Source organism: Priestia sp. BR_2, assembly GCF_041954005.1.
In the GTDB taxonomy this organism is placed as follows: Bacteria; Bacillota; Bacilli; order Paenibacillales; family Paenibacillaceae; genus Paenibacillus_AQ; species Paenibacillus_AQ lautus_A.
This window is the reverse complement of record NZ_JAVFHM010000139.1, coordinates 173015-288357: the sequence shown is the minus strand read 5'-3', so window position 1 is coordinate 288357 and position 115343 is coordinate 173015. Positions and strand designations below refer to the sequence as shown.

Genomic DNA, 115343 nt, shown 5'->3' with positions numbered 1-115343 from the left:
CAATTGCCTTTCGCTTCCGTCATGAACGTGCTGGCGATTATACTTATACTGACGTTCCTGGTAACGTCCGCGGATTCGGCAACGTATATATTAGCCAGCATGACCACTTATGGCAGCTTGAACCCTCCCCAAACGGCAAAAATCGTGTGGGGCACGCTGATGGCAGCCATTGCCGGCGTCCTGCTGTATGCAGGTGGCCTTGAAGCCCTACAGACCGCTTCGCTGATTGCGGCATTGCCGTTCACCGTACTGCTGCTTCTGATGATCGTTGCGGTAGTGAAACTGCTGAGCCGAGAGCCGCTTCCGATTCGCAAAGCCGATCTGAAACGGTTTCGCCGTCTCGAAGAGGCAGCAAACCGTGGGAAGAAGTGAGACAAGCGCGAGGTACAGCAAAGTTCAGAAGAATTGGATTCAAGAGGGCACTCACGCGGTGTCCTCTTAATTTTTATGAAAATGAGCCCGGATATGACAGCAGCCATAACCAAACCCATATAACACAGAATCGAAAAAGCCCCCATCACACCCGCGGGCGTGCAATGAGAGCTTTGGAAGTTCGGCATAAAGTATCCGTAAATCCATGTTGACCCGAGTGCAAGCAGATCGCCCGCGTTGGAGGATAACACAATCTCACGCGCGGCGAATTGGCGGGCACCTAAAGCGGGACCGTTCTCGGACTCATATGTAATGGTTCCGGGATTGCCGCAAGCGCTAGGAATGAACAGCAGTACGATAAACGGGATGAGCAGCTTCTTCGTAGTTGTCGTTATGCTCCGCCGTTTTGAGGATGTCCTCTTTTTCCCCTTTTAATAGATTATAAGTGATGCAGATCGGCTTCGCCGTGCGCGGATCGCGGCCGATCTCTGCGTCGATATGGAATACTTTCTTTAATACTTCGTGCGAAATGACGGCTTCCGGATCGCCGGCCTGAATGATATCTCCATCCTTCATTGCGATAATGTAATCCGCGAATCGGGCAGCCTGGTTCAAATCGTGCAGAACCATGACGATGGTCCGCTCTTGTTCGATATTGAGCCTCTCGAGCAGTTCCAGAATCTCCAGCTGATGCGCCATGTCCAGGTACGTGGTCGGCTCGTCGAGGAAGATCATTTCGGTCTCCTGCGCGAGTGCCATCGCAATCCATACCCGCTGGCGCTGTCCGCCGGACAGGGCATCCACCGAACGGTATTTATAATCCTGGGTTCCGGTAACCTCGAGTGCCCAGTCGATGACGTCCATATCCTGCTTGGTCAAGCGGCCAAAACCGCGCTGATGGGGATAGCGCCCGTAGGATACCAGTTCGCCAACCGTCAATCCGCCCGGTCCTTCCGGAGTCTGGGGCAGAATGGCCAGCTTCTTCGCCAGAAGCTTGGTGTTCATCTTTGCGATTTCTTCCCCGTCCAGAATGGCTGCACCGGATTGATAAGGAATGATGCGGGTAACAGCCTTCAAAAGAGTGGATTTGCCGCAGCCATTAGGCCCAATGATGGTCGTGATTCTTTTATCGGGAATATCTACGTTAAGACGATTCAATATCAGATTCTCGCCATAACCGACGCTTATTCGATCTGTACTTAGGCGAATCATCATTTCACCTCCAGAGTAGTTAGCTATCAAACGATAATGATTCTCAATTTCATCCATAAATATAATGTGAGGCCGCACCGTTGTCAATAAATATCTTAATGGAAATTTCAAATAATATTCATGTTTCAGCCGAAAAATACCCATATATAGTTCAGTGGAATATTACAGGCCTACATCTAGGCGAAATTGTGACAAAATGAATTTTTTCTAAATGTTTGATTGTAAAAAGGGCAAAGGCAACGTATACTAATTGATAATGATAATCATTTACGTTACAAGGTGATCACAAACAGCCTTTTAATTCATAGACCGGGAGTGAAACGCATGAGTGGGAATGAGATATTTGATGTAACGGTTATTGGCGGAGGACCAGCGGGATTGTATTCCGCTTTTTATAGTGGACTGCGTGGCATGAAAACCAAGATAATAGAATATCAGCCCATGCTTGGCGGAAAGGTTCACGTGTATCCGGAGAAAATGATATGGGACGTCGGCGGATTGACGCCGATTCCGGGCGCGAAGCTGATCGAGCAAATGGTTCAGCAAGGCCTGACGTTCAATCCCGAAGTGCTGTTAAACGAGAAGGTTGAATCGATCGCCCGCAATGAGGAAGGACTGTTCGAATTACATACCGCGAATTCCGGCGTGCATTTGTCCAAAACGGTCATCGTGGCGGTCGGCGGAGGCATCTTGAATCCGCAGAAGCTGGAGATTGAAGGAGCCGAGCGGTTCGAAGTGTCGAACCTGAACTACACCGTGAAATCCCTGCAGCATTTCAAGGGCAAAACCGTCATTGTGTCCGGCGGAGGGAATTCAGCCGTAGATTGGGCGAACGAGCTGGAGCCTGTGGCGAAGAAGGTCTACCTGGCCTATCGCAAGGACGAATTGTCAGGCCATGAAGCCCAGGTCGAGCAGCTGATGAACAGTAAGGCGACCTGCCATCTTAATACATCGATCACGAAGCTCATTGCTTCGGATAATCATGAGGTGATTGAGCGGGTAGAATTGACCAATAATGCCACAGGGGAAGTTTCCTATTTAGCGGTAGACGAGGTCATCATTAACCATGGCTATGAACGGGATATGTCGCTGCTGGAGAACAGCAACCTTGATATTCACCGGGTGGATGACTACTATATCGCGGGCAACGCAAGCTGTAATTCTTCCATACCGGGACTGTATGCTGCCGGCGACATCCTGCATTTTGACGGGAAGCTGCACCTGATTGCGGGCGCCTTCCAGGATGCCGCGAACGCGGTGAACAGCGCGAAGCAGTTCATTGAGCCGGATGCCAGGAAGTACGCGATGGTCTCTTCGCATAACGAGGTATTCAAGGAGCGCAATCGCGAATTAGTGAAGCAATTGATCAATTAGAACACGGGCATGTGTATACATGCATCTAACGATAGAAGGGAAGCGAGGGAATCCCCGCTTCTCTTTTTTGCGTGCCCTTATTGTTTTTGGGTAATCCCTGAAGTGATCAACGGGCCGTAATTGATCAGCTGCGTCATCATGATGCCCATCTCTCTTGCGGACTTGTTCATCCCGGACTCGATCCAGTGTATGACCAAGCCGATATTGGCGGAGATCATATACGCGATCAGGTAATCGCTCGGAATGATCTGATTCCCGCCTGTGGGCATTCTGAACGCATGCTTGGCAAACATATGCTCCTTCATGAACTCCCTGAATTGCCGAACGAAGGAAATGTCCCCATTCGGGCCGACAATAGCCTTGAAGAAGTCGGCATGCCGGACGAGCTCCTCGAATATTTGTTCTGACGCCGGATAAGGCTCTCCCTTTTCCGCATAGTCCCTGGAATCCCTGGGATCGATATGAACCACGATGTTCTCAATCTTTTGAAGCACCTCTTCTTTGATCTTATCCAGCATATCCGGCACATCCCGATAATGCAGGTAGAAGGTACCACGGTTGATATTGGCGCGATTGGCGATATCGGTCACGGTAATGGCATCTATCCGTTTCTCCTCCATAAGTTCAAACAGGGTTTGCCGCAACAGCTGATTGGTCCGGATTTGCCGGCGATCCGTCTTTTTTGTCAAGGAATTCCCCCCAGTACGAATGTGAAGACTTAATCAACAGAAGGCTCGTACACTGATGAGTAATGAACACTCCGCTGAAAGCTGATGATTGAACAAATCACTCCCTTCATTATAATTAACGCTGTGATCATTAATCAACAGTCTGTTCATTAACGAGGAGTGGTGGATATGGGGTTCTTAAGACAAAAAATGCTGTGGATCGGCGCATTGGCTGTCCTTCTGGTGCTGGCCATCTTCGGCGTAGCCATGATGGGGTCGATCGCGGGAGCGAAGCCGAAGTCGCTTCCCGTTGCGCTTGTCGCCTTGGATCAGCCGGTTGAGTTGCCAAGCGGCGAAACCCTCGCTGTCGGTGACATGATGAAAGGAATGCTGCAGGCAAACTCGCAGCTGCCCATTCATTGGGAGATCGTGAATTCGGAAGCGGAAGCGCGGGAAGGGCTCGACAGCCAGAAGTATTACGGCGCCCTTGTGCTGCCTGAGGACTTAAGCGCCGGCATCTTGTCGCTGCAGTCGCCTGCTCCGAAGCCCGCTGTGGTGCAGGTGCTGGCGAATGAGGGGATGAGCACGCAGGCATCCACTGCGGTGAGACAGATGCTGGGGCAAGCGATGAAAATGGCGGGAGCGGAGCTCTCCAAGCAGGCGTTGACCATGATCGGCTCGCAGACGGATATGCTGCCGGTCACAACCGCGCAGGCTCTGCTCATCCCGTTCGAGGTTCATGAGGAAGTCGTTCATCCTGTAGGTGCGAACCACGCAAGCGGCAATGCGCCGGGAATGCTGATACAGATTCTATGGATCGGCTGCCTGATCCTTAGCGTGTTCCTGTTCCAGGCGCTGCAGAAAGCAGTGAATGACGGCAGCAGCAGGGGAATCGCGATTGTGCTGCAAGGCGCTGCCGGTTTGCTGCTGGCGGGTCTGGTCTCCGGTTTTCTGGTTTGGATGGCTTCCTCCTGGTATGGCATGGAGCTTGCGAACGGAGGCAGCGTATGGCTGATGCTGTGGCTGGCCGGGTCGGCATTTTTCCTTCTTCAGTCGACCTTGCTGAACTGGATCGGGCTACCGGCCATGGGCATCTTGGTGCTCCTGATGTTCTTCTCGATGCCGCTTCTCAATATGGCGCCGGAGTTTCTGCCGCAGGCGACGCAGGATTGGCTGTACTCCTGGACGCCGCTGCGATTTGCCGCTTCCGCTCTCCGGGATGTGATGTATTTTGACGGGTACGCGCCATCTTCTTCGCATTCTGCGGTAATGTGGTTCATAGCCGGAGGTTTTCTTGTTCTGCTGCTGGCCTCGACATTCAAGAAAGGGAGTCGTTCAGACCCAAGAAAATCGATGGCCGCTTCTTAAGAGAATAGGTTGGCGCCTAAGCAGTGCGGGGTTTATCCCTGCACTGCTTTTTATAGTTTGCTCAAGCCGACCGGTTCATGTGGAAGGGATCATGGCCAAAGTCGCAGCATCAGGACGTTGCTCCCTTTATTCAAGTGAATAAAATACTATCGTTCTTCAGGATGGCAGCCTGTATAATCCTGAATAAGGGAGCGTGAGCGTAAATTGAAGATTAAAGTGATCATTGCGGACGATAACTCATTTATCAGGGAAGGCATGAAGATCATTCTGGCGACGTTTGATGAGTTCGACGTGGTGGCAACCGTTGAAGACGGACAAGAAGCGGTCGCCTATTGCGAAGCGCATGAAGTGGATGTGGCGCTGATGGATGTCCGGATGCCGAACCTGAATGGCGTTGAGGCCACGAAACAGCTCACGGAGCGTACCAAGACCAAGACGCTGATCTTAACGACGTTCGACGACGATGAATACATTACCGATGCGATCCTGAATGGCGCCAAGGGTTATCTGCTAAAGAATAACGACCCGGAACGGATTCGCGATGCGATCAAAACCGTATACCACGGCCATCATGTGCTGCAGGACGTCGTACTGGATAAAATCAAATCCGGGCTGTCTCCCGGAAATCCTGATAAGACAGACAAGGCAGACAAGTTCGACCGAAACTTATTCACCGAAAGGGAACTGGATATTATGGCCCTCATCGCCAAAGGACTCGCCAACAAGGAAATCTCGAAGAAGCTGTTTATTTCCGAAGGCACGATTGCCAATCATATTACTTCGATTCTCAGCAAGACGGGTCTTGAGCATCGGACCCAAATTGCGATTTTTTATCTGACGGGGGAAGTGAATAAGTGAGCGAACGCCGAAATTATGCCGAATCGTGGATCATCGGGTTAAAAGCCATACTGTTACTGTATGTTATCGGCCAGTCTTATGCATCTGGCCATGGGATAACCCCGTGGTATATATTAGCCGTTCTTCTCTACCTGTCCGTTAATGTATCCGTCTATATTTTCAAGAACCGGAATATACAACCGTACCTCATGCTGCTTGCTGTTCTTGTCGTCGCGGCTTCCTCACTCTACATCCATCCGCTGTTGTTCATGCTGCTTCCCGTGAATCTGTACGAGCTGTTGTCGCTTTACGTTCGCAGGAGCTGGATGATCCTGATCCCCTTGCTGGTTCCAGCGTTTATCGTGCCTCAGTGGCTCGTCATGCCCTATGTTTATACATCCGTATTATCCTATATTTATCTTACGATGCTCAGAACCTTTGTTAACCGGGCCGTATCCTACCAGGAGCAGAACGAGCAGATGCATCGCGAACTGGATCGGTTGACCCAGCGGCTGAGCGAAAATAATGAATACATCCGGCAGTTTGAATATATGTTCAAGCTGGAAGAGCGAAATCGGCTGTCCCAGGAAATTCATGACAAGATCGGGCACTCGATGACGGGAGCGTTGATTCAGATGGAAGCGGCCAAGCGCTTGATGACATCGAATCCGGACAAATCCGCCGAGCTGCTGCAGAATGCCATATCCATCTCCAAAGAAGGCATTGAGAGCATCAGGCTGGTTCTAAAGAACGTAAAGCCTCCGACGGAGCAGCTCGGCATCAACCGAATGCGTTTATTTCTGGAGGAGTTCTCCGCCCAGCACTCGATCAAGACCGTACTAACGCATGAGGGCAATATGGATGTGATTACGCCGCTTCAGTGGAAAATCATTCAGGATAACACCCAGGAAGCGTTAACCAATACGATGAAGTATGCGAATGCAACGGCAGTCTCGTTACATATCGAAGTTCTGGGCACCATGATCAAGGCCAAGGTCAGCGACAACGGCAAGGGCATGCAGAAGGTAATCAAGGGTCTTGGAATCATAGGCATGGAGGAACGCGCCGCGGTCGTGAATGGAACCGTGATCGTGGATGGCTCGGGCGGCTTTTCGGTGACCACTTTAATTCCTTATAGCTAAAACCCGGTAAGCCGAAATTGGCGGATAAGGGATATCGGGTCAAACAAGACATTCCCCACAAGGGTGAAGATTTGGATCGTCAACAACATGAATATTCTCATGGGTAAGGATGAACTTGTGCACTATCGCAAGGGCATCCTTTTTTCGTACGATAAATGCAGATCAAGTCCACCGGCTGATGCGTGGATGGAATATGGAGGCGAAAAACGTATGAACGTGCTGGAGATCAAAGGGCTCACGAAGAAGTTTGGGGATTTCATAGCGGTAGACCAGCTGTCGTTGAACATACGGGAAGGCGAGATTTTCGGCTTCCTGGGCGCGAACGGAGCAGGCAAGAGCACAACCATCAATATCATATCGTCACTCATGCCCATGACCAAGGGAGAGGTTCATGTTCTGGGCAAGAATCTGACGAAGCATCGAAAGTTCGCGAAGCAGCAGATCGGCATGGTTCCGCAGGAGGTTGCGATTTATGAGGATCTGACCGCATATGAGAATGTTCATTTTTTTGCCGGATTGTATGGACTGAGAGGATCGGAGCTTAGGAGCAGGACCGAAGAGGCGCTTACCTTCGTCGGACTTAGCGACAAACATAAGATGTACCCGAAAAGCTTCTCCGGCGGCATGAAGAGACGACTGAATATCGCTTGCGCGATTGCCCACAGACCGAAGCTGATCATCATGGATGAGCCAACCGTCGGCATCGATCCCCAATCGAGGAACTATATCCTAAACTCGGTCAGGAAGCTGAACGAGATGGGCAGCACGATCCTGTACACGAGCCATTATATGGAGGAAGTGGAGGAGCTCTGCACCCGGATTGCCATTATCGACCACGGCAAGATCATAGCAGAGGGCACGAAGGCACAGCTGAAGGCCATTATTACGGACCAGAAGGATATCGGGATCGAAGTGCAAACGGCCGCCCATCTTGAAGCGAACAAGTTGAAGGAGATCGCGGGCGTCAAATCGGTTGAAGTGAAGGAGAATATCGTGCACATCAGCTCCGACGCAGGGGTCAATAACCTTAATAAAATCATTCAGCAATTCATGGCGCAAGGCATTGAAATTCGTTCCGTTCAAGCGTCCGAGCCGAATTTGGAAACGGTGTTCCTGACGCTGACCGGCCGGAGCCTTCGGGATTAGCTGATTTAGGAAGAGGGAGGTGGAAGTACATGAACGTGCTGAGAATCGCGCTGAAGGAGATGAAGATCGTCCGGGAGCCACAGATGCTGGTATTTATGCTGGCAACCCCGGTGCTGCTCATTCTGATCCTAGGGACGGCGCTTTCGAATGCTTTTAACGGCAGTACCACGATTGGAGACATTCGGGTGCTATACCATAACAATGGAGCAGAACCCGCGCTTACGGAGCAATGGCAGGCATTCATGCAGGAGGCGGAGCGCTCATCGGGCATGGCCTTTGAGCAGATCGAGGAAGGCATGGACGGAGGGCGGGAAGTGAGAAACAACCGGTACACCGGTTACGTGGAAATAGACGGCCAAGGCATCCGATATGAGGGGAACAGCCGCAACAGTATGGAGAACGGGATTGTGCAAGGGATGCTGTCCGCCTTTGCCGACCGGTATCGGCTGTCAGCGGAAGCCGCGAAGATCGATCCGGAATATGAGAGCAAGCCGCTTGTTCATGATGGAGGGAGCTATGTGCTGGAGTCTTCCATTCAGGGAGTGAGGCAGCCGGGTTCGCTTGATTATTTTTCGATTGCGGTTACCACGATGATCATCCTGTACAGCGCCTTGACGGCAGGCGGACTCATCGATAGTGAGCGAAAGCGAAACACCGCACAGCGCCTATTGGCTTCACCGGTGACGAAAGCCGAGATTTTTGCCGGAAAAATAACGGGCACGCTCGCAATCAATGCCGTATTTGTCATCATCGTCGTGCTGATCAGCAAATATATGTTCAATGCCTACTGGGGGGAGAACCCCATCATGGTATTCCTGGTGTTGTTCACCGAGATCCTGTTTGCGCTCAGCCTCGGGCTCGGCATCAGTTACGTGCTGAAGGGAAATGCAGCCGGAGCTGTCATCATGGTCATTATTCAACTGGCTGCGTTCTTTGGCGGAGGGTATACGCCGGTTGCAAGCACAACGGGATTCATGAGGGAGGCCGCAACGTATTCTCCCTTGCATTGGTCCAATGAAGCTCTGCTGCAGCTCATTTATTCAGGCAGTGGGTCGGCAGCCATGCATGCGATGATGCTGAATATCGGTATTTCCATCCTGCTGCTGGCGGTAGCCATGATTTCGATGCGAAGAAGGGAGGGGCTGTAATGTCGAAGGATATGCTCTGGCTCATTCGAAAGACGATATTGACCTCGTTGAAGGATTATAAAAATCTGCTGCTCGTTATTGCGCTTCCTATTGTCGGCATTCTGCTATCCACCTTAATCTACAAGGGCTCCGGCGATACCTCCGTTACCCTTGGCATCGTGAATCACGATATTGAACAGAAGGTCACGCAAGATACGATCGATTTTGTTGCTCAATTGGAGCATACCGAGGCATCGGTCATTAGGGAATCGGAAGCGGATGACTTGGTTGTGTCGGGTGAGCTGGATGCGGTGCTGATCTTCCCCGAAGGGTTTGCGAAAGGCCTATTTCAGGGGACACCCGAGCCGGTCCGGATCGAGTCGATTAAGGGCGCTCAGGTTACGGGGTATGTCAAATCGTATCTGAACGCGTACGTCCAGAATATTTCATCCTTGGGGGTTATAGCGGGTGGCGACGCCGCCGCGTTTAACGAATTATACAGCGGTTACCGCAGTTCTACGTTTCAATTGTCCACGACTATGGTTGCGGATCAATCGGCCAATCATGATATGACCAACCGGACGATCGGTTACTTGGTTGTGTTCATGTTATTCTCCGCCGTGAATCTATCGGCATTGACGATCCGGGATCGCGAGAACCGTACGTACTATAGACTCTTATCGTCGCCTATTACGGCCCGCAGTTACGTCTTCTCGAATGCCATCGTGAACATCGTTCTGATGATGATCCAGATTGCGGCCACCTTGTTCGTCATGACCCGGTTCTTTCATATCGAGCCAGGCATTCCATTATGGCAGATGTTTCTGATTCTGTCGCTGTTCGCTCTGGTCGCGGTTAGTTTATCGCAGGTCATTGTCGCGTTCTCGGACAGCACCATGATGGCTAACGGAATCCAGACGATGGTGATCATGCCGACATCGCTGCTGGCGGGGTGTGTATTCCCGCTCTCCGTGATGCCCGAAGCGATTCAGCGAATCGCCGATTTCCTGCCGCAGTATTGGCTGCTCGATACGTTCGGCAAGCTTCAGCAAGGAAGCGGCCTGACCGACGTGATTCTGAACGTGGCGATTCTGCTGGCTTTTGCCTTGGCCTTATCGCTGATTGCAACCTACAAATTCGCAAGAAACAGAGATACGCAGAGCTATATTTAAATTTAATGGCAGGGTCTCCTTGTACTGCACATAGGATGGCCGGCTATAAGCGATCAGGGGCTTGCTTGAACAGCAAGGCTCCTTTTTTTTCATTAGTCTAAAACCCGTTCTTCCGGCGAAAAATCTATTGGAAAAAATGAACAAAGCTATTTCATCTGGAGTTACTCCATGGTTTACAATGAGTTCAAGATACAGGATCTGGTTGAAACGTTGAACGATCGGGGGATGGTAAATGTTAGGTAAAGCGCGAAGTGCCTTGCGGCAAGCCTTTCGCTTCACTGCTACCGGACTGACTCTAGGGGAGAAATGGCGTCTGGCTCTTCCTGGTCCGATCCTGTCAGTCGGGGGAGTGCTCATCCACAATGTGTTCTTGAAGTATTACACGGATATCATCGGTCTCAGTCCGAAGTATGTCGCTTGGGTGTACATTATCTATAACATCTGGAACGCGATTAACGACCCGGTGCTTGGCGTATGGATCGATCGAATGAGGCATCGCGCGCAGCGTGGGAAATACGTCTATATCATGAGAGTGACGGTGCCGTTCATGATCGTTTCCTCCTTCCTCATGATGCTGTCTAATCCGGCATGGGATCAGTGGTTGATCTTTCTGCTGTATACCGCGTTGTTATTTATTTACGACACGGCTGCAACCGCTTACAGTATAGCCTATCAATCGTTTATGCTGATCGCTGCTCCAACCAAGGAGGAACGCATCGATGTTGGTGTGATCCAGAACTATTTATCCCAGGCGATGTCATTTCTGATCACCTTGATTCCGACGCTGCTGCTCGTTGGGGACGGAAAGCAGGAGGTGATCATCCCGATCTTCTCTGCCGTAATCGTGGCGGAAGCGATATTCTTCACCTGGGCCCTGAGGGGACTGAGAGAAGATGCGTTAATGTACGAATCACTGGATAAGCAGCATATCGATACAAAAGAGGTTTACAAAGAAGCCTGGCAGATCATCAAATCAAGGCCTTTCCTCACCTTTATTATATTTACCATCGTCACCGGCCCCGTGTTTTTCTACTTTACGCCATTTCTCTACTACATGGACAGCGTAGTGCAATCAACGGGTATCGAAGCTACCGTCATCGATGTGAGTACGCATGTGATCGCGCTCTTGTTCTTGCCGGTCATGGGATCTATCGTCAAGAAAAATGGAACGAAGAAGAGTGTATACCTGGGGACCATCTTTGTGGTGCTCGGATACGGCGGGATTTTTCTTGCTTACGGCATATGGACCGCGGCGGCATCCTACGTTCTGATCGTTTTTGCCGTGAATTATCTCCGAACGGCAATATCTCCGGTCGGGGCGCTGCTCATCGACGAAAATGAGCGCACGACCGGCGTGCGGAAAACCGGGCTGTTCAACGGATTGTTCTCGTTATTCACGGTCGCCTTCTCCAGCCTGCAGACGGTTATCTTCATTAATGTGATCGGGGCATACGGATATGACGGTCTTGCGGCGGAACAGTCCGAGTCCGCCATGCTCGGCATTCGGGTAGCAACCGGCTTGATTCCATTAGCCGCTTTTCTCCTCGGATTAATTCCGCTGGCGATGTATCCTTTTGATAAGAAAAAAGAGGATGACATCTCCGCGTTCAGCAATAATGCCAGAAGAGGGGGGGTGAAGATGTGAAGGAACCGGCGTTAAATTTGAATTTTACGATTGGCGAAGTGTCCAAAATTCTGGATATCCCGATCGATACCTTGCGTTATTACGATAAGATCGGACTGCTTCATTCCCGCAATCGGGACGCCAACAAGTACCGCTATTATGATCTTGAGCAGTTCGATTCACTTATCACGATTCGAATGCTGCGGGCAATGGATGTGTCGATCGAGCGAATCCAAGCGCTGCTCCGGGACAACAGCCTAAAGGCTATGCGCAGGCTGCTCTCCGACAAGCGTCAAGACATCGATCGCCAGCGGACTTATTTGAAACACCTGTCTCACAAGCTGGAAGTGCTTAATGTTCAGCTGCAACGGTTCGATAACACGGAGGTCATTGAGCTTGTGCTAAGCCACCCGAGCTGGGTGCTCCTTACCGATTCAATCATGGAGAGCGGTGATCAGGGACTCGGGAGCAAAGTGCAGCAACAGATACGCAGAATCAATGCCAAGGAATGGCTTGCATTCTGCCATACCATATCGATTGTGTCCCAAGATAACCTTAACGCAGGCCGTTATCACAATTACCTGTACAATGGCATTCTGTCCACCTTCCCGATGGAGGATGACTCTTCCGTCTTTCAGAGACTGGAGCCTCGCTACTGTGCCAGAAAATGCGTGATTATCGGCAGGGACGACTATGCCAAGATGGACCATCACTATGATCAGATGAAAGCTTTCATTCGCAATCGCGGACTAACGATCGCAGGCCATTCTCTTGAAGTCAATCTTTATAACCAGTACGACAATCATTACATTGAAATTTACATTCCGGTAGAAGAACGGTAGGGGGAAGCAGACATGAAAAAAATAGTGGTCGACGGGCAACGATTCTTGAATGAAGACGGCGCTCAAGTGATCCTGAACGGCATCAATCTCGTATGCAAGGACAAGGCAAAAGGATATGTTGAGCCCTGTGATGCCTCTTTGTTCGCCTGGTTTCGCGAACAAGGCTTTAACGTTATCCGTCTAGGTTTAATATGGGATGGCGTCGAGCCGGAGCCTGGGGTCTACGACGATGCATATCTGAGCAGAATCAAGCAGCAGGTTATATGGGCTGATCAGCATGATCTCTATGTTTTTCTGGATATGCATCAGGATTTGTACAGCGTGCACTACGGCGACGGGGCTCCGGCGTGGGCGACCCTCTCCGATGATCTTCCTCATGTTACCGGACATATATGGAGTGACGCCTACCTGGAAAGTCCGGCTGTGAACCGTGCTCTGGATCACTTCTGGCGGAATACGCCCGCTTCCGACGGGATCGGCCTGCAGGATCACTATGCAGCGATGTGGAAGCATGCGGCACAGTTTATGGCTGATTGCCCGAATATTATCGGTTATGACCTGATGAACGAGCCGTACCCCGGAACAAGCGGACAGGAGGTGCTCGGCACCATCATTGCCGCATATGCGGGTCATGTGATGGGGATAGCCGACCCGAACATGGAGCAGCTTGCCGGACTCTGGTTTGACGAGGAAAAGAGGCTGGAGGTTCTTGCCGGGATGGCAGAGATGGATACGTACCGCATACTCGTCGACAGCGCCAGAGAAGTATCGCAAATCTTCGAACGGGAGGTTCTCGCGCCCTTTTTCAACAAGACAGCGGCAGCCATTCGCTCCGTTTCCCCGGACGGATTTTTGATGCTGGAAACGAGCTATTTTTCGAACATGGGGATCGAGTCCGGCTTGCAGCTTGTGCAGGATCCAGCCGGTCAAACCTTACACCATCAGGTGTTCGCACCGCACGGCTATGATCTGGTGGTCGATACGGAGCATTATGACATTTATAATCAGGATCGCGTCGAGCTGATTTTTGCTACCCATCGCAAGGTGCAGGAACGGTTGAACGTGCCGGTCCTGGTCGGGGAATGGGGAGCTTTCTCCCAGCATCCGGCAACCTTTCAGCTTTCCAGGCAGATCATTGCGATATTGGAGCGGTATCTTTGGAGCAATACATACTGGTGCTGGTGCGACGGCTTCAAGGAAGCCCCATATGCCAAGGCGTTGAATCGCGCGTATCCGCAAGCGACAGCCGGCGTGCTCTCAGCATACCGTTATGATCATGATACCGGCAGTTTAAGTATAGATTTCGTTTCATCCGTTGGAGAGACATTGATTTACCATCCCCATCTGGAGTCGATATCCACAAGCGACGTGGCGGTCGCCGGTACGAACACTTATCAAATCGAGCTGCGTCCTTTCCCGGATTCGAAGAGCGGCATCTTGGCGATCACCGTTCCTGATCAAGGGAATAAGATTACGGTTACGATAGGGAGATGATGTCAAGGGGGCGACAGCGACATGGCAGGCATCTAATAAACAAGTCGGGAATCAGAAGAACCATGGGTTATAGCGAGGCAGGACAGACTAAAGCGGTGTAGACGCTTATGTACAACATAAAAAGGCCAGCCGACAAAAATAAGCAGGGCGTCCCTTGTTCTGATTCCCGATAAGGATCAGTAATTAAGGGGACGCCCTCTCGGTTCTTTCAGAACGTGACCAATCCCATCGCTTTCTTGGCGGCAAGCAGTGTCGTGACTGCGGTTTCGGAAGCCCGCTTCGCTCCGTCCATCAAAATGCGATCAAGCTCGGAGGAATTCACGATTTGATGGAACCTCTCCTGGATCGGTTGAAGTTTCTCGATGACCACTTCGGCTAATTCCTTCTTGAACGTACCGTATCCTTGGCCTTCATACCGTTTCTCGATGACGGAGATGGCTTCCTCGGAGAATACGGAATATATTTCAATCAGATTGCTGACCGCCGGCTTCTGCTCCCAGTCATGCCGGACCTGGCCATCGGAGTCGGTAACGGCCCTGGAGAACTTCTTGCGGATATCCTCCGGCGTATCCATCATGTGGACGCAGCTGTTCTTATTCGGGTTGCTTTTGCTCATCTTCTTGGACGGATCGTCAAGCCCCATGACGCGGGAGCCAATATCCTGAATGATCGGCTCAGGCACCGCAAACGTGCGGCCATACCGGTTGTTGAAGCGCTCGGCCACATCGCGGGTCAGCTCCAGATGCTGCTTCTGGTCGTCGCCGACAGGCACGTGCGTAGCCTGGTAGAGCAGCACATCGGCAGCCATCAGGACCGGATACGTAAACAATGCGGAGCTTACGGTATCCTTTCCGTCCGATTTCTCCTTGAATTGGGTCATGCGCTTTAATTCACCAAAATGCGCCTGCGTCTCCAGCAACCACCCGAGCTCTACATGCGCAGGGACCTGCGATTGCAGAAAGATCGTCGCTTTATCGGGGTCAATGCCCGACGCAATGTACAGCGCGGCAATGTCCCGCGTGCGCTGGTGCAGCTCCATGGGATCCTGATAGACCGTGATCGCATGCAGATCCGGCACGAAGAAATAGGACTCATACTCATGCTGCAGCTTCACATATTGACGGAGGGCACCTCCATATCCGCCAATATTCAAATCTCCGCTCGGCTTGATGCCTGACAATAATCGTTGCATAAAAACCACCTCCTGATTGTTTGCGAACAACACAAAAACACCTCATCCCTCTATGGGACGAAGTGTAACTTTCGCGGTACCACCCAAATTCGACCGTACGGTCGCTCTTTAGCATGACGCGGAAATGGGGAAACGCACCATTATCCCTGCCATATCTCCCAAAGTAACGGTGGAGAGCCGTCAAGGCCTACTGCTCCGGCACAGATCGGAGGTTCGGGTTGAAGCGAGAAGATCCATTCACTTATTCCGGAGTACCGGGCCTCGCACCATTCGCCGGTTCGCTTGGACCTCAAGAGATAAGCTACTATTTCTTCTCATAGCCGTGTGGTATGTTGTTCTTAAATTCATCTGTGCAGCTCTGTTCGAATGTGAATAGAGAACAAGATGATTTGATGAGTATCATCACACAGATGTTAGGTGAATGTCAAGAGGGATCGGGGGGTCAGGATGAGCGATAAGGACAGAGCGATTCTTGGGGACGGATTATCCATACTGTCGCAGTGCAGAATGCTAACAGGGGATATTTGGCAGGCTCATTACGGAGCGGCCGCGATCGCGGGTTATTTTTTTGTAAAGGCAAACCATTTGCCCGGGAAGGTCGAGGAGGCCGTTACGGCGGAGAACCAAAGGATGATCGCCAAGTATTTGCAGTCGGGAACGGTGACAGGGGAAAGCTTGAGTGTGAAAAGTGCCGAATCAAGGATTCTTGCGGCCCTTGACGTTACGATTGATGGGCTGCACTGGGTCGGGCACAATGTGATCTATGCCGCAATAAGCCTGGCTGCACTCCACGAGCTTGGAGGCGGTCTACGGCATGAAGCAGCCGATATCGCGGAATTAATGGCCTCTTTCACGAAGACGATTCCGGGAAGGTCCTGGATCGGATATTCTGCTGCCGAGGTCAAACGGTTGACCCTGGATGAACTTGATGGGATATCGGAAATAACGGACGGCGATCAGCTGTCGGCCTTCATTTTAAACGAGCTGGCCTCTTATTCGGTGATCTACCGCGCAGAAGCCCATCATGACTTGATGGGGCATATGCTGACGTACTCGCATGCCTTAAACATTTTGTACGATCTTGGCCATCATGATTATTTCCACAGAGGCTTGCCGGGTCTGCTCAAAATCGTGAAGGTGCTCCGTGCCAGCAGCCAGCTGGATCCTGCAGAGCCGATCCGAATCGTGTCTCCGGTGGATCGGCTGCCACTCGTGGAGGCTCCAAGATCGGCTTGGCTGCCGCACCAGCCGGAGTACTGGGCGGGTATCGACGGGGCTGTCATCGATTGGGACTTCGGCCATCTGTTTAAATTCCCGTTCAGTTTCTACCATCATTGGAACCGTGTTTCGGAGACTCCGGCGAAGGCTATGGAGAATTTTCGATATATCATCCATCCGGTGCAGACGATCATTTCCTGAAGAGAGGTAACCTTTTTCATTTAGATCGGCACTTAAGGGATAGAGACACCGGGAGGGAGGTGAAGTGAGCGTGATCCAGTGGATTGAGGAAGCACGGAGGGGAAGTGCGGAGGCCCAGGAAAGCCTGGTCTGGCATTTTACCGGCATGGCGCTGGCCGTGGCCTACGATAAGCTGCAGGATTCTCATTTGGCGGAGGACGCCGTGCAGGAGGCCTTTACGGATGCCTTTGCGAATCTGCATAAGCTGCAGGATCCCCGGCGTTTCCCCGGATGGTTCAAAGTGATCGTGGAGCGGCAGTGTTACAGAGACTTGCGCCGCAAGCAATTGCAGACGTTTCCGCTGCATGAGATAGAATTGCCGATGGGAGATCAGCGAAGCTTGGAGTCGGTCGTGGAAAAGAGAGAGCTGATCGGTCAGCTGCATGCCACGATCGCGGACTTGCCACCCGGCATGAGGATTGCGGTCCAGCTCTATTATTTTCAAGGCTACAGCCTGCGTGAGATTTCGCAATATTTGGACATTTCCTTGCCGGCTTTGAAGAAACGGCTTTTTGATGCCCGGCGGAAGCTGAAGAACACGCTGCACGTAGCCGACTTTGTATCGGTGTTCACCGATCTGTATGAGGGAGGAAAGCGCATGCTGCATATCGTTAACGGGGATTCGGTAGGGGATAAGCTGAAGCAAGGGAACATTCAAGGAGATATCCTGGTGTGGAGGGAGCTATATTCGTTTGGTCCGGTCTTCACGAAGATGGACGAGCCGGATCATCGGAGAACAAGAGCTCAGTATTTGGAGCAAACGCTGGGGATTCCGCAGAAGGAATATATCGGGACCTGCCAGTCGCAGGAGAGGAAGCTCCAGGATTTTCGAAAATATGACGAAGTTGTGCTCTGGTTTGAGCATGACCTGTTTGACCAGACCATGCTGGCCTACTTGCTGCATTGGTTTAAGGAACAGTCACTGGGGAATACGAGGCTGAGTCTGCTATGCATTGGCGCATACCCGGGCATCGAGCTTTTTCGCGGGCTGGGGCAGCTTAGCGCAGAGCAGCTCGAGACTTTGTCGGGCACATGGCATGCGATTGGAGACGAAGAGCTTATGCTGGGCAGCATGTTGTGGGAAGCCTATACCTCGGATCTGCCGGAGAAACATCAGCGCATGCTGGAGGTGGATTCCTCGGCGCTGCCTTTTGCGAAGGATGCATTCGAGGCCCATCTGGCACGGCTGCCCTCTGTGAGCCATGGACTCGGGATCATCGAGCAGACGACGTTAGAGGCTGTAGCGGGCGGAATCCATACGCCGTACGAGTTATTTCGCAATGTAGGTGACCGGCTTCATACACTCGGAATGGGAGACCTGGAATTCTGGTATTACCTGGCGAAGATGACGGAGGGATCGGATTCCTTGCTGGTTATCGATGGCACAGCTTCGTTTCCTGACTTCAAACTGGCTGTACCCCATTTTCAAGAGCGGGTGCTGCAAGTGACGAGTTTGGGGCATGAGGTGCTGGCCGGTAAGACCGACTATGCCTCCGCCGCAACGATCGATAAATGGGTAGGAGGCTTGCAGGTAAGGGGGAAGGATCCGTCATGGCGCTGGAACCCGGAGCGGAAGTCGGTTGTGCGGATAGCTGAAGCCGATTAACCGAAGACATAGGAAAAGAGCGATATTGAGCAGAGTGACGAATCCGATTAACAATAGAATACAGCAAAAGAGCTATCCTTTCTGGCGTTAATGCCAAGCAAGGATAGCTCTTTTCATAGTTACAGATGAGAGCCGCCGGTTGCATCGACCATCTGTCCCGTGACCCAGCGCCCGTCACTTGATGACAGAAACGCTACGACGTCCGCAATATCCGACGGCTGACCGATTCGGCCAAGCGCTGACATCTCTGCGGCATGCTGCTGCCCTTCCGGAGTATGAAGCCATGCAGCATTCACGTCCGTATCCACGATGCCCGGAAGAACCGCATTCACCGTGATCCCGCGTGGACCCAGCAGCTTGGCGAGGTGCAAGGTGAACGTATTGATGGCTCCCTTGGTGATGTTGTAAGCCATAATATGCGGATAGGCGATACGCGTCACACCGGAGGAGATGTTGACGATGCGCCCGCCGTCACGCAGGAGCGGCAGAGCCTGTTGGACCAGGAAGAACGGTGCTTTTACATTAACGGCAAGCAGCTCGTCGAAGCTCTCCTCGGTCGTCTCTTCAAAGGTCTTTGAGGTTCCGATGCCTGCGTTATTCACCAGAATATCAAAATGCTGGTCCCCCGTTACACGCAGCAGCTCCTCCTTCAGCGAATGGATAAGCCCCTTGGCTCCATCTACCGATTCCAGCCCAGCACCTAAGGCGATAGCTCGCCCGCCTTGAACCTGTATGGTCTGCACAACCTCATCCGCAGCATCCCGGCGGTTTCCGTAATGAACAACGACCAGCGCCCCTTCTTCCGCCAACCGAAGCGCGATTCCTTTACCGATTCCTCGGCTTCCGCCTGTAACCAATGCAACTTTGTTTTCCAATCGTTTCATGAAACTCCACTCCTCTTGTTTGATTTAAAGCTACTGTACACTCTCCGGTTAGGGGGAGAGTCAAGAGGTTGATTTAGAACTTTTCGAGAGTTATTCATGAACAACAAAGACATGGCGATTACTGCTGCTGCAAGTACGGATGGAGGCTGGGCAGAGGCCCGCTCCGGCAGCCTATCACGATAAGGATGGGTTAAAACGCGTTACCTTGTAAGGGGATAAGCAATTCCGCGGGGCGCTTCTTGCCATAGATATCTTTATCCGAGGTGAGATAAATTTCGCGGATCGGCTCCCGATCCGATTGAACGAGGCCTTGGGACGAAATCCATGCTTTGAGCTCGGGTGCAACGGGACAGCTATAACCGTACGGATCACAACGATGTACAAGAGATGCGGCGGATTGAAGCATCGGCAGGTAGTCCACACGAACACGGCCATTAACAGGTATGTCCCTGGTTATGGGGATTGCGACTTCAATGTCGGCGATGTCGACATTCTCGCTGCCGTGATCATGCCAAAGGATGGTTAACTGGCTAGCTTCCTCTTCTCCATAAGAGGTCGCATATTTCGTAATCTCATCAAGCAAGAGACATAGCTGGCTGCGGGGGACTTGGTCGCGAATCGATGCGGCGAGCTGGGATGGGACTTCCCGAATACGGATGAAGCCTGCCGGATCACCGGCTTCCGATGGCTCCAAGCGCGACATTCTGCTGTTCACCTCATCCAGCTGCAGCTGGAGGGTCTGCATCGCATGTCGAAGCTCCGTCATTTTATCCGCAAGTTTGTTCTTTACGACATCGGTTCCTATATCCTCTTCAAAAAAATCCTTGAGCTGTTCCAAGGTAAACCCCTGTTCCTTGTAGGCAGCAATCCGCTTGACGGTCAGAAGCTGCTCCTCGGAATAGTAACGGTATCCGCTTTGCTCATCAACATGGGCCGGCCTTAACAGGCCCAGCTCATCATAATAACGCAATGTTTTGATGGAAATGCCGCTGACCTTGGCAAAAACGCTGATCTTCATCATACCGTTTGCTACCTCCTTTATGATTCGGTCTCTCGTGGATAACGATATCATATCCCGCTCTCCTGCCTACGTAAAGAACGCAACTCGCCGGAACTGAAGGAACCACTCGGTCCCAAGACCGAGTCTGTTTTCATCCCGGGGCGGGAATTCAGTTCGGCCGGATTATCGTACAATGTGTTCAAAGAGGATTCGTGATTCCCCCTTAATAGCAAGAAAGGAGATAAGGCTGATGAACGGAACGCACGAGGATCGTCAGGCGATCCTGAGATTATTCGATTCGCTGTCCAAGGCGTGGGGAGAAGGGAATGGCCGGGCTTATGCGGAATGCTTTACCGATGATGCGGATTACGTAACGTTTAGCGGACAGCACTTGAAGGGCCGCCAAGAGATTGATGAGGTTCATCGGAAGCTGTGGGACGGGGTGCTCCGCGACTCCAAACTGGTAGCGGGACCGACCCCGACGCAGCTGCGTTTCCTGACCCCGGAGCTTGCGATAGCCCAGGCTACGGGAGCGGTGCAGCTCAGATTCCATAAGAAGCCGCCCACCGGCCGCTTCTCCATTAATACCAACGTGCTGGTCAAAGTGAACGGAGAGTGGAAGATATCGGCGTTTCATAACTGCCGGATTCAGAAGCCAGGCTGGATTCAGCGGATGATGATGCGTTCGAATTCAAAATCCAGCTGACATAAAGATGTGGAGGATGAGCTTTTGAAGAAGGGTGCGCTGATTGGAAAAGGCAGGAGTGCAGAGGTCTATGAATGGGGAGAGTCTCAGGCACTAAAGCTGTATTATGAAGGGTATCGCCCGGAATGGGTGACGTATGAGGCGGAGATGGGCCGCATCGTTGCGGAAGCGGGGGTTCCCGCCCCTTCCGTCTTTGACATGGTGGATATTGAAGGACGTACGGGGCTGGTGTATGAACGGATTACGGGCCCTTCGATGCTGCGTCAGGTTCAATCGGCACCGTTTCAGCTAACGAAGTGCGCCCGGGATATGGCGCAGCTCCAACATGCGACGCACAGCTGCACGACCAGCCTGCTGCCGCCGCAAAAAGAAAAGCTGGAACACGCGATTCTTGATGCAAGCGGCATCCTGCAAGAAAAAGCGCAGGCCATATGCAAGGTGCTGGATTCATTTCCGGAAGGCGATTCCATCTGCCATGGCGACTTTCACCCGGACAATGTGATCGTCGCGGAGAACGGATGCCGGGCGATCGACTGGAACAATGCCCATGTGGGTAACCCGCTATGCGACGTCGCCAGGACATCGCTCATGTTCCAATCGCCGTTTAACCCGGTCGATCAGCCGGGCATCCTGGAGCTTCCGCTTCGGATGGCCCGCATGCTGTGGAATAGAGTATACCTGAACGAGTACTGCCGATTATCCCGTGCGAAGCTGGAGGATATCGACCGGTGGATGCTGCCCGTAGCGGCGGCCAGGCTGAGAGAGGATGTTCCCGGGGAAAGAGATTGGCTGCTCAGGCTGATTGATGACCGGCTCCGTGCTTATGCGTAATGAAATCGTGACTCCTGCGGGGGGGAGAGCGGCTTCCATAATATAGGGCAAGTTCCCCGGTCGCCGCATCCGGATTTACATGCCTGTCTTCGCATGATATACGGCGGATGAGGTTCCCGTCCGGTAATAGGGGTAGCTCATATCCGTCTGGACCCGTTCTGCCGTCGCTGCATCGGTTAGCCTTTCGAGCACATATAAGCCGAGATCAATGGACGATGACACTCCGCTGCCCGTAAAGAGACGGCCGTCCTGTACAATGCGTGCTTGAACAACTTCCTTGCAGTAGGGTGTCAACAGCTCGTAAGCCGAAGCGTTGGTGGTAGCCCGCTTGCCCTCCAGCAAGCCGGCCGCGCCCAGAAGCAGCGATCCGGTGCAGACGGATACGAGATGTTTGGCTTCCCGGGCGGTCTGCAGCCAAGTCAGCACATCGGGGTCGCACCTCAGCTCCCTCGTGGTAAAGCCGCCAGGCACGAAGACCAGATCGTATTCCGAAAGATCCGGTTTGACCCGGGATACGACATACGCCAATCCGCGATCATCGGTAATTTGCGTGCTCAGCGCGCAATAATCCCAGGATATATCCGCTTCGGGACGGATGCGGGCAAGCCGGGTCATGACTTCGGTGAAGCCGATCAGATCCAGAGCCGTCATGCCATGGAATAGAATGAAAGCCATTTTCATCAAAAACACCTGCCTATAGTGATTTTTTTAAGTTGGCGCCGCCCGGCTGACCTGGAACGGAACGCCTTCGATTCAGCGCACGATGAATCCGGTAATAGCCCATGGCCGACAGAGCGCTGAAAATCAGGTTGATCCCGATCAGCGCTTGGTAGCTGTTCGTAAGGTCATACAGGAATCCGCCGGAGAAGGAGCCGAGAACGGCGCCCGCCTGATGGAAAATAAGCAGCGTTCCGGCCTGCAATCCAACGGAGCGATGGCCCATGGCCTCGCCAGCTACCAGAATACCGCCCGGAATGGCTCCTAAATAGCTGGCTCCGAAGATGATCGAGAAGAGGATCGGAGAGGCGCTGAAGTGCAGATACAGCACCATAAAGGCCACGATTCGAAAAACGTACAGGAAGGACAAGGCCAAACTCCTCGACATCCGGTCCAGGAGGAAGGCAAACAGCAGTCCGCCTGTCAGCTCAAGCAAACCGAGAATACTCAGTGAGGACGTGAACATTACCGAACTGATCTGATGATGGCGATGGATGGCCATCAGGTGCATTTCAACCGTTCCCATGCTGAAGCCGCATGTGAACAAAGCGAAGACCACCAGAAGCACGGTGCGGCTGGTTACCATCTCCTTGGCGATCGGGAGGATCCGTGGCCTCCCAGCCGTTGGGGGCGATTCAGCAGCGGAGGGGTCGGCTTCGTGCTCTTCGCGCTTTCGTTCTTTCATGATAAGCAGGGTGAGCGGTATGGATACAAGCGTGATCCAGAAGGTGAACGTGAATGCCGTTGTCCAATCGAGCCAGTCCCGGTTGCTTACAAATAGAGGCGTCAGAATGGCCAGGCCGAGCGAGCTCGCGCTGGTCATGATCATGAGTGCCTTCGCTTTATGGCGGCTGAACCAGCTTGTGACCACGACATAACCTGTACTTGCAGCCATGCCGGAAAGGCCGGAGAGCAGCCCGAGCCCCAGGAAGAATCCCGCCGGATGACGAAACGTAAGCACGGTCAGCATGGACATCACGCCAAACAGGGCGTTCAGGAGCATCATTTTTTTGGGACCGTATCGATCGGTCAACCATCCGCCGAGCGGAGAACAGATGGCGGCAACGGCAATGTTAACGGACCAGGTGAAGCTGATAAAGGTGAGGTCGACGCTTAAATCCCTTGCCATTTCGTGCTGGTAATAAGACATGACAAACCGGCTGATGGCCGCCGCAAACCCTAGCATCCATAGAAATATGAGAATGACCCATGCATAACCCCGGTCTCTTTTCATCGCAACCCCGTCAGCCCCTCTCCCAAGTCTTTACTTCCGCTATGTCATGCAATAAGCTAATTTTAATCATGGAATCGGAAATGAACAGGACAATTTAGAGCAACTGTATCAATACAGGGGGATAAGCGGGATGGACACGAAGCACGAACAAATTGTTGCCCATATGATCCGTGAAGTGGAGAGGGGGCATATCCGATCAGGTCATAAGCTGCCATCGGTCAGAGCCTTGGCCAAAATGTTCTCCTGCAGTCCCAATACGGTCGTTCGTGCGTATCAGACCTTGGAGCGCGATGATGTCATCTACCCGGTCCCCAAGAGCGGTTACTATCTCGTGGAGGGGAGGGGCTCAGCCTCTGCGCGGACGGAAAGCGGGCCGATTGATTTCGCCTCAACGACGCCCCGGGGCGATTTTTTGCCGTTTCAGGAGATGGAGCACTGCCTGCGCAAGGCGATTTCCTTATACAAGGAGGAGCTGTTCGGTTACACCGATCCACAGGGGATCTTTTCGTTAAGGAATGAACTGAGCAGGTATTTTCACGCGCAGCAAATGTTCGCTAAACCTGATCAAATCGCTGTGGTGACCGGGGCTCAGCAGGCCTTCTCGATCCTGACGCGCATGCCTTTCCCGGATGAGGAGGGACGGGCGGTCCTGGTGGAGCAGCCGACGTATTTCGGTTTCTTGGCGGCGGCGCGCGTTGCAGGCTGTCCGGTGATCGGCATCCATCGGGATGAGCATGGTATCGACCTGGAGGTACTGGAGTCTTATTTTCGCAGCGGACAGATTAAGCTGTTCTACACGGTGCCGCGATTCCTCAACCCGTTAGGCACCTCGTATTCGCTGGAGCAGAAGAGGCGTATCGCGGATCTCGCCCGGCAGTATGATGTCTATATCGTGGAGGACGATTATCTGGCGGACCTGGAGGAGGATTCGAAGGCGGACCCGTTGTACGCACTGGATCAGTCGGACCATGTCATCTATGTCAAAAGCTTCTCGAAGACGATCCTGCCAGGCATTCGGATGGGCGCCGTCCTTCTTCCGGATCGGCTGTTGGATCCATTTATTAGGCATAAAAACGCCGCAGACATATCGTCGCCGATCCTCTCCCAAGGCGCGCTTGAACTTTATATCAAGAGCGGCATGTACAACCGCCATGCAGCCCGCATCCGGGAGCATTACCGGGAGAAGATGCGCTATGCCATCGAGGTATGTGCCCGTGTCTTCGGCAGCGGCATTCACTATACGTGCCCCTCCTCCGGCGTGTTCATCACCATCCGGCTGCCCCAGTATGTAAAGGCATCCGCACTTCAGGATCGCTTGCTGCTGAGAGGTATCTCGATTACGAACGTGGATCAGCATCTGCTGCCTGAGAATCAGGGCAACGACCGGATTCGGTTATGTATCATCGGGGTGGAGAAACCCCGAATCGAGGCGGGTATGATTGTGATCGAGGAGGAAATACGGCGTTTAGAGCGGCGGATGAGGTAGAAGGAATGACGGATCAAGCTGGGCAGCAACTTGGGGAGAACACTTGGAAAACCTGCAGCACGGCTGCTTCCGGAATTAAGGATTATCATCGATTCCGTCATCGGGCAAAGACAAACCAAAAAACAGGAGACCTATAGGTCTCCTGTTTGTTTGCGAATCGGCACGAGGGTCCAATAGGTACCGCATCGCCACAACCATTCCAAAGGTCCGTATTGGAACCAACGCATCCACAGTTGGCTGGCTATGATCTGGAATATCACAATACCCAGGGAAACGAGCGAGGACACGACATAAGTCGTCGGTGTGGTGTTCAGCATGAAGCGCTGAATGCCTACCAGAAAGACGGTTTGCCCAATGTAGTTGGTAAGCGCCATACGCCCGTATGCCTGTAACGGATACAGCATCTTCGCACCTACGCGGGTACGTCCAAGCATTAAGAGAGAGCTTAGATAAAATACGGATACGAGAGGGCCTGTCGCCACCCCGATATGTGCCAGAGTGAAGGCGGCTTCCATGGTTGGCGACGGCGACTCGCCTGCTACCTCGAACAGAAACGATGGCATCGGCTCGGAAGGCGCTACCCACCACATGACGCCGATGGCCACAATCGTTCCTAACAGAGACGGTATCCAAATCATGCGCAACGAGCGTAATCTTAGTCCCTTGTTGATCGCATCGAGTAATCGATATTGGCCAGCAGCTAGACCTAATACGATCAGGAAAGGGATGGTGAGGAGTTTGACGCCCATAACGGCCGCCAGAACAAACCCCGCCGATCCGATGAGAAGGTTAACCCTTCGCGGAGCCCAGTAGAGAGGAACCGCAAGCAGGCCAACAACCGCGTAATAGAATAATGCTTCCCCCGATTGATACTGCTGATGGATGAAGCCGATCAGCACCAGAATCGCTAACCGGCGAATATACAGCCGAAGTCTTGGCTTTCCGCCCGTTGTAGCGCTTCGTGATAGAAACATGTAGAATCCAAGTCCGAACAGAAACGTGAAGATGGTATAAAATCGGGCTTCCACAAAAAAGTTAAGTCCTCGCTGAAGCCAATAATCAGCTGCCGTTTCGGGTGTGGCGATGAGCCAGAGTCCCAACACGTTGACAAACGGCAGTCCAAGGAGGGCAAATCCCCTGAATTGGTCCAAAGAGTACAAGCGTGTCTTTTCAAGGGAAGGGCCATACCGAGTCGCGGCGTCGTGTTGTCCTGCATGCATGATCACACCATCATCCTGTTCACGGATTTAATATAACGGGCTCTGGCGATCAGGAAATATATCATTTGGGCGACTAAGAATGCCGATGAGGCTGCCATTACAGGTCCGTTTACATTCGGGACATCCAGGTAGCCTAGAATCGGGTCGAGCACGACCAAGGACTGCAGGGCTGCAACCAGGATGGGAATAAAGAACAGCACGGCAATCTGAATGGTTGCGGAGATGTTCATCTCTCGCGCGCTGAGTCCGATCTTGGACAGGGAACGGTACATCGCCTGATCGGCCGAAAGCTCCGTATGCAGTTTGAAATACAGGAAGCTTGCGGTTGAGATCGAGAAGATCAGGGCGACAAACACCCCGATAAAGCTGAATAACGAAAATCCCTGTTTATTGACGTAATAGCTCTCCGCCCTGGATTCTATATAGCCTTCGCTGACTGCACTTCCGTTCCACTCCGACAGCTCAAGACCGAGCTTGGTTTCGGGATCATCCTTCCCGGGGAGTCCTTGGGAATCGGGAAGAATAAACGGATACGTATGATTCACACTGATTTCATTTGCTTTGTTCCCGCCCCTCAACTCTTCAAACATGGTGTCCGTAACGACCAGCAATCTGCCGCTATATACCAAAGCCGCAATCCGGTCTGTGCGGTTCTCCAGGATGAAAGAGTAGGGTTGACCGGATAATTCGATATCTGCTTCCGTTAGCTTCCCTTTACTCTTCCTCGCTGCATTCGGGGTTTCCGTCAATAAGGCTTCATTCTCGCCGAGTGTCCCGGCCGGCTTGGTATTCATCATAGCAGCCAAACGGTCGTATTGGGATTGCGGCATGATGTGTAAGGAATCCTCCCCATTCGCTGACAAGCGATAGTAGATGGTTTCGACCTCCGCCCGTTTATACTCCAGCCCTTCTGTCTGCAGGCGATTGTCAATCAGGGCCAATTCTTCCTGCGCCTTAATCTCGTCGGTATTGTTATAGTAGGTGTAGCTGAGCGCGTACGGGTTATCCAAATATACCGATTTGATCGATTGCTGCATGGCCAGTACGAAACCGGTGCTCATGGAAGCCAGCGCTACCACAACCGTGACCAGAAACAGCATGCGGGCATTATCCTTAATCTTGTAACTCATTTCGGAAATCCACAGCAGGTTTGTTCCTTTCCAGGTGGTCCTGCGACTTCGCTGCAGCATGCGGACAATCCACACGGACAGCTGGGAGTAGAAGAAATACGTGCCCATAATTCCGGTTGCCGCAGCGATTATCAATCCCGCAGGGTCTAACGCTTTGACACGAAGGACGGAAAAGCCGATGGTAAGCAGCACCACGCCTAAGAGGGCCAGGAACAGATTGGCTTTCGGTTCGGTTTTCGGTTTGCTGGTGCCTTTGAGAAGCTCCAGAACTTGATTCTTCCGGATAAATAACAAGGTAAAGAGCGAAATGACGAGAAACAGTGCAGCGAACGCACCTGCGGTCAGCAGCATCGCTTTGACTGGCCAATAGAACGGCAGCTCGTCCATATCGATCACCTTGGTGCTGATGAGCAGGAACACCTTGGATAACAGCATTCCGCTGGCGATGCCCGTTACGATGGCAATGGCGCCAATCAGAATGTTCTCCAGGAAAATCAGCCAATTGATCTGTTTGGCTTCCGCTCCCAGAATCGTCAGAATGCCGAATTCCCGATTTCTCGACTTCAGGAATACGCTGATCGAATACAGCACGAACAAGAAGGCAAACACATAGACGATCACCGTGGCAATTGTCATTCCCGTACGCGTCATCGCGCCCATGGGCGAATTCTCGATGGCCGGATGGTAGATGAATACCGCGTACGTAAAGAAAATCATGACCATGAATGAGCTGCTCAGCAGGTAAGCGAAGTATTGGCGAGCATTCCGCCGGACGTTATTAAACGCGAATTGAGGAAAGCTCACTTGTATTCCCTCCCCAGAACGATAGCGTATCGATGATTTTTTGGAAAAAGGCCTGCCGGTTCTCTCCGCGGTGAATCTCGGCGGCAAGCTTACCGTCTTTAATAAAAACGATGCGGTTGCAATAGCTTGCGGCCAGGGGATCATGCGTAACCAGCATTAACGTGGTATGATCCCGCTCATTGATCTCGGCGAGCGACTCCATCACGATCCGAGAGGAATTGGAATCGAGCGCTCCCGTAGGCTCATCCGCAAGCAGCAACAGGGGCGAGCCGATGATCGCCCGGGCAATCGCGGTGCGCTGCCTTTGGCCCCCCGAAATTTCGTACACGCGTTTATTCAGAATTTCCCGGATACCAAGCCGCGAAGCGGTTTGCTGCAGCAGCGATTCCATGTCCTTGAGCGGACGGCGGTCCAGCGTAAGCGGGAGCACGATATTCTCGGCAACCGTTAGCGTGTCGAGCAGATTGAAATCCTGGAACACGAAGCCGAGCTGCCTCCGGCGGAAGTGGGCAAGCTCGCTTTTTTTCATTTGGTAAGGATTGCTGCCCCCGATCCTGACCTCGCCCGAGCTTGGACGGTCGATGGTGGATACCATGTTCAGCAGGGTGGTTTTGCCGCTGCCGGATGGCCCCATGATGCCGACGAATTCTCCTTCTTTGATGGTGAGATGAATATCGGTAAGAGCTTGTGTCGCCACTTTGCCCGCATATACTTTGTTTAAAGCCTTTACTTCAAGAATATCCATAAATCCATAGGCTCCTTTCTATAACCTCAGTGTAGCCTAACTCTACCGCATTCCGACATGCTCCTGCTATGGATTTAGGTGAAACGGAGCTTACATCTGCCATAAGGTTATGTTCGCATATTCTGTTCGTATCCTGAGATGCCGGCATGAAGTTTAAGCTTAACCGCCCATGAAAATAAGGCACACCTATGAAAAAGATGTGCCTTGGATTGCTGCAGTGCGCAGCGTTAAAATAACGGTGGTTCCCTCACCGAGCGTGGATTCCAGTTCGACGGAATGGTCAAGCTTATGGGCGATTTCACGGACTAGATACAGGCCCATGCCGGTGGATTCATGATATTGCCGGCCGCGCTCGCCGGTGAAGTAGGGATGGAATACCCGGTTAATGTCCTCCGGTGCAATGCCGATCCCCTCATCGCGGATACGAAGTTTGATGTGTTTCCCTGCTTCTTCTGCAGTGAATTGAATCTTCTTGCCGGGGCTGCCGGAGTAGTTCACGGCGTTCGTCAGAATTTGACCCAGCATAAATCGAAACCATTTGGCATCCGTGTAGACGGAGATCCGATCATCGATGCGAAACACCGGGGTAATCCCTTTGCGAATGAATAGCTTTCGATTCTCCACGACGGATTCGCTGACCGCGGCACGGAGTCCGACGGCTTCTACCGCGAAGTCCTGCTCGAACCGGTCCAGGCGTGCAGTATACAGCACCATTTCGAGGCCTTTGCGTATTCGTTCAAGCTCTTCCCGTATATGTTCGGCGGGTGCTTCTTCGACTTCATCGAGCGTTAATTGAATCACCGACAGCGGGGTCTTCATCTGATGAACCCAGCGGTTGACGAAGGCCAGATGCTGGTCGGTTCCGCTTTGATGCCGATGCAGCTGTTCCCGGTATAAGCGTTCATAATGGCTGATCCGCTCGTGGATCGCTTCCGGCAGCGGCGCATCGCCCAGAGGAGGATTGGAGAACTCCTCCGAAAGTTCCTGGCTGGAAAGCTCTTGATACATCGTGCGATGAGAGAGATACCGGTACACCAGATAGACCAGCAGCACGACGCTGCTCAACAGTACCCCGTATAGTACGACAGTAAAGGGTCTGCCTTCACCGGTAAGCCAGTACAGCAGGGGGACAAGCAGCATTTGAACGGCAAAAAACAGCATGAGCGGGAGGTGCTCCCTCAAAAAAAGTTTCATAGGGTCTCCTTGCCTGCCATGAACCGGTAGCCTGCTCCCCGGACGGTTTCGATGAGATCCCCGGCTCCGAGTTCACGAAGCTTGCGGCGAACCCTCGTAATATAAACATTCAACGTATTGTCGTCAATGAAGTGCTGATCTTCCCACATGAGGTCCAAGAGCCGCTCGCGGCTGACCACGCGGCCGTCTTTTTCCATGAGCATCGTCAGCAGGGCAGCTTCCTTCTGGGTCAACTCGGCCGACCGGTCTCCATAGGTCACGAGGAGTCGCTCTGGATACAGGAGGAGACCGGCGCTTTCAACGGTAGGCTCCTCCTCCTGGCCGGAGGCATAGGCGCCGACCGCGCGGCGCAGGTGGCTGCGGACTTTGGCCAGGACAAGCTCCATGTCAAACGGCTTCGTAATATAATCATCGGCCCCGTTTTCGAGCGCCATGATCTGGTCCATGCCGCTGTCGCGTGCCGAGATGAAGATGATCGGGCAGTGGGATTGGGTGCGGATTTGACGGCACCAGTAGAATCCGTCGTATTTCGGCAGATTGACGTCCAGCAGAACCAGATCCGGCTTCGTCTCCGCAAAAATGTCCATCACGCGGTTGAAATCTTCGATAATCCGTACGTTGAAATCATATTTGGAGATCGCTGACCTTAGTTTATCCGCGATTCTTTCATCGTCTTCCACAATCAGAATGGTATACATGTCATCAACTCCTTTAACGCAAAGCAGGGGCTTGCATTCACTATACCACACCCTTCCCGGAGATCCGTAAGCGTATGATAAGTACGGGGCATGAACCCTTGCCCAGGCCCATGCATAAGATGTAGTCACACAAATCCTGCTGCCTGGGAAAGGGCGTGGCTTCATATGGGAATTCATCTAACCGCGATTCACTGGGTTTACCTGGCGTTTATCGTATTGATCATGACGCTGTTGATCCGGCGGCGCGATACGACGCTGGTTTGCATTACCGGAATATTCGCGCTCGGCATTCTGGCAACGGAGACGCTGAGCGGCTCGGTCTCCGGCGTATTTAATTCATTTATCTACGCGACCAAAGAGCTGATGGGCACGATCATGATTATTTCCATTATCGTGGCGATGAGCCGGGTCTTGATCAAGACGGGGATCAACGAGACGATGGTGGCCCCGCTAACCCGTTTTCTCCGTACTCCGGCTATGGCTTACTGGGGCATCGGCATCATCATGATGGTCACCTCCTTTTTCTTCTGGCCGTCACCGGCGGTAGCGTTAATCGGGGCGGTCCTGCTTCCCGTTGCCATCCGGGTCGGCTTGCCTGCCCTGGGAGCAGCCGTGGCGATGAATCTGTTCGGGCACGGCATCGCGCTATCGGGGGATTATATCATTCAAGGCGCGCCTAAATTGACTGCCGATGCAGCCGGATTGCCTGTAGCCAGCGTCATGGCCGCGAGTGTGCCGCTCGTGATCGTGATGGGGCTGGTGACGACCGTGGCGGCATTTTGGATGATGAAGAGAGATCAGCGCAATGGCAGCTGGAGGGATGGATTGGTCTCCATCAAAAGCACGGGAGACGCGCTGACCACGCGAACCGATGAGGATGATACCGTTGCAGCCGTTTCTCCCGGCATGAAAAAATGGCTGGCCATCGCGATCCTGCTCCTGTTCGCGGCAGACGTCGCGGCCATGTTCATCTTGAAGCTGCAAGGCGGAGATGCGACGGCCCTGGTAGGCGGAACAGCCGTCCTGATCCTCGGCGTCATTGCGCTGGTCGCTCATCGCAACCGCGGTTTGGAGAAGGTCACCTCGTATTTGATCGAGGGCTTCATGTTCGGATTTAAGGTGTTCGGTCCCGTCATTCCCATTGCGGCTTTCTTCTATCTGGGGGATGCTGCGTTCAGCGATCTGTTCGGCAAAGTGCTTCCGGAAGCATCCCATGGGATCGTGAACGACCTGGGGGTTGCCCTTGCGAATGCGGTACCGCTGAACGGCGCCGTGGGTTCGGTGACGTTGACGATCACCGGTGCCATTACGGGTCTGGACGGTTCGGGCTTCTCCGGCATATCGCTCGCCGGCTCGATCGCGCAGTTGTTTGCCACGGCCATCGGCTCAGGTGCGGCTACCTTGACCGCGCTCGGCCAGGTTGCCGCCATCTGGGTAGGCGGCGGGACGCTCATTCCATGGGCGCTGATTCCGGCCGCAGCCATCTGCGGGGTCAGCCCGTTCGAGCTGGCAAGACGGAATCTGAAGCCGGTGCTGCTAGGCCTTGCCGTGACGACGGTCGTTGCGATGTTTTTGGTGTAAACCAAGGCAAAAGAGCGCTGACGGTATTGCGTCAGCGCTCTTTAATCCGTTGAGGAACCGAAGTCCGTGATCTTCATGTCGACTTCATACGTAATTGGGATATGGCTAAAGGTTTCATCCCAATCCTTCTCTACTTTTTTCCACAATTTTGGATATTTGATTCGGATCTGATCGGCAAAGCCCCCAACGTCTACATGATAGACATGCTGCATTTTATCCAGAACCTGTTCGATCTGTTTACGGGCTTCTTCTTCAAACAGTCGCTCCAACTCTCTCATATATTGCTCGGTTGTGGGAATCTCCGGAAAGCTCCAATCCTCAATTAATCTGCCTTCCGAACGGACCTTGATATGAAATGATATTTCGTCTCCCTGAACCTTAGGGATAATGGTGCTGTGGGAATTCTTGGGCTCATAAATAACAGTATGTCCGGTTTTATGCGCGTACGTTTTCAGCGCTCCTCCCTTCACGTCCTCCATGATCCAGGATAAGCCTTCCAGATCATACTGGCTCAGTTCCCCGATGAATTTTTTGGTATTGCCTTTGAATATGGCGGCACCCGAGAATTTATGCTCGCTTTGCGCGGTAACGACATTTTGCAGCAGGAAGCTTTCTCCCGATTGCATGGTGCTATCCAGCTTTATGAGTGACATTGGGGGAAGGATTTTGTTGGAACGATAGCGGTTATCCACAAGACCCATCAAGTAGAAAGCTGGGATCTCCCCGGGTTCGGTGGAGCTCAACGCTTCAAGTGCACTCCGGTGGCTCACCACTACCAGGCAACTGGGGCGGATATCATTATCCCGGAGAATAAAATCAAGGATCTGCTCCAGGCTGTACCGTTTGGCGAGTTCGCTTGAGACGACGATGACCTTGAGATGATGGCCGATCAACGGACGGTCTCTTCGCAGAGCAAACTGGCGGAAGATCTGAATAAGGGAATCTCCCGTTAATTGCTCATTCAGATAGGCTTTGCTGGGGGGTGACGAGCTGGATCCGCCTTGTTTCTCACTCTTGCTCGTAATCGGGGGCACGATCTGAACCGTCGCCGTCAGCACTTTCCTTTTGGGGTAGGTCGCCCCTTGTTGGTTGATCTCCCGTTCGAATCGGGATTCATTCGCTGCATCCAGTCCTAAGCCTACATAGACGCTGACATCTTCGATCTCGTTGCTGCTCCAGCAGCCGGTTGTCAGCAGCATCAGGACGCTGGCCGTTACTACCGACACATATCGCGAATATCTGTTCATTTCGGCTTCATCCCTTTCCTGCGGACCTTGCTGATCAATAATAGGATGAGCGGCAGTCCTCCGAATAAATAAATCGACACATAGCCTACGGTATCTCCCAGCTTGAACGTCTCCGACACATCTTTCGGGATCATGGCAAGGAGGAAGATGACGGGCAGCATGATGAAGAGAAAGGGGCGTACATTCTTCTTCAGCAGCTGGGAGAGGCCTAACGAGGCCGCGTAATGCGCTACCGTAAAGGTCGAAAATATTTGCATGATCCAGATGACAAGCAGCAGGGATTCAAAGCGCTCGAATATCAAGCCCTGCATCTCGAAACTGCGCATTAAGTCCAGGGTGGGCCAGGTTCTTTTCTGTACGCCGTGAATGGAGAGCCCGCCGATGACCATGATGACGGTGATCAAATAAATCAACATAGGAACCGTAATGCCGACGAGCATAGCTTTGGTGCCTTTCTTGGGTGACTTCATGAATGCCATGGCAATAAACATGATCTCGTAACCGGTGAACGATAACAGTGATGGTTTAATGCCTTGCAGCACGGGCATGATGCCCGATCCAAGCACCGGCCTTAAATTTTTAAAGTCGAATATGCTGCTGCTCAGCATAATTGCAATAATGAAGAACAACAGCGTAATGGGCAAAATGATCTCGTACATTCTGGCGATGCAGTTGATCCCTCCTGTGGTCAAATACAGACCGATCCACATAAACGTCATCACGATGATCCATACGGGTGTGCCCTCAAGCAGGTATAGCCCCGTAACTTCCGCCATCACCCGGATTTCAAAAGCAGAAATGGTAATGAGATAAGCAATGACCAGCAAGCTCAACAGGAAGGCCACCCATTTACCAGTGATCTCGGGCACGAATTGAAAATAGGTTTTTCCCTGAAATCTGCGGCATAGCGTCACGACGATGAATCCGGCAAGCATGATGATCATGCCGGAGATTAGAATGGATATCCATACATCCGGGGTTTTGGCAGCCTCTACCGTCGTTCTCGGGAGCGTGAGAATACCGGCTCCCAGCATGTAGTTAATGATCATGACGGCAGCCTGGGAAGTGGTAATTTGGTCTTTGGGCTGTAAACTGGAGCTGCTCATGTTCCTCACCTCATTTCGTGCTTGGAATGATTAGTTTCGACGATCGGGATCCTGCGGTTTTAACAGTTGGGGGCGTTTCTTCATCACCTTCAAGGGGAAGCGGATGAGGAAATCCTTCAAGTCGTTGATACCGTAAGGTACCATGGGGCTTGCGTAAGGCACGCCAAAACTCTTCAATCTGACCAGATGACTGCACAGCAAAAGGAAGAACATCACGACGCCGAACAAACCGAGCACTGCCGCAAAGAACATCGCGGTAAACCGGAGGACGCGCAGTGTAATGCCGGCACTATAGACCGGGATCGTGAAGGAGGAGATCGCGGTTACAGCTACGACAATAACGAGAAACGGACTGACAATTCCGGCATTTACGGCAGCATCGCCAATAATCAGACCGCCCACGATGCCCATCGCAGGTCCAATGGGTTTCGGAAGCCGGATCCCGGCCTCCCGCAAAATTTCAATGGCGATCTCCATGATGAGCGCTTCGATGATCGAGGGAAAGGGCACGCCCTGCCTCGTCTCGATAATAGTCAACGCCAGCTTGGTGGGTATCAGCCCGGGATTAAACGAAATAAACGAAATGTACAGTGCGGGTGCCAGCAGCGCCAGAAGGGCGGAGAGAAAGCGCAATAAGCGGACAAAGGAGCCCGAGATCCATCTCTCGTAATAGTCTTCAGGCGATTGGAGCAGCATGCTGAACGTGACCGGCATGATTAACGCGTAGGGCGTGCCGTCAAGAAGGATGGCTACCCGCCCCTCCAGCAAAGCGCCGATGACCCTGTCCGGTCTCTCGGTATTTTGGATTTGCTGAAAAGGACTCATGACGTTTTCTTCAATCAATTGCTCGATGTATCCCGATTCCAGCGGGTCGTCGATTTCAATTTTCCGGATGCGCGTAACGACTTCATCCACCAGATTGGGGTCGGCGATGTCCTTCATGTAAGCGACGACCAGATCTTTTTTTACCCGGTTTCCGACCTCGAATCGGGTGAGCTGAAGACTTTCATTTTTTCCATGAAGCCTAAGCAGGCCTGTATTGTCTGACAATCTTTCGGTAAATCCGATACGGGGACCTCGAAGAAGGGCTTCCGATAGAGGCTCTTCTACGTTTCGGCTTTTTCCCTTCGCCGACCCCACCAAAAAGGCTCCTTGCATTCCATCCACCAATAAACAGGGCGTGCCTGCGAGAACGGCTTGTACAAGGTCCAATAATTGACGAACATGCTTAATCTCACATACCGGCAGCATCTGGCTGCTGATGTAGGCTTTGATGGCATCGCTCGAGTCATTAAAGTTGTCGTGCTCCGTTTCCGGAACCCCCTCCAGCATCAGGGGTCTTATAAGATGGGTGTCGATGAGGTCGCTATCCAGCAATCCGTCCACATATACGACGACCGCCCGCGTTCGCGTGCCCCGTATCGTAAATTCTCTGATTTCCACGTCCGCATTGTCACCGATCGCTTGGCGAACCGACGTGATATCCGTGTCGTAAAGTCCCGTTAGGGAAGCGTCTGGCGAAACGCTATCCTCCCTCACGGGTGAAGAGGGGATGTTAGGCTTTAGGGAAAAGCTTGAGTTGATTGACTTGTGAAACCATTTGGAGAACATCAGCATCACGACGGGGACAAAAAAGAGCAGAAAGGCTTGGAAAAATATCGTCCACTTCGGAATATAAGACGCAATGACGGACCACACCGATAATCACCCCGCAGTTTCTTAGCAATTGGGTCATGCGAATCATGTGTATTGTTACCCGAGGCGATCTTGAAAATTCCTGTATTTTCAATATTAGAGAAAGGGACCCACGGGTCTGCCTTCCAATGATGACGAATGGGCGCTGGAAAACTGGATACGCAAAAAAAAGGCATCCCCCAGGCCGCTGACCTGATGGGATGTCCTTATGATGCGAGTTAAGCTGAAGCTCTTACTTCTTCGATATCGAGAACGGCAGTTCCTCCGCACTGTAATGACGGTAGCTTGGAGCCAATCCAAGACGGAAATCGAGGGATTTTCCTGCCAGAATATCCTCATGCGTAATGTACAGTTTAGTGTAATCCTGTCCCTCCAATTGCACGTTCGCCACGAAATTGGACTGCGGATTGTTGTTGTCGGTATGAATCAACATCTGTTTGCCGTTTGGCAGCTCAATGCTCACGCTGTCGAACAGCGGGATGCCGAGCACATATTCATTGCTGCCTGGACATACCGGATAGAAGCCCATGGAGCTGAACACATACCAGCCGGACATGCTGCCGTTATCCTCGTCGCCCGGGAAGCCGTCAAAGCCGCTGTTGAACAGGTTCGACATCAGCTGTTTGAGGATCACCTGGGATGATGCGGGCTGCCCTACATAGTTGAACAGATAAGGAATATGGAAGCTCGGCTGGTTGGAAATCGCCAGCTGGCCATAATCGATGGCGGCCATCTCGCTCATCTCATGAATTTCAAAGCCGTAGCCCCGGACGTCGAAGTCTGGCGCTTTGTTGCACAATTCGGTAATTTTGTCGAAAAAGCGTTCTTTCGAACCATGCGCTTCGATCAAGCCTTGGAAATCCTGGAATACGGCAAAGCTGGTTTGCCAAGCGCTTCCCTCGGCATAATCGAGTCCCCAGCTCGTGTCGTTGAAATTCGGACGGAACTGACCGTTCTGATCTTTGGCCCGCATGAAGCCGGTCTCCGCATCAAATATATTCTGATAGTTGAGCGCGCTTTGTCTGTACTGCGCGGCTATGTCCGACCGGCCCAACACATCGGCCACGCGGCTGATGCAGTAGTCGCTGTATGCGTAATCCAGGGTGTGGTTTACGCTCTCATGATAGCTGCTCGGAACGTAACCGTACTTGATGTAGTCCAGCGTTCCTTGACGTCCATAACAATTCTGTCCGCTCTGCGTGGTGGCTGCGGTCAGCATGGCCTCCAGCAGTTCCGGGAGCAGATGCTGGGCGAGTCCCTTAGCCGCCGCATCCGCGATGACCGCGTCAATAAGCGTGCCCGGCATCAGTCCGCGCTCATCCGGGGACAGCCATTTTGGCAGGAAGCCGGTCTCGCGGTAAGAATTCAGGAAACCTTCCAGCATTTCCTCATATTCCTTCGGCGCGATGATGGAATAGAGCGGATATACGGTCTTGTAAGTATCCCAGAAGCCGTTATTGGTATAGAGCACGCCCTTCTTGACGGATCGGGCCGTTGTGTCGTAATGAACCGGCTCCATATCGGCATCGAGCTCATAGAACTTCTGCGGGAACAAGAACATGCGGTAAAGGCAGGTATAGAAAGTGCGCATATATTCCTCGTTCGGGTGAGTGACCCGGATTTTGTTCAGGTAATGATTCCAGGCTTCCGCCGCCAATTCTTTCTGTTCGTCCAAGGTTGTGTCGAGCTCGCGCGTCAGATTAAGCTCCGCTTGCTCCTGGCTGATGAAAGAGGTCGCCAGCTTAACATCCAGCGTGCCCTTTTCACAGTCTTTGAAGCGAATGACGACATGCTGGTCCGCATTGACGAAAGCGACCTCCGGGAAGAACTGGCCTTCGGCGTCGTAGTAACCGGTCGCAGAGAGATCCACGTCCTTGCTGAAGCTCATGGCCACGTACATGCGGAATCCTTTATCGTGACAGTCTGCGAAGTTGCTGACATAACCGGTCATTTTGCGCTGGGCAGCATCCACCCGGAACTCGCTTTGGTTATGGACGTTCAGCACGAGGCCAGCCTGCTGCCCGGAATTGTATTTGATGCGCAGCGACGCCCCATAGCAGCTCGGTACCAGCTCCGTGGTGATGTTGTAGCGCTGCTGCTTCACTTTGAGATAATGAGGCTTGAATATCGCTTCCTCCGGCCGATAGGAGCTTTGGCAGGTGAAGACGGAGCCCCTGATTTTGTCGTCTGCGATCGGAGTCATCAGGAAGTGGGCGAAGTCGCCCATCCACGGGCTCGGCTGGTGCGTCAAGCGAATGCCTTGGAAGATGCGGTCATTGGGGTTGAAGAACCAGCTTCCTTCGTTTTTGGTCTGCACGACATAGTGGTTCATACCGAACGGCACACCCGTGTAAGGGAGTGCATTCCCGTTGGAAAAGGTATATTGGTTGTTGGTGCCCTGTCTGGTATCGACATAGTTCAGCATGTAAAAGTCTCCTTTGTTATTGAGGAATAGGCGGATTATAACTTCTTCACGGTCTGGCGTTCCATGAGCCGAACGGGAATCACCACATTCTCAAGAGGGTGTTCCAGAGGGTGCTCTATGAGGGATATGAGGTTCCGTGCAGCCTGATATCCCATCTGTCCAAAGTCCTGCGATATGGTGGTCAGCTTGGGTTCAATGAAGCTCGCGAGATGAATGTCGTCAAAACCGACCACGGAGAAATCGTCCGGAACGGACAAGCCCAACTCCTTGGCGATTTGAATGATTTCGATCGCAATGAGGTCATTCTCTGCCACAATCCCCGTAATTCCTTGGTTCACGACGGACTGAATAAACTGAATATAGTATTCTCTGCCGTTGTCGTGGTCATGGGTTAAGTAACGGTCGGTCAAGTCATTGACGCTGTAATCGATCAGGCTGTAATCATACAGAGCCTTCAAGTAACCGAAATAACGCTCCCGGATGGAAGAGGAATTCTCTACCTTCAAGGAGGAGATAAAGGCGATTTTTTTGTGATTGTTCTCGATCAGATGTTTGGAGGCTTGATATCCGCCGCCAAAGTTATCGGAGACGACCGACAGGAAGGGGATGCCTTCAATGCACTTGTCCATCGTCACAAGCGGGTACTTTGCCAGGTGATATTGATACAGAATCCCAAGGTCCGCGATGCTGCTGATCGGGTAGAGGATCAATCCGGAATAGGCGCTTTGAAGCGCAGACTCCAACAGCTTGCGCTGCCCGACAATCGTGTTGGACTGAATGTTCAAGCTATAGTCGGTCGTTGCGAGATATTCATTGATGCCTTTCTCGTAATCGCCGAGTCCCGGATTATGGGCGAACGGGAGAATCAGCAGAATCTCTCTGCCAGTCTTGCTCAATGGTCGGTGATCAGCCTTAGCGTCGCTCACGAAGCTCCCCTTGCCCTGGATCCGGTAAATCAGCTTGGCATTCTCCAGCTCGTTCAGCGCTCTCTTCGATGTAATCCGGCTGACCTTATATTCCTTGGAAATCTCGGCTTCGGTCGGAAGCTGGTCTCCAGCCTGAAGCTCCCCGGATTCAATCTTGGCTGTTAGAGCGTTGACGATATGTTGATATAGTGGAATTTGTTCCATATGAGATCACCTCGCTAAATTTGATATATCATTTTTCAGGGAGAATGTCAAAGTTTAAAGATGTATTTGAATAGGATGATACGGTTGTTATGGTTGAGCATAAGGAAAGGCTGGATTGGAAATTCCCTATATGTATCAGACGGGGTTATTAAAGAATGGTTGTTATTATAAGGATAGTATCCCTGGTTATACTTCGGAATGAAACGTCCGCCGAGCCGCTAAATAGAGAAGATGAGCACTGAAAGTTCGATTAAATGGTATGTCATTTGATCAAAAATCAGGGATATTTGATATATCAAATATAAAGCTGTATGTATTCAGCGGGTTGGACCTGCTCCGGCAGATTTATTATTCCCATAATCCTGCTGACCCTCGGCATATCGCATCTTGGTATGCCTTGATGCTGGCTGGTATCAGCTTTATGTACATGAATTGACAGCTTATCATTTGAGTGATAAATTGACTGTGATTACGATAGAGGAGGTCAATGGAATCAATGAAGCAATTGGGATTTCATCAGGAGAACCGGTTAGCCATGCTGTCATGGATTCGGATCACCCGGTTTCAGCAGATCGGCAATCACATCTCGAATGAGTTTTTGCAGCCTTTCTGCATTACCGTTGCCCAATTCGACGTGCTGATCCAGGTCATGGCCCACCAACCTCTATCTCAGCAGGAGCTGGCCGAATATCTGTCCATCAGCGGCGGCGGCGTTTCCCACATGGTGAAACGGCTGGAGAAGCTGGGCCTGATTGTCCGCAAGCAGGATTGGAAGGTGAAGTACATCTCGCTAACCGAGAAGGGACAAGCCTTGCTGGAAGAAATTATCCCGCTGCTGTCGGATTTTCAAACCTCCATGTTTGATGTTTTGGATGACCAAGAATTACAGCAGCTTTACAAGACCATGAGAAAGCTCCATCAGTATAACTTAAAGAAGAAGTCGGCAAACCCTCGGATTTGCGTCGAAGAAGAGTAGCGGAGAGGAACCATTACTGCTCTTATAGCGATACCCGGATGGGCGATCAGCCATGATAAGGAGTCCCTTTAAGAGCGGATTCCTTTTTTTGCGTGGAAGGGTACTCCCTCCTTTAAGAATGAGACACAAATTTTGATATACAAGTCGGGAACAAACGTTCTATAATGGAAAGGGATGATTATGATATGTACGGGAGGTTGTTATAGTTGAAGAAGAGCGCGCTGTTGGTCATTGATGTGCAGAATGAGATGTTTCAAGTAAATGATCCGGTGTACGAAGGAGATCGATTGCTCCACAATCTCAAGCAGCTGATCGCAAAAGCCAGAAGCGGCGGCATTCCTGTTATTTACATCCAGCATAATGACGAAGGGTTGAAGGCAGGTTCGGAGGCGTGGAAGATTAATCCTGAGATCACGCCTGCGATGTCGGATACCGTCATTCAGAAGACAAGACCGGATTCCTTCTACCATACGACGCTTGAGGAGGAATTGAAGAGGCAGGGCATCGAGCATGTAATCCTTGCGGGCATGCAAAGCGAATTATGCGTGGATACCACCTGCCGGAGAGCATCCAGTTTGGGCTATGATGTCACGCTGGTGTCCGATGCCCACAGCACCTGGAACAATTCGGCGTTAACGGCGCAGCAGATCATCGATCACGTGAATGCAACGCTAAGATGGTTTGCGGACATCAAGACAACGGAAGAAGCACTTTGTACAGAAGAAGCCGGCGCGTAAACGCCGGCTTTTTATTTGGACTTAGAGTATGCCTTGGGGCACTTTTCCCTCCCAGCAAGGCTGAGCGGGCAGTCCCAGGACTTGACCGATGACGACGGTCGTGTCCATGATGTCAATCGGTGCTTCGATAAGGCCGGGCTTTACGCCTGGGCCCATAATTCCCCAAGTAATGGTCATATCCATGGGGTGATCACTTCCGTGATCGTTAGGATGTGCGCCTCCTCCGCCGTGATCCGTGACCGTAAGGATCCAGGTGTCTTCCAGCAGCCGCTGATCATCGAGTGCTTTGACTATCATGCCTACGTACTGATCGGTTACGGCAATTTGCTCCAGCTGCTGATCCGTACCGAATCCGTGCTTGTGGCCGGCGCCGTCGGGGTGATCCAGCTGAATGAACATCAGCTTGAAATCGGGCTGTTGATGAATATAATCGACGATGGCCTCCGCCAGCTCGGGGTCCGGTTTGGATTCCATATGAACGTTAATCGTATTCTCAATGATTCCCGTGTTGATCGGTTCCCAGCAGCTGAATGCAGACAAGGGGGCATCCGGCCATTGCCGGCGAGCCAGCTTGAACAGCGAGGCATAGGGGAAGTCCTCCGGAATCCTGCCATGGATCGCCCGGTCATTATCAAGACCATGTCGATCCGGTTTTACGCCGTATAAAAGCGAGCCCCAACATTCGGCACTGATGCTCGGATATACGGTCTGAGCATCGTAAGAGTATGCTCCTGCCTTCAGCAGAGCGTGAATATGCGGAGCATCCGCGTTTTGAATGAACCCGCCTGCTCCATCAATTCCAAGAATAACGACACGGTTAGCCATCGATAGATCCTCCTCGGTATGAACATTTTGATCTTCGTGAATTCATGCAGCCGATTCCTACCCCCATAGGGCAATCGTGATGATGCCTATCGTGATAAGCGCTGACATGACGATTCGCCGCCAGCCTTGCTGTTCGCGCAGCACGATGATGCCCAGAACGGTGCCGAACACCGTGCTGATTTCACGGACCGGGGCAATGTGCGCAAGCGGGGTGAGCCGCATGGCAAACAGGAACAGCAAGTACGAACCCGGTGCCAGGATAGAGCCCAGCAGAATCGTGCGCCAGTTCACCGACCATTCCCGTTTCAGCTGCCTGGACAGCGCCACGGGAACGACCAGGGCGACGAAGTAACTGATGTTGGATAACTGGATCAGCGAGACGGGGGAGACCCCTGCATCCAGAATGGCTTTGTCGGTCAGGGTATATCCGGAAATGCAAAGCCCGACCAGACAAGCATACAGCAAAGCTTTGGGGTTTACGCTGGATTGGCCCCTGAGCCTCAAACCCGATAAAGCAAACAGCGCAAAAATGATAAGACTCAGCCCCATATAGCCTGCCGTGCTTAATTGTTCATGAAACAACACGAGGCTGCACAGCGAAGTCAACATGGCGCCAAGCCCCCGCATGAACGGATACACTTGAGACATGTCGCCATGGGTATAGGCTTTGGAGAGCAGCGTGATATAGCAGCCTTGAATGGTCATGGACAGCAGCATAAGACCGTAAACGGGCAGTTCCAGCCGCAGCCCCGACATCTCCACGATAAAATAAGGCATCAGAAAGACTAACGTGACGGAGTGGATGCACCACAAAAATACCGATTTATGAATGCTTCGCTTCGTAAACAGATTCCAAAGGGCATGGGTCAGTCCGGAAGACAACACCAGCAGCAGTGACAGCAGCTCCATCGACTATTGTCCTATGAGCACTTCGATGCCGCGGGCGGACAGATTATCCATCCATTCCCGTGAACATCCTTGATCCGTGATGACCATGGAGATATCATCCAGCTTGGCGAGCTTCGAGAACGTGGTTACCCCAAGCTTCGTATGGTCCGCGAGAACGATGCCTTCCTCCGCACGCGCAAGCATTTTTCGCGAGATATAAGCTTCGTCCAGATCATAATCGGTAATGCCATCGGTTAACGAGATCCCGCCAACCGAGATAAACGCTTTATTCACCTTGAACTGCTCCAGCAGCATTTCGGTAAGAGGTCCGGTTGACGCTTGCTTGGTCCGGTCCATATCTCCGCCGATAAAAATAATCCTCCCCTGAAACATCTCCATCGCGAGATTCAATATAGGCAGCGAATGGGTGATGACCGTGACATCAGGCCGGTCTTTAAGATAGCGCATGACCTCAATCGTGGTCGTCCCGTTATCGAGAAGAACGGTTTCGCCATCCTTGACAAGGGAAGCGGCGAGTTTGCCGATCGCGGCTTTTTCTTCCGCGCATGTCTGAGAACGGCTGGTGAAGGACGGCTCGATATGCCCGGAACGCGATTTGACGGCGCCGCCGTAAACCTTGCGCAGTTGGCCTTCTTTTTCTAACCGGTCCAAATCCCTCCGGATCGTTTCGGCGGATACCTCCAGCTGCTCTGCCAAGGCGTGGACCTTCACCTTGCCTTCAAGCTCCAATTGATTCAAAATCTTCCCTCTGCGCTCCTCATAGGTTACGGACATAAATGCATTCGCCTCCATGTGATATATGACTGATGATGACCGAAGTTGTGGATTCGATCTTATATTAGGATGGATAATTGACAATGTCAACAAAAATCATTGACTTCGGGGCGTTTTCTCCTCTAATATACACATAAAACCACAACAACCAACATGAAAACCACATGTCCAAGTAAAAGGAGGCAATGTGCGATGAAGCCGATTCTTCGATTCGGAGACGATCATACCTTCAAGATCGTGCAGTTTACAGATATTCATTGGAAGAATGGGGAGCCGGAGGATCTGATGAGCCGGCGCTGCATGGAGACGGTGCTCGACCTGGAGCAGCCCGATCTGGTGGTGTTTACGGGCGATCTTATTTATTCCGGCGAAGCCGACACCGGTTATAGAAAGTGCCAGGATCCGGCGCAGGCCTTCAAGGATGCCGTTTCTGCGGTGGAGTCCCGCGGAATCCGCTGGGCCTTCGTATTCGGGAACCACGATACGGAGGGCGAGGTCACGCGCGAAGAGCTGATGGATGTCGCCATGCAGCACGCTTATAATTGCGCAGAGCACGGCTCGCCGGATATTCATGGCGTAGGGAATTATACGCTGCCTTTATACGGCAGCAACGGGGAAGAGACGGCGGCCGTTTTGTACTTCTTCGACTCAGGGAGAGAGTCCGAACACTCTGCCGTTCCGGGGTACGATTGGATCCGGCGCGACCAGATCCGGTGGTATGAAATGGCGTCCCGGGCATACAGCGCCAAGCATCAGGGGAACCCGCTGCCGTCATTGGCTTTTTTCCATATCCCGCTGCCGGAGTATCGCGAGGTGTGGGAGCGGAAGACGTGTTATGGCAGCAAGTTTGAGAGGGTGTGTTGCCCGGAGGTGAATACCGGGCTGTTCGCGGCGATGCTCGAGCAAGGGGATGTGATGGGCACGTTCGCAGGACATGATCACATCAATGATTATTGGGGCGAACTGCACGGCATCCGCCTCTGCTACGGCAGAGCGACCGGGTATGGCACATATGGCCGCGAAGGCATGCTCCGGGGGGCAAGGGTCATTTGCCTGCATGAAGGACAGCGGCAGTTCGACACCTGGATCACGCTGAGCGACGGCTCGCAGATCCGGGAGCAGGAGAAGCATGAACCCGGGGCGTCTGACTGATACACGACACGCACGGCAGTAACAAACACACCTCTCATGAAATGGCCGGGTTCATAACCGCCATGTTCATAAGAGGTGTGTTTGTTTGCGTTATTTTCCCTGTCCGTTCGTAAGCATGCGCAGCAGCAGCTCCGCTCTAGGAGGCGCATAGCTCGGATCCTCCTGGGACTTCAGCGTCATTAATCCCGACAGCACGGATAAATAACAGGCCGCCAGTTCTCTCAGATCGCCAGCCGCGATCTCTCCTGCCTGCTGTCCGGCTTCGAACAGCGGCATGAGCTGATCCACGAAGGCATGGATGGAATAGCTCTCGATAATCCGTTTGGCCTCTTCCGGCACGCCATCCGAGGTGCGTGCTTGCTGAATCAGCATGAAGTGCGAATTATCGTCCTCTTGAAGAATGATGGAGGTCAGCAATGTAATTTTCTCAAGAGGGGTACCGGGCACGTCATAGATGTCGGAGAGCGCGTGCCGTGCCTCATCCATTGACCATTGTACGAGCGTAATGAACAACTCGTCTTTGGATTTGAAGTAATGATAAAGCAGGCCGTGACTGACCCCGGCTTCGCCGGCGATCATGCTCATTTTGGTTCCGAAAATACCTCTTTTTGAGAATACTTTGATGGCTGCTCGCATGATTTGTTCTTTTCGTTCGTCGCGTATTTGATGCAGTTGTTCTTCATTCAACGGGGCCATTTCTTGTCAATCCCTCACCATGGTATTCTCTTGCTGATATCCACAATAACGCATTTGGATTATTCGGGCAATCCCATGGTTAAGGGCAGGAATTCCGTATTGAAAGCGGGGATGATCTGTTCCAATAGCTCTTCCAGCGGCACGCCGGCCTCTTCCAGCGCTTGATGGAGCCAAGCGTTGCCCTGTCCGGAACGATCCGCATTCACGATGGCGGTGATGCTTTTAGCATTAAACAGATCATTAGGCGAAGCGAGCAGGCCGGTGACCATCATGTACTGCTCAAATACGGCCATGTCGTGATGGCTGTAAGCCAGTTCCTGGCATATGTCGAACAGCCTCTGGGCAAAAGAAAATCCTTGGGCGGACAGTCTGCCTTCGTATTTCACGCCTGCCCATCTTAAATCGGCCGCTGCACTAAGCCACCATGCAGGTTCTATGGCGGATTGAATCTCCTGAAGTGCCGAACGCTCGAATCCCTGTTCAAGCAGGACTCCTTCCTGCTTAGACTGCAAGCAGCGGTCCAGCGTGTCTGCCTGGATAGCCGCCACCGTCATGCCTTGGCCGAATATCGGATCGAAGCTGCAGAAGGCATCGCCAAGCACTAGAAGACCGGAGGGCCAGTCCTCCATCTCCTCGAAATGCTGTCTCACGCACTCTTCGATCCGGTAGCCTCGCGGACTCGAAACAGGCTCCAACTGCTCAAGCAAGTTTCCGATGGCGGGTCCGAATAGATCCTCGGCTTCCTGATTGTACAGATCGCTTTCGGTTGTCGGATAAGATGCCCCTCCCGCTCGATACAGCACGATCTCCGCAAGCTGATTCTCGATCGGATTGAAGACGGCCGTGCCGATGCCGAGGGCGGGGTCTCCTTCGTTCACGATGGTGCTCCACACCGCATGGATTTCCTCAGGCACCTTATAATGCCGCGTGCTGTAGCCGAGAGAGATGTGCAGCCGTTCAGCCTCCGGTATCGCGTAACCGAGGTCCTGCAGCCAATCAGCCAGCTTGGACCCGCGACCGCTTGCATCCACGACGATATCCGCATTCATATGAAGGAGCGCCGGCTCCTTGACGTTCCTGTCCCGGAACACAACGCCGGTAACGGCCTTCTTGCCGGCGTCAAACAGCAATTGTTGCGCCGTCAGTTTCGGTAAGAGAGTAACGTTTGGCAGTGTAGCCACTCTGCTGCGAAGGGTCCACTCCAGCAGGGATCGGCTGCATCCCGCATTAGGCTCATCGGGCAGTTCCAGCGTGCCGAAACGGTTGGTCATTTTAACGGACTTTTGCGCTCGGGGGTGAGCACCCTGCTGAAGCAGTTCCTCGGTTATGCCGGGGAACCATCGTTCAACGATCATTTTACCGCGTTCAAGAAAACGGTGGGGATGATAAGCCTGCGGCGTACCGGCTCGATTCTCCGGACCTGCGGGAAATTCATCCCGATCGGCGATGACCACCTCCTCATAATGCCTCGATAACACGTTGGCGGCGAATAGTCCGGCTATGCCTCCACCAAGAATCAGCGCTTTTCCTTTGGAATTCATTTGATTACCTCCAATGTAGATTGATTTAATCAGTCAATATTAAACGAAAAAAATACCATCTGGTTTTCTGACTTGGACGAAGGTGACGGACTGACTGGGAGTGAGCTCCCTAAGAATAAACGAGAAGTTGTAGTTCTTTCCGTCTCCCTAAATTATGATTGATTCAGTCAGTCAATAATAAGATAAAGGGATTTCCTGGATATGTCAATCCCGTTTTGTGTCAAAGAAGCGTGAATTGCCTATAACTCCCCTTGTGTTCCCCTCGGAATTTTGGGACAATAAGGAGTGGACTATGAATAGAAAGAGGACCAATCAATGAACAAACCATCCATTTATGGATTAACATTAGATCAGTTGACGGCTTGGCTAGGCGAGCGTGGACATAAGAAATTTCGGGCAACGCAGGTGTGGGAATGGCTGTATCGGAAGCGGGTAACGTCTTTTTCCGATATGACGGATGTGCATCCGGAATGTCTGCAGCTGCTCGAGGAACATTATACGATCCTGACCTTGGAGGAGCATACCAAGCAGGAGTCCCTGGACGGCACGGTTAAGTTTCTGTTCAAGCTGGTGGACGGCAACCTGATCGAGACCGTATTGATGCGGCATAAATTCGGATTGTCGGTGTGCGTGACCACACAGGTCGGGTGCAATATCGGCTGCAGCTTCTGTGCCAGCGGGTTGCTGAAGAAGAGCCGGGATTTGTCCGCAGCGGAAATCGTGGAGCAGGTCATGCAGGTTCAGCTTCACTTGGATCGGAGAGGCAGCAGCGAACGGGTCAGCCATCTCGTCGTAATGGGGATCGGGGAGCCTTTTGACAATTATGAGAACATGTCGGATTTCATCCGCGTGATCAAGGATCATAAAGGGCTTGCGATTGGCCCGCGTCATATTACGGTATCGACCAGCGGGCTGGCTAACAAAATCGTCGAGTTCGCGGACAGCGATCTGGGCGTGAACCTCGCCATTTCCCTGCATGCGCCGAACGACGAGATCCGGACCCGCATCATGAAGATCAACAAAGCGATTCCGATTGAGAAACTGATGGCAGCGATTGATTACTATTTGGAAAAAACGAATCGCCGCATCACGCTGGAGTACATTCTGCTGAAGGATGTGAACGATCAGCGGGAGCATGCGCTCGAGCTGGCCGAGCTCGTGGGCGAGCGCCGCAATCTGGCGAACGTGAACCTCATTCCGTACAACCCGGTGGATGAGCACAGCCAGTACCAGCGCAGCACCAAGGAATCGATCACCGCATTTTACGATACCTTAAAGAAACAGGGCATCAGCTGCAGCGTGCGGCTGGAGCATGGCACGGATATCGACGCAGCCTGCGGACAGCTGCGCAGCAAGCAGATCAAGAAGGCTCAGTAACAAGCAGACAACGGGCATCTCTTGGAGGCATTACCAACGCACCATGGGTTGCCGAGAAGTAAGGGCGTATCCATTCGTATGGGTATGCTCTTCTTAAATTGGGGCAGGTAGGTGGCCTATACGAATCCATCGCGAGAGGAATGAGCAGAAATGCCGGAGATTCATCCAATCATCAAAAAGCTGCAGTACAAGGACCTCGGCCAGCCGGTTCTGATGCTTAACGCACCGCAGGCCTATCAAGAGGTCATCAGTTCCCTGCAGGGAGATGTTCATACGGAGCCTGTGCAAGCACCTTACGACTTCGTGCAGGCCTTTGGGACAAGCAATGAAGAATTACGGCGGCTGGCCGAGATTGCAGCCGGCTCCGTGGCGGATAACGGCCTGCTCTGGCTGTGTTACCCCAAGAAAACGTCCAAGACGTATAAGAACTCCGATTGCAGCCGGGAGAGCGTTACGGGCATCCTTGCCGACGAAGGCTATGAGCCCGTTCGGCAGATCGCCATCGACGAGGATTGGTCCGCCTTGCGTTACCGCAAAGCGGAGCTGATCAAGACGATGACCCGATCGTTCGCCGCAACCGCGAAGGGGAAGGAACGGACCGGTCAAGAGGACGGCAAGTGATCGGCTTCAGGGATATTTTTATAACCCGAATCAGCAAAATGACCCCTGCGAGGGTCATTTTGTCTTCCTAATACGTGCTCTTCTTGGGTGGTCTTCTTTTTTACCGTAAGTGAGTTCGGTGCGGCTCGTTAAAGGTATGCCCTGATAGAATCGTAAATTGGGGAACGGCCCTGATTTTCCGGCAGAGGCAGCCTTTGAGCAATTAGAAAGAGTGTAGGGATAGGCGCTCTCTTGTGTATAATAAGCAGAGTGATAGAAAGGGTGGGAATATGTTAACGATCAAAGAATACAGCGTCGAACAGGTGAAGGACCCGTTTGGAATCCTGACCGGCAAACGCTTTGAGTTTGTATGCGATTTGGACGTACCGGAGGATGACGAGCTCTATTCGGAGCATGGCGTCTACCTGCGAGTGATCTACCTGGATGATGAGGATGCTTCGCGTATCGTCAAATACGATTTCTATGAGCGCACAACGGATCAGTATTTGGATTTTGATATGGAGCCCGAGGAAGAGGAAGAACTCACGGCTTTTTGCAGGGAGCATTTGCAGGAAGAAGCCTAAGAGGCATGATGATGCGGTTAGAAAAGCGTCATTGAGGGCTTCATTGCTCATCCCGTGTGAACTTGCGTGTTATGCGTCGCCTGATGAAGGCAGCAAACTGCTCAAGAAGGTCTTGCAAAGATTTCGTGGTTTTGGTAAAGTTATACACAACTTAGGATGAACGGAGGGTTACGTATGTTGGATTATTCCCGATTGAGATCTTTTCGCGGCTAATGAAATAGCGCTAAAGAGACCTGCACAGTTGCAGGGTAATCGGGATGGGTCCGTCATTTTTACGTAACCCATTTTTATGATATGTCTATAGGAATGCATGTTTTTTCATGTGCGGGATAAGAGGTGTCTTCACCCTCCCGTATTTGAACGTGTATTCGAGTAGGCATTTCCAGGAACGGTGGACGGTAAGGTCCCGTTTCGGTTACCCAGCACAGGCAGCTCGTTGCCTGTGCTTTTTTGTTGTGATAACGGCCTATTACGATATCAATGAAATATGGAAGGGATGGATTCCTTATGACAATAGCTAAGCCCAATGACGATTATACGCAAGTGATCCAAGAGATGCTGGAGATAGCCGGTAAGCACGGGGTGGATTTGAATCCCGAAGGCATTGAGATGAATGAATCCGGGATGGACTTTCTCGTTGGATTTGCGGAGGAGGCCAAGACCGGGGCAAGGTGGATCCTGCGGAAGCCGAGAAGAACGGATGTGCTGGACAGGGCCGATAATGAGGCGCGGGTCCTGAAGCTGATCCAGTCCCATCTGCCGGTCGACGTGCCGGATTGGCGCATATATACGCCGGAGCTCATCGCCTACCCGTTGCTCGGCGGGCAGCCTGCCGCTTCCGTCAGCATGGAAGGATATGCATTTAATATGGATGCCGAGAATCCGGGTGAGCCGTTCGTTCACTCCCTGGCTGAGGCACTGGTCGCCCTGCACGGAATCGACCACGATGCAGCCCGAGCCGCAGGCCTGCGGGTAAAAAGCCCCCAAGAAGTTCGCGAGGAGACTGCCCGAAACATGGACGACATCAAGGACCGCCTAGGCGTTTCCGAAACGCTCTGGGAGAGGTGGCAGAAGTGGCTGGGAGACGATTCTTACTGGCCAACGCATTCCGCGCTGATCCACGGAGATCTTCATCCGCCGCATATCCTGATTGATGAGCGCGTGCGGGTTACCGGGCTGCTGGATTGGACGGAGTCGGAGGTAGCCAGTCCCGCCAAAGATTTCGTGCTGTATTACGCCATATACGGCGAGCCTAATCTTCGTGTCCTGTTGGATCGGTATGAACAAGCGGGAGGAAAGGTATGGCCGCGCATGTTCGACCATATTGTCGAGCAGCATGCGGCTTATCCCGTGCTGATCGCCCAGTTCGCGCTCCTTACGGGTCAGGAAGAATATATGACGATGGCGCGGAATGCGCTTGGCTTGACGGAGCAAGCTGGTTCGAATTAACAGGACGGGGATGGGCGAGGTGCCCGATCCGATCCACCCTGATTCCGCAGAAATTAAGGAGCCAACCGACGCATACATTCGGTTGGCTCTTTGCATGATATAAATAACAGAATTCAACATAATTTTGGATGAGCCGTAGGACATATAATGAAATCGTGGTGAAATAAGGAGTAGGTTTAACGTATTTTACTCCATTTCGTAACGCAATTTACATACCTGTAAACCTCTTGGAAGAGTAAATATGTTATCCTAGACATACTAAACTTACATACATCATTCATTAAGGAGGGATTGACCGTGAATATTGAGGTACGTTTATGCCCGAAGGAACAGTCATTTATTCTGCATAACATATATCCGCTGTACTTGCATGACATTGCTGAGATATGGGGGGTCCGTCCTAACCGGTTCGGTGTATTTGAAAAAGAGGATGTGCCGACCTTAAGCGAGCAGAGCAAGCAGCTCGATGTGTGGTGGGAGCAGCCGTCGGTTCTTTTTCCTTATCTGATATCCGTAGATGGCATTGCGGCAGGGTTGGCCCTGGTGGCGACCACGCCCTACATTCCATCGCCGAATATCCAGTACTACTTGAATGATTTTTTTGTGCTTCGGACTTTTCGAAGACAAGGTGTAGCCCAACGAGCGGCTGAGCTTGTGTTCGATCAGTTCCAAGGCGCATGGGAGCTTCAGACGAATCCGACCGAGCGCAATATGAGCACCCAGATTTTTTGGCGCAAAACGTTAAACACGTACACGGGCGGACGGTATACGGAGCATGATGGCGTCCATCCGGAGAAGGGGGATATGCTGGTCTTCCGTTTTAATAACAAATAAGACGGGGACTTAAGCATCCTAGTTGGAATAGGGCTTGACAGCCGGATGATGCCGGGATAAACTGAGTTAAATTTTTCGGAAAATGCTTGGATGAGGACGCCAAGATCGCAAAGGATGCTGAATCAGAGAACTGCTGGGCGGTGCGAAGCAGTCAGCGGCGATGAATTGGCCATCACCTCGGAGCAGATCCGCCGATTTATGTTGAGGCGTATCCGGGTTTACCCAGCCGTTACCATGGGGCATCATTGATGGATGATGACAAGAGTGCGTGCCCGGCTAGCCGGCACGAATCAGGGTGGTAACGCGGAGACAAGGCTCCGTCCCTACAGGGGACGGGGCTTTTTTGTGTTCTCTGGGATGCCGGAGACGCCAAAAAGCGGCGGGGCCGTGCCGATCGGTCCACCACTTGGGTCGGCAGGGAAAGATCATGGGAAGAGAGAGGGATGAATCATGTTAACGAAGCTGATGCCACAGGACGAGGCGCTGTGCCGGGAAGAATTTATTCGTGATGAGGTATCGTACAACCTGATCCATCTCATTGCGGGGTCGCCGCAGCGCATAGGCCTGAAATCGCCGGACGGACGCATGATCTATGCGCAGTCGCCCCGCGGGAACGCCTGGTTATGGATATCCCGGGACGTTGCCATGGATCGGCGGCAGCTTCTGCTTCGAGAATTGGTCAGCGAGCTGGGGGAAGCAGCCCTGCCGGGCGTAACGGGAGAACCGGGCGTGGCCGAGCAGTTCTCCAGCTGCTACGCAGAGGAGCGCCATGGGGCCTACCGTCATCAGATGACGATGGAGTCTTACCATGCCCCCGCCGTCAAGAGCCCTTTAGGCGTCGAGGGGAGGATCAGACGGGCCGCTAAGGAAGATACGCAGCAGGTGGCCCGGTTTCTGGTCGGATTCTCGGAGGATGCTTATGGGGTCCGAGCGAATGCGGCAAGCCAGGTCGAGACCGCCCAACGACTCATTCAGCAGGGCGGGTTATATGTATGGATGGCCGGCGGCCACACGGTGTCGATGGCCAACATTGCGCACCGGTCGCCAAGGCACGGCCGCATCAACGCGGTGTACACGCCCAAGGAGGAACGAAAAAAAGGGTATGCCAGCGCATTGGTTGCAGACCTTGGATCTATCCTGCTGCAGGAAGGATTGGTTCCCATGCTGTACGCCGACCAGGCCAACCCGGACTCCAACCGGCTGTATCAACATATCGGGTTTACCCGATGCGGGACGATTAGCGACCTCAAGTTTGTCCACAATGGATAACGAAGACCCGATGCGGCAAGGCTTGGACAAAGCTGGGGAAGACGAGGGGCCTCAACAAGTGTTATTCTATAAAGGTAGCTAAAAAATGCCGGGCCCGATTGGACAGGACATGATCCCTGAGCCAAACAATGCCCACGTCCGATTGGAAATCAGCGCTTGTAATGGACAGCGTCCGGATGTTAGGAATCGCGAAGGAGGACATGACCGACTCGGGCAAAATGGTGGCGCCAATGCCTTCGGCTACCAAAGCGACGATAATGGCAACGCTGGAGCATTCGCATATGACGCGCGGCTCAAGCTCGCCACGTTTGAATTCTTGAATGACCCGCTCATGCATCCCGATCGTCTGATCGGTTTTTAAGGACAGGAACGGATATTCCGCCAGCTCGCGCATCGAGATTTCCGAATGGGAGGCAATGCTCTCCCAGCTGCTTGGAATGACCGCGACGAACGGGTCGGAGGGCAGGGGCTGAACGGCATAACGCTCGGGCCCGAAGCTGGATTCGAACGGAAGCCGGGTCACTGCGAGCTCGATATTACGCTTGTCGAGCTGATCGGCCAGCAGGGAGTGGTCGCCTTCCCGAATCTTGAAGGTGACCTCGGGATATTGCTGCCGGAAGATATGGATGCGCTGAGGCAGGAGCGAAATGCAGGAGACGACGGCACCGATGGAGAGCATGCCGCGGACTCCCGCGTGGATCTCTTTCACCTCGGTCAGCGTTTCATTGAACTGGTTCAGCAGGGAGGCGGCCCTGCTCTGCAGCAGCTCGCCTGCGTGGGTGAGCTGAAGCTGCTTGCCGCTGCGTTCAAACAGCAGCACGCCGAGTTCTTCCTCCATCAGCTTTAGCTGACGGCTTAATGGAGGCTGCTCCATGTTAAGCTGTTTAGCCGCACGCGTGATCTGTCCTTCCTGGGCGATCGTCAGGAAATAACGCAGCTGCCGAATGTCCATTTTTCATACCTCCTCTCCATACCTTAAAGGTATGGTATCCCTATAAATCAGATATTTTTAATATAGGGCATCGATTGATATGATTCAACTAATAACGTTTGCAAAATAAGGAGATGTGTGCACATGACTTACGCGATATCCGTGGAATTAACGACCACCCCGAAGGAGAAGCCGAGCCATCATAAACAGGCTTTCGGCACGGTATTTACGGATCATATGTTTATTCTGGACTACGATGCCGGCAAAGGCTGGCACGACCCGCGCGTCGTCCCGTACCAGCCGATCGAGCTTGATCCTGCCGCCAAAGTATTTCACTACGGCCAGACCGTATTCGAAGGCCTGAAGGCTTACCTGACGGAAGATCAGCGGATCCTCATGTTCCGCCCGAACAAAAATATTCAGCGGCTGAACCTGTCCAACCAGCGCCTGAGCATTCCGACATTGGACGAAGGGCTTGTGATGGAAGCGCTCAAGCAGCTCGTGCTCGTGGATCGCGACTGGATTCCTTCCGAGCCGGGCACATCGCTCTATATCCGTCCGTTTGTCATCGCAACCGAGCCCGTGCTCGGCGTAGCGCCGTCGCTGCAATACAAGTTCATGATCATCCTGTCGGTAGTCGGTTCGTATTATGCGGAAGGCATCAATCCGGTCAGCATCTACGTGGAGCCGAAATACGTGCGTGCCGTTGCCGGGGGCGTGGGCAATGCCAAGACGGCCGGCAACTATGCGGCAGGTTTGAAGGCGCAGGATGAAGCCACCCTAAAAGGATATTCGCAGGTGCTGTGGCTCGATGGCGTGCACCGCAAATATATCGAGGAAGTCGGCAGCATGAACGTGTTCTTCAAGATCGGCGATAAGGTGATAACGCCTGCGCTGAACGGAAGCATCCTGGATGGGGTTACCCGGAACTCCGTCATCCAGCTGCTGCAGCATTGGAACATCCCCGTGGAGGAGCGGGCCCTTTCCATCGATGAAATCGTGGAGGCTCACCGCAGCGGCTTGTTGACCGAGGCTTTCGGCACCGGCACGGCAGCGGTGATATCGCCGATCGGTTCACTGGAATGGCAGGAGGAGCAATTGGTGATTGGCGAGGGAGCGACCGGCGAGCTTTCCAAACGCGTTTATGATGCCATCACGGGCATCCAGCTCGGAACCGTTGAGGATCCGTTCGGCTGGACGGTTGAACTTCCATTATCTTAATGCACCTGTAAGGATCCGCCCCAGGCATACTTGGGGGCGGGTCCTTTTTTTTTCACGGGCAAGAATAAGGTTTCCGTGGTTTACCTTCTATCTCGCCGCAGCTTGCGGTTTAATCATCTGAGCGTAAACGTCGCTCCATGTTTTTCTTAAGAGAGGCGCTCATGTTACGATGAGAGTACATCGTTGACACGTTGATTTACGAGGCATGGAGGTGCAATTGAAGTGAATCGTCCGCAAAGCGTCGTTCCGGACGCCATAGATTTTTCGAACGCTGCCTTTCCGTTTACCGCGTCGACCACGCACGGCATATTCGCCGGAGCCCAGCGCCTGCATTGGCATCATGCGTTGGAGCTTAACTATATTCAAGGCGGAACCGGTTTTATTCTGATCAACGGGATGAAGCTCCCGTTTCGGCAGGGGGATATCATATTCATCAACAGCAATGATTTGCACCGCGCGTATGAGACCGAGAACCTGGTCATGGACGTCATTATGTTCGAGCCTTCCCTGCTGTCCATCGATCTCAAGTTCGATCCGGACCTGATGGCTCCCTTCCGCTCGCTCGGAAACGTAGACAGGCATTCTCCGGTGCACGATGAACTGGCCCGGCTGCTTCGGCGCATGATGGAGGAGTATGAAGCCCGGGGGACCTCTTATATGAGCCTGATCCGTTCGGATCTCATTCGTTTCCTGAGCTTGGCGAACCGTCATCTTTCGTCTCAGGCTCAGGAGCACAGGCCGATCAAGGGCAGGGGGATGCACGCGTTAAAAGAAGTCCTGCGCACGATGGAGCTTCATCTGGACTACGGCTGGACGCTGCAGGAGCTGTCGGATTTAACGCATCTGAGCCCTTCCCGGTTCAGCGCCCTGTTCCAGCAGGCGGTCGGAACCTCACCGCATCATTATCTGATCCAGCTGCGCTTGACCCATGCCGTGCACCTGCTGGAGACGACGGACCAGAAGATTATCGAGATCGCGGAAACCTGCGGGTTCCGGAATCTGTCCAATTTCAATCGTCTGTTCAAGCAGCATGTCGGGTCTTCGCCAAGCGAGATCCGGGAGCACGCTTATGCAGGCAGTCCCATGATCCCCTCCGCCACGAGTTCCAAGAAACAGTAAGATAGTATCACTCCTTGATCGTATAACAGTAGATGGCAACCTGTGGAAGCGGTATCTTAAACATATACCACCACATGACGCCGCCGTTAGGCGGGTAGGAGTGAAGTCCATGAGTTTGTATCTGGGTGTGGATGCCGGCGGCAGCAAAACACACGCCGTCATCTGCGATGAACAAGGGAATATCCTTGGCAAGGGAGCGTCCGGCAACGGCAATCACCAAATTCACCGTGAGCATGCGGCCCGTAACATTGAGGAGGCCTGCAACCGGGCGCTTCAAGAGGCTGGAGCTGCCAAGGAAGATATCAGTTATGCCTATTTCGGCCTGGCCGGAGCCGATCGGGAAGCCGATTACGAGATCCTGCGCCCGATGATCGGGGCGCTCGGATATCCGAGACATGCTATCGCATGCGATACCATCATCGGGATGAGGGCGGGAACGAGCCGTCCGTATGGCGCCGCATTGATCTGCGGTACGGGCTTCAACAGCGCCGCCCGTAACCGTGCGGGGGAAGAGCTGCAGTATGGCGGCTTCGGTTTCTTGTACGGAGATGGATATGCAGGCGGATCAGGGTTTGCAACCCTGGCCTTCCGGGCGGTTATTCGAGCCTGGGATGAGCGGGGACCGGCAACCTTGTTGACGTCGCTCGTTCTGGAGCAGATGGGATATACGTCCGTCGAACCGATGTACGAGGATGTCCTCTACGGCAGGACGAAGGTTCCGCCAAGTCTGGTGAAGACACTGTTTCAGGCGGCTGAAGCGGGCGACGAGGTGGCAACCTGGATCCTCGAGAACGAAGGCGAGGAGCTGGCCAATGCGGTATGCACGCTGATCCGGCGGCTGGACATGGCGGACGAAGCCTTCGACATCGTTTACATCGGCAGCGTGCTGAACAGGCCGAACAGCTCGATCCTGACGGATGCAATCGAACGGATCGTTGCGGTCCGGGCACCCCATGCATCCTGCGTAAGGCTGACATCCGATCCGGTTTCCGGCGCGCTGCTGTGCGCGATGGATGCCGACGGTCATGCCGTTGATGTTGAGACGGAGGCCAAACTGAAAGCATTTACGTTTGAGCAGGCAACCACAGTCTGATCAGCAGATTGTGGTAATAGAGCGCAATAGATCCGGATCGAAACGGATTGATATCATACCTTGGAGGCGATTAACGTGGCAGCAGGATTGAAGATAGCGGTCATCGGGGGAGGTTCCTCCTATACCCCGGAAATTGTAGAAGGTTTCATTCGCAATTATGAGCAAATGCCGATTCGCGAACTATGGTTCGTTGATATTGAAGAAGGTAAGCATAAGCTGGAGATCGTGGGCAATTTGGCCAAACGCATGGTCAAGGAATCGGGTCTGCCGATCGAGGTTCACCTGACGCTGGATCGGAGGCAGGCGATTGCGGGTGCCGATTTCGTGACGACCCAGATGCGCGTCGGCTTGCTGGCGGCACGCAAGCAGGATGAGCATATTCCGATTAAACACGGCGTCATCGGCCAGGAGACGACGGGTCCGGGAGGCATGCTGAAGGCGCTGCGAACGGTACCGGTGATTCTGGACATTTGCCGCGATATCGAAGAGCTGGCACCGAATGCGTGGATGCTGAACTTCACGAATCCGGCAGGCATCGTCACCGAGGCGGTTGCGAAGCACAGCAAGGTCAAATCCGTCGGTCTGTGCAACTCCCCGATTAACTTTCAGAAGTTCCTGGCGGCGGAGTACGGCGTGTCGGAGAGGGACGTTCTGGCCGAGTTTGTCGGGATCAACCATCTCCATTGGGTGACGTCGGCGATCGTCAACGGCGAAGAGAAAATGCCGGAGCTGCTGGACGGCGGGAAATCGTATACGGCGAAGAACGTGCCGACCTTCGGCTGGGACGCGGATTTTATCCGTTCGCTTGGGGCGATTCCGACCTATTATCTTAAATATTTCTACATGACCGATACGATGTTCGCGGACATGAAGGCCTCGCTGGAGAAGGACGGAACCCGGGCGGACGTGGTCAGCCGGGTAGAGGAGGAGCTGTTCGAGCTCTACAAGGACGAGAATTTGGCCGTGAAGCCGAAGCAGCTGGAGCAGCGCGGCGGCGCATATTATTCCGAAGCGGCCGTCAACCTGATGACGTCCATTTATAATGACCGCCATGATATCCAGACATTGAATGTCGCAAACGGCAATATCTACGACTTCCTGCCTGCGGATGCCAGCATCGAGATCAACTGCGTGGTTACGGGCCAAGGGCCAATACCGTTGGCGCCGCAAAAGGTTCCTTCCCATGTGAAGGGACTGATGCATGCGGTGAAAGTGTACGAACAATTGACGATCGAAGCTGCCATTACCGGCGATCGCGGGATTGCGCTGCAGGCGCTGGTGCATCATCCGCTGGTGCCGTCCGTGACCGTAGCGAAGCAGCTGCTCGATGAAATGCTGGAGGCGAACAAAAAGTACTTGCCGGCTTTTTTTAAGCCGGAGGCCGTGGTCTAAGGCGGAATGAAATCAAACGTGCGGTTATAGAGCTATGCAAAACCCCTCTTCGTATTGAAGAGGGGTTTTATTGAAATCATCAGAAAGTATAACTTCGAAGCTTGTGGCTTCCTGATATATTATAGGAGTCCTGAAATCATGAATGACATTACTTTTCGGTTTGGACCTTCATTCTTGTCACATCTCGATGCCCTCGCCCGTCATACCCGTATAAAACGAAAAAGGGATGATGACGGATGCTACAATATGACGTTGCCGTTGTAGGTGGAGGCGTAGCGGGTTTAACAGCAGCAATCTATGCGGCGAGAGCCGGGAAGCAAACGATACTCGTTGAAAAGCAGGAACGTTTGGGGGGGCGGGCCATGACCCATAAGAAGAAGGGAGCCTACTTCAATCTGGGCGGGCATGCCTTATATCATGGAGATGCCCTTTCAACCTTTCGCGAATTAGGGCTCCAATTGCCGGGGGGTCGACCTTCGGTTGACGGGTACGGGATTTGGAAAGGGAAACTAAGTCCGTTACCCATGGGCGTGAAATCTCTATTCACCACCCCTCTATTATCCTGGAGGGGCAAGATGGAGCTCGGTGCTTGGCTTGCGAAATTAGGTAAACTGGATACGCAGGTGTACGACAAGATGAGTGTGCGCGAATGGATTGAAGGCAACGTGCAGGATCCCATGGTACGAAATTTATTCTATTCGCTATTGCGTACGGCGAGTTATGTGGTAGCCCCTGACCTGCAGGCGGCCGGTCCCGTACTGCAGCAGCTTAAGCACGCACTGAAGGGGGTATTGTATCTGGATCGGGGCTGGGGGGCCATGGTCGATGAATTAAAACAAAAGGCTCTGGAGCAGGGAGTTCAAATCGTAACGAAGAATAAAGTCATTTCGGTTGATCATCACGAGGGAAAGGTACGGCACGTCCTTTGCGGCGATGGCATGAAAATAGAAGCCAATCATATTATTCTTGCCACGCCTCCAACTGTCGCCCACGAACTGGTGCCCCATGCAGAAGAAACCGCTCTGCATACGTGGAAGGAGCAGGCGGTCGAAGTGACAGCGGCTTGCTTGGATGTAGCCCTGCGTCGTCTTCCGGAGCCGAAGCAGCAGTTTGTGTACGGCCTCGATCAAACCGTATTTCTCTCGAATCAATCCCGAGCGGCTTACCTGAGCGAAGACGGCGCGCAAGTCATAACCTTGCTTAAGTATCAGGGCAAGGAGAAGGATGCAAGAAGGGATCTGCAGGAGTTAGAAGAAACCTTAGACTTGGTGCAGCCGGGTTGGCGCAACGAGCTCGTTGAGAAACAATACCTTCCTAACATCACGGTTTGCCATGATTTTATGCATCTGAAACGCCAGGAGAACCCGGGTCCAGCCGTCCCTGAAATCATCGGGTTGTATGTAGCGGGAGAATGGGCAGCGCATGGCGAACTCTTGGTTGATGCTGCAACTGCAAGCGCCAAGCGGGCCGTACAGCATATACTCTCGCTTGAAAGTGAGGAAAGGACCCCGAATGAGCACAGAGTCATTGTATAAAAGCTATCGATCCGCTCTTTTCTCGTTAGCTTACCGGATGCTGGGAAGTGTGATGGATGCGGAAGATATCGTGCAGGAGGCCTTCATCAGCTATAACCAATTGCCCCATCCGGAGGACATTCGCAATGAGAGAGCGTTTCTGTACAAAATCGTAACGAATCGCTGCTTGGATTTGCTGCGCTCTTCTGCCAAAAAGCGCGAGCTGTACGTCGGTCCCTGGCTGCCGGAACCCCTGATCGAGAATATGGCGTCAGAGACGGACCCTTCTCTTATCGTAGAGCAGCAAGAGTCCATTTCTACAGCATACCTGCTGCTGCTTCAGCAGCTTAACGCGGTGGAAAGAGCCGTTTTTCTTCTCCGCGAGATTTTCCATTATTCCTATGACGAAATTGCTGAAATCCTGGGAAAAAGCAGTGCAAATTGCCGTCAAATCTTCCGCCGTGCTAAGGGCAGCATTCATTTTGATCCTGATCAGAGACCATCGATCTCGGTGGCGGAGGCGCAGATCAAGGATTTTGTGGATTCCCTTTTACAGGGAAACACGAATAAGCTGCTGGAGCTGTTAAGCGAAAATGTCGTGCTCTACTCGGACGGCGGCGGTAAAGTCAGAGCGGCGCAAATACCTGTGGTTGGAGTCCATAAAGTGATCCAATTGCATCTGAACCTGCTTAAAATGTATGAAGGACAATATGTGTACTCTTATCTTACCGTCAATGGTCTGCCGGGAATACGGATCCGGTTGGATCACGGTGTCCAATTTATTTATTCTTTTGCTTTTAAAAACAATCGAATCGAGACGATGTATACCGTGGCAAATCCGGATAAACTCAGACATATACAGTTGCCGTGATACAAAAAGCAGGGCTGATTTAAGATCATAGGATCTTAGTCGGCCCTGCTGCTGTATAAGGCTGAGGAATTCTCAGGAGATACGCCTCGCGGAGTCACTCCAGCATTTCATCTGCTTACGCATCATGGTCCAGCCAGTCAAGCTTATGACTGACAGGCTGCTGCTCTGCAGCATAGTACTCCGTTATACGCCTGAATATGCCATGAAGCCGCCGTCCACGGGAATTACCGTTCCCGTGACGAAGCCGGAGGTCTGATCGTCCACGAGCCAGAGCAGGGTGCCCAGCAGATCCTCCGGCACACCGAAACGCCTCATGGGGGTATGGGAGATGATTTTATGAGAGCGCTCGGTTAATGTACCGTCGCTATGAGTCAGCAAATTGCGGTTTTGCTCGGTCAGGAAGAAGCCCGGCGCAATCGCGTTCACGCGAATGCCCGATTCCGCAAGATGAACGGACAGCCACTGCGTGAAGTTGTTGATGGCCGCTTTGGCTGCGCTGTAAGCCGGCACCTTGGTCATCGGGCTGGGTGCGCTCATGGACGAGACATTCAGCACGACGGCCCCGGGACGCCCCAGCATCCCTTCCGCGAAGACTTGCGTCGGTATCAGCGTGCCGATGAAGTTCAAATCGAACACGCTGCGGAAGCCCGGCACGCTTAACCCGAAGAAGGTTGTCACATCGGGCTGCCCCACATCCTCCGGACGGAAAATCTCGTTGGTTGTATTCGCGTCTTTCCGGTTGCCGCCGGCTCCGTTAATCAGGATATCGCAGGGTCCGAAAGACTCGCGCACAGCTTTTTCCGCTTGCCGGACGCTTTCCACATCCGTTACATCGCAGGGAACGGCAATCGCCGTACCGCCGGCAGCCGTAATTTCATCGGCCACCTGCTGCCCTTTCTCGGCCGTACGGTTCAAGACGGCCACCTTGGCACCTTGCCGCCCCAGCTCAAGAGCCATCGCCTGGCACAATACGCCGGAGCCGCCCGTAATGACAACCGTCTTCCCGTTTAATGACGGATGAATGGGAAGGGATGGCGTCGCTTGCGGTGCGGATTCAACAGAAGCTCCGCTTGATCCGGCTTCGGATGTACCTGCTGCATGGATATTTACCTCACTCATTGTACGGCCTCCTTCAGCTCGGCTGGACTTCCCGCGCGCTCCCGGCTGTAAGCGTCCCACAGCCCCCAGAGATACATAATGCCCAAGGCGCGGTCATACAGGCCGTAACCCGGACGGCACTGCTCCCCCCAGATATGCCGCCCGTGATCGGGCCTTACGTATCCGGTGAAACCGTTGTCATGATAGGCCTGCACAATGCCGGAAATATCGACGGTGCCGTCCTCGGTACGATGGGACGTTTCGATGAAATCGCCGTTCTCGTAGACGCGTACGTTCCGGATATGCGCAAACGGAATTCGGTCGTGGAATTCATGGATCATGGAGACGATGTCATTGTCCGGATTGGCGCCAAGCGAGCCGCTGCACAGGGTCAGGCTGTTCGCTGGGCTATCGTACAGCTGCAGGAATCTCCGGAGATTTTCCTGGCTGGTGATGACCCGCGGCAGGCCGAAGATCGGCCAAGGCGGATCATCCGGGTGAATGGCCATTCGGATGCCGTTCTTCTCGGCAGCCGGGATGACGGCGCTCAAGAAATATTCGAGGTTGCTCCACAAGTCCTCCTCGGTAACGCCGCTGTACGCTTCGAACAGGGAGGTCAGATGCGCCAAACGCTCCGGCTCCCAGCCCGGCATGGTAAGCGCGCTGTTCCGGTTGATCGTCTGAACCAGCTCCATCGGATCGATGCCGTGGATTTTGGCCTTCTCGAAGAAGAGGGCCGTCGAACCATCGGGGGTCTGTTTATGAAGATCGGTTCTAGCCCAATCGAACACCGGCATGAAATTGTAGCAGATGACTTTGACGCCGACCTGGCCCAATTTCTCAATCGTCCGGATGTAGTTGGCTATGTATTGATCCCGGGAGGGAAGGCCGAGTTTGATGTCCTCGTGCACATTCACGCTTTCCACGACGTCAATATGAAGCCCGTACGCTTTGGCCTGGTCCGCAATTTCCTCAATTCGCTCCATCGGCCATTCCTCGCCGACAGGAATATCGTGAAGTGCCCATACGATGCCCTCCACGCCGGGGATTTGTCTAATCTGATCCAGCGAGACCGTATCGTTGCCCTCGCCGAACCATCTGAATACCATGCGCATTTCTTCACCGTCCTTTACAAGTTTAAGGAGTTAACGCACTGCTGGGAATTTTGCAGTTACGAGTGTAACGCCAAGATGAAGCCGTGACGAATAAGGGTCTTTCGCGGGTAACGGCTTATTTGAAATAATCGGGATGCTTCTCTTTCAGCACGGCCAGATTGGAGATAATCAGGCTCAGATGCTGCTGCATTTCACGTTCGGCATGATCGGCGTCATGACGCGAAATCGCGTCCGCGATCTCCCGATGCTGCTCGTACAGGTTGGTCCAATTCGGATCGGCAGACAGCCATAACATTCGGCTCCGGTTCAGATGAGCGTTCATCTGCTGCAGCACGTTCCATGTGCCGACCTTGCGGCAGCCTTCAAACAGAATACGGTGGAAGGCCTCATCCAGCTCAAACATGTGCTTGCCGTCATGCTTCTCGATGCTCTCGCGCTGCTCGGACAGATTTCGCTCCAGCTCGGCGAATTTCTCCTCGGGGAAGCTTTCGCAGGCAAGCCGGACGACGGCCTTCTCGAGCTGCTCGCGCATGAAGCGCGCTTCTTCGACCAGCTCCGAATCGATGAGCGAGACGCGCGTGCCGCGCTGGGGAAGCACGACCACAAGGTCTTCCTGGGCCAGGCGGACGAAGCTTTCCCGCACCGGCGTCCGGCTGACTTCGAAGGAAAGGGAAACCTCCTTCTCGGACAGAGCCGTTCCCGGGGGCAGCTCGAGACTGACAATCTGCTGCTTCAGCCGGGAGTACACGATATGTCCGGCCGATCCTGGCTGTAATCGCAAAGATTCTACCACTGCATCACCTCCTAATGTATTCCATACTACCATACTTGTATGGTAGTATGGAACTGAAAATCGAAATAAGAATCGGAGGGGAACCACATGAGCCGTTTGGACACGGAGAATCTGCTGCTGAACAGCAACAGCGCGAAGAAACTTTATTATGATTATGCGGAAGGGATGCCGATATTCGATTACCACAACCATCTGAACCCGAAGGATATTGCCATCAACCGGCAGTTCGATAACCTGACGGAGCTATGGCTGGAGGGGGACCATTACAAATGGAGGGCGATGCGCTGGCTTGGCGTCGACGAAGAGCTGATTACAGGCAGCGCCAGTCCTGAAGCGAAGTTCATGGCCTGGGCGGCATGCGTTCCGCGATTGGTCGGCAATCCGCTCTATCACTGGACCCATCTGGAGCTGACCCGCTATTTCGGGATTCAAGAGCGGTTGACCGCGGAGAATGCCAAGGAGATCTGGGACGCTTGCAATGAGCAGCTGAAGGCTCCTGCCTTGCGGGCAGGCGGAATTTTGGAAAAATTCAAGGTCAACGTGGCCTGCACGACGGATGATCCCGTCGATTCGCTGGAGTTTCACCGGGCAATTCGGGATCAAGGGGAATTGTCCACCGTCGTGGCCCCTGCATTTCGGCCGGACCGGGTACTGGATATCGCGAACGCGGACTTTCCCTCCTATGCACGGACGCTGGGAACAACGGCCGGTATAACCGTGGACACCTATCAGGGATTGCTGGATGCCCTGCAGGAGCGGATCCAATATTTCCATGACCATGGCTGCCGCCTGTCGGATCACGGCTTTGGCGCTTTTCCTTATGAACAGGCAGACGTTAAAGAAGTTGCGGACATTTACGGCAAAGCCATCGACGGAGGCAGCTTAACCCCGCTCGAGGAACGGAAATACCGCACCCATACCCTGCTCAAGCTGGGGGAGATGTATCATGCCAAGGGCTGGACCATGCAGCTGCACATTGGGGCGATTCGGAACAATAATGCGCGCATGTTCGCGAAGATTGGCAAGGACAGCGGGTATGACTCGATTCTCGATTTCCATCTGGCGGAAAGCCTGAACGGATTCCTGAGCAGTCTCGACAGGAATGATCAGCTGCCGAAAACCATTGTGTACAGCCTGTATTCCTCGCATTACGAAATGATCGCTACCACGATCGGGAATTTCCAGTCGGCCGGTGTCGAGGGCAAGCTTCAGCTCGGTTCCGCTTGGTGGTTCCACGACCAGAAGGAAGGGATGCTGAAGCAGCTCACCGCGCTGTCTTCCATGGGGCTGATTAGTACCTTTGTCGGCATGCTGACCGATTCCAGGAGCTTTATGTCGTTCCCGCGGCATGAATATTTCCGGAGAGTGCTGTGCCGCCTGTTCGGCGATTGGATCAAGGAAGGGGAACTGCCCGCGGATTATGAATATATCGGTGCCATCATCCAGGATATTTGCTATCACAATGCCGAGCGTTATTTTCAAATTCATTGACAATTGCGTGCAGAGCATGAACAATAGATTTACTATATGAAAGCGTTTGCTGATGAACCGATAGAAGATCTGTTACAGGCAGATGTGCGCGAAAAGGCGAGGGGGACATACCGTGCAAGGGAACCGGGCGATATTGGTGGATGACGAGGTGTTTACGCGCAAAGGGCTTCTGAAGCTGATTGATTGGGAAGCCTGCGGCTTTCACATTGTGGATGAGGCGGATAACGGGGAAGACGCGCTGGAACTGATTGAACGGCTTCGGCCGGATGTGGTCATCACCGATATCCGCATGCCGGTGCTGGATGGACTCGAGCTGATCCGACGCGTCGTCACGGACGATATCGTGAAGCCGTATTTCATTATTGTAAGCGGATACGATGACTTCAACTATGCCCAGCAGGCTGTCCGTTACGGGGTGCATGATTTCATTCTGAAACCGATTGACGAGACGGAATTCAGTCAGGCGCTGGTCCGGCTCAGCGAAAGGCTGGAGTCGGACCGCGAGGCACGCTCGCGGGAAGAGAAGCTGTTGTCGGGCGCCTTGATGGAATCGCTCATTATAGGGGAGGCGGATGAGAGTCTGCTGCAGGAATGGGAGCGGCGTCTTGAACTCCGGCCGGAAGACCGTCTGTTCTATGTTTTTGTCGAACGGAACGACCATCCGCCGGCTTCGGCTAATAACAATGACGGAGGCGACTTCAAGGACAGGGTGGAATCGGCGCTTCTTGCGATCTCGAATGGAGAACAGCCCTTCTATCTGCATGAGCACCGCAACCGCATCGGCATCATCGTTCCGGGAAGCATCCTGCAATCGTTCCAGGGGTGTCAGCGGGGATTTGCTAGGCGCCTTCAGCAATCGCTCGCTGATTCGAAGCATGAAAGAATCTTCGTCTATTTTGGCCGGCCGGTTTCACGTCTGTCCCTTGTCCAGGATGCCTACGAAACGGCCAAGCAATCCCTCCTATACAAGTACATCTACGATGAGAGCGGCATCGTGATCCATGAAGAAGCCGCGGTGCATGATCTGCAATACATCGGACTGGAGGAGCGTCTTTACCAGCAGCTGCTGGAGCAGATCGAGGAGCTGCATTTCGAGAAGCTGGAGGAGACGATTCGTTCGCTGTTCGAATCCTTCCAGGAGAAGCTGTATGCTCCCGAAGCGGTAAAGACGGCGATCAACCAATGCGTGCTGGGCGTGGTCCGTGTGCTCAGCAGCATGGACGGGGATCAAAGCCGGCTGTCCAGTCTCGAGCCGATGACCGAGTGGCATGACCGCAACTTGTCGCTTCAGAGGCTGAAGCGGCTGTTCACGGATTTTGCGATTGAGAGCGCGAACTATATCGGACAGCTGCGCAAGGAACAGCACAAAGGCGGAATCCAGAAGATCCGGGCTTATATCGAGGCCCATTATCATGAGAATATCAGTCTGAAGGGCATCGCCGGGAAGTTTTACATGAACCCGGTTTATCTGGGTCAGCTGTTCAAAAAAGCGTACGGCATGTATTTTAATGATTTTTTGCTCCAGCTGCGCGTGAACGAAGCCAAGCGCTTGCTGCGCCAGACGGATCTGCGCATCTATGAGGTGGCGGAGCGGGTCGGCTTCGGCAATCCGGACTATTTCGTGACGCAATTCGAGAAGATTGAGCGGATGACGCCAAGCGAGTACCGGAACCGCTTGATGAAGGAGGCAGCGTCCGAAGGGACGAATGCATGAAGCCGAGCCTGAATAATGTCCGTCTGCGGGACAAGATGCTGCTGCTTTATTTCCTGGCCGTCTTTTTGCCGATCCTGATTACCAACCTCATCTTCTACAATGTGACGTCCGGCAGCGTAAGGGAGCAGCGGCTCCAGGATATTACCGTAGCGCTTGAACAGATGAAGAACGAGTTCCGCCGTGAAGTCGAGGACGCCCTGGAGATCTCCTCGGTCTTCTATACGGACGTTCAATTGAACGAGATCGTGGAAACGGTGTACGATCATCCAGCCGATTATATCGAGGCGTATGATACTTATCTCCGCCGCATATTGAATTCGGGCAGCGCCGTATACAATTCGGTCAGCGAAATTGCGGTGTATGTCGACAATCCGACCCTGCTGTATTCCGGCGGCATCAATTATATCGATGGCCAGGTGAAGGAAGAGGCTTGGTACAAGGCGGTCGCGGGCAAGAACGTAACCCAGCCGATCGTGATGCGTACGGGCAAGAACGGCCAATTGGACAGCTTTAGCATCATCCGGAGCATGAATTATTTCAGCTCCCAGGATGACCACACCAAGTATCTCAAGATCGATATGCGGATGCCTTCGATCCGGCAGATTATGAGCAATCTGAATGTGCAGGGCAAAGTGTATCTGCTGAGCGGGGCAGGAAATATCGAATACACCACGGATCCGAAGGTCGATGTCACGCAGGGCGCTGTACCGTACAGCAGCATCGCGCATGGCGACAGGTTTCTGGAGTTTCATACCGATACGTTTACGACCAACAATCTGAACACCTGGACGATCATGGCGGTGACGCCGGAGGATGTGGTGCTGCGCGACGTGCATCAGTCCTTGCGGTTCGTCATTGTGCTGACCTGCCTGAATTTTCTGCTTCCGAGCCTGGTGATTGTTTGGATCAGCCGTTCCCTTAACGTACGACTTGTACGGATTCTCAAACATATGAAGAAGGTTAAGAACCAGAATTACGACACCATCCAAGAGGCTGAGGCACGTGACGAGATCGGTCAGCTGACGGGTGAATTCAACCGGATGACCTTGCAGCTCAAGAGTCTGATCAATGACGTGTACGTGGCGGATATCCAGAAGAAGAATTTGGAGCTGCAGCGGCGGCACGCGCAATTGAATGCGCTGCAGAGCCAGATTAATCCGCACTTCCTCTTTAATGCCCTGGAGACGATCCGCATGCGCAGCCTGATGAAGGATGAGGATGAGACGGCAAGGATCATTCATAATATGGCGAAGATCTTCCGCAATTCGCTCGTTTGGAAAAAAGACATGGTGACGCTCAAGGAGGAAGTGGAGTTCATCCATTGTTTCCTTGAAATCCAGAAATACCGATTTGGCGACAAAATCGATTATTCGGTTCATGCTCCAGCCGAAGAGGGTCACCTGCAAATACCGAAAATGGCCATCGTCACGTTTGTGGAGAATGCCAGCATTCACGGCATCGAGCCGCTCAAGCACGGGGGGCGCATTGAAGTTCGGGTTGTGCGCGAGGGCCAATCCCTGATCTGTACCATTCAGGATAACGGGGCAGGCATGCCCGCGGAGAAGGTGGAACGCATCTACCGTTATCTCGAGACCGAGGACGAGATGGGAGAGCGGATCGGCATTCAGAATGTGATTTACAGGTTAAAGCTGTACTACGGCAGCCGGTTCCGGTTTGAAATTGACAGCTCGCCTGGACAGGGCACACGGGTCAGACTGTCCATTCCCATTGAAATATAAGGACGGCAAATCCTGCTGTGGCATTCCGAATCGGAGTGACCCTAGCAGGATTTGTTCGTTAGTCGTCGGAAGTGCAGGGGAGAATCCTGGCTGCGGATCTGCCATTTTTCACGGCTAAGGATACGGTTCTATAGTTTTCAAAGTATCACCTAAAGATTGACGGGTGAAAATCGTCCCAGAGCTCTCTTATAATGAAAGTGCTTACAAACTAACGAGACCGAAAGGGGTAGGTCAAGAGCATGAACAAGAAATTTTGGCTGAGCTGTCTGACCGTGGTTATGATGGTATCGCTTCTGGCAGCATGCGGCGGCAGTAAAGAGGCAGCGGATAATACACCGGCAGCCGGCGGCGAAGGCGAGAAGAAAGAAGAGAAGGTCACCTTCACCTATTTCAACGCGGCAGCCGGTAAAGACAAAAATACGAACGAAACCACCATCGGTAAAATTTTCGAAGACCAAACCGGCGTGAATTTTAAAATGGAGCATTTGGTAGGAGACGAGAACACCAAGGTGGGAACCTTCATTGCCAGTAACGACTATCCCGATGTGATTGTACCAGGGAGCTCAATCGATAAGCTGGTCGGGGCGGGCGCCTTCATTCCGCTCAATGACCTGATCGATAAGTACGGCCCTAACATCAAGCGGGTGTACGAGCCTTATTACAACCTGATGAAAGCCGAGGACGGCAACATCTACTTTCTGCCGCTGAGTGCGGTTGTTGGAGAGTACACGTCGGCTCCGAATATCGAGCAAGGAGCATTCTGGATTCAACGCCGCGTCCTGAAGGAAGCGGGTTATCCGAAAATCAAGACCTTCGACGAGTACCTGGCCCTAATTCGCGACTACGTGAAGAAACATCCGGAGGAAGGCTTGACCGGATATCTGGCACTGACGACGCAGGATAAATTTTTTGCCCTGACCAATGCCCCGATGCACTTAGCCGGCTATCCGAACGACGGCGGCATCATCATCGACATGGAGACTCACGTAGCGAATGATTACGCGGACGACGACATTACGAAGCGGTACCTGCAGGAGCTGAACAAGCTGAATGCGGAAGGCCTGTTCGATAAATCCTCTTTCGTGGACAACTATGATCAATACCTTGCCAAACTGACTTCCGGTAAGGTGCTTGGCTTCTTCGATTATCGATGGCAGGTAGGCCAAGCGATGAACAATCTGCGCGAAACAGCCAGTAAATCGGGTAACGACGATCTCGAATATATGGCGCTGCCGATCGTATACGATGAGAATACCAAGGATCAGTATCTGGATCCGCCATCCTTTGTGAACAACCGCGGCGTCGGGATCTCCGTCAGCGCGAAGGATCCGGAGCGCATTGTGAAGTATTTCAACAACCTGCTGACGGACGAGAACCAGATTCTGTCGAACTGGGGCATCAAGGACGAGACGTATTCCGTCGATGAGAACGGCCGCTTCTACCGTACGGAAGAGCAGATTGCACAGACCAATACGGAAGCCTTCCGCGAATCGTTCGGTTTCAAGTACTTTGAATACAACTGGCCTCGTTACGGCAACGGATCTACGCTTCCTGACGGTAATTCCGTGGGTGCGGGACGCCAGCCTGAGGTTGCCAAAATGTCCTACTCCGAACCGGACAAGAAATTGCTTGAAGCATACGACATCGATTCCTTCTCGCAATTGTTTGCGGCACCGGACGACCGTCCTTGGTACCCGGCTTGGAGCATTCCGATCGATCAGGGCTCGCCGGCCCAAATCTTCACACAGAAGAAAAGCGATTTGCAGCGTAAATACTTCCCGAAACTGGTTCTTGCCAGCCCTGCGGAGTTTGACGGCATCTGGAACGAATACGTGGGCGAGTTCGGCAAGCTGGACGTGAAGGGATACGAGGATCTGATCACCGAGGAAGTAGCCAAGAAAATCGCAAATGCCCAAGGACAATAATAGATGAAGGAGAGGCGAACAAGGGCGGACCGCCGAAATGGCCCAGATCCGTCCCTCCTCTTCTAGGGCTGGATAGGAAGGAGAAGAAACCGTGGATAAGGCGAACCCGATTGGACCTGCAGAGACCACGGCGCTACGTGAAACGCCGGCGGTATCGAAAGGTTTCTTCAATAAACAACGAAAAAACGATACTGGTTTGAATCATGAACGGCCATCAGGCGAAAAAAGCTTCTTCCGGAAGCTGCTGCAGCAGAAGGCGCTGGTCTTCATGTCGATTCCTTTTTTGATATGGTTGTTTGTCTTTAAGTACATGCCGCTGTGGGGCTGGACCATCGCGTTTCAGGATTTTAAACCGGCGAAGAAGATATTCGATCAGGAATGGGTAGGCCTGCAGCATTTTACCTTCCTGTTTCAGGACGAACACTTCCTCCGGGTCATGCGCAACACGCTCGCCATGAGTTTCATCAACCTCGTCTTAGGGTTCGTGACGGCGATTGTGTTAGCGATTCTGCTTAATGAACTGCGTAATTTGATGTTCAAACGGGTCGTGCAGACGATCAGTTATTTGCCCCATTTCATCTCTTGGGTTGTGGCTGCGAGCATTATTTCGACGGCCTTGTCCGCAGACGGCGGGATTATCAATGAACTCCTCATGTGGTTCGGGATCATTAAGGAGCCGATCCTATGGCTTGGGGAAGGGGAATATTTCTGGGGAATACTCGGTGTTTCGGAAGTATGGAAGAATGTCGGCTGGAACACCATTATATATTTGGCGGCCATGACGATGATCGACCCCTCGCAGTACGAGGCGGCGGAAATCGATGGCGCCGGGCGCTTTCAACGGATCTGGAACATCACCTTGCCGGGTCTGAAACCGGTATTCATCATCCTGCTGATCATGAATATCGGCAACCTGCTCGAATCCGGTTTTGAACCGCAATACTTGCTTGGCAACGGCATGAACGTGGATTATTCCGAGAACCTGGATATTTTCGTGCTGAAATACGGTATTCAGATGGGCAACTTCTCGCTCTCGATTGCAGCCGGCATGTTCAAGACGGTCGTCAGCTTCATACTCTTGTTCACGGCTAACCATATCGCGAAGAGACTGGGCGAAGACCGATTGTTCTAAGCGAAAGCTTGCGAGAACCGTTCTCTATCAGAAAACGTACAGGAGGATTCATATGGCGAAGATTTCAGATGCACCGCGAGCCCATGCCCGGTTCAAGTCTCCCGCGGACCGGTTATTCGATACCTTTAACATAGTGTTCATGATCTGTCTCATGATTGTCACGCTGTACCCGTTCATCAATACGCTCGCGGTTTCCTTCAACAATGCGACGGATTCGGTGAAAGGCGGCATATATTTATGGCCGCGGGATTTCACGTGGGAAAATTATAAATATGTATTTAACGAAGCCACGATATTCCACGCTACCTTCATCTCGGTTCTGCGTACGCTGATCGGTACGATCACTTCCGTATTCTGCTGTGCCATGGTGGCCTACACGATCAGCCGTCCGGAATACGTGCTGCGCAAATTCGTGTCGATCGCCTTCATTTTGACCATGTATTTCAGCGGCGGTTTGATTCCGAATTTCCTGCTGATTCGCGAATTGGGCATGCTGGGCACCTTCTCGGTGTACATCATTCCTGGCCTGATCGGCGTATTCAACGTCATCGTCATCCGCTCCTTCATCGAGGGATTGCCTGAGGGGATCCTGGAATCGGCCCGGATCGACGGCGCCGGCGAATTCACGACCTTCCTGAGAATCGTGCTTCCGCTGTGCGTGCCCGTGCTTGCCACGGTATCGCTGTTTACGGCAGTATCCCAGTGGAACTCCTGGTTCGACGTGTTCTTGTACAACTCCTCGTACGGCGAGCTTAGCACCCTGCAATACGAGCTGATGAAGATACTCCAGAATTCGAACTCCTCGCTGAATTCGGGCAACGATTATGCAAGCCAGTTTGCAAGCTCGGAAAGCGGCGCGAATCAGGTTACCCCGACCTCCATTCGGGCGACGATGACCATTGTGGCCAGCGTGCCGATCATTCTGGTGTACCCGTTCCTGCAAAAATACTTCGTGCAAGGGATGACCCTTGGCGGGGTGAAAGGTTAAGCTGCGGGAACCGCTAAAGATGCGCCGTGCCCACTGCTCCATGGTGCACACGGTGCGTGGTCCGCGGCATGTCTGGATGTCCGTCGACCAACGGATGCCGCCGCATCACGATCATCAACGATCAATTTTGCTATTATCTTTAATTCTAAGGAGGGATTGGATATGTCCAACACGCAGCGAAGTGAACCCAGGCTTAAGGAGATGTTCGCGGATGACTTTCTCATCGGAGCGGCCGTGAACCCGAGGACGATCGAAACGCAGGAGGAATTGCTAGCGTACCATTTCAACAGCATTACGGCGGAAAATGAAATGAAGTTTGTCAGCGTGCACCCGGCGGAGGATACGTACACGTTCGAGGACGCGGACCGGCTTGCCGCTTTCGCCCGCAAGCATGGCATGAAGATGCGCGGCCATACGCTGGTATGGCATAACCAAACGACCGACTGGCTGTTCGAGGACAAGAACGGGGGCCTGGTGGATAAAGCCACGCTGTACGAACGGCTTAAGTCGCATACCGACACGGTCGTGAAGCGGTACAAGGACGATATTTACGCCTGGGACGTCGTGAATGAGGTAATCGCCGATGAAGGCGCCGAACTTCTTCGTCCGTCCAAATGGCTGGACATTGCGGGCCCCGACTTTATCTCCAAGGCATTCGAGTATGCGCATGAAGCCGATCCGTCGGCCCTCTTGTTCTATAACGATTACAATGAGTCCCACCCGAATAAACGGGACAAAATCTACACGCTGGTCAAGTCTTTGCTGGATCAAGGGACTCCTGTTCACGGCGTTGGCTTGCAGGCCCACTGGAATCTGTACGATCCGGATCTTGACGATATCCGGGCGGCGATCGAGAAGTACGCGTCGCTCGGCCTGCAGCTTCAACTCACGGAGCTCGATGTGTCGATGTTCCGATTCGACGACAAGCGGAAGGATCTGACCGAGGCGCCGGAGGAGCTGCTGGAGGCTCAAGCGAAGCGGTATGAGGCGATGTTCGGCATATTGAAGGAATACCGGGATTATATTACGTCCGTGACCTTCTGGGGTGCTGCCGACGATTACACCTGGCTGGACAATTTCCCGGTACGGGGGCGGAAGAATTGGCCTTTCCTGTTCGATGAGCGGCATCAGCCGAAACCGGCGTTTCATCGCTTGGTGGAGCGTATGGTCAAAGTGTAAGGATTTTAGGGGGTTGAACCCATCATTTTAGATAACGACAGCGATAATATAGGCGGCTGAAGCGCCATCAGCTTGTCATCTAGCCGGTCCTTGTGACCGGCGTCTGCATGTTAGCCCTTAAGGAAGCAGGAGTCGAAAACAGTGAGATGCTGGGGAGAAACGTTAACCTTGGCCCAAGAAAGGGGAAATTACGTTGAACAGCGCTTTATATCAAGCGTGGCTGCAGTATGCGCCCATTAAGGACGAGGAGCTTGCTGCCGCGTACAGCCGGCTGTTAGGCACCGTGGTTGCGGATTTGCAGCAGTCGCGGGTGGCAAACGCTGCGATCCAGGAACTGAGGAATGCATGTCGATCCATGCTCGGCATCGTACCGTCCATCACATCCGAGGCCAAGGCTTCATCCTATTTCGAGGTGCGTATTCATGCGGCAGACGCCGAAGAGGGCACGGAACAGATTGGGGAAGATTCGATGGGCGCGGGGAAAGCCCGGCTGGGCGCAGAGGGTTTTCGGCTGGAGCATACAGGCCATGGGCAGCAGGAGAAGCTGATCCTGACCGGCGGATCCGGGAAAGGCGTGTTATACGGGGTGTTCCATTTATTGAGATTGCTGGCATCCCACCAGCCGTTGACCGGTCTAAACATAACCGAGCAGCCTGTGAACGGAGTGCGGATGATAAATCAATGGGATAATGCCGACGGCTCGGTTGAACGGGGGTACTCGGGCAACTCGATTTTTTACGAAAACGGACGGTTCACCGAAAATTGGGATCGCGTAAGAGACTACGCCCGTCTGTTAGCTTCCGTGGGCCTGAATGCCATCTCCATTAATAACGTCAATGTGCATGAAATCGAGACGAAGTTCATTACCGCGGAATATTTGCCGACGATTGCAAAGATCGCGGATATCTTCTGGGAATATGGCATCACACTGTACCTGAGCATAAACTTCGCCGCTCCGCTGCATATCGGCGGCGTACCCACGTCGGACCCGCTAGATCAAGAGGTTCGGCAGTGGTGGAAGGATACGGCGAATGAGATCTACGATCATATACCGGACTTCGGCGGCTTTGTGGTCAAGGCGGATTCGGAGCACCGTCCGGGCCCGTTCGCCTATGGCAGAGACCACGCCGATGGCGCCAATATGCTGGCCGAAGCGCTGGAACCGCATGGCGGGCTTGTCATCTGGCGCTGCTTCGTCTACAACTGCATGCAGGATTGGCGGGACCGCAGCACGGACCGCGCGCGGGCGGCCTATGATCATTTTACCCCGCTGGACGGACGGTTTAAGGATAATGTGCTGCTGCAGATCAAGAACGGTCCGATGGACTTCCAAGTACGGGAGCCGGTATCCCCGCTGTTCGGCAGCATGAAAGAGACCAATCAGGTGCTGGAGTTTCAGATCGCCCAGGAATATACCGGACAGCAGCGCCACGTATGCTATTTGGTGCCGCAGTGGAAAGAGGTGCTGGATTTCGATACCTACGCGAACGGAACGGGGTCCGAGGTTAAGAAGATCGTGGACGGTTCGCTGCACGGCATGAGATACAGCGGGATCGCCGCCGTTTCCAACATCGGGAATGATGAGAATTGGACGGGACACACCTTGGCGCAGGCGAATCTGTATGGATTCGGCCGGCTGGTTTGGAATCCGGATATGTCCGCCGAAGGGATCGCGGAGGAATGGACGAGGCTGACCTTTGGCAATGATGAGACGGTGGTTGCCGTGGTGTGCGGCATGCTGATGAAATCGTGGCCGATTTATGAAAGCTACACGTCGCCGCTCGGGGTGGGCTGGATGATTACGCCGCATACGCATTACGGACCGGATGTGGACGGTTATGAATATTCAAGGTGGGGCACCTACCATTTCGCGGATCGGGATGGTATTGGGGTGGACCGCACGGTGGCGACGGGCACGGGGTACACCGCACAGTATTTCGAGCCGAATGCGGCCCGATATGATTCGCTGGAGGATTGTCCTGACGAGCTGCTGCTGTTCTTCCATCATGTGCCGTACTCGCATGCGCTGAAATCCGGTAAAACAGTGATTCAGCATATCTATGACACGCACTTCGAAGGTGCGGAAGCTGCGGCCGGGCTCTTGAAAGCCTGGACATCGCTCGAAGGCAAGGTCGATCTGGAGCGTTTCACCCAAGTCACCGAACGGTTAGCTGACCAGGCCGAGCATGCCAAGCACTGGCGGGATGTGATCAATACGTATTTTTACCGCAAATCCGGGGTGCCGGATGCGCAGGGGCGGACGATTTATTAAGGGAGCTCAGGTTTTTCCGCATGCGGAAATATAGGGGGGTGCCCCATCAGGCTGCTGGCCCTGATGAGGCCCCCTTTTTCATGGGCCGAAAATTATCGCGGGTACAAGCATATACTATAGATGACATGCCTCCACGGCAAAATGATCCGCAATCTCATTACCATAAGCTGGGCTTTATAGGGTGGGGGGCTATATGATATACTAGGGTTAGAATAAGAAGAAGTAACGTGATCAAGGGGGGAATGGGTATGACAACCGAGAACCATGCACATGATGCATGCGCAGTAACCGGTGAACGGAAGAGCCACCATTCGGACAAAACGAAAAGCAATCTCATCAGCCGGTTGAACCGGATTGAAGGGCAGATTCGCGGCGTGAAGGGCTTAATTGAGAAGGATACGTACTGTGACGATGTGTTAAACCAGATCTCCTCGATCCAGTCGGCCTTGAACGGCGTCAGCAAATTGCTGCTGGAGCATCATATGAAGAGCTGCGTGGTGGAGCGCCTCCAGGAAGGCGACGATGAGGTCATTACCGAGCTGTTAACCACCATGAACAAGCTGATGAAGTAACGAAAGTTCCCTGCCGGGGCTATCCGATTACGAAGAATATCCATGGAGCTGCCACCTTTGGAAGGTGGCAGCAATTGTTTGTTTAAGTTGATAAATACCGCACGGTTATGCGGTTTAATCATAACGCGGCCATGTTTTTCAAAAAAAAATGAGAAAACCCATTGACTAATTATAGGGTAGGGGGGTATACTAACATCAAGAAATGAGAACAACGAGTTTGATAACTCATTCGGGCTTGGCTGTAACAGAGCCCTAATAAATCCAATACCTAAAGGAGAGATTGATTATGGAACAGGTAACAATAAAAGTAGAAGGCATGTCCTGCATGCATTGCGTGAATTCCATCGAAGGAGCTTTAAAGAATGAGAACATCGAGGGACATGTGGATTTGAAGGCAGGCACGGTCTCCGTGAAATATGACGCAGGCAAAGTCAATTTGGATCAAATCAAAGAAATTATCGAGGAACAAGGATATAACGTAGTTTAACCAAACGGCACGAGGATGAAGAGGGGTGAGGAGAAGATGGGAGCAGAAGCAACAATGGAACAGAAGAAAACGTCGCTGCAGTTAACGGGTATGACATGTGCCGCCTGTGCGAATCGGATTGAGAAGGGTCTTAGCAAAATGGAGGGCGTCCAGGAAGCGAATGTGAATTTTGCGCTGGAAAAAGCGTCGGTTACATTTGATCCGAGTGTGGTTACCGTCCAGCAGATGGAAGAGAAAATCGAAAAGCTGGGTTACGGAACAGCAAAGGAAACGGTGGACCTTCAGCTGATTGGCATGTACTGCGCGGCCTGTGCTACGAAAATCGAAAAAGTGGTTAGCCGGATGCCAGGTGTTAATCAGGCCAACGTCAATTTTGCACTGGAGACGGCCCGGGTGGAATTCAATCCCGCCGAGGTCAGCCTTAGCGATATTCAACAGCGCGTGGAGAAGCTCGGGTATCAGGCGGTTTCCAAACAGGAGACGCTTGATCAGGAAGGTCACCGCAAGGAGGCCATCACCAAGCAAAAGCGGAAGCTGCTCCTGTCGGCGATTCTGTCGCTGCCGCTGCTCTGGGCCATGGTAAGCCATTTCTCCTTCACCTCCTGGATCTGGATGCCCGATCTGTTCATGAACCCTTGGTTCCAACTGATCCTGGCAACGCCGGTACAGTTTTTTATCGGGAAACAGTTCTATGTGGGAGCTTATAAGGCTCTCCGCAACAAAAGCGCCAATATGGACGTTCTGGTCGCACTCGGTACCTCGGCAGCCTATTTCTACAGCCTGTATTTAACGATCGATTGGGCCGCTGCCGGAGCAAACGCTCACCATGGGCCTGAAATGTACTATGAAACGAGTGCGGTGCTGATCACGCTGGTCATTATGGGGAAACTGTTCGAATCCCTGGCCAAAGGCCGCACCTCGGAGGCCATTAAAACCCTGATGGGTCTTCAAGCCAAAACGGCGCTGGTCGTTCGTGACGGTCAGGAGATGACCATCCCGGTGGAACAGGTCCTGGTGGGTGATTTAGTACTGGTAAAGCCGGGTGAGAAAATTCCGGTGGACGGTAAAGTCGTGGAGGGCACGTCGGCGGTAGACGAGTCGATGCTGACCGGTGAGAGCATTCCGGTTGAGAAAAAAGCGGGCGATGCCGTCATCGGCGCCACGATTAACAAGAACGGACGCTTGACGCTTGAAGCGACGAAGGTGGGCAAAGAGACAGCTCTAGCCCAAATTATCAAGGTGGTTGAGGAAGCGCAGGGCTCCAAGGCCCCGATTCAGCGGGTGGCCGATGTCATCTCCGGCATTTTCGTTCCGATCGTGGTCGGGATTGCGATTGTTGCTTTCCTCGTATGGTACTTCTGGGTGACGCCCGGTAATTTCGCGCAATCGTTAGAAATTGCCATTGCGATCCTGGTTATTGCATGTCCGTGTGCGCTGGGTCTGGCTACGCCGACCTCGATCATGGCGGGTTCGGGCCGTGCCGCAGAGCTGGGCGTTCTGTTCAAGGGCGGGGAGCATCTGGAGTCCACGCACAAAATCGACGCGATTATTCTGGACAAAACAGGAACGGTCACGAAAGGCAAGCCTGAACTGACCGATGTGGAAGTCGATAACATCGATCAGGAGCTGTTCCTGCGTTTGGTCGGAGCTGCCGAGAAGAGCTCCGAGCATCCGCTTGCCGAAGCGATCGTGGCCGGGATTGAGGCGAAAGGGACGAAGCTTCCGACTGCCGAGCATTTTGAGGCGATTCCGGGCTACGGCATCCAGGCCAGCGTGGAAGGACACGAAGTTCTGGTGGGTACTCGCAAGCTGATGGCACTGCATAACGTGCCGATCGATGCGGTCCTGGCCAGAATGTCGGAGCTGGAAACCGAGGGTAAGACTGCTATGCTTACCGCGGTAGACGGCCGATATGCCGGTCTTGTGGCCGTAGCGGATACCATCAAGGAGACGTCTAAGGCTGCTGTAGCACGGCTGAAGCAAATGGGTATCGAAGTGATCATGATTACCGGCGATAACGAACGCACGGCTCAGGCCATCGCCAAGCAGGTTGGCATTGACCATGTGCTTGCCGAGGTACTGCCGGAGGGCAAAGCGGATGAAGTGAAGAAACTCCAGCAGCAGGGCAAGAAGGTCGCCATGGTCGGCGACGGCATTAACGATGCCCCGGCCCTTGCGGTTGCCGATATCGGCATGGCCATCGGCACAGGTACGGATGTGGCCATGGAAGCCGCCGACGTTACGCTGATGAAGGGCGACCTGAACAGCATTCCGGACGCCATCTACATGAGCCGCAAGACGATGAGCAACATCCGTCAGAACCTGTTCTGGGCCTTGGGTTATAACTCGCTCGGCATTCCGATTGCCGCCATCGGGCTTCTGGCGCCTTGGGTGGCCGGGGCTGCTATGGCACTTAGCTCCGTATCGGTCGTGTTGAATGCCCTTCGTCTGCAGAGGATGAAGGTATAACGGGAGGCAGGCAGGCCTTTTATATAGAGTATGTTGGTAACCAAGCAAGAAAGCGATATTAGGGTGACTTGATGGGAGTGTAGACATTTGGCCATGCAAAAATTTGCTGTGACCCCCGGCTTTGAAGTGGGCGGAACGCTGTTCCGCCCGGATCAGCTGGCCGTATTGGGGTCCATCGTAGGCGATGATGCCCGCATCGAGATGACAACCTTCAAGCAGCTGTACGTGGAGATGGATGAAGAGCGGGTGGAGGAAGCCAAGGCGAAGCTGGAAGCCGCCGGACTGGAGGTACATCCCGCCGGCTTCGTCTCCAAGAGCCTGATTACCTGCAACTTTTGCCGGGGGGCGGAGGATTCGGGACTGGATGTTGCCAAGATGCTGGATGAAGCTATCGCCGACCACCCCGTACCCAATCCGCTAAAGATCGGGTACGCAGGCTGCGCGCTCGGCACCAGCGAGCCGCTGCTGAAGGATATTGCCGTTATTAAGATGCGAAATACCTACGATATCTATGTAGGCGGGGAGCCGAGAGGCTTGAAGGCTTCGCTGGCGAAGCAGCTGCATGCGGATTTAACGCCGGAGCAGCTGGCTCCGATCATTCTGAAGCTGATCGCCATCTACCAAGAGCACGGCAAGAAAAAAGAGAAGTTCTCGCGTTTCGTTGAGCGCATGACACTGGATCATCTCCGCCAATCCACGCTGGATGCGCGGATGGATACGGCAGGATGAACGAAGGACAATGAAAGGCATCACCTCAGGGTGGTGCTTTTTTTGTCGGTGGAGGCTGGACACTGGAGTTCTTCCCATCCGTCGGAGTCCAGTTGGGCGCCACCATGACATCTTCTTTATTCCTCAAGGTAACATATGTAGTTTAGAGGGTTACTCCGAAGCAACGATGGATATACTTTCAAGAGCACCTGCGGGTGCTCTTTTTCTATTTGGCAGATTTGTAGTGCAGCAGCATCTTTGCCCAGCTTGGCCAATTCGAATCATTTTTAATATAGACGGGTTTCCATCGGGCGTGAATGTGGGAATAACCACCAAATCGGGCATTTTATCGTGGTTGACGAGCAATGTGAAAGGGTATACAATTTTAATTGTTAAAAGCTTTTAACTATTTAAATTCGTAATATATAAGTGTGGGACTTCGTTAAGCATCGAGGTGATGAAACTGGATAAGCGGGAGCATTTATCTAACATGGTAGCCCGTCAGATGATGACGCTTGTGGCGAACTATGCCAAGATTCTGGACAATGATTTGACCGGCCCCCAGTATTACGTGCTTCAGACCTTGGCGTATGAGGGGCAGCAGACCAGCTCGTATTTTGCCAATGCCCTGAATGTTACGCTGTCGGCTGTCACCAACTTGAGCAACAAGCTGGTGAGCAAGGGTTATATTGAACGGGTAGCGTCGAGCGAGGACAGGCGTCAAGTCTATCTTAGGATCACGGAGCAGGGACGCGAGGTGGAAGCCCGGATGATTGCGAAGTACCGTGAATTGAATGAAGGCTTATGGTCGGATTTCTCGGATCAGGAGATGGATGTCTTGATCGCTTCGTACGAGAAGATGATCGAGCATTTGCAGCTTAAGATCGGGCAGTCCCATATGGACAGCCAATCCAACGACTAACATTAGGAGGTATTTATATGGGAAGATTAGACAATAAAGTAGCGATTATTACGGGTGCGGCTGGAGGCATGGGTAAAGCTGACGCTCTTTTGTTTGCGCAAGAGGGGGCCAAGGTTGCGATTACGGACCTTCAGGAGGACAAAATCAAAGACGTCGTCGCTGAGATTGAAGCGCTCGGCGGCGAAGCACTGGGAATCAAGCATAACGTTGCTTCCGAAGAAGATTGGGTCCGCGTCGTGGACGAGACGGTTCAAAAATTCGGCAAAATCGATATTCTGGTCAATAATGCCGGTGTCTCCAATGCAACGCCGTTCATGGATTTGACGGTCGAAGGCTGGGAGAAGACGATGTCGATCAACGTCACGAGCATATTCCTCGGCCAAAAATATGTCATTCCGCACATGATCGAAGCCGGCGGCGGCTCCATCGTCAACATCTCCTCCATTGCCGGCCTGACGGGCGGAAGCGGCGCCGGTCCTTACACGGCAAGCAAAGGCGCGGTACGCATGCTGACCAAAGCCACGGCCGTTGACTTTGCGAAGCATAACATCCGCTGCAACTCGGTTCACCCGGGCTACATCGAAACGCCAATGACCGTGGATCTCTTCAAGGACGAAAAAATGATGCAGTGGTTCCAATCCCAGACGCCGTTGCCACGACTCGGCAAAGCGGAAGATATCGCGCGCGGCGTGCTGTTCCTGGCATCCGACGAGTCCTCTTATATTACGGGCGTCGAGCTGCCGATCGACGGCGGGTATTTCGCGAAGTAAGCCGGACATTCATTCAGCTTGTTCATAAGCTGTCGATGTTTTGAATTATAAGGACACAAGCTCAGTCAGACGCTATATTTATTTTCATCAAGGGGAGTGTTGTTTCATGTCCGATAACCAACAGATTGCTGTCATTACCGGCGCGGCCAGCGGGATCGGCAGAGCCGCCAGCCTGAAATTGGCAGAGAACGGTGCCGCGGTTGTGCTCGTGGATTTCAACAAGGAAGCCGGCGAAGAGACGCTGCGATTGATTAAGGAGCAGGGCGGAGAGGGAATCTTCGTGCAGGCGGATGTGACAAAAACCGAGGATGTACAGAACTATGTGAACAAGGCGGTTGAAGCTTACGGCCGAATCGATTTCTTCTTCAATAATGCAGGTATCGTGCAGAAGTTCTCCATGCTGGACGATATCGACGAGAACGAATTTGACCGTCAAATGTCCGTGAATGTGAAGGGCGCTTTCCTTGGCATGAAGTATGTTTTGAAGGTCATGAAGGAACAGGGCAGCGGACATATCGTGAACACGGCTTCCACGGCGGGCATCCGCAGCGAACACAGTGCCGCCGCATATTCGGCAAGCAAGCATGCGGTTGTGGGCTTGACCAAGGCGGCTGCCTTGGAATACGTGAAGCAGGGCATTCGCGTGAACGCCATCTGCCCGGGCGGCGTTCAGACGCCGCTGACCGCAGCGGTGGCCAAGTCCTTCATGGAAGGCGGCTACGTGCCTGAGGAAGTGGGCAACATGCGGATGGGCCGTCCGGCTGAGGCGGACGAAATCGCAAACGTGGTTGCCTTCCTGGCTTCCCCGGGCTCCAGCTACATGACGGGCTCGCTGGTTACGATTGATGGCGGGCTGACGCTGTAATATCCGGATTGAAAAAAAGACCAGTCAGGCACCGGAGTTTCGGGCTTGACTGGTCTTTTTGGCATGACGTTTATTTAATGCCGACGACTTCCGCCAGCAGCTCATAAGAACGGAGGCGCGCTTGATGATCATAGATCGCGGCCGCGACAATGATTTCGTCCGCGTCCGTCGACTGCTGGAACTGCTCCAGCTGCGCGCGGACGGTTGCGGGACTGCCGATGGCGGAAAAACTGAGCTGGCGCTTCACGATGGCCTGCTCCTGCAGGTTCCACAGATCATCCATGCTGTCCACCGGCGGACTCAGCTGGCCGGTGCGGCCCCGGATGATGTTCAGGAACTGCTGGTAGGGCGAGGTAGCCAGGCGCTGCGCTTCCTCATCCGTGTCGGCGCAGATCACGTTCACGCCGATCATGGCATACGGCTTGCTTAGCTCGGATGAAGGGCGGAAGCTGGTCCGGTACAGATCGAGCGCAGCCATTAGATAGTCCGGAGCAAAGTGGCTCGCAAAAGAGAACGGAAGCCCCAGCTGACCCGCCAGCTGCGCACTGAAACCGCTGGAGCCGAGCAGCCAGATCGGAACATGCAGGCCTTCCCCCGGAATCGCCCGGATGCGCATGGACGAGCCAGAGGTAGGCTGGAAGTAATTCCGCAGCTCGCCGAGGCGGTCCGGGAAGTCCTGGCCGTCGCTGCCCGGGCCGCGGCGGAGCGCCCGGGAGGTTAGCTGATCCGAACCCGGCGCACGGCCAAGACCTAGATCGATCCGGCCGGGATACAAGGATTCTAGGGTGCCGAACTGCTCGGCAATGACAAGCGGAGCATGGTTCGGCAGCATAATGCCGCCGGATCCGACGCGGATCTTGCTGGTGCCTCCGGCCACATGGCCTATGACCACCGAAGTGGCCGAGCTGGCGATCCCCGGCATGTTGTGATGTTCGGCAAGCCAGTAGCGGTTATAGCCCCACTTCTCGGCATGCTGAGCCAGATCAAGCGTATTCCGCAGCGACTGTGCAGCTGTGCTGCCCGCTGTAATCGGCGCCAGATCGAGGATGGAAATCGGAATATCGCGAAGCGTTTTGGACGCTGTATGGTCAAGATTTGCTTCTGTCATACGGTATGACCTCCTTATTCGTGCACGGCACGGTAAGTATTCTATATAGAGACGGGCACCCGGTCGAACGGACGCCGGACATGAAATCCATCTATCGAAAAATGGTATCTCTATATAACGAACATTATATACCTACTTAATCCATAAGAAAAATGTACATCGAAGAATCCCAGAGAAGCCAGACCGCCTTTAGAGGAAATTTTCTTGCGATGATCGAATGGTCTAGCTTTGCTGAAAGCTATTAGATTCGAAATCGGCATGCAGCTCATCCATATAGTATATGCTTTTTAAGCTGGTCTAAGTATCGCTAAACCCTATTCATGCATTTTTAATGAAGGAGTTTCGATGCACAGCTTCTCACATAATATGAGTTTAAAAAAACCAAACAACGCAGCCATCAAATGGCTGCGTTGTTGAACGTTAGATAATAAGCTGATGGTGTCCTTATTCCGCTCCGTTGGGCAGCTCAATCCGCTCCATCCCGTTCATGTAAGGCCTGAGCGCCTTCGGAATGAGGATCGAACCGTCGGGCTGCTGGTGGTTCTCCAGCAGCGGGATGAGAATTCGCGGCGAAGCCACGGCCGTATTGTTCAGGGTGTGACAGTACCGCAGCTTGCCTTCCGCGTCCCGGTAGCGGATGTTCGAGCGGCGCGCCTGGAAGTCGAGCAGATTCGACGACGAGTGGGTCTCCCCATAAGCTCCGCGGCTTGGCATCCATGTCTCGATGTCGTATTGTTTGTATGTTTTCTGCGACATGTCCCCGGTACAGACGGCAACGACCCGGTAAGGCAATTCGAGCTTCTGCAGCAGCTCCTCGGCATTGGCTGTAATCTCTTGCAGAAGCAGCTCCGAGGCCTCCGTGCTGGCTTCGCAGAGAACGACCTGTTCCACCTTCGCGAACTGGTGCACCCGATAGAGGCCGTGGACGTCCCGGCCGCCCGAGCCAACCTCGCTCCGGAAGCAAAGCGATGCTGCTGCCAGGCGAATCGGCTCCGCTACATCGACGATTTCCCCGCTGTAGAACGATACCAACGGCACCTCCGAGGTACCGACGAGCCATTTATCTTGCTCCGTAATTTGAAAAGCCTGATCCTGACCGAGCGGGAAGAAGGCGGTATTCTGCATAGCCTCCGTCCTTACGGTTAACGGTACGTCCATAAGGGTGAAACCCTTGGCGACCAGCATATCCACCGCCAGCTGCTGAACGGCCCGATGGAGCATTGCGCCGATGCCTGTCAGGTAGTAGCTGCGCGTGCCAGCGGTTTTGACGCCGCGGGGAATGTCGACCATGCGGTGCAGTTCCCCGAGCGTGACATGGTCCCTGAATTGATAATCAAACACGGGGAGCTCGCCTACTCGTCTGATCTCCACGTTGTCCTCATCCGAGGCTCCCACAGGCGTGTCCGGCGAAACGATATTCGGTACGAGTATAAGCAGCTCGCTATAAGCTTCGTTAACCTCCCGGTATAACGTTTCCTGCTGGTCTAGTTCCTCGTTGATGGTTTTGACCTGCTGTTTTTGCCGTTCCGCTTCATCCGGTTTGCCTTGCCGCACCAGGGCACTGATCTCCTGCGAGATGGCATTACGCTGCTGACGCAATGCTTCCACGGCCAACAGCAGCGTACGCCGCTGGTCATCCAGCCGGACAAGCTCGGCAACCGAAAGGGCGATCCCTTTCCGGTCAGCCACCTGCTGCAATTCTTCCTGATGATCCGCGCTCTCCCGGATCCATTTCATATCTAACATAATCACCGCGCTCCTTTGCCCTAAAAAAATAAAAAAGCGTCCTAGTCCATATGGGACGAGGGACGCTTATGCGCTCGCGGTGCCACCCAAATTGATTGAACCGTAACCTGACCAAGGAACATGTCGGCCTGCGTTCAATCCACTTTGATTCCGCGGTAACGGGCGGGTCCGGTTAACTTAGGGGGACGGCTGATCGGGTGTAGATCGAATCCCCTTGACGAGAACGCCTCAGAGTTGGAAGCTCATCATCGGCCTGATACTGATATTGTTGTTCAGTATACCGCATGAGATGTCTTTTATACAAGGGGTTAACCGGATTTTTGTACGCCGTTACGTCGACGCCGCTTTCTTCGCGGATCCCTGCCTCCAGCTGACAGGCTGCTCTGCGTCCCAGCGGAAGGTCCACGCCGCCGCTCCGAGAATGAGGATCGTAAAGCCGGTCAGGATGAGGAGCGGCATCCATATGCCGACGAAATCTCCCTGCGGATGGACTGCGATCGCCATGGCATCGACCAGATGGTGAAACGGCTGCAGCTGCCCCAGGGTGACGACCCATGATGGGGCATGTTCCAAAGAGTAGAAGGCTTCGCTGGTCAGCAGCATCGGAAAGCTCATCAAGTTCGAGATCATGTTGACATTGCCTTCGTCCCTGGACAGATTGGCAGCCAGAAAACCGAGCGCGGTAAAACAGACGGTGCCGATCAGCAGTACGAGCAGCATCAGCGCCAGTCCCGTGAGGCTCAACTGCACCCCAAGAAGAAGCAGGCTCATGAGAATCACGCAGGCGCTGACGAGCAGTGCCAGCACGGTTCGTGCCCCTGTCATTGCGGCAATGAAGGAGACGGTTCGAAAGGGCGTCGCCCGCAGCAACTTGTAGATGCCCCGGTTGCGCTGGGCCATGACGTTAAAAGCGGTGACCATAGTAGCCCCGAACAGGATGTTGGTTGTCAGCACGCCTGCGAGAAGTCGGTGGGAGTAGGCCGCATCATGGAAGTAAAGACCCAATCCGACCAGCATTGCGATTGGAAAAACGATGTTCCAAACCAGGGTGTGGGTATCGCGGAACATGCTCCGCAGCATCGTTGCCATAATCATACGCATATCGATTCCTCCTAAGGTTTCTTTTTACTTGCATTCTCCATTTTCGAGTTCCTCGGTCAATTGGATATACAGCTGTTCCAGGCTGTCCGTGCCGTAACGGCTGAGCAGCTCATCCGGCGTGCCGGAGGCCTGCACCTTTCCACCGCAGATAAGCACCAGCCGGGTGGCGAGTTTATGGACCTCCTCCATGTCATGCGAGGTGAATACGATGGAGGTGCCGGTATCCGCCAATGAACGGATCAGCTCCCGGATATCCCGGCGGGCCCGCGGGTCCAGCGCTGCGGTGGGCTCGTCGAGGAACAGCAGCTTGGGGTCGTGGACCAGCGTCATGGCAATGGCGAGCCGTTTCTGCTGCCCCCCGGAGAGTCTGAGCGCATCGGTCCTGGCAGCCTCCGCAAGTCCGCATCGGTCCAGGTGCCGGATCAGCTCCGCGCCGCTGAGACGTTTGCCGTAGAAAGCCGCGAACATGCGCAGATTCTCCATGGCGGTACATCCGGGAAAGAAGGGTGTGGACTGCAGCTGAAGCCCGATGTGCGGCGAAGGATCGGATGTCCAGTAGGTGACCGTACCGGCATCGGGGCGGCGCAGACCCAGCACCAGATCCAGCGTCGTTGATTTCCCCGCGCCGTTCGGCCCGATAATCGCCAGCACTTCGCCTTCCCGTATGTTCAGAGTCACATCCCGTACGACCGTCCGCTGCCCATAGGTTTTTCTTAATCCCTTCGCTTGAATGAGTGTAGTTAACGTCATTTTCGTTGCACGCTCCTTATTTGTCCAATGTTATATATCCAATATTGGATATTTGCCGGAAATGAAAGCCGCAGCAGAAGCTGAGGCTTATTCTTGAACGATTGCGATGATCTTGTGGAGAAAGGCGATATCCTGTTCCAGGATCGAAATCGCATTATCGAAGGTGGCAAGGGCGATCTTGGATAAGCCGTACTGGCCCTTGATTTCCTTACCCGAACGCCACTGGGCCAGCGATTCCTCCACTTGCTTGAGATTCTGCTCCAGCAATTCCACCGCTTCCTCCTTAGGAATGTCCTCGATCCAGACCAAACCGAGCGAAAAGTCGGATTTGACGGTGTGGGGAGGAAGCGTCAACGTCTCGCGGATCATCTGCTGGAATAGCTTCTCGCCTTCATCCGTGATGCTGTAAATTTTGCGGAGTCTCGCGCCGGTTCGCTCTTCGGCAGTGGCTGCAATCAACCCGTCGCTTTCCATCTTGTTCAGCGCGTAATAGATCGAACCGGACAGGATATTCGTCCACAGGTCCATACGGCTGGCCTGAATGAGCTGCTGGATTTCATATCCGTGCATCGGACGCTGGCGAAGAAATGAAAGCAGGATGAGGTTGGTCATGTAGGATCACTTCCTTAGGATGTGTGTGTAGAATGATGAATTCCATTGCTGAATATCCAACGTTGGTTATTCGATGGTTGTAATTATAAAGACGATGGAATCATTTGTCAACGATCCCCGATGAAATAGATATATGACATATGGATTGAATGAAAGCGATTTAACGTTTAGTCTAGTAGTGTGAACTAGTATGGCAGTTGGATGAGGAGGCTATAACGTCGATGAATTACAGACAATTGGGAAATACGGAGCTTCACATTAGCGAGGTCAGCTTCGGCACATGGGCGATCGGAGGCTCATGGGGGCAGACCGATGATCAGGAAGCCTTGAAGGGATTGGACCGCGCCATCGGCGAGGGCGTAAACTTCTTCGATACGGCCGACGTCTATGGAGACGGGCATGCCGAGGATTTGCTCGCGCGCGCAACCAAAGGGAAAGAAGATACCGTGCATGTGGCCACCAAGTTTTGCCGCGCCGGTGATATTCATGATCTTCAGACCTATTCCGAGGCGTCGATCCGCCGTTATTGCGAGGGCAGTCTGAAGCGGCTGCAGCGGGAGCGGATTGATCTTTACCAGGTTCACTGCCCTCCCTTCGAGGTATTAAAGGACGGACGGGTGTTTGAAGTGCTGGACAAGCTGCAGGCCGAGGGGAAAATCCGGCATTACGGCGTCAGCGTGGAGACGGTGGAAGAAGGATTGTTCTGTCTTGGGGTACCGGGGGTGAGGTCCCTTCAGGTGATTTTCAATCTGTTCCGCCAAAAACCGCTGGCCCAGCTGCTCCCGAAGGCCAAAGCGTCGGGCGTCGGCATATTGGTGCGCTTGCCGCTCGCCAGCGGTTTGCTAACCGGAAAATTTACGGAGAGCACTACCTTCAGCGAGGGGGATCACCGAAATTTCAACGCGAACGGCGAGCAGTTTAACGTAGGCGAGACTTTTGCCGGCCTCCGATTCGAAAAAGGTGTCGAGCTCGCCAGAGAGCTCGCCTGGATTGCCGAGGGCCGAGGCGACATGGCTCGTGCATCCATGCGCTGGATTCTGGATTGCCCGGAGGTCACTGCCGTGATTCCCGGCTTCCGCAACGTCCGCCAGATCGAAGACAACCTGGGCACGCTGGACGTGCCTTCGTTCAGCATGGAGGAGAAAGAACGCCTTGCGCTTTTCTATCAGGAGCAGGTAGCCACGCACATCCGCGGCGCCTATTAAGCCGATTTCGAGAATAATAGGAGAGAAGCCTCCCGGTCATCGGGAGGCTTCTTGTTTAGGGCGATGAGATGGAATCAAACGAACGGAAGCTGCTGCAGCGCTGCTTTAAAGCATATCCTATGCTTTATCATGGAAATGATACTATAATATAGGCAAAGATTCTGAATCGGAATGTGTTCAGCGGGAGGATTGTCGATTTGAATGATTTGTTGAAGCGGGAGCATGACATTATCAAGGTCTGCTTGTTAGCAGGCAAAATCATGCTGCAGAGCGGCGCGGAGACCTATCGGGTCGAGGATACGATGATGCGGATCGCCGCGGCTTTCGGCGTTGAGAACAGCCACAGCTATATGACCCCGACGGGCATTATCTTCTCGGTGGAGGAGCCGCAGCATATTACGCGGCTTATTCGTATTTCGGATCGGACAACCAATCTCCATAAGATCGATCAGGTCAACAGCGTGTCCCGGAGCGTCAGCCTCGGCGAGCTGACGATGGAAGAGGCTTACCGGGCCCTGGAGCGAATCGAGCATGAGCAGGCCATTTATCCCACATGGGTGCTGATTCTACTGTCAGCGATCGCAAGCGGGTGCTTTCTCATCATGTTTCGCGGCATCTGGCCGGATTTCGTACCGGCGGCCGTTGCGGGCGGTCTGGGCTTCTCCTGCTTCGTATTCATGCATCGGGTCATTCCCGTCCGGTTCTTCGCCGAATTCTCGGGTGCGCTCGTCATCGGCATAACCTCCGTTTGGATGGTCAGATTCGGATTCGGCCATCAGCTGGATACGATCATCATCAGTTCCGTGATGCCGCTGGTACCGGGCTTGCTGATCACGAATGCCATCCGCGATCTGATGGCGGGGCATCTGATATCCGGCTTGTCCAAAGGGGCGGAGGCTTTTGTTACGTCCTTTGCCATCGGCGCGGGCATTGCGTTTACTTTGTCATTCTAAGAGATGGGAAGGGTGGAGGGATAATGGTGGCAACCTTTTATATACAGCAGCTTATTACGAGTTTCGTTGCTTCGGCGGCCTTCGGGATCATCTTTAACGTACCCAAGAAAGCATTGCTGCAGTGCGGGTTTGCCGGCATGGTGGGCTGGCTGCTCTACATCATGCTTCAGGATATGAGGGTTGAGCCGGTGACGGCCACCGTAGTCGCGGCTTTTTGCGTGACGATGATCAGTCATTTTTTCGCCAAAAAATACAAGACTCCCATCATCGTGTTCAGCGTGTCGGGGATTATTCCGCTCGTACCGGGCGGTGTCGCCTATAATGCCCTTCGCCATGTGGCCCAGAATCAATTCGATCAGGCCGTCCAGCTGGGGGCCCAAGCGTTCATGATTTCAGGCGCCATCGCGCTGGGGTTGCTGCTGTCGGAGGTGACCAATCAGGTCATAAGGAAATGGTCGATAACCCGATAAACCAGTAACCCTGAAACCCGAACCCCGTCAACCGAAACGAACCCGGTTTATATGCGAAGCATGCGCTTCGATCCGGCGGGAAAATGCCCATGCTCCGACTCGTTATCATCCGGGGGAGGGACACCTATGCGTGTGTAATTGAATTGATGAACCAGCCGTATGTACGCATTTTGCGGGATACGGTTTTTTACGCGCTCGCCAAGGCGTGAATATCCTCCCCTCCTTCATGCATTTTTTTACATTAGTTTCATGTTATGCCTTTTTATTGTCCAAATCCTCGACATGCTATATAATCTTTCTTGCAAAAATGAAACCGTATTCAAAGGTGTTCTTCCCGTATCTACAGCGTTACCGAACGTCAGATGAAGATTCGATTCGATTCGAAGTCCATCAAAAAAAAGAGGGATGTCCATGCAGGAGCTGACGCTGCATTTGTTCGAACGGATGGGCATGCTGCTCATCCTGACTTTTATACTGACGAGAATTCCGCTGTTCCGCCAATTGCTGGACCGCAAAGAGATGTCCGGCATGCGGATGTTCATCTATTCCGGCCTGTTCGGGCTCTTCGGCATCCTCGGGACCTATGCGGGCGTTGTCGTGGAGAACGGCGAGTCCAGTTCCTCCTTCTGGCTGATGCGGCTGACCGGAGAGCAGGCCCTGGCCCACTCCGCCCTGGTCGGGGTGGTGATCGGCGGACTGATTGGCGGTCCCCGCGTTGGCATCGGGGGCGGGCTTCTGGCAGGAGCCCACCTCCTGTATATCGGCGGTGCCACGGGGCTGGCAGGCGCAATCGCCGTGCCGTTAACGGGAGCGCTGGCGGGAGGCGTGGCCCGATTCTTCTCGCAGGAGCGGGTCATCTCGCCGGCGAAAGCGTTATTCGTCGGCATGTTCGCTCCGATCCTGCTCATGGGGATGATTTTGATCTGTGCGGATGAGCCGGATCGTGCAGTGGAACTGGTCAACCTGATCGGCCTGCCGATGGTGCTGACGAACAGCATCTCCATTGCAATCTTTACGACGATGCTGCGGGTCGCGCTCACCGAGGAGGAACGTGCAGCCGCGTATGAGACGGAGAAGGCATTCCATATCGCCGAATCGGCGCTCCCGCATCTGAAGCAGGGACTGACGTACCGTACGGCTCAGGCCGTGGCGGCCTTGCTGCTGCGAGAGCTGAAAACAGCGGCCGTCGCCATTACCGATACGGAGCGGTTCCTGGCCCATGCCGGCACAGCAAGCCGTACCCTTGATCCCGGAGAAGAGATCCAATCGGACTTGACCAAGAGCGTCATCGCGACCGGCGAGCTTCGGATCATCGAGAATGCGGAAGAGATCCAGCCCCGGCATCCGGCGCTCGGCGCAGCCATCCTTGTCCCGATCATAGAGGCGGGCCAGGTCGTGGGCGTCATTCAATTCTACTTCAAGCGGCCGGAGGATATCCGGCGCGTCGAGCTGGTGATGGCCCAGGGGCTGGGACAGCTGATTTCCTATCAGCTCGGGGCCACCGCACACGAGAAGATGAGCCATTTAATGAAAGAGGCGGAACTCAAGCTGCTGCAGGCGCAGATCAATCCGCACTTTCTATTCAATACCCTCAACGCGATTCATTCGTTGATTCGCACCGATCCGCTGCTGGCACGACATGCCACGATGCAGCTGGGGGCGTTCATGCGCCTGAACGTCAAGGTCATGGCGTCCCGCAGAACGACCATTCGCGAGGAGATGGAGCTGTTGAATGCCTATCTGGACATTATACAGATCCGGTTCGAGGATCAGTTCTCGTTTGAGTGCCAGCTCGATCCCGCGCTTGGCGAGCTTATGATTCCGCCGGCAACGCTGCAAATGCTGGTGGAGAACAGCATTAAGCACGGCCTGCGCGACAAAGCGAGCGGAGGCGTCATTCGGCTGAGCCTAAGCCGGGCCGGTGATATGGCGGTTGTTCAACTGCGGGACAACGGGATCGGCATTTCGCCGGAAGTGCTGGACAGCTTAGGCGATCAACCGATCATCGGCAGCGAGGGTACGGGAAACGGCATTTACAATATCAATCAGCGTTTAATCAGCATGTTTGGCAAAGAGGCCAGACTTATCGTGGAGAATCTGGCAGAGGGCGGCTGCAGCATATCCTTCAGCATCCCCTGCAGCTTGTCGGAAGGGAGCCGGTACCGTGAAGCGAATTAAAACGATGATAGCGGAAGACGAACGATTGGCAAGGGAGGAGCTGGCTTATTTGCTGGAACAGGAGCCCGATATCGAGCTGCTTCCGCATGCCGCGAACGGACGTGAGCTGCTGGAGCTTGTCCCCTTGCGGCAGCCGGATGTCGTCTTTCTCGACGTTCATATGCCGGAGCTGGAAGGGTTGCAGGCGGCGCGCATGCTGAAGGCCTCCCCGATCTCGCCCTTGATTGTGTTTACGACGGCCTACGACGAGTATGCCGTTGAAGCGTTTGGCCTGAACGCGATCGATTACCTGCTGAAGCCTTACAGCCATATGCGGTTGAAAGAAACCCTGCAGCGAATTCGAAGCAGGATTCAGGAAGGGAATGCCTTCCCGAAACAGGAGGCTCACGATGCTATTCAGGCCGCTCCTTATCCATCCACGGAAGCTGCCGCCCGCAGCATGCGCGGCAAACTTCTGTTCGACGACGGGGATAAACATGTGCTGGTTGATCCCGAGGCGATCCTGTACGCGGTGCGCGAGGAACGTGTCATTCGCGTATGGACGGCGGAAGGCCAGCGGATTACGAGCAAAAGCACCCTGCAGGAGCTGGAGGAGAAGCTTGCGGGTTACTCCTTCTTTCGCCCTCATCGCAGTTATCTGGTTAACGTGAACTGGATCGCGGAGCTCTCCCCTTGGCAGAACGGGGCTTACAACATCGTGCTGAAGGATGAGCAGCGGTCGATGATTCCATTGTCCCGGGAGGCTGCACGGGATTTGTTCCGGTTGCTTAGGGAGGCTTGAAAAAGGACAAAGAAAGACGCTCGAGTATGGCGGTTGCCTCCCGGTTCGGGCGGCATATCCGCCCTTTCGCGCACCCTGTCGGACGTTTCGCGCAGGAGCTGTGGTCGATGGCAATCCTCCCGTATATAATCATTCTAAAGCGCTTTCATTGATGAAAGACGCAATAGAACCTGATCGTTAATGGAGGGAAAGGCAATGGAAGAAAAAAGCTATACCGAAGTATGGCATTCCGAAAAATTCAAAACGCTGCTCTCCCGCAAGAAACGGTTCATTATTCCGATGACCGTCTTTTTTCTTCTGTTTTATTTTGCGCTGCCGATCCTTACTTCGTACACCGACGTGTTGAATCACCCGGCGATCGGCCCGATCACGTGGGCATGGGTATTTGCCTTCGCCCAATTCGTCATGACATGGGTTCTGTGCATTCTCTACTCCCGCAAGGCGGCCCAGTTTGACCGAATGGTAGACGATATCAAAAAGGATATGGGGGCGTAATCGACTATGGCTATTGCGTTGTTTTGCGGAATTGTACTGCTTACGCTGATCATTACGTATTACGCTGCCAAGAAAACGACCAACACGAGCGATTTCTATACGGCAGGCGGAGGACTCAAGGGCTGGCAGAACGGGACAGCCATTGCCGGCGACTATATGTCTGCGGCCTCCTTCCTCGGGATCGCAGGCTCGATCGCGTTAGTCGGCTTTGACGGCTTCTTCTACAGCATCGGCTTCCTCGTGGCTTACCTGGTGGTGCTGTACCTTGTCGCCGAGCCGCTGCGGAACCTCGGCAAGTATACGGTGGCGGACATGATTGCCGCCCGTTTCTCCGACAAGAAGGTGCGGGGCGTGGCAGCATTGAACACGATTTCCATCTCCATCTTCTACATGATTGCGCAGCTGGTTGGAGCGGGCGCGCTGATTAAGCTGTTGTTAGGCTTGGACTATGTCACGTCCGTATTGATTGTGGGCGTGCTCATGACCATCTACGTTGTTTTCGGGGGCATGCATGCGACAAGCTGGGTTCAAATCTCGAAAGCCGTGCTGCTCATGGCCGGCACGTTCATCATCTCGCTGATCGTATTCGCCAAATTCGATTTCAGCCTGACCCAGATGTTCCACCATATGAAGACGGCCACCCCGCTGCAGGAGGCCTTCCTGAACCCGGGGAATAAATACAAAATCCCGCTCGAGACGCTGTCCCTCAACCTTGCCCTGGTACTCGGCACGGCAGGTCTGCCGCATATTTTGACCCGCTTCTTTACCGTTAAGGACGCGAAGACGGCGCGCAGCTCCGTGGTGTACGCCACCTGGATTATCGGCATCTTCTATGTGATGACGATCTTTCTCGGATTCGGGGCAGCCGCCTTCGTAGGCGCGGCCGATATTACCGAGGTCGATAAAGCGGGTAACATGGCAGCGCCGCTCTTGGCCAAAGCGATCGGCGGCGACTTCCTGTTCGCGCTCATCTCGGCGGTTGCTTTCGCGACGATCCTCGCGGTGGTGACGGGGCTTGTGCTGTCCGCCGCATCGGCCTTCGCCCATGATTTCTACGGCCAAATCGTGCGCCGCGGCGAATCGTCCGAGAAGGAGCAGCTTAAGATGGCACGGTACGCTTCGATCGGCGTATCCGTCGTCTCGATCCTGCTAGCGTTGTTCGCGCAGAAGATGAACGTGGCGTTTCTGGTCTCGTTGGCCTTCGCCGTTGCAGCCAGCGCGAATTTGCCGGTCATTCTGTTCACAGTGTTCTGGAAGAGATTTAATACGACGGGCGCGGTCACTGGGATGCTGACGGGTTTGATCAGCACGGTGATTCTCGTGGCCCTTAGCCCGAATATATGGGATCCGGCCGGCAAAGCGATTTTGGTAGGCGATCCGATCTTCCCGATGAGCAACCCGGGCATCGTCTCCATTCCGCTTGGTTTCCTGGCAGCCTATGTCGGCACGCTGCTCTCCTCTTCCAAGGATGAGGCGAAGTATGCCGAAGTGCTGGTCAAAGCGAATACGGGCGCGTAAACCCAACAACGGTTTCTTATGAAAAAAAGGGTGAACTCCGCTGGTTAACAGCGAAGGGAGTCGCCCTTTTTTTGCCATTCTATCGTAAAATAAAAAGCAACAACATTTTGGGGCCATGGCGGAAGGAGGCAGGCAAGTGAACATATCCGGCATCGTTTTTTTTCTGGCGATTGTGGTCGGCACGTTAATGATTACGTATTATGCCGCCAGGCGGACAACGAGCACGAACGATTTCTATGCCGCAGGCAACCGTCTCAGCGGGCTGCAGAACGGCCTAGCCATTTCCGGCGACTATATGAGCGCGGCGTCCTTCCTTGGCATCGCGGGCTCCATTGCGGTGTACGGCTTCGACGGCTTTTTCTATTCGATCGGCTTTCTTGCCTCCTATGTGATCGTGCAGTACATCATAGCCGAGCCCCTTCATAACCTGGGCAGGTATACGATGGCGGATGCGGTGGCGGTCCGGTTCGGCGAGAAACGGCTGCGCGGATGCATCGCCGTCAATAACATGATGATCACCGTCTTCTATATGATCGCCCAGCTCGTCGGCGCCGGGTGGCTCGTCCATTTGCTGTTCGGGCTGGAGACGTCGCTCGCCATCGTGCTGGTCGGCGGCTTAATGACCGTCTACGTCACGTTTGGCGGCATGCTCGCGACTTCCTGGGTGCAGATCGTCAAATCCATTTTGCTGGTGAGCAGCACCTTTATCGTGAGCCTCATCGTGCTGGCAAGGTTCGATTGGGATCTGCTCGGTTTATTCGAATCCATGAAGAGGGCGACCCCATTACAGGAGCGTTTTCTGATGGCGGGCAACATGTTTGACCACCCGCTGGACATGCTGTCGTTTAATATGGCGCTGGTGTTAGGGACAGCGGGACTGCCGCATATTATTGCGCGCTTTTACACGGTTAGGGACCCGCGTACGGTCCGTGCTTCGGTCAGAACGGCGACGTTTACGATCGGCGTCTTTTACGCCATGACGATTTTTCTTGGCTTTGGAGCGGCTGCCTTCGTAGATTGGTCCATATTGTCCGACCGGGTGGAGCTGGCGGCCCCGCTGCTCGCAAGCGAGCTGGGCGGCGAATTCTTAATGGCCTTTGTATCCGCCGTTGCCTTCGCAACGATACTGGCCGTGATCTCCGGGCTTGTGCTCACGGCCTCCTCGGCGTTTGCCCATGACGTCTACAGCAGCATCTTCCGCAGCGGACGGGCGACCGAGGCGCAGCAGATGAGGGTGGCCAAGCTTTCGGCCATCGTCGTTGGCGCGGCTTCGATCGTGCTTGCGCTCGGGGCACAGACGCTGAACGTGGCGTTCCTCGTGTCGTTTGCTTTCGCGGTTGCCGCCTCGGCTAACCTGCCGGTGCTGCTGTTCACGCTATTTTGGCGGAAATTTAATACGCAAGGCGCCATATCGAGCATTACGGCCGGCCTCTCGTCTTCTTTGCTGCTCATGGCTGTCGGGCCCAATGTAATGGACCCAGTGGCAGGCTGGATTCGGGCGGAAGCGATCTTCCCGCTTAAGCATCCGGGCATCGTCTCCATTCCGATCGGGTTCGCCGGCGGCATCGTCGGCACCCTGCTATCGCGTAAACGGGGTTCGAGCGGCCATTTCGAGCATATGCAGGCCGTTGCCCATGTCGCGCCGGGTGAAAACCGTTCCCGCGAATTGGGATAACTGCTAATTACATATGAATTTTAGTTTGGGCCACAATCGTTTCCCTGTACCGTTCATTGTGCATGTGCACAATAAATACCGTTATGGCGTCAATAGGATTGAACGCGACATTCCGGTTATACTGTATCCTGTAAGCGCAATCATAGTTTCATAAGGCATGATTACATCATTGTTCACAAGCTTTATTGCTTAAGGAGGCATTCACAACATGGATGGGACAGTTATACATTGGGGCGGAGCCGTTGCCGGACTGATTATCGCCATTGTCTTGATTTTTAGAAAGGTGAACCCGGTCTATGCCTTGTTTGGAGGCGCTGTCATTGGAGGCCTGCTGGGCGGAGCTACCATTGATCTTTTAAGAGATCGTACTGTGGAGTGAAATATATAAGGATAGGCAGGGGATAACCATGAAGCAGGATTATGTTATTGTACTCGCGCCCGATTCATTTAAAGAGAGCATGACCGCAAAGGAAGTCTGCGAAGCGATGGAACGCGGCATCAAGAAGGGAAACCCGAATGTGACGTGTATCCATGTGCCCATGGCTGACGGCGGTGAAGGTACGATGCAATCCCTTGTGGATGCTACGGGCGGTACGGTCCATACCGTCACCGTGACGGGTCCGTTGGGCGATCAGGTGGAGGCATCCTACGGCATTTCAGGCGATGGCAGCACCGGGGTACTGGAAATGGCCGGCGCCAGCGGAATTCATCTGGTCCCGATCGCACAGCGGAATCCGCTGGTGACCACCACCTACGGGACGGGCGAGCTGATCAAGGCTTGCCTTGACCACGGCGTAAGCCGGCTGCTGATCGGGATCGGCGGCAGCGCGACGAATGACGGCGGTGCCGGGGTGGTTCAGGCGCTCGGCGGCAAGCTGCTGGATGCGGAAGGGAAGGAGCTTGCTTTTGGCGGAGGGGAGCTGGGTCGTCTTGCGCGCTTGGACTTAAGCGGCTTTGATCCGCGGCTTCAGGATGTCGAGGTCGAAGTGGCCTGCGACGTGACCAACCCGCTCTGCGGCGAAACGGGAGCCTCTCATGTATTCGGACCGCAGAAGGGCGCTACGCCGGAGATGATCGAGCAGCTGGACAGAAATCTCCGGCATTACGCCGGGGTAATGAAGCAGCAGCTGGGCAAGGATATCATAGACTATCCAGGCGCCGGCGCGGCCGGTGGTCTTGGCGGCGGGCTGATGGTCTTCCTGAACGGGACGCTGAAGAAAGGGATCGATATGGTCGTTGACTATACGGGACTTGAAGAGAAAGTGCGCCAGGCGGATATGGTATGGACCGGCGAAGGCGGGATGGACTTCCAGACGCAGTATGGCAAAACTCCGCTCGGTGTCGCGAGAGTGGCGAAGAAGCATGGCAAGCCTGTCGTTGCTCTGGCCGGCCGGGTTGGTGACGGGATCGATGTGCTGTATGATCAAGGGATGGACGCGATTTTCGGCATCATGCCGGGTGCTGCCACGCTGTCGGAGGCGCTGGCGAACGGCGTGCAGAACGTGGAGAGAACATCCGAGAATATCGTCCGTCTCATGGTTTCTTTGAACAAGTAATCATACCCTTCTTAAAGAGGATGCAAGGGAGCTGACCTGCCGGGGGCGGCTTCTTTTTTCTCTGCGGGCGGGATATGGATCGGCAGCCGGATGTGCACACTAGGAAAAGATTTTTTTCCTATGGAGTCTACAATGTCATCATATTGGTAACACATGACAGGCATGTTAGGAGGGGCATCATGCATGAAACTATCACGACCTTTGGCGGAAAATATCGCAAGAGAAATGATGCGCGTCATTCCTTACAACATTAACGTGATGGATGAGAACGGAATCATTATGGGCAGCGGGGACCCCGCTCGGATCGGCACGCTGCACACAGGTGCACAGAAAGCCATACAAACCGGACGGATCTATGAGGTTTATGAAGCCGGCGGCGGCATGAAGCCCGGTGTGAACGAACCCATTGTGGTGGATGATGAGGTGATCGGCGTTGTTGGCATTACAGGTCATCCGGATGAGGTGAGACCGCTCAGCAATTTGCTCCAGGTGACCGTTGTGTTATTGATCGAGCAGGAACGTCAGAACAAGGCGATGTTAAACCAACGTCAAAACCGGGAGAAGTTCTATCATGAGCTATCCTATCGCAAGGTTCCTTATGATGAGCCTTTTATGGAGCGTGCTGAAGCCTATGGGCTTGACCTGACGCGCAAATGCCGGGTGCTGTTAGTGCAGAGCTCGATGGGCGAGAAGGCGTTCCGCCATTTGCAGCAAGCGTACCCCCAAAGCTGGAACTTGGAGAATGACAAAACCGTATTTTTCATGACGGATGTCTTAAGATTCGGGAGTCTTCTGGACAGGCTGATCGACCTGGACGAAGTCCTTCGCATGGGGATCGGGGAGCAGGAGGAGCTCGCTTCTACCTCGCTGGAGCAGGCGGTATCCGCCCTGGAGCTGGGAGTGAACATCGATCCCCATCGCAAGGTGAATTTTTATAAGGATTTAAGGTTTCTGATCGGACTGTCCCATACTTCGGATGATGCTCATGCCTCGCTGTATCCGTTGCTGGAGCAGGGCGGAGACAAGCTGGATCTGATAGAGACGCTTCAGGTCTACATTGCCGAGAACGGTGATCATAACAGCACGGTCAAAAGACTCAACATTCACCGGAACACCTTGAACTACCGCTTAAACCGGATCAAGCAGCTGACTGGCAAAAATCCGCGCCATGTGCTGGAGCTGTTTGAATTGCTGTGCGGGTTGATGTGGAGAAGGTGATGGCCGCTCAAGCATGGGCGGCTTTTATCTCCATAATCTTTGGTGGATGATTACCACCCCGCATTCTTCGTTCTTCACGTTCAAAAGGGCAGTTCCAAGCGTCGATAGACCTTGGGCTGCCCCTTCTGTTTATTTAATGCCAAGCCGCATGCGGTAGCTGAGCATCACGGGAAGCGTCCGCCCCTGGAAATGCTCCTCGACCAGCGCATGGAACTGCGCGATGTTGTCGTTCAATTCGTTTGGTTTCAGCTTGAATACGGTCTGGATGCCGCCTTGGCTGACGGCAAGGCCGGTATACCGGGCGGCGGTGAACGGCTCCATATGGTGGAACACGATCTCTTTGGAGAACCGGAACAGTCCGCTTTCCCGGATATGCTTCAGATGCTCGTTCTTATTTCCTTTATAGGCCTGCTCCTGAGGCTCCACATGGTCGTCGATGATGGCCTCTGCCCGTTCAATCAGCCCATGGTAGGCTTGCTCCACCTTCCAGGTCAGGCTCGGCGGCCAATCGCAATCATATACCGCGAATATCCCTTCGTCACGCAGAACGCGGGAAACCTCCTTCAATGTGCTGGCCGGGTCCATCCAGTGAAAGGATTGGGAACAGGTGATGATGTCGGCGGACTGATCCTTCAGCGCCAATTGGTTGGAATAGCCGGAGACGAACTTGATGTCGGCGATATCCGTGCCGCTGCTGCGTGCTTCCTGTTCCAGCGTTTGCAATTTGGCGACGGCTTTGCCGCGCATATCATCATTCGGCTCAACCCCGATGACTTGATCCGCCGCGTCTTTCCATGCAAAGGAGGAAAGCCCCGTTCCGCATCCCAAGTCGACGACGACAGAGGGCTTGCGTTCCAAATAGCCTGTCAGCAGGGCGACAACCTCCTGGGGGGCTTCGGGGCGATGCTGGTCGTAGGTATCCTCAAAGCCGGTAAAACGATCCACGTTGCTGGCACGGTTTCCCTCGGGAACAAAATCCTTGCTCCACACTTCGGTCATATCCTTGGTCATCGTTACTCATCTCCTTATCCGGGTACATGAATCAGGCATTAGGCATTAGGCATAACAAAAGGTGCTTTCTTGGCTTGCGCAATTATGGACGAAGGCTCCAATCGCCGTTTTCTGCCGCTGTAATGCCATCATATCATAGGAAAGGAACTTATTAACAGACGGGCTTGACCCGGGTAGTGCCGATACGGGTACAATAGAGGAATCGAATGAGGAAGAGGGATGAACATGAAGACACCAACAGCAACGAAGGGGATCTTCTTCGATGTGGACGATACATTGTATGACCATCTGGCGCCTTTTCGCGAGGCCGTGCAGGAGATTGCCAATCCCGATGAGGCGTTTCCTTATGAAGCCGCCTACCACCGGATGCGCTATTACAGCGACAAGCTGTCCGTCGAGCTGGGAGGAGCCGGAACGGCAGTTTACGGGGATGCGGTCGAGGATATGCGCAGACGCCGGTTTCAGTTAGCGTTGGCCGAATTCGGCGTGCGACTGACTCTTGAGGAGGCCGAAGCGGTACAGCAGACGTATCTGGACCTGCAGTATAACATCACGATGTTTGAGGGCGCCCGGGAGCTTCTGGTGAAACTGGCGGATGCCGGGCATGTCGTAGGCTTGATTACCAATGGACCGGCCGAACATCAGATGAACAAAATCGCGGCGATGAAGCTGGGCGGCCTGATACCGGAGGATCGGCTATTCGTATCCGGTGCCGTCGGCTGGGACAAGCCCGATCCGCGGATCTTCCACCATGTGAACAGGCAGACCGGGACGAAGCCGGAGAACTCTTATTACGTCGGGGACTCATGGCGCAATGACGTGGTCGGAGCCCTGGCTGCGGGCTGGCATGTAATTTGGTTCAATCACCGGAGCGTCGGGCCGGAATCGGAGCATCGGCCGCAGCATACCGTTGCGAGTTACGAAGAGCTCGAGCGGCTGCTGGAAGAGATTATCGGATAACAAAATGGGCGGACCCCCTGATCCGCTGCCCAAGCGGGCTGCTGCCGCATTGTTCGAAAGGCTATGGTCAGGCTCTTTAAACGAAGGGCTTGGCTTTTTTTGTCCTATATTCAACCGAATGGTTGACTTTATGTAATTCGCCCATTATAGTTAACCATATGGTTGAACAAAATAATGAAGAACAACTGGATCACATCTTCCATGCTCTGGCTGACCCGACCCGAAGAGAGATGGTGCGCATGATCGCATCGCAGGAACGGACGGTATCTGAGCTGGCTGAACCGTTTGACATGTCGCTTGCGGCAGCCTCCAAGCATATCAAGGTACTGGAGCGCTCCGGCCTGCTCGAACGGTCCATCCATGGACGGACGCATACCTGTCGTCTGAATCCGAACGTCATGTCAAGAGCGATGGAATGGCTGCAATTCTACGAACGATTCTGGAATCGGCAATTTGATGCGCTTGAACGCGAGCTGAACAAAGCGAAGAGGGAGGAGCACTAGAAGAATCCTTAGGAATACCGCTGAACATCCTGGACAACGATGAGTAACGTAGGGAAATAGACGCATTACCACTTTTGATAAGAGAAGGATGATTAACATTGGATAACGCCTCCACTACCACGCTGATCATGAAACGCCAATTTGAGGCAGCGCCGGAAAGAGTATTTGATGCCTGGTTAAATCCCGACATGATGAGGAAATGGTTGTTTACGATGGAAACAACGAACAAAATCGCCCGCAACGATCCGCGCGTGGGCGGAAGCTGGGAGATTGTTGACGTGAGGGAAGGCAAGGAGTACCGGGCCATTGGAGAGTATCTGGTCATAGACCGGCCGCGCAAGCTGGTGCTCACCTTCAAGATGCCCCAGTTCAGCGACACCGTGGACCGCATTACGGTGGAGTTCAAAGCCGTAGACGCGGGATGCGAAATGACGTTCTCCCAGGAGATCGTTGTCCCTCATGAGGAAGACTGGACCGCAGAGGATATTGAAAAAGCGCTGACCGAATACCATGACCAAACCGAGCATGGCTGGGGTTATATGTTTGAGGGGCTGAAGCAGCTGTTAGAGACAGGAACGATAAACTACCCATCTTAAACCGATGAATAAGGGAGCGTGTGTTATCGATGAAGAGTGTGACCCCGTTTTTAATGTTTCAGGGCAACGCGGAAGAAGCTATGAACCATTACATTTCCATTATTGAGGATTCCGAAATCATCAGCATTACCCGTTATGGACCCAATCAGCCGGGAGCCGAGGGAAGCGTCATGCATGCGGCCTTTTCGTTGAAGGGACAAACGTTCATGTGCATCGACAGCAACGTGAAGCATGAGTTTACGTTCACGCCTTCCTTCTCCATCTATCTGACTTGCGAGTCCGAAGCCGAGATCGAGAAGGTATACGGTGCTTTGATCGATGGCGGAGGTGCGATGATGCCGCTGGATAACTATGGATTCAGCCAAAAGTTCGGCTGGATCGCGGACAAGTTCGGCGTATCCTGGCAGCTTAATCTGCCAAGCGAAGCGTAGCCTTGAGCAGTTGATTAATCTAGGGACGGGCCCGGAAGGGGCCTGTCCCTTTTTGCGCTGCGCTGCAAGGAAGGCATTGCGCAGCTTGATGCTCTCGATCAAGAGCCGTCTGTCCCTCACCGCATGCCCGACGGAAGAATATAGCAATGCGCAGCCGCAAATCCCATGCCGCTGCTTATGCTGCTTATTCCGTGTACTGCTTTCGGAATTGCAGCGGCGACAGGCCGAAACGGGCGGAGAAGCGGCGGGAGAAATAGGGCGGGTATTGAAATCCCACATGCTCCGCGATCCGGGCCATGGACCACTGGGTAGTCAGTAGCAGCCGCTTCGCCTGGTCCAGGCGGTACTGCAGCAGGTATTCCGTTGGCGTCAAGCCGTGCGAGGCCTTCATGCAGCGCGTCAGGTAATTGTAGTGGAAATGCAGGTCAGACGATAAACGTGCGTTGCTGATGGGCTCGCGGTAATGCATTTTGATATAGGATTCCACCTGCTCCGCGACTTTGCGCACCCGCGATTGCTCCTGATCGGACCGCGACGGATCCAGCAGCTCCAGCAGCTCGATAAATAGGGTCTGTTCGCGCCAAAACGCCGTAGATCTCGGCTCCGTAGCCTGAAGGTGCAAGGAATCGAACAGCTGATAGGCTTGCTCCGGATAAGGGATATGGCCTTGCCTGGGCAGCTTGATATTGTGTGAGATCGACGCATGATCGGTTGTGCTCGTTGCCGCCGATTGAAAATGCAGCCAATAAAAGGAGGTTTCCTCCCGGCACTCTTGCACAGCGTAGTGGTGCGCGTCCGGCATCAATACGGCCATATCCCCGGCACGTAGTGCCCACTGCAGGTTCTCCTCGCCCAGAAACAAGCAGCCGCGTTGAACGAGGATGAGGTCGAAGACGCCAAGGTTTCTCCGGTTCGGATGCGATTCGCCCGGCATGTAGTGCGTTTTACCGGATTCAAGGAAGTAGGGCAGCGGCAGAGAGGTGAAGGAAAGCACGCTTTGTTCCGACATGGTAACACCTCCAAGGAAGTGTGAAATCGTATAAGAAATTAGGTCGATTCTGTTATCGTTTTCATCCTATCATAGATCGTAGAATGGGAAGTGTCGAGGCTTTATCCTATTCGAACCCCAAAAGGAGTGTATATCCGAGATGATGACTCTTACTACGCGTTCAGCTGCCGTGCCTCTTAAGCAAGTGAAACTGACCGACCCTTACTGGTCGAATTACATAGAACTGGTAAGGGAAGTGGTGATTCCCTACCAATACGAGGCCCTCCATGATCGAATTCCGGGCATTGAGCCGAGCCATGGCGTATCCAATTTTCGCATCGCTGCCGGCAGGGACGAGGGTGAATACGGGGGCATGGTGTTTCAGGACAGCGATGTCGCCAAATGGCTTGAGGCTGCGGCTTATTCGCTGGCCACTCATCGGGATCCGAAGCTGGAAGAACAGGTGGATGAGCTAATTGATCTGGTTGCCGACGCCCAGCAGCCGGATGGCTATCTGAATACGTATTTTACGGTGAAGGAGCCGGAGAAACGCTGGACCAATCTGACGGACTGTCATGAGTTGTACTGCGCCGGTCATATGATTGAAGCCGGAGTTGCTCACTACAGGGCGACGGGAAAGCGGAAGCTACTGGATGTGGTATGCCGCTTGGCGGATCATATCGATAGCGTTTTTGGACCCGAAGATGGGAAAATCCATGGGTTTGACGGCCATCAGGAGATTGAGCTGGCCCTGGTGAAATTGTATGAGGTGACTCAAGAGCCGAGATATTTGAGCCTGAGCCAATATTTCATCGATGAGCGCGGGACGGAACCCCACTTCTTCCTTCAGGAGTGGGAACAGCGCGGGAAGAAATCCTTCTATCGCTCGGTGCTGCACGCCCCGCATTTGGCTTATCATCAGAGCCATCTGCCCGTTAGGGAGCAGAAGGAGGCCGTCGGGCACTCGGTCCGGGCCGTATATATGTACACGGCGATGGCGGATCTGGCCGCCAGAACGAAGGACCCGGCTCTGCTTGAGGCTTGCGATGCCTTGTGGCGGAACATGGTCCATAAACAGATGTACATTACCGGAGGGATCGGCTCCACTCATCACGGCGAGGCGTTTACGACGGATTACGATCTGCCGAATGATACCGTGTATTCCGAGACCTGTGCATCCATCGGCTTGATCTTTTTTGCCCAACGTATGCTCCAGCTGGCACCTAAATCCGAGTATGCGGACGTGATGGAGCGCGCGCTGTTTAACACGGTCATTGGCAGCATGGCTCAGGACGGGCGGCATTTCTTCTATGTAAACCCGCTTGAGGTATGGCCTGCGGCCTGCCGCCATAATCCGGGCAAGGCTCATGTGAAGCCGGTTCGGCCGGGATGGTTCGCCTGCGCCTGCTGCCCGCCGAACGTGGCAAGGCTGCTGTCATCGCTGGGCGAATACGTGTATACGATGAATGGCGATACGCTGTATGCCCATCTGTACATCGGCGGCGAGGCGGAGGTGCGATTCGGGGACGTGCCTGTGAAGGTAATGCAGAACAGCGCGCTGCCTTGGGACGGGGACGTTACGTTTACGCTTCAGCCTGAGCAGGCTGTCGAGTGGACGGTGGCCCTTCGCATTCCGGATTGGTCGCGCGGCAAAGCCGGCTTGCGCGTGAACGGGCAAGAAATGAACGTAGAGGATATTACTCAAGACGGCTATGCCTGCGTGAAGAGAGTATGGGCGCCGGGAGACACCGTGGAGTTGGCATTCTCCATGGAGATCCATCAGGTCAGAGCCAATCCGAATATACGGGGGAATGCCGGCAAGGCCGCGATTCAGCGCGGGCCGCTCGTATACTGCCTGGAAAGCGTCGATCATGGAGTGCCTGTATCCTCGCTATCGCTTGCGGGCGATCCGAAGCTTCGTTCGCGATTTGATCCGAATCTTCTCGGCGGAGCGGTTGTCATTGAAGGAGCCGGGTGGCTTGAAGAGTCTGACGATTGGGGCGATGAGCAGCTGTATCGTTCTTCTCCCAAAAAGATGCTTCCCGCATCATTAAAGGCTATTCCCTATTATTTATGGGGCAACCGCGGCGAGAATGAAATGGCCGTCTGGGTGCGGGAGCAGCCGCGCACGGTATAAAGATCGTACAGACGGCCTATCCGGATAGAGATTGGAAACACAGCCGGAAAATGCTGCGTACCATAACCATGACGATGCCAAGCATCATAACATAAAGGGCTTGCCCAAGGTCGATGGACCTCGGGCAAGCCCTTTTTTAGGTGACAAGCAAACGGAGAATGGATCCTGTCCTGCATCGGTTTACAACAACTTCTTGATATCCTCTTCCATCTTCTCCGGAGTGTCCGTCGGTGCAAAGCGCTTGATCACCTTGCCGCTGCGGTCCACCAGAAATTTGGTGAAGTTCCATTTGATCGCCTTGATGCCCAGTGCGCCGGGGGCTTCGCTGGTCAGATATTTGTAAAGCGGATGAGCGTTCGTGCCGTTCACATCGATCTTGGAAAACAGCGGGAAGGTGACGCCGTGATTAAGCTTGCAGGCCTCTTCGATCGCGGCATCCTCCTCCAGCTCTTGATTCATGAATTGGCTGCTGGGGAAGCCGAGAACGGCCAATCCCTGGTCGCGGTAGGTTTGGTGCAGCTTCTCCAGACCGTCGAATTGAGGGGCAAAGCCGCATTTGGTCGCCGTATTGACGATCAGCATGACGTCGCCTTTATAAGATTCCAGCGTTTGGGATTCGCCGCGTATCGTTTTTACTTCATATTCATAGATCGACATCGCCGTAGAAACCTCCTCCAGTGAGATGTATTAAGTTCAGAGTATATCCTTTTACGGCGGATTGCAATTTGATAGGGCGACATCCAGGGTTTATGCGAGCGGGTACATGGATATATGAATTTCAATACCTGATGCGGAAATATCAAAAGTAAAATTTTGTATTTTCATCTGGACTTATTTAGGAGATGTATGATAGTAGTAGAATAAGTGCTTAATCGAATGAACCAAGAGGGGTACTACTGAAATCATGTGTGGGAGGACGGTATGAGATTAAAAACGCAAATGCTCAAAACGACGGTGACCAGCCTGCTGGCTTTTATGTTCATCGTCCTCATCGTCCTGGTTCCAAGGGATCTGAATCTGTCGCTGGACAGCAATTTATGGGTGACAAATTATTCCTTTGATCTGGGTGAGTATGTGACGCATATCCGGGATTATTTTGCAGCGGCGATTCAGAACGGTACGCTGGGGGAATCGCGATATAACGGCCAGTCTTCGGAAGCGGCCGCTTTCGGAGCCGTCGGCAAAAGCCTGCTCGTTATTGTATCCGCTTTATTCATAGGATTCGTGTTCGGCATTCTGAAGGGAGTCCTGGACTACAAATTGTCCAAGACCAAATTTAGCGCGCTGGGGCACTGGACGACATGGCTGTTCCAGTCCATTCCGGATTTTTTCCTGATGCTGATCGCCCAGTGGGTGCTTATTAAGCATGTTCCGGCTATCCGTTATTTTGCGGTTGATGGTTGGGAGGCCTTCGTGCTGCCTTCGCTGCTTGTCTCGATTTACCCGATTTTCTTCATTGCCCGAATCACGTCGGCCTCGCTGCTCGCACAGGAAGGCAAGATGTACATACTGCTGGCTAAAGCCAAAGGTCTGAGCGACCGGAAGGTTGTCTACAAACATATGCTGCGCAACGGCATCGCGACCATCCTGACCCATCTTCCGGGCCTGCTTGTCTTCATCTTATCCAACCTGCTCGTGGTGGAATATTACCGCAACTATCCAGGGGCGGCGTGGAGATTGTTTCTGGCACTGGATTACAATACGTTCAGCGGCACCGGCGGCAATTATGAACCGGGTGTCATTATTTATATCGCATTTTCCTTTATGGTGCTGTTCATGATCGTCCAATGGATCAGTCATTCGGCACGCAAGTACTTTGATCCACGATAAAGATACGAGGTGAGTCGTCTTGAAGAACTTCCCTTTATGGATAGGCAGTATTTTGCTTGCTTTCTTTGTTTTCGTTATGCTGGCGGGGCCTTACATGCCCTTCATTGATAAGGATTTAAAGAAGGAACCCTCCAGATGGGTCATGAAGGACGGGAAGCAGAAGCTGACCCTTCCGCCCTATAAGCCTTCCTCGAAGAATTGGCTTGGATCGGACAAGCGAGGGGTCGATAACCTGAGCAAGCTGGTTGTGACCGCCAAGGATACGATCCTGCTGGTGCTCGCGATTACGGCTGTCCGATATGCGATCGGGGTGCCCCTGGGATTGATTGCCCGCAAGAAAAAGGGGTTCACCCACCGGTTCATCACCTTTTGGAACCAGTTGTGCTCCTATTTGCCGCCGGTCTTCGCATCCGCGCTGCTGCTTGCGCTTCCGTTCTTTCTCTTCTCCCAGCAGCGGATGGGCTGGGCCATTCTGATTCTGGCTAGCGTCGAAGCCGGGCGGGTGGCCATCACGATTCAGCAGCAGGCCCACAAGATGGCAAGCGAGCCTTATATGGAGGCCGGAACCGCGTTAGGTCTTCGCACGAGGACGCTGACGAAAAATTACTATATTCCGGTTATGTTCCCCGAAGTGATCGTCAACTTCTGTTTGGATATGGGAAAGGTCATGCTCCTGCTCGGCCAGCTTGCGATCGTGAACATCTTCCTTGGTCATGAATGGAAGGAAGTTAATTATTACGTCATGGAATTCGTGGAGACGGGTTATAACTGGGCGACCATTCTGTCCAAGCATCGGGCAGACATCTGGCTTGGGAAGTTCCAATTCGTGGTCTATCCGGCGTTTGCCATGATGCTGCTGATCATCACGTTCAACCTGTTAGGCGAGGGTTTGCGCCGCCGTTTTCAGGTTAAGGGCTGATTGAGGGGCTCTGGCTGTTAACGCAAAAAAACCGGAAGAATGAAAGCTTATGCAGGTGCTTCCCATAAGGAGGCAAGCTTCTGCCGAAGCCGATTTCTTCCGGTCTTTTTATGTCCATGCCGAATGCGGTTTGTCACGCTTCTACGGGGATATCCGGGTGAGCCCAGACGGACACGCTGCCGCCGTTCACCGGGAACAGGCCGAAGCCGTCCTCGCCGATCGTTACGCGATCCTTCCGGGTGCGGGTCAGATCCACCCATACCTCTCCGGCGCGATGCTCGCCGACAAACATTCGCTTATCCCCGGCTTCGCCGTTGGCGATGACCACCGCGCAGCCGGAACATTCGATTTCCGGAATGCCGCGGCGGACCCAGCCTATCGTATTCGGGTGGTCAAAATAATCATCCTGCTCGCCGTACGCCCGATTCGCCCGGGCATACAACAGCGGATCAATCGCTTCCCGTTTGCCGGGAATGGGGTTCTCGCCGCCGATTCCGTAATAATCGCCGTAGAAGACCGAAGGATAACCGTCCTTCCGCAGCAGGATCAGCGCATAAGCGCTCTGCTTGAACCAATCCTCGACCCAGGATTCCAGCGATTCCTGCGGCTGCGAGTCGTGATTGTCCACAAACGTGACGGCATTCATCGGATGCGATTGCACGAGCGTATCGTCGAAAATCGTCCGCAGATCGAAGGAGCGGCCGGCTTTCGAAGCCGCTTGGAGTTTATAGTGAAGAGACACGTCGAACAGATCGATTTTATAATCCACCGTATCCAGGAAATTCCGGCAGTCCTGAAGCTCGGGGTTCCAGAACTCCCCCACGATGTAAAAATCATCGCCGCGCTTTTTTTTCATGGCTGCCGCAAATTCTTTGATGAAGTCATGATTGATGTGCTTGATCGCATCCAGCCGGAATCCGCTGCATTGCAGCGTATCCACGAGCCATTTTCCCCATGCAATCATTTCCTTGCGCACATCCGGATGGCTGTAATCAATGTTGGCAAACATCAGGTAGTCGTAATTGCCGAATTCATTGTCCACCTTGTCGCTCCACGATTTATTCTCGCCGACGATGCGGTAAATGCCGGAACGTTTGTTGATTTCGTCGTAATCGGTCCCGTTGAAATGAGTGAAGTTCCATTGGAAGGCAGAGTATTGGTCCCCCCGGCCGGGGAACGTGAATTTGGTCCATCCCTCGATCTCGAACGGCTTCGATATATCCTTGGTCCGATCCATCTCGTCGACCTGTACCACCCGGAAACGCTCGGTCTCATCGGCGCCAGCCTTATGGTTCATCACCAGATCCACATAAACCGCGATCCCGTTCTTCTGGCAGGCCGCGATGGCATCGGTCAATTCCTGCTTGGTTCCGTACTTCGTGCGAACCGTTCCCTTCTGATCGAATTCTCCCAGATCATACAGGTCGTAAACGCCGTAACCATTGTCCTCGGCGGACGATGCCTTTGTCACCGGAGGAATCCAAACCGCGTCGATCCCTGCCTTGCTCAGCTCCGGCGCTGCGTTCTTGAGCCGGTTCCAGTGGGAGCCGTCGGCTGCCACATGCCATTCGAAGAATTGCATAATCGTATGATTTCGCTGCATACTTCCATCTCCTCTATCCTGATCGCTCTGCATGATGACTGCATACTAAGCTCAAATACCCAAGAAAGCGGGGGAGCTAAACCGTCCCCCCGGATCGGACACCCCCGCCCTTTTAGTTTTACCCTAAAATGGAAAGAAAAAGACGGGGCTGGCCATGCTGCAAAAACCGGAGTCGGTCTGAATCCAAAGCTCGGAGGATGGAAAGGGATTGGAGGCATTCACCGCCAAAAAGCCATCCCCCGCGAGCAGGGAATGGCTTTTCGTTTCGTGCACTGGGCCGTCACCTGATTGCTTATGCCATGGCATAAGTCAGCAGGATCAGCAGCACGGTGGTGATGGCCATGGCCAGCAGCGGCCGCCAGGCGCCGCGTATGTCCTTCAAGTGGACATTCAGGCCAAGTCCCACCATCGCCATGGCAAGGATGAAGGAGGCTGCCTGGGATATCGTATCCTTGATCGGCAGGGGAATGATCGGTTGTCCGGTAAATTCCCAGCTTCCCAGCAAGCTCGCTGCGATGAAGCCAAGCAGGAACCAGGGAAACTCCATCCGCGTTTGGCTCTGCAAACGTCCGGTCCGCTTCATCCAGACCATTAGCACGATGCTGAGCGGCACGAGCAGAAATACGCGGCCAAGCTTGGCAAGCAGGCTGATCGCAAGAGCGTCTTCGCCTGCCGGAGCGGCTGCGAGTGCCACATGGGCGATCTCATGAAGACTTACGCCCGACCAGATGCCGTATTGGGTATCCGATAAGGGAAGCAGCGGCTGGACGAGGGTATAACCGATCGCGACGATGGTTCCGAGAAAGGCAATAAGCCCTGCTCCAAGCGCGGTATCCTTTTCCTTGGCTTTCACGATCGGGGACACGGCGGCGATGGCCGCCGCGCCGCATACGCCTGTTCCGATCCCGAGCAGAAGGGACAGGGACATATCGGCCTTCAGCCATTTGGCAATCATTAGTGTAAGCCCGATCGCAAACACGACGCTGATGACATCTCTCAGCATTAAACCCAAGCCTTGCTGGAATACGACGCCGATATTCAGCTTTAAGCCATATAGAATGATCGCTAGGCGCAGCAGACGCTTGGCCGTGAATTGGATCCCGATGCGCAGTCTCTCCGGGTAACCGCGGAGCTGCCGGTATACAGCGGCGATCAGAATTGCCCAGGCAAGCTGGCCAAGATAGCCAAGGCCCGGCACGCTGGCTAATCCGTAACCGATAAGGGCGATGACAAAGGTAAAGGCTACGCCGCCAGCAGTGGCGGGCAGCGAATGCTGCGTCCATCGAACCAGACGATGGACATGCTCTTGAGATTTGGAATATGCGGGTTCAGCCATAAGACATAACCTCCGATTCGTTCGGTTGGTCTGAACCCATCGTATCCCATTGCTTAGAATAAGAAAAATAAATCATTATGATGATCATCATAAGTAATTTATTATGGTAATATAACGCATAACCAAATATGGATCTGGAACGAAGGGGGCTAAAAGCGTGGATCAAGCACTGGAAGTATTCGTAGCCGTCGTAGACAAGGGGAATTTTACCCGCGCGGCCGAGGAACTGCTTATGACACAGCCGGCGGTAAGCCAGTATATCCAAGCGTTGGAGCGTTCCGTTGGCACCAAGCTGCTGGAGAGAACCAATAAATACGTCCGGCTTACGAAAGCGGGAGAGATCGTATACCATCATGCGAAGGACATTTTGGGCCTGTACACCCGCATGAACGCCCTTGTGGACGATTTGATGCATCGGGCAAGCGGCCATCTGTCCATCGGCTCCAGCTATACCTTCGGGGAGTACATGCTGCCGCATTTGATCGCTTATATGAGGGAGCGTTATCCCTTGATCCGCCCGTCGATTACGATCGGGAACACCAAGGAGGTGGCGGAGATGATATTGCGACATGAGGCGGATATCGGGATCGTCGAGGGCGACTATCAGGATGAGAAGCTGCATATCGAGGCTTTCGCGGAGGATGAAATGGTGGTGATGGTCCCCCGTGACGGGCGGTACGACCATCTGCAGGAGGTGCCGCTGTCCCAGCTGGCGGATGAGACCTGGATTGTCAGGGAAGCCGGTTCGGGCACCCGCGAGGCAACGGAGCGGATGTTCTCCCGGTATCATGTTCATCCTAAGCATATCGTGGAGTTCGGAAGCACCCAGTTGATCAAGGAATCCGTGGAGGCAGGCCTTGGCGTTACGCTGTTGTCGAGGTGGGCGGTGCGCAAGGAGATTCGACTCGGAACGCTGCATATGCTGGTACCGGATGGCAAGCCGGTGGCGCGCCAGTTCTCATGGATTACGCAGAAGACGCCTTATCACACCAAGGCCGTTGAGATCTTTCTGGAGCTTCTGCGTCAACAGCGTGGATTTCCTAAGGAAGTGTAGGGGAAGAAGGCGATTTCGAATCGAGTATCAAGGACATCC

104 protein-coding genes and 1 other annotated feature (1 of these 105 cut by a window edge) are annotated in these 115343 nt (G+C 53.4%); of the genes, 67 read left to right on the top strand and 37 right to left on the bottom strand.

Annotated elements, in window-relative coordinates:
- Positions 1–372 carry the final stretch of a BCCT family transporter gene (locus RB298_RS06435; RefSeq protein ID WP_096775681.1) on the top strand. The gene continues 1179 nt to the left of window position 1, outside the view, so 372 of the gene's 1551 nt are visible here — the last part of the coding sequence; its start codon lies beyond the left edge, outside the window; its stop codon occupies positions 370–372.
- Positions 373–708: 336 nt separating this feature from the next.
- On the opposite strand, the gene RB298_RS06430 is transcribed toward RB298_RS06435, so the two are convergent.
- Complete coding sequence (locus RB298_RS06430; protein WP_096775682.1) at positions 709–1584, bottom strand: ABC transporter ATP-binding protein; 876 nt, start codon at positions 1582–1584, stop codon at positions 709–711.
- 324 nt (positions 1585–1908) lie between these two features.
- On the opposite strand from RB298_RS06430, the gene RB298_RS06425 reads away from it, so the two are divergent.
- The gene (locus tag RB298_RS06425; RefSeq protein ID WP_096775683.1) at positions 1909–2958 is read left to right on the top strand and encodes an NAD(P)/FAD-dependent oxidoreductase; all 1050 of its coding nucleotides are present in this window, start codon (positions 1909–1911) and stop codon (positions 2956–2958) included.
- 77 nt (positions 2959–3035) lie between these two features.
- On the opposite strand, the gene RB298_RS06420 is transcribed toward RB298_RS06425, so the two are convergent.
- On the bottom strand, positions 3036–3647 hold the full coding sequence (locus tag RB298_RS06420; RefSeq protein WP_096775684.1) for a TetR/AcrR family transcriptional regulator: 612 nt from the start codon (positions 3645–3647) through the stop codon (positions 3036–3038).
- 168 nt (positions 3648–3815) lie between these two features.
- Here RB298_RS06420 and RB298_RS06415 point away from each other — a divergent pair, with 168 nt between their 5' ends.
- The 9 genes from RB298_RS06415 (at position 3816) to RB298_RS06375 (ending at position 14378) form a co-directional block, all read left to right on the top strand.
- On the top strand, positions 3816–4994 hold the full coding sequence (locus tag RB298_RS06415) for a YhgE/Pip domain-containing protein (RefSeq protein ID WP_213580777.1): 1179 nt from the start codon (positions 3816–3818) through the stop codon (positions 4992–4994).
- Between the two features lie 204 nt (positions 4995–5198).
- Entirely contained in the window at positions 5199–5852 is a 654-nt protein-coding gene (locus tag RB298_RS06410) for a response regulator transcription factor (protein WP_486046414.1), read from the top strand.
- Positions 5849–6973: a sensor histidine kinase gene (locus tag RB298_RS06405; RefSeq protein ID WP_486046412.1), complete on the top strand. Its 1125-nt coding sequence runs from the start codon at positions 5849–5851 to the stop codon at positions 6971–6973. Before RB298_RS06410 ends, RB298_RS06405 begins: the two co-directional genes overlap by 4 nt.
- Positions 6974–7183: 210 nt before the next feature.
- A complete protein-coding gene (locus RB298_RS06400; protein WP_486046410.1) occupies positions 7184–8119 on the top strand; it encodes an ABC transporter ATP-binding protein in 936 nt (311 codons plus the stop codon).
- A gap of 29 nt (positions 8120–8148) precedes the next feature.
- Positions 8149–9267, top strand: a complete 1119-nt coding sequence (locus tag RB298_RS06395; protein WP_486046408.1) for an ABC transporter permease — start codon at positions 8149–8151, stop codon at positions 9265–9267.
- A complete protein-coding gene (locus RB298_RS06390) occupies positions 9267–10418 on the top strand; it encodes an ABC transporter permease (protein ID WP_486046406.1) in 1152 nt (383 codons plus the stop codon). The genes RB298_RS06395 and RB298_RS06390 overlap by 1 nt, the downstream gene beginning before the upstream one ends.
- Positions 10419–10650: 232 nt before the next feature.
- Positions 10651–12063 (top strand): MFS transporter, encoded by a 1413-nt coding sequence (locus RB298_RS06385; RefSeq protein WP_486046404.1) that lies wholly within the window; start codon positions 10651–10653, stop codon positions 12061–12063.
- Complete coding sequence (locus RB298_RS06380) at positions 12060–12884, top strand: MerR family DNA-binding transcriptional regulator (protein WP_486046402.1); 825 nt, start codon at positions 12060–12062, stop codon at positions 12882–12884. The genes RB298_RS06385 and RB298_RS06380 overlap by 4 nt, the downstream gene beginning before the upstream one ends.
- A gap of 12 nt (positions 12885–12896) precedes the next feature.
- Positions 12897–14378 carry a cellulase family glycosylhydrolase gene (locus tag RB298_RS06375; protein ID WP_486046400.1) on the top strand — a complete coding sequence of 494 codons (1482 nt, stop codon included), beginning with the start codon at positions 12897–12899 and terminating at the stop codon, positions 14376–14378.
- A gap of 208 nt (positions 14379–14586) precedes the next feature.
- Here the strand turns inward: RB298_RS06375 and trpS are convergent, their stop codons facing one another.
- Complete coding sequence (trpS, locus tag RB298_RS06370) at positions 14587–15570, bottom strand: tryptophan--tRNA ligase (protein WP_486046398.1); 984 nt, start codon at positions 15568–15570, stop codon at positions 14587–14589.
- 50 nt (positions 15571–15620) lie between these two features.
- Positions 15621–15897 (bottom strand) — a binding site (T-box leader).
- A 120-nt stretch (positions 15898–16017) separates the two neighbouring features.
- On the opposite strand from trpS, the gene RB298_RS06365 reads away from it, so the two are divergent.
- Both RB298_RS06365 and RB298_RS06360 read left to right on the top strand, forming a co-directional pair.
- Positions 16018–16989, top strand: coding sequence for a hypothetical protein (locus RB298_RS06365; protein WP_486046396.1), 972 nt, complete (start codon positions 16018–16020; stop codon positions 16987–16989).
- Positions 16990–17053: 64 nt separating this feature from the next.
- Positions 17054–18634: a sigma-70 family RNA polymerase sigma factor gene (locus RB298_RS06360; protein WP_486046394.1), complete on the top strand. Its 1581-nt coding sequence runs from the start codon at positions 17054–17056 to the stop codon at positions 18632–18634.
- A gap of 119 nt (positions 18635–18753) precedes the next feature.
- Here the strand turns inward: RB298_RS06360 and RB298_RS06355 are convergent, their stop codons facing one another.
- Positions 18754–19518 carry an SDR family oxidoreductase gene (locus RB298_RS06355; RefSeq protein ID WP_096775695.1) on the bottom strand — a complete coding sequence of 255 codons (765 nt, stop codon included), beginning with the start codon at positions 19516–19518 and terminating at the stop codon, positions 18754–18756.
- A 190-nt stretch (positions 19519–19708) separates the two neighbouring features.
- Positions 19709–20539, bottom strand: coding sequence for a MerR family transcriptional regulator (locus RB298_RS06350; RefSeq protein ID WP_486046392.1), 831 nt, complete (start codon positions 20537–20539; stop codon positions 19709–19711).
- Between the two features lie 229 nt (positions 20540–20768).
- On the opposite strand from RB298_RS06350, the gene RB298_RS06345 reads away from it, so the two are divergent.
- Together RB298_RS06345 and RB298_RS06340 are read left to right on the top strand one after the other, a co-directional pair.
- A complete protein-coding gene (locus RB298_RS06345) occupies positions 20769–21224 on the top strand; it encodes an SgcJ/EcaC family oxidoreductase (protein ID WP_486046390.1) in 456 nt (151 codons plus the stop codon).
- Between the two features lie 24 nt (positions 21225–21248).
- On the top strand, positions 21249–22055 hold the full coding sequence (locus tag RB298_RS06340; protein ID WP_486046388.1) for a phosphotransferase family protein: 807 nt from the start codon (positions 21249–21251) through the stop codon (positions 22053–22055).
- 75 nt (positions 22056–22130) lie between these two features.
- Here the strand turns inward: RB298_RS06340 and RB298_RS06335 are convergent, their stop codons facing one another.
- Together RB298_RS06335 and RB298_RS06330 are read right to left on the bottom strand one after the other, a co-directional pair.
- Entirely contained in the window at positions 22131–22736 is a 606-nt protein-coding gene (locus RB298_RS06335) for a DJ-1/PfpI family protein (RefSeq protein WP_036659403.1), read from the bottom strand.
- A 13-nt stretch (positions 22737–22749) separates the two neighbouring features.
- Complete coding sequence (locus RB298_RS06330) at positions 22750–24006, bottom strand: MFS transporter (RefSeq protein WP_486046386.1); 1257 nt, start codon at positions 24004–24006, stop codon at positions 22750–22752.
- Positions 24007–24136: 130 nt separating this feature from the next.
- On the opposite strand from RB298_RS06330, the gene RB298_RS06325 reads away from it, so the two are divergent.
- Positions 24137–25492, top strand: coding sequence for an aminotransferase-like domain-containing protein (locus tag RB298_RS06325; RefSeq protein WP_486046384.1), 1356 nt, complete (start codon positions 24137–24139; stop codon positions 25490–25492).
- A 131-nt stretch (positions 25493–25623) separates the two neighbouring features.
- Here RB298_RS06325 and RB298_RS06320 read toward each other — a convergent pair whose 3' ends face one another.
- The 5 genes from RB298_RS06320 to RB298_RS06300 form a co-directional block, all read right to left on the bottom strand.
- Positions 25624–26712, bottom strand: coding sequence for a DUF418 domain-containing protein (locus RB298_RS06320; RefSeq protein WP_486046382.1), 1089 nt, complete (start codon positions 26710–26712; stop codon positions 25624–25626).
- Positions 26713–26714: 2 nt separating this feature from the next.
- Positions 26715–28646: an FtsX-like permease family protein gene (locus tag RB298_RS06315; protein ID WP_486046380.1), complete on the bottom strand. Its 1932-nt coding sequence runs from the start codon at positions 28644–28646 to the stop codon at positions 26715–26717.
- Positions 28621–29391, bottom strand: coding sequence for an ABC transporter ATP-binding protein (locus RB298_RS06310; RefSeq protein ID WP_375121578.1), 771 nt, complete (start codon positions 29389–29391; stop codon positions 28621–28623). Before RB298_RS06310 ends, RB298_RS06315 begins: the two co-directional genes overlap by 26 nt.
- 186 nt (positions 29392–29577) lie before the next feature.
- Complete coding sequence (locus RB298_RS06305; protein ID WP_015737944.1) at positions 29578–30585, bottom strand: sensor histidine kinase; 1008 nt, start codon at positions 30583–30585, stop codon at positions 29578–29580.
- Complete coding sequence (locus RB298_RS06300; protein ID WP_192570273.1) at positions 30582–31283, bottom strand: response regulator transcription factor; 702 nt, start codon at positions 31281–31283, stop codon at positions 30582–30584. Before RB298_RS06300 ends, RB298_RS06305 begins: the two co-directional genes overlap by 4 nt.
- A gap of 165 nt (positions 31284–31448) precedes the next feature.
- On the opposite strand from RB298_RS06300, the gene RB298_RS06295 reads away from it, so the two are divergent.
- A complete protein-coding gene (locus RB298_RS06295; protein WP_015737942.1) occupies positions 31449–32864 on the top strand; it encodes a hypothetical protein in 1416 nt (471 codons plus the stop codon).
- Positions 32865–32905: 41 nt separating this feature from the next.
- Here the strand turns inward: RB298_RS06295 and RB298_RS06290 are convergent, their stop codons facing one another.
- From RB298_RS06290 to RB298_RS06270, 5 genes are all read right to left on the bottom strand, one after another.
- Complete coding sequence (locus tag RB298_RS06290; protein WP_096775705.1) at positions 32906–34111, bottom strand: Ger(x)C family spore germination protein; 1206 nt, start codon at positions 34109–34111, stop codon at positions 32906–32908.
- Entirely contained in the window at positions 34108–35217 is a 1110-nt protein-coding gene (locus RB298_RS06285; RefSeq protein WP_486046376.1) for a spore germination protein, read from the bottom strand. The genes RB298_RS06290 and RB298_RS06285 overlap by 4 nt, the downstream gene beginning before the upstream one ends.
- A gap of 30 nt (positions 35218–35247) precedes the next feature.
- Positions 35248–36915 carry a spore germination protein gene (locus RB298_RS06280; protein ID WP_486046374.1) on the bottom strand — a complete coding sequence of 556 codons (1668 nt, stop codon included), beginning with the start codon at positions 36913–36915 and terminating at the stop codon, positions 35248–35250.
- A gap of 229 nt (positions 36916–37144) precedes the next feature.
- A complete protein-coding gene (locus RB298_RS06275) occupies positions 37145–39337 on the bottom strand; it encodes a GH92 family glycosyl hydrolase (protein ID WP_486046372.1) in 2193 nt (730 codons plus the stop codon).
- A 35-nt stretch (positions 39338–39372) separates the two neighbouring features.
- A complete protein-coding gene (locus RB298_RS06270; RefSeq protein ID WP_486046370.1) occupies positions 39373–40467 on the bottom strand; it encodes a GntR family transcriptional regulator in 1095 nt (364 codons plus the stop codon).
- Positions 40468–40963: 496 nt separating this feature from the next.
- Between RB298_RS06270 and RB298_RS06265 the strand changes: the two genes are divergently transcribed.
- Together RB298_RS06265 and RB298_RS06260 are read left to right on the top strand one after the other, a co-directional pair.
- Positions 40964–41443: a MarR family winged helix-turn-helix transcriptional regulator gene (locus RB298_RS06265; RefSeq protein WP_096775710.1), complete on the top strand. Its 480-nt coding sequence runs from the start codon at positions 40964–40966 to the stop codon at positions 41441–41443.
- 206 nt (positions 41444–41649) lie between these two features.
- Complete coding sequence (locus tag RB298_RS06260) at positions 41650–42180, top strand: cysteine hydrolase family protein (RefSeq protein ID WP_096775711.1); 531 nt, start codon at positions 41650–41652, stop codon at positions 42178–42180.
- Positions 42181–42201: 21 nt separating this feature from the next.
- On the opposite strand, the gene RB298_RS06255 is transcribed toward RB298_RS06260, so the two are convergent.
- The 3 genes from RB298_RS06255 to RB298_RS06245 are packed head-to-tail and all read right to left on the bottom strand — an operon-like array spanning position 42202 to position 44688.
- The gene (locus tag RB298_RS06255) at positions 42202–43005 is read right to left on the bottom strand and encodes an alkaline phosphatase family protein (RefSeq protein ID WP_486046367.1); all 804 of its coding nucleotides are present in this window, start codon (positions 43003–43005) and stop codon (positions 42202–42204) included.
- 57 nt (positions 43006–43062) lie between these two features.
- Entirely contained in the window at positions 43063–43914 is an 852-nt protein-coding gene (locus RB298_RS06250; RefSeq protein WP_486046365.1) for an SMR family transporter, read from the bottom strand.
- Positions 43915–43917: 3 nt separating this feature from the next.
- Positions 43918–44688: a DeoR/GlpR family DNA-binding transcription regulator gene (locus RB298_RS06245; protein ID WP_015737932.1), complete on the bottom strand. Its 771-nt coding sequence runs from the start codon at positions 44686–44688 to the stop codon at positions 43918–43920.
- Positions 44689–44880: 192 nt separating this feature from the next.
- Here RB298_RS06245 and RB298_RS06240 point away from each other — a divergent pair, with 192 nt between their 5' ends.
- Positions 44881–45840 (top strand): metallophosphoesterase family protein, encoded by a 960-nt coding sequence (locus tag RB298_RS06240; protein WP_486046363.1) that lies wholly within the window; start codon positions 44881–44883, stop codon positions 45838–45840.
- A gap of 90 nt (positions 45841–45930) precedes the next feature.
- Here the strand turns inward: RB298_RS06240 and RB298_RS06235 are convergent, their stop codons facing one another.
- On the bottom strand, positions 45931–46536 hold the full coding sequence (locus tag RB298_RS06235) for a TetR/AcrR family transcriptional regulator (RefSeq protein WP_192570283.1): 606 nt from the start codon (positions 46534–46536) through the stop codon (positions 45931–45933).
- Positions 46537–46595: 59 nt separating this feature from the next.
- Positions 46596–48077 (bottom strand): NAD(P)/FAD-dependent oxidoreductase, encoded by a 1482-nt coding sequence (locus tag RB298_RS06230; RefSeq protein WP_486046361.1) that lies wholly within the window; start codon positions 48075–48077, stop codon positions 46596–46598.
- Positions 48078–48392: 315 nt separating this feature from the next.
- On the opposite strand from RB298_RS06230, the gene rlmN reads away from it, so the two are divergent.
- The 7 genes from rlmN to RB298_RS06195 all read left to right on the top strand — a co-directional run bounded on the left by rlmN (position 48393) and on the right by RB298_RS06195 (position 54190).
- A complete protein-coding gene (gene rlmN / locus RB298_RS06225; protein WP_015737928.1) occupies positions 48393–49454 on the top strand; it encodes a dual-specificity RNA methyltransferase RlmN in 1062 nt (353 codons plus the stop codon).
- A gap of 150 nt (positions 49455–49604) precedes the next feature.
- Positions 49605–50075 carry a hypothetical protein gene (locus RB298_RS06220; RefSeq protein ID WP_015737927.1) on the top strand — a complete coding sequence of 157 codons (471 nt, stop codon included), beginning with the start codon at positions 49605–49607 and terminating at the stop codon, positions 50073–50075.
- Positions 50076–50344: 269 nt separating this feature from the next.
- Entirely contained in the window at positions 50345–50638 is a 294-nt protein-coding gene (locus RB298_RS06215) for a DUF6509 family protein (RefSeq protein ID WP_192570286.1), read from the top strand.
- Positions 50639–51145: 507 nt separating this feature from the next.
- A complete protein-coding gene (mphI, locus tag RB298_RS06210; RefSeq protein WP_096775719.1) occupies positions 51146–52087 on the top strand; it encodes a macrolide 2'-phosphotransferase MphI in 942 nt (313 codons plus the stop codon).
- Positions 52088–52384: 297 nt separating this feature from the next.
- Positions 52385–52921, top strand: a complete 537-nt coding sequence (locus RB298_RS06205) for a GNAT family N-acetyltransferase (protein ID WP_015737925.1) — start codon at positions 52385–52387, stop codon at positions 52919–52921.
- Positions 52922–53173: 252 nt separating this feature from the next.
- Complete coding sequence (locus RB298_RS06200; protein ID WP_486046357.1) at positions 53174–53368, top strand: hypothetical protein; 195 nt, start codon at positions 53174–53176, stop codon at positions 53366–53368.
- Between the two features lie 3 nt (positions 53369–53371).
- Positions 53372–54190, top strand: coding sequence for a GNAT family N-acetyltransferase (locus tag RB298_RS06195; protein ID WP_096775720.1), 819 nt, complete (start codon positions 53372–53374; stop codon positions 54188–54190).
- A gap of 61 nt (positions 54191–54251) precedes the next feature.
- On the opposite strand, the gene RB298_RS06190 is transcribed toward RB298_RS06195, so the two are convergent.
- A complete protein-coding gene (locus tag RB298_RS06190) occupies positions 54252–55142 on the bottom strand; it encodes a LysR family transcriptional regulator (RefSeq protein ID WP_096775721.1) in 891 nt (296 codons plus the stop codon).
- A 123-nt stretch (positions 55143–55265) separates the two neighbouring features.
- Here RB298_RS06190 and RB298_RS06185 point away from each other — a divergent pair, with 123 nt between their 5' ends.
- The 6 genes from RB298_RS06185 (at position 55266) to RB298_RS06160 (ending at position 62331) form a co-directional block, all read left to right on the top strand.
- Positions 55266–56342, top strand: a complete 1077-nt coding sequence (locus tag RB298_RS06185; protein WP_015737922.1) for a branched-chain amino acid aminotransferase — start codon at positions 55266–55268, stop codon at positions 56340–56342.
- A 222-nt stretch (positions 56343–56564) separates the two neighbouring features.
- On the top strand, positions 56565–57461 hold the full coding sequence (locus tag RB298_RS06180) for an AraC family transcriptional regulator (RefSeq protein ID WP_486046354.1): 897 nt from the start codon (positions 56565–56567) through the stop codon (positions 57459–57461).
- 109 nt (positions 57462–57570) lie between these two features.
- Positions 57571–58554 (top strand): N-acetylglucosamine kinase, encoded by a 984-nt coding sequence (locus RB298_RS06175; protein ID WP_096775723.1) that lies wholly within the window; start codon positions 57571–57573, stop codon positions 58552–58554.
- A gap of 75 nt (positions 58555–58629) precedes the next feature.
- Positions 58630–59946 carry a 6-phospho-beta-glucosidase gene (locus tag RB298_RS06170; RefSeq protein ID WP_145039463.1) on the top strand — a complete coding sequence of 439 codons (1317 nt, stop codon included), beginning with the start codon at positions 58630–58632 and terminating at the stop codon, positions 59944–59946.
- Positions 59947–60182: 236 nt separating this feature from the next.
- A complete protein-coding gene (locus tag RB298_RS06165) occupies positions 60183–61481 on the top strand; it encodes a phytoene desaturase family protein (protein ID WP_486046351.1) in 1299 nt (432 codons plus the stop codon).
- On the top strand, positions 61459–62331 hold the full coding sequence (locus RB298_RS06160; RefSeq protein ID WP_213580748.1) for an RNA polymerase sigma-70 factor: 873 nt from the start codon (positions 61459–61461) through the stop codon (positions 62329–62331). The genes RB298_RS06165 and RB298_RS06160 overlap by 23 nt, the downstream gene beginning before the upstream one ends.
- Before the next feature lie 183 nt (positions 62332–62514).
- Here RB298_RS06160 and RB298_RS06155 read toward each other — a convergent pair whose 3' ends face one another.
- The 3 genes from RB298_RS06155 to RB298_RS06145 form a co-directional block, all read right to left on the bottom strand.
- Positions 62515–63450 (bottom strand): SDR family oxidoreductase, encoded by a 936-nt coding sequence (locus tag RB298_RS06155; protein ID WP_486046349.1) that lies wholly within the window; start codon positions 63448–63450, stop codon positions 62515–62517.
- Entirely contained in the window at positions 63447–64544 is a 1098-nt protein-coding gene (uxuA, locus tag RB298_RS06150; protein WP_375121561.1) for a mannonate dehydratase, read from the bottom strand. Before uxuA ends, RB298_RS06155 begins: the two co-directional genes overlap by 4 nt.
- A 115-nt stretch (positions 64545–64659) precedes the next feature.
- Positions 64660–65337, bottom strand: a complete 678-nt coding sequence (locus RB298_RS06145) for a GntR family transcriptional regulator (RefSeq protein ID WP_009592701.1) — start codon at positions 65335–65337, stop codon at positions 64660–64662.
- Between the two features lie 87 nt (positions 65338–65424).
- On the opposite strand from RB298_RS06145, the gene uxaC reads away from it, so the two are divergent.
- The 15 genes from uxaC to RB298_RS06070 all read left to right on the top strand — a co-directional run bounded on the left by uxaC (position 65425) and on the right by RB298_RS06070 (position 84570).
- Positions 65425–66828: a glucuronate isomerase gene (gene uxaC, locus RB298_RS06140; protein WP_096775729.1), complete on the top strand. Its 1404-nt coding sequence runs from the start codon at positions 65425–65427 to the stop codon at positions 66826–66828.
- A 112-nt stretch (positions 66829–66940) separates the two neighbouring features.
- Positions 66941–68542, top strand: coding sequence for a response regulator (locus RB298_RS06135; RefSeq protein ID WP_486046346.1), 1602 nt, complete (start codon positions 66941–66943; stop codon positions 68540–68542).
- Positions 68539–70281 (top strand): sensor histidine kinase, encoded by a 1743-nt coding sequence (locus RB298_RS06130; RefSeq protein WP_096775731.1) that lies wholly within the window; start codon positions 68539–68541, stop codon positions 70279–70281. The genes RB298_RS06135 and RB298_RS06130 overlap by 4 nt, the downstream gene beginning before the upstream one ends.
- A gap of 239 nt (positions 70282–70520) precedes the next feature.
- The gene (locus RB298_RS06125) at positions 70521–72206 is read left to right on the top strand and encodes an ABC transporter substrate-binding protein (RefSeq protein WP_192570297.1); all 1686 of its coding nucleotides are present in this window, start codon (positions 70521–70523) and stop codon (positions 72204–72206) included.
- Between the two features lie 91 nt (positions 72207–72297).
- Positions 72298–73338, top strand: coding sequence for an ABC transporter permease (locus RB298_RS06120; protein WP_015737912.1), 1041 nt, complete (start codon positions 72298–72300; stop codon positions 73336–73338).
- Between the two features lie 52 nt (positions 73339–73390).
- Positions 73391–74326 (top strand): carbohydrate ABC transporter permease, encoded by a 936-nt coding sequence (locus RB298_RS06115; protein ID WP_096775733.1) that lies wholly within the window; start codon positions 73391–73393, stop codon positions 74324–74326.
- 162 nt (positions 74327–74488) lie between these two features.
- The gene (locus RB298_RS06110) at positions 74489–75505 is read left to right on the top strand and encodes an endo-1,4-beta-xylanase (RefSeq protein ID WP_486046343.1); all 1017 of its coding nucleotides are present in this window, start codon (positions 74489–74491) and stop codon (positions 75503–75505) included.
- Between the two features lie 193 nt (positions 75506–75698).
- Positions 75699–77777, top strand: a complete 2079-nt coding sequence (locus RB298_RS06105; RefSeq protein WP_486046341.1) for an alpha-glucuronidase family glycosyl hydrolase — start codon at positions 75699–75701, stop codon at positions 77775–77777.
- A 248-nt stretch (positions 77778–78025) separates the two neighbouring features.
- Entirely contained in the window at positions 78026–78349 is a 324-nt protein-coding gene (locus tag RB298_RS06100) for a metal-sensitive transcriptional regulator (protein ID WP_096775736.1), read from the top strand.
- 286 nt (positions 78350–78635) lie between these two features.
- Positions 78636–78836, top strand: a complete 201-nt coding sequence (locus RB298_RS06095; protein ID WP_009592700.1) for a cation transporter — start codon at positions 78636–78638, stop codon at positions 78834–78836.
- A gap of 36 nt (positions 78837–78872) precedes the next feature.
- Positions 78873–81305: a heavy metal translocating P-type ATPase gene (locus RB298_RS06090; RefSeq protein WP_096775737.1), complete on the top strand. Its 2433-nt coding sequence runs from the start codon at positions 78873–78875 to the stop codon at positions 81303–81305.
- Between the two features lie 87 nt (positions 81306–81392).
- Positions 81393–82034, top strand: coding sequence for a nitrite reductase (locus RB298_RS06085; protein WP_452518838.1), 642 nt, complete (start codon positions 81393–81395; stop codon positions 82032–82034).
- Positions 82035–82503: 469 nt separating this feature from the next.
- Positions 82504–82935, top strand: coding sequence for a MarR family winged helix-turn-helix transcriptional regulator (locus RB298_RS06080; RefSeq protein ID WP_009592716.1), 432 nt, complete (start codon positions 82504–82506; stop codon positions 82933–82935).
- 17 nt (positions 82936–82952) lie between these two features.
- On the top strand, positions 82953–83705 hold the full coding sequence (locus RB298_RS06075; protein WP_036659355.1) for an SDR family NAD(P)-dependent oxidoreductase: 753 nt from the start codon (positions 82953–82955) through the stop codon (positions 83703–83705).
- 106 nt (positions 83706–83811) lie between these two features.
- Positions 83812–84570, top strand: a complete 759-nt coding sequence (locus tag RB298_RS06070; RefSeq protein WP_015737901.1) for an SDR family NAD(P)-dependent oxidoreductase — start codon at positions 83812–83814, stop codon at positions 84568–84570.
- A gap of 70 nt (positions 84571–84640) precedes the next feature.
- Here RB298_RS06070 and RB298_RS06065 read toward each other — a convergent pair whose 3' ends face one another.
- The 5 genes from RB298_RS06065 to RB298_RS06045 form a co-directional block, all read right to left on the bottom strand.
- A complete protein-coding gene (locus RB298_RS06065) occupies positions 84641–85678 on the bottom strand; it encodes an LLM class flavin-dependent oxidoreductase (RefSeq protein ID WP_036659353.1) in 1038 nt (345 codons plus the stop codon).
- Between the two features lie 444 nt (positions 85679–86122).
- The gene (gene serS / locus RB298_RS06060) at positions 86123–87424 is read right to left on the bottom strand and encodes a serine--tRNA ligase (protein WP_192570303.1); all 1302 of its coding nucleotides are present in this window, start codon (positions 87422–87424) and stop codon (positions 86123–86125) included.
- Positions 87425–87754: 330 nt separating this feature from the next.
- Entirely contained in the window at positions 87755–88525 is a 771-nt protein-coding gene (locus RB298_RS06055; protein WP_192570304.1) for an ABC transporter permease, read from the bottom strand.
- Between the two features lie 24 nt (positions 88526–88549).
- Positions 88550–89275: an ABC transporter ATP-binding protein gene (locus tag RB298_RS06050; protein WP_486046335.1), complete on the bottom strand. Its 726-nt coding sequence runs from the start codon at positions 89273–89275 to the stop codon at positions 88550–88552.
- A gap of 87 nt (positions 89276–89362) precedes the next feature.
- Complete coding sequence (locus RB298_RS06045) at positions 89363–89887, bottom strand: PadR family transcriptional regulator (protein WP_096775746.1); 525 nt, start codon at positions 89885–89887, stop codon at positions 89363–89365.
- 221 nt (positions 89888–90108) lie between these two features.
- Here RB298_RS06045 and RB298_RS06040 point away from each other — a divergent pair, with 221 nt between their 5' ends.
- From RB298_RS06040 to RB298_RS05990, 11 genes are all read left to right on the top strand, one after another.
- A complete protein-coding gene (locus tag RB298_RS06040; RefSeq protein WP_192570306.1) occupies positions 90109–91092 on the top strand; it encodes an aldo/keto reductase in 984 nt (327 codons plus the stop codon).
- Positions 91093–91289: 197 nt separating this feature from the next.
- A complete protein-coding gene (locus RB298_RS06035) occupies positions 91290–92045 on the top strand; it encodes a threonine/serine exporter family protein (RefSeq protein ID WP_015737894.1) in 756 nt (251 codons plus the stop codon).
- A 23-nt stretch (positions 92046–92068) separates the two neighbouring features.
- Positions 92069–92515, top strand: a complete 447-nt coding sequence (locus tag RB298_RS06030) for a threonine/serine exporter family protein (RefSeq protein WP_009592993.1) — start codon at positions 92069–92071, stop codon at positions 92513–92515.
- A gap of 411 nt (positions 92516–92926) precedes the next feature.
- Complete coding sequence (locus tag RB298_RS06025) at positions 92927–94693, top strand: LytS/YhcK type 5TM receptor domain-containing protein (RefSeq protein ID WP_213580734.1); 1767 nt, start codon at positions 92927–92929, stop codon at positions 94691–94693.
- Positions 94680–95474, top strand: a complete 795-nt coding sequence (locus RB298_RS06020; RefSeq protein WP_081746233.1) for a LytR/AlgR family response regulator transcription factor — start codon at positions 94680–94682, stop codon at positions 95472–95474. Before RB298_RS06025 ends, RB298_RS06020 begins: the two co-directional genes overlap by 14 nt.
- A 195-nt stretch (positions 95475–95669) precedes the next feature.
- The gene (locus RB298_RS06015; protein ID WP_009593006.1) at positions 95670–95969 is read left to right on the top strand and encodes a DUF485 domain-containing protein; all 300 of its coding nucleotides are present in this window, start codon (positions 95670–95672) and stop codon (positions 95967–95969) included.
- A gap of 6 nt (positions 95970–95975) precedes the next feature.
- Positions 95976–97487: a solute symporter family protein gene (locus tag RB298_RS06010; protein WP_009593011.1), complete on the top strand. Its 1512-nt coding sequence runs from the start codon at positions 95976–95978 to the stop codon at positions 97485–97487.
- A gap of 136 nt (positions 97488–97623) precedes the next feature.
- A complete protein-coding gene (locus RB298_RS06005) occupies positions 97624–99162 on the top strand; it encodes a solute symporter family protein (protein WP_096775749.1) in 1539 nt (512 codons plus the stop codon).
- 208 nt (positions 99163–99370) lie between these two features.
- Positions 99371–99541 (top strand): hypothetical protein, encoded by a 171-nt coding sequence (locus RB298_RS06000; protein ID WP_267132923.1) that lies wholly within the window; start codon positions 99371–99373, stop codon positions 99539–99541.
- A gap of 28 nt (positions 99542–99569) precedes the next feature.
- Positions 99570–100718 carry a glycerate kinase family protein gene (locus tag RB298_RS05995; protein WP_486046330.1) on the top strand — a complete coding sequence of 383 codons (1149 nt, stop codon included), beginning with the start codon at positions 99570–99572 and terminating at the stop codon, positions 100716–100718.
- 183 nt (positions 100719–100901) lie between these two features.
- Positions 100902–101936 carry a CdaR family transcriptional regulator gene (locus RB298_RS05990; protein WP_096775751.1) on the top strand — a complete coding sequence of 345 codons (1035 nt, stop codon included), beginning with the start codon at positions 100902–100904 and terminating at the stop codon, positions 101934–101936.
- Between the two features lie 129 nt (positions 101937–102065).
- Here RB298_RS05990 and RB298_RS05985 read toward each other — a convergent pair whose 3' ends face one another.
- Positions 102066–102947: a class I SAM-dependent methyltransferase gene (locus RB298_RS05985; RefSeq protein WP_096775752.1), complete on the bottom strand. Its 882-nt coding sequence runs from the start codon at positions 102945–102947 to the stop codon at positions 102066–102068.
- Positions 102948–103166: 219 nt separating this feature from the next.
- Here RB298_RS05985 and RB298_RS05980 point away from each other — a divergent pair, with 219 nt between their 5' ends.
- The 4 genes from RB298_RS05980 (at position 103167) to RB298_RS05965 (ending at position 105437) form a co-directional block, all read left to right on the top strand.
- A complete protein-coding gene (locus tag RB298_RS05980; RefSeq protein ID WP_486046327.1) occupies positions 103167–103907 on the top strand; it encodes an HAD family hydrolase in 741 nt (246 codons plus the stop codon).
- Between the two features lie 158 nt (positions 103908–104065).
- Positions 104066–104410, top strand: a complete 345-nt coding sequence (locus tag RB298_RS05975; RefSeq protein WP_015737884.1) for an ArsR/SmtB family transcription factor — start codon at positions 104066–104068, stop codon at positions 104408–104410.
- A 98-nt stretch (positions 104411–104508) separates the two neighbouring features.
- Positions 104509–105006 carry an SRPBCC family protein gene (locus RB298_RS05970; RefSeq protein ID WP_015737883.1) on the top strand — a complete coding sequence of 166 codons (498 nt, stop codon included), beginning with the start codon at positions 104509–104511 and terminating at the stop codon, positions 105004–105006.
- A gap of 29 nt (positions 105007–105035) precedes the next feature.
- Positions 105036–105437 carry a VOC family protein gene (locus tag RB298_RS05965; protein WP_009593028.1) on the top strand — a complete coding sequence of 134 codons (402 nt, stop codon included), beginning with the start codon at positions 105036–105038 and terminating at the stop codon, positions 105435–105437.
- Between the two features lie 184 nt (positions 105438–105621).
- Here RB298_RS05965 and RB298_RS05960 read toward each other — a convergent pair whose 3' ends face one another.
- Positions 105622–106446: a helix-turn-helix transcriptional regulator gene (locus RB298_RS05960; RefSeq protein WP_015737880.1), complete on the bottom strand. Its 825-nt coding sequence runs from the start codon at positions 106444–106446 to the stop codon at positions 105622–105624.
- Between the two features lie 139 nt (positions 106447–106585).
- Here RB298_RS05960 and RB298_RS05955 point away from each other — a divergent pair, with 139 nt between their 5' ends.
- Positions 106586–108562 carry a glycoside hydrolase family 127 protein gene (locus RB298_RS05955; RefSeq protein WP_486046324.1) on the top strand — a complete coding sequence of 659 codons (1977 nt, stop codon included), beginning with the start codon at positions 106586–106588 and terminating at the stop codon, positions 108560–108562.
- A 180-nt stretch (positions 108563–108742) separates the two neighbouring features.
- On the opposite strand, the gene RB298_RS05950 is transcribed toward RB298_RS05955, so the two are convergent.
- Positions 108743–109219: a glutathione peroxidase gene (locus tag RB298_RS05950; RefSeq protein WP_009592987.1), complete on the bottom strand. Its 477-nt coding sequence runs from the start codon at positions 109217–109219 to the stop codon at positions 108743–108745.
- Between the two features lie 264 nt (positions 109220–109483).
- Between RB298_RS05950 and RB298_RS05945 the strand changes: the two genes are divergently transcribed.
- The gene (locus RB298_RS05945; protein WP_486046321.1) at positions 109484–110392 is read left to right on the top strand and encodes an ABC transporter permease subunit; all 909 of its coding nucleotides are present in this window, start codon (positions 109484–109486) and stop codon (positions 110390–110392) included.
- Positions 110393–110411: 19 nt separating this feature from the next.
- Positions 110412–111311 (top strand): ABC transporter permease subunit, encoded by a 900-nt coding sequence (locus tag RB298_RS05940; protein WP_192570316.1) that lies wholly within the window; start codon positions 110412–110414, stop codon positions 111309–111311.
- A 133-nt stretch (positions 111312–111444) separates the two neighbouring features.
- Here the strand turns inward: RB298_RS05940 and RB298_RS05935 are convergent, their stop codons facing one another.
- From RB298_RS05935 to RB298_RS05925, 3 genes are all read right to left on the bottom strand, one after another.
- Complete coding sequence (locus tag RB298_RS05935) at positions 111445–112914, bottom strand: alpha-amylase (protein ID WP_192570317.1); 1470 nt, start codon at positions 112912–112914, stop codon at positions 111445–111447.
- Positions 112915–113037: 123 nt separating this feature from the next.
- A complete protein-coding gene (locus tag RB298_RS05930) occupies positions 113038–113187 on the bottom strand; it encodes a hypothetical protein (RefSeq protein ID WP_486046319.1) in 150 nt (49 codons plus the stop codon).
- Between the two features lie 19 nt (positions 113188–113206).
- Positions 113207–114250: a YeiH family protein gene (locus tag RB298_RS05925; RefSeq protein ID WP_486046317.1), complete on the bottom strand. Its 1044-nt coding sequence runs from the start codon at positions 114248–114250 to the stop codon at positions 113207–113209.
- 157 nt (positions 114251–114407) lie between these two features.
- On the opposite strand from RB298_RS05925, the gene RB298_RS05920 reads away from it, so the two are divergent.
- The gene (locus RB298_RS05920) at positions 114408–115304 is read left to right on the top strand and encodes a LysR family transcriptional regulator (RefSeq protein WP_096775759.1); all 897 of its coding nucleotides are present in this window, start codon (positions 114408–114410) and stop codon (positions 115302–115304) included.
- The last annotated feature ends 39 nt before the right edge of the window (positions 115305–115343 follow it).

What these genes read in the sequence shown, in the direction of transcription:
- RB298_RS06430 (WP_096775682.1), bottom strand. Translation starts at nt 1,584, where the DNA reads ATGATTCGCCTAAGTACAGATCGAATAAGCGTCGGTTATGGCGAGAAT.
- RB298_RS06425 (WP_096775683.1), top strand. Translation starts at nt 1,909, where the DNA reads ATGAGTGGGAATGAGATATTTGATGTAACGGTTATTGGCGGAGGACCA.
- RB298_RS06415 (WP_213580777.1), top strand. Translation starts at nt 3,816, where the DNA reads ATGGGGTTCTTAAGACAAAAAATGCTGTGGATCGGCGCATTGGCTGTC.
- RB298_RS06400 (WP_486046410.1), top strand. Translation starts at nt 7,184, where the DNA reads ATGAACGTGCTGGAGATCAAAGGGCTCACGAAGAAGTTTGGGGATTTC.
- RB298_RS06395 (WP_486046408.1), top strand. Translation starts at nt 8,149, where the DNA reads ATGAACGTGCTGAGAATCGCGCTGAAGGAGATGAAGATCGTCCGGGAG.
- RB298_RS06390 (WP_486046406.1), top strand. Translation starts at nt 9,267, where the DNA reads ATGTCGAAGGATATGCTCTGGCTCATTCGAAAGACGATATTGACCTCG.
- RB298_RS06385 (WP_486046404.1), top strand. Translation starts at nt 10,651, where the DNA reads ATGTTAGGTAAAGCGCGAAGTGCCTTGCGGCAAGCCTTTCGCTTCACT.
- RB298_RS06375 (WP_486046400.1), top strand. Translation starts at nt 12,897, where the DNA reads ATGAAAAAAATAGTGGTCGACGGGCAACGATTCTTGAATGAAGACGGC.
- trpS (WP_486046398.1), bottom strand. Translation starts at nt 15,570, where the DNA reads ATGCAACGATTATTGTCAGGCATCAAGCCGAGCGGAGATTTGAATATT.
- RB298_RS06365 (WP_486046396.1), top strand. Translation starts at nt 16,018, where the DNA reads ATGAGCGATAAGGACAGAGCGATTCTTGGGGACGGATTATCCATACTG.
- RB298_RS06355 (WP_096775695.1), bottom strand. Translation starts at nt 19,518, where the DNA reads ATGAAACGATTGGAAAACAAAGTTGCATTGGTTACAGGCGGAAGCCGA.
- RB298_RS06350 (WP_486046392.1), bottom strand. Translation starts at nt 20,539, where the DNA reads ATGATGAAGATCAGCGTTTTTGCCAAGGTCAGCGGCATTTCCATCAAA.
- RB298_RS06345 (WP_486046390.1), top strand. Translation starts at nt 20,769, where the DNA reads ATGAACGGAACGCACGAGGATCGTCAGGCGATCCTGAGATTATTCGAT.
- RB298_RS06335 (WP_036659403.1), bottom strand. Translation starts at nt 22,736, where the DNA reads ATGAAAATGGCTTTCATTCTATTCCATGGCATGACGGCTCTGGATCTG.
- RB298_RS06330 (WP_486046386.1), bottom strand. Translation starts at nt 24,006, where the DNA reads ATGAAAAGAGACCGGGGTTATGCATGGGTCATTCTCATATTTCTATGG.
- RB298_RS06325 (WP_486046384.1), top strand. Translation starts at nt 24,137, where the DNA reads ATGGACACGAAGCACGAACAAATTGTTGCCCATATGATCCGTGAAGTG.
- RB298_RS06320 (WP_486046382.1), bottom strand. Translation starts at nt 26,712, where the DNA reads ATGCATGCAGGACAACACGACGCCGCGACTCGGTATGGCCCTTCCCTT.
- RB298_RS06310 (WP_375121578.1), bottom strand. Translation starts at nt 29,391, where the DNA reads ATGGATATTCTTGAAGTAAAGGCTTTAAACAAAGTATATGCGGGCAAA.
- RB298_RS06305 (WP_015737944.1), bottom strand. Translation starts at nt 30,585, where the DNA reads ATGAAACTTTTTTTGAGGGAGCACCTCCCGCTCATGCTGTTTTTTGCC.
- RB298_RS06300 (WP_192570273.1), bottom strand. Translation starts at nt 31,283, where the DNA reads ATGTATACCATTCTGATTGTGGAAGACGATGAAAGAATCGCGGATAAA.
- RB298_RS06295 (WP_015737942.1), top strand. Translation starts at nt 31,449, where the DNA reads ATGGGAATTCATCTAACCGCGATTCACTGGGTTTACCTGGCGTTTATC.
- RB298_RS06290 (WP_096775705.1), bottom strand. Translation starts at nt 34,111, where the DNA reads ATGAACAGATATTCGCGATATGTGTCGGTAGTAACGGCCAGCGTCCTG.
- RB298_RS06285 (WP_486046376.1), bottom strand. Translation starts at nt 35,217, where the DNA reads ATGAGCAGCTCCAGTTTACAGCCCAAAGACCAAATTACCACTTCCCAG.
- RB298_RS06275 (WP_486046372.1), bottom strand. Translation starts at nt 39,337, where the DNA reads ATGCTGAACTATGTCGATACCAGACAGGGCACCAACAACCAATATACC.
- RB298_RS06270 (WP_486046370.1), bottom strand. Translation starts at nt 40,467, where the DNA reads ATGGAACAAATTCCACTATATCAACATATCGTCAACGCTCTAACAGCC.
- RB298_RS06265 (WP_096775710.1), top strand. Translation starts at nt 40,964, where the DNA reads ATGAAGCAATTGGGATTTCATCAGGAGAACCGGTTAGCCATGCTGTCA.
- RB298_RS06255 (WP_486046367.1), bottom strand. Translation starts at nt 43,005, where the DNA reads ATGGCTAACCGTGTCGTTATTCTTGGAATTGATGGAGCAGGCGGGTTC.
- RB298_RS06250 (WP_486046365.1), bottom strand. Translation starts at nt 43,914, where the DNA reads ATGGAGCTGCTGTCACTGCTGCTGGTGTTGTCTTCCGGACTGACCCAT.
- RB298_RS06245 (WP_015737932.1), bottom strand. Translation starts at nt 44,688, where the DNA reads ATGTCCGTAACCTATGAGGAGCGCAGAGGGAAGATTTTGAATCAATTG.
- RB298_RS06240 (WP_486046363.1), top strand. Translation starts at nt 44,881, where the DNA reads ATGAAGCCGATTCTTCGATTCGGAGACGATCATACCTTCAAGATCGTG.
- RB298_RS06235 (WP_192570283.1), bottom strand. Translation starts at nt 46,536, where the DNA reads ATGGCCCCGTTGAATGAAGAACAACTGCATCAAATACGCGACGAACGA.
- RB298_RS06230 (WP_486046361.1), bottom strand. Translation starts at nt 48,077, where the DNA reads ATGAATTCCAAAGGAAAAGCGCTGATTCTTGGTGGAGGCATAGCCGGA.
- rlmN (WP_015737928.1), top strand. Translation starts at nt 48,393, where the DNA reads ATGAACAAACCATCCATTTATGGATTAACATTAGATCAGTTGACGGCT.
- RB298_RS06220 (WP_015737927.1), top strand. Translation starts at nt 49,605, where the DNA reads ATGCCGGAGATTCATCCAATCATCAAAAAGCTGCAGTACAAGGACCTC.
- RB298_RS06215 (WP_192570286.1), top strand. Translation starts at nt 50,345, where the DNA reads ATGTTAACGATCAAAGAATACAGCGTCGAACAGGTGAAGGACCCGTTT.
- mphI (WP_096775719.1), top strand. Translation starts at nt 51,146, where the DNA reads ATGACAATAGCTAAGCCCAATGACGATTATACGCAAGTGATCCAAGAG.
- RB298_RS06200 (WP_486046357.1), top strand. Translation starts at nt 53,174, where the DNA reads ATGATGACAAGAGTGCGTGCCCGGCTAGCCGGCACGAATCAGGGTGGT.
- RB298_RS06195 (WP_096775720.1), top strand. Translation starts at nt 53,372, where the DNA reads ATGTTAACGAAGCTGATGCCACAGGACGAGGCGCTGTGCCGGGAAGAA.
- RB298_RS06190 (WP_096775721.1), bottom strand. Translation starts at nt 55,142, where the DNA reads ATGGACATTCGGCAGCTGCGTTATTTCCTGACGATCGCCCAGGAAGGA.
- RB298_RS06185 (WP_015737922.1), top strand. Translation starts at nt 55,266, where the DNA reads ATGACTTACGCGATATCCGTGGAATTAACGACCACCCCGAAGGAGAAG.
- RB298_RS06175 (WP_096775723.1), top strand. Translation starts at nt 57,571, where the DNA reads ATGAGTTTGTATCTGGGTGTGGATGCCGGCGGCAGCAAAACACACGCC.
- RB298_RS06165 (WP_486046351.1), top strand. Translation starts at nt 60,183, where the DNA reads ATGCTACAATATGACGTTGCCGTTGTAGGTGGAGGCGTAGCGGGTTTA.
- RB298_RS06160 (WP_213580748.1), top strand. Translation starts at nt 61,459, where the DNA reads ATGAGCACAGAGTCATTGTATAAAAGCTATCGATCCGCTCTTTTCTCG.
- RB298_RS06155 (WP_486046349.1), bottom strand. Translation starts at nt 63,450, where the DNA reads ATGAGTGAGGTAAATATCCATGCAGCAGGTACATCCGAAGCCGGATCA.
- uxuA (WP_375121561.1), bottom strand. Translation starts at nt 64,544, where the DNA reads ATGCGCATGGTATTCAGATGGTTCGGCGAGGGCAACGATACGGTCTCG.
- uxaC (WP_096775729.1), top strand. Translation starts at nt 65,425, where the DNA reads ATGAGCCGTTTGGACACGGAGAATCTGCTGCTGAACAGCAACAGCGCG.
- RB298_RS06130 (WP_096775731.1), top strand. Translation starts at nt 68,539, where the DNA reads ATGAAGCCGAGCCTGAATAATGTCCGTCTGCGGGACAAGATGCTGCTG.
- RB298_RS06125 (WP_192570297.1), top strand. Translation starts at nt 70,521, where the DNA reads ATGAACAAGAAATTTTGGCTGAGCTGTCTGACCGTGGTTATGATGGTA.
- RB298_RS06115 (WP_096775733.1), top strand. Translation starts at nt 73,391, where the DNA reads ATGGCGAAGATTTCAGATGCACCGCGAGCCCATGCCCGGTTCAAGTCT.
- RB298_RS06110 (WP_486046343.1), top strand. Translation starts at nt 74,489, where the DNA reads ATGTCCAACACGCAGCGAAGTGAACCCAGGCTTAAGGAGATGTTCGCG.
- RB298_RS06100 (WP_096775736.1), top strand. Translation starts at nt 78,026, where the DNA reads ATGACAACCGAGAACCATGCACATGATGCATGCGCAGTAACCGGTGAA.
- RB298_RS06095 (WP_009592700.1), top strand. Translation starts at nt 78,636, where the DNA reads ATGGAACAGGTAACAATAAAAGTAGAAGGCATGTCCTGCATGCATTGC.
- RB298_RS06090 (WP_096775737.1), top strand. Translation starts at nt 78,873, where the DNA reads ATGGGAGCAGAAGCAACAATGGAACAGAAGAAAACGTCGCTGCAGTTA.
- RB298_RS06080 (WP_009592716.1), top strand. Translation starts at nt 82,504, where the DNA reads ATGGTAGCCCGTCAGATGATGACGCTTGTGGCGAACTATGCCAAGATT.
- RB298_RS06075 (WP_036659355.1), top strand. Translation starts at nt 82,953, where the DNA reads ATGGGAAGATTAGACAATAAAGTAGCGATTATTACGGGTGCGGCTGGA.
- RB298_RS06070 (WP_015737901.1), top strand. Translation starts at nt 83,812, where the DNA reads ATGTCCGATAACCAACAGATTGCTGTCATTACCGGCGCGGCCAGCGGG.
- RB298_RS06065 (WP_036659353.1), bottom strand. Translation starts at nt 85,678, where the DNA reads ATGACAGAAGCAAATCTTGACCATACAGCGTCCAAAACGCTTCGCGAT.
- serS (WP_192570303.1), bottom strand. Translation starts at nt 87,424, where the DNA reads ATGTTAGATATGAAATGGATCCGGGAGAGCGCGGATCATCAGGAAGAA.
- RB298_RS06055 (WP_192570304.1), bottom strand. Translation starts at nt 88,525, where the DNA reads ATGCGTATGATTATGGCAACGATGCTGCGGAGCATGTTCCGCGATACC.
- RB298_RS06050 (WP_486046335.1), bottom strand. Translation starts at nt 89,275, where the DNA reads ATGACGTTAACTACACTCATTCAAGCGAAGGGATTAAGAAAAACCTAT.
- RB298_RS06045 (WP_096775746.1), bottom strand. Translation starts at nt 89,887, where the DNA reads ATGACCAACCTCATCCTGCTTTCATTTCTTCGCCAGCGTCCGATGCAC.
- RB298_RS06040 (WP_192570306.1), top strand. Translation starts at nt 90,109, where the DNA reads ATGAATTACAGACAATTGGGAAATACGGAGCTTCACATTAGCGAGGTC.
- RB298_RS06030 (WP_009592993.1), top strand. Translation starts at nt 92,069, where the DNA reads ATGGTGGCAACCTTTTATATACAGCAGCTTATTACGAGTTTCGTTGCT.
- RB298_RS06025 (WP_213580734.1), top strand. Translation starts at nt 92,927, where the DNA reads ATGCAGGAGCTGACGCTGCATTTGTTCGAACGGATGGGCATGCTGCTC.
- RB298_RS06015 (WP_009593006.1), top strand. Translation starts at nt 95,670, where the DNA reads ATGGAAGAAAAAAGCTATACCGAAGTATGGCATTCCGAAAAATTCAAA.
- RB298_RS06010 (WP_009593011.1), top strand. Translation starts at nt 95,976, where the DNA reads ATGGCTATTGCGTTGTTTTGCGGAATTGTACTGCTTACGCTGATCATT.
- RB298_RS06000 (WP_267132923.1), top strand. Translation starts at nt 99,371, where the DNA reads ATGGATGGGACAGTTATACATTGGGGCGGAGCCGTTGCCGGACTGATT.
- RB298_RS05995 (WP_486046330.1), top strand. Translation starts at nt 99,570, where the DNA reads ATGAAGCAGGATTATGTTATTGTACTCGCGCCCGATTCATTTAAAGAG.
- RB298_RS05990 (WP_096775751.1), top strand. Translation starts at nt 100,902, where the DNA reads ATGAAACTATCACGACCTTTGGCGGAAAATATCGCAAGAGAAATGATG.
- RB298_RS05985 (WP_096775752.1), bottom strand. Translation starts at nt 102,947, where the DNA reads ATGACCAAGGATATGACCGAAGTGTGGAGCAAGGATTTTGTTCCCGAG.
- RB298_RS05980 (WP_486046327.1), top strand. Translation starts at nt 103,167, where the DNA reads ATGAACATGAAGACACCAACAGCAACGAAGGGGATCTTCTTCGATGTG.
- RB298_RS05975 (WP_015737884.1), top strand. Translation starts at nt 104,066, where the DNA reads ATGGTTGAACAAAATAATGAAGAACAACTGGATCACATCTTCCATGCT.
- RB298_RS05965 (WP_009593028.1), top strand. Translation starts at nt 105,036, where the DNA reads ATGAAGAGTGTGACCCCGTTTTTAATGTTTCAGGGCAACGCGGAAGAA.
- RB298_RS05960 (WP_015737880.1), bottom strand. Translation starts at nt 106,446, where the DNA reads ATGTCGGAACAAAGCGTGCTTTCCTTCACCTCTCTGCCGCTGCCCTAC.
- RB298_RS05955 (WP_486046324.1), top strand. Translation starts at nt 106,586, where the DNA reads ATGATGACTCTTACTACGCGTTCAGCTGCCGTGCCTCTTAAGCAAGTG.
- RB298_RS05950 (WP_009592987.1), bottom strand. Translation starts at nt 109,219, where the DNA reads ATGTCGATCTATGAATATGAAGTAAAAACGATACGCGGCGAATCCCAA.
- RB298_RS05945 (WP_486046321.1), top strand. Translation starts at nt 109,484, where the DNA reads ATGAGATTAAAAACGCAAATGCTCAAAACGACGGTGACCAGCCTGCTG.
- RB298_RS05935 (WP_192570317.1), bottom strand. Translation starts at nt 112,914, where the DNA reads ATGCAGCGAAATCATACGATTATGCAATTCTTCGAATGGCATGTGGCA.
- RB298_RS05925 (WP_486046317.1), bottom strand. Translation starts at nt 114,250, where the DNA reads ATGGCTGAACCCGCATATTCCAAATCTCAAGAGCATGTCCATCGTCTG.